Annotated in this window: 105 protein-coding genes, 2 tRNA genes, 2 pseudogenes and 1 riboswitch (2 of these 110 cut by a window edge); of the genes and pseudogenes, 67 read left to right on the top strand and 42 right to left on the bottom strand. The window is 62.0% G+C overall.

All coding sequences use genetic code 11. From position 1 onward, the window contains the following. The 4 genes from gpmI to IFT76_RS14325 form a co-directional block, all read left to right on the top strand. Positions 1-337, top strand: the end of a protein-coding gene (gene gpmI, locus IFT76_RS14340) for a 2,3-bisphosphoglycerate-independent phosphoglycerate mutase (protein WP_192058973.1). 1,199 nt of this gene lie to the left of the window's left edge; the window shows 337 of its 1,536 coding nt (coding positions 1,200-1,536); the start codon falls outside the window, past its left edge; the stop codon is at positions 335-337. A gap of 3 nt (positions 338-340) precedes the next feature. Then, entirely contained in the window at positions 341-1,633 is a 1,293-nt protein-coding gene (locus tag IFT76_RS14335) for a murein hydrolase activator EnvC family protein (RefSeq protein ID WP_192058970.1), read from the top strand. Between the two features lie 62 nt (positions 1,634-1,695). Next, positions 1,696-3,021: a S41 family peptidase gene (locus tag IFT76_RS14330; protein ID WP_122480492.1), complete on the top strand. Its 1,326-nt coding sequence runs from the start codon at positions 1,696-1,698 to the stop codon at positions 3,019-3,021. Position 3,022: 1 nt separating this feature from the next. After that, positions 3,023-3,778: a divergent polysaccharide deacetylase family protein gene (locus IFT76_RS14325; RefSeq protein ID WP_192058968.1), complete on the top strand. Its 756-nt coding sequence runs from the start codon at positions 3,023-3,025 to the stop codon at positions 3,776-3,778. A 34-nt stretch (positions 3,779-3,812) separates the two neighbouring features. On the opposite strand, the gene IFT76_RS14320 is transcribed toward IFT76_RS14325, so the two are convergent. The 7 genes from IFT76_RS14320 to IFT76_RS14290 all read right to left on the bottom strand — a co-directional run bounded on the left by IFT76_RS14320 (position 3,813) and on the right by IFT76_RS14290 (position 12,656). Next, positions 3,813-4,571: a substrate-binding periplasmic protein gene (locus IFT76_RS14320; protein ID WP_192058966.1), complete on the bottom strand. Its 759-nt coding sequence runs from the start codon at positions 4,569-4,571 to the stop codon at positions 3,813-3,815. Between the two features lie 86 nt (positions 4,572-4,657). Next, positions 4,658-5,113: a chemotaxis protein CheW gene (locus IFT76_RS14315; protein WP_192058964.1), complete on the bottom strand. Its 456-nt coding sequence runs from the start codon at positions 5,111-5,113 to the stop codon at positions 4,658-4,660. Further along, positions 5,106-9,179, bottom strand: a complete 4,074-nt coding sequence (locus IFT76_RS14310) for a response regulator (RefSeq protein ID WP_192058962.1) — start codon at positions 9,177-9,179, stop codon at positions 5,106-5,108. The genes IFT76_RS14315 and IFT76_RS14310 overlap by 8 nt, the downstream gene beginning before the upstream one ends. A 2-nt stretch (positions 9,180-9,181) precedes the next feature. Beyond that, entirely contained in the window at positions 9,182-11,239 is a 2,058-nt protein-coding gene (locus IFT76_RS14305) for a methyl-accepting chemotaxis protein (RefSeq protein ID WP_192058960.1), read from the bottom strand. 58 nt (positions 11,240-11,297) lie between these two features. Then, on the bottom strand, positions 11,298-11,837 hold the full coding sequence (locus IFT76_RS14300; protein WP_192058958.1) for a chemotaxis protein CheW: 540 nt from the start codon (positions 11,835-11,837) through the stop codon (positions 11,298-11,300). Between the two features lie 9 nt (positions 11,838-11,846). Next, positions 11,847-12,212, bottom strand: coding sequence for a twitching motility response regulator PilH (gene pilH / locus IFT76_RS14295; RefSeq protein ID WP_122480669.1), 366 nt, complete (start codon positions 12,210-12,212; stop codon positions 11,847-11,849). 54 nt (positions 12,213-12,266) lie between these two features. After that, positions 12,267-12,656 (bottom strand): response regulator, encoded by a 390-nt coding sequence (locus IFT76_RS14290; protein ID WP_122714517.1) that lies wholly within the window; start codon positions 12,654-12,656, stop codon positions 12,267-12,269. 192 nt (positions 12,657-12,848) lie between these two features. Between IFT76_RS14290 and gshB the strand changes: the two genes are divergently transcribed. From gshB to IFT76_RS14255, 7 genes are all read left to right on the top strand, one after another. Then, on the top strand, positions 12,849-13,802 hold the full coding sequence (gene gshB, locus IFT76_RS14285) for a glutathione synthase (protein ID WP_122795940.1): 954 nt from the start codon (positions 12,849-12,851) through the stop codon (positions 13,800-13,802). Positions 13,803-13,891: 89 nt separating this feature from the next. Then, entirely contained in the window at positions 13,892-14,797 is a 906-nt protein-coding gene (locus IFT76_RS14280; RefSeq protein WP_122480501.1) for an energy transducer TonB, read from the top strand. A 61-nt stretch (positions 14,798-14,858) separates the two neighbouring features. Next, positions 14,859-15,428, top strand: a complete 570-nt coding sequence (locus tag IFT76_RS14275) for a YqgE/AlgH family protein (protein ID WP_185794913.1) — start codon at positions 14,859-14,861, stop codon at positions 15,426-15,428. Further along, positions 15,428-15,868 (top strand): Holliday junction resolvase RuvX, encoded by a 441-nt coding sequence (ruvX, locus tag IFT76_RS14270; protein WP_122480503.1) that lies wholly within the window; start codon positions 15,428-15,430, stop codon positions 15,866-15,868. The genes IFT76_RS14275 and ruvX overlap by 1 nt, the downstream gene beginning before the upstream one ends. Positions 15,869-16,091: 223 nt before the next feature. Further along, positions 16,092-16,610: a bifunctional pyr operon transcriptional regulator/uracil phosphoribosyltransferase PyrR gene (gene pyrR, locus IFT76_RS14265; protein WP_122480504.1), complete on the top strand. Its 519-nt coding sequence runs from the start codon at positions 16,092-16,094 to the stop codon at positions 16,608-16,610. Positions 16,611-16,621: 11 nt separating this feature from the next. Beyond that, positions 16,622-17,626: an aspartate carbamoyltransferase catalytic subunit gene (locus tag IFT76_RS14260; RefSeq protein WP_122480505.1), complete on the top strand. Its 1,005-nt coding sequence runs from the start codon at positions 16,622-16,624 to the stop codon at positions 17,624-17,626. Beyond that, positions 17,623-18,894: a dihydroorotase gene (locus IFT76_RS14255; RefSeq protein WP_192058956.1), complete on the top strand. Its 1,272-nt coding sequence runs from the start codon at positions 17,623-17,625 to the stop codon at positions 18,892-18,894. Before IFT76_RS14260 ends, IFT76_RS14255 begins: the two co-directional genes overlap by 4 nt. Before the next feature lie 308 nt (positions 18,895-19,202). On the opposite strand, the gene IFT76_RS14250 is transcribed toward IFT76_RS14255, so the two are convergent. Beyond that, positions 19,203-19,610 (bottom strand): NINE protein, encoded by a 408-nt coding sequence (locus IFT76_RS14250; protein WP_122480507.1) that lies wholly within the window; start codon positions 19,608-19,610, stop codon positions 19,203-19,205. Between the two features lie 249 nt (positions 19,611-19,859). Between IFT76_RS14250 and IFT76_RS14245 the strand changes: the two genes are divergently transcribed. Next, positions 19,860-20,495, top strand: coding sequence for a C40 family peptidase (locus tag IFT76_RS14245; protein WP_122480508.1), 636 nt, complete (start codon positions 19,860-19,862; stop codon positions 20,493-20,495). Positions 20,496-20,721: 226 nt separating this feature from the next. On the opposite strand, the gene IFT76_RS14240 is transcribed toward IFT76_RS14245, so the two are convergent. Beyond that, positions 20,722-21,756, bottom strand: coding sequence for a type IV pilus twitching motility protein PilT (locus IFT76_RS14240; RefSeq protein WP_122480509.1), 1,035 nt, complete (start codon positions 21,754-21,756; stop codon positions 20,722-20,724). 66 nt (positions 21,757-21,822) lie between these two features. On the opposite strand from IFT76_RS14240, the gene IFT76_RS14235 reads away from it, so the two are divergent. The 8 genes from IFT76_RS14235 to IFT76_RS14200 all read left to right on the top strand — a co-directional run bounded on the left by IFT76_RS14235 (position 21,823) and on the right by IFT76_RS14200 (position 28,141). Further along, positions 21,823-22,563, top strand: a complete 741-nt coding sequence (locus IFT76_RS14235) for a YggS family pyridoxal phosphate-dependent enzyme (protein WP_192058954.1) — start codon at positions 21,823-21,825, stop codon at positions 22,561-22,563. Continuing rightward, positions 22,560-23,381: a pyrroline-5-carboxylate reductase gene (gene proC / locus IFT76_RS14230; protein WP_185794909.1), complete on the top strand. Its 822-nt coding sequence runs from the start codon at positions 22,560-22,562 to the stop codon at positions 23,379-23,381. Before IFT76_RS14235 ends, proC begins: the two co-directional genes overlap by 4 nt. Before the next feature lie 21 nt (positions 23,382-23,402). After that, the gene (locus IFT76_RS14225; protein ID WP_122480512.1) at positions 23,403-23,993 is read left to right on the top strand and encodes a YggT family protein; all 591 of its coding nucleotides are present in this window, start codon (positions 23,403-23,405) and stop codon (positions 23,991-23,993) included. A gap of 152 nt (positions 23,994-24,145) precedes the next feature. Then, positions 24,146-25,285, top strand: coding sequence for a homoserine O-succinyltransferase MetX (gene metX, locus IFT76_RS14220; protein ID WP_122480513.1), 1,140 nt, complete (start codon positions 24,146-24,148; stop codon positions 25,283-25,285). Between the two features lie 7 nt (positions 25,286-25,292). Beyond that, on the top strand, positions 25,293-25,913 hold the full coding sequence (gene metW / locus IFT76_RS14215) for a methionine biosynthesis protein MetW (RefSeq protein ID WP_043191520.1): 621 nt from the start codon (positions 25,293-25,295) through the stop codon (positions 25,911-25,913). A gap of 112 nt (positions 25,914-26,025) precedes the next feature. Next, positions 26,026-26,622 (top strand): RdgB/HAM1 family non-canonical purine NTP pyrophosphatase, encoded by a 597-nt coding sequence (gene rdgB, locus IFT76_RS14210; RefSeq protein WP_192058952.1) that lies wholly within the window; start codon positions 26,026-26,028, stop codon positions 26,620-26,622. Further along, complete coding sequence (hemW, locus tag IFT76_RS14205) at positions 26,619-27,806, top strand: radical SAM family heme chaperone HemW (protein WP_192058950.1); 1,188 nt, start codon at positions 26,619-26,621, stop codon at positions 27,804-27,806. The genes rdgB and hemW overlap by 4 nt, the downstream gene beginning before the upstream one ends. An 11-nt stretch (positions 27,807-27,817) precedes the next feature. Next, positions 27,818-28,141, top strand: a complete 324-nt coding sequence (locus tag IFT76_RS14200; protein ID WP_192058948.1) for a DUF3392 domain-containing protein — start codon at positions 27,818-27,820, stop codon at positions 28,139-28,141. A gap of 10 nt (positions 28,142-28,151) precedes the next feature. On the opposite strand, the gene trmB is transcribed toward IFT76_RS14200, so the two are convergent. The 4 genes from trmB to IFT76_RS14180 form a co-directional block, all read right to left on the bottom strand. Then, entirely contained in the window at positions 28,152-28,874 is a 723-nt protein-coding gene (trmB, locus tag IFT76_RS14195; RefSeq protein WP_122480516.1) for a tRNA (guanosine(46)-N7)-methyltransferase TrmB, read from the bottom strand. A gap of 9 nt (positions 28,875-28,883) precedes the next feature. Further along, the gene (locus IFT76_RS14190; RefSeq protein WP_122480517.1) at positions 28,884-29,678 is read right to left on the bottom strand and encodes a thiazole synthase; all 795 of its coding nucleotides are present in this window, start codon (positions 29,676-29,678) and stop codon (positions 28,884-28,886) included. Positions 29,679-29,732: 54 nt separating this feature from the next. Next, complete coding sequence (thiS, locus tag IFT76_RS14185) at positions 29,733-29,948, bottom strand: sulfur carrier protein ThiS (protein WP_342030363.1); 216 nt, start codon at positions 29,946-29,948, stop codon at positions 29,733-29,735. Between the two features lie 70 nt (positions 29,949-30,018). Continuing rightward, positions 30,019-30,390, bottom strand: a complete 372-nt coding sequence (locus tag IFT76_RS14180; protein ID WP_122480518.1) for a DUF423 domain-containing protein — start codon at positions 30,388-30,390, stop codon at positions 30,019-30,021. A gap of 79 nt (positions 30,391-30,469) precedes the next feature. Between IFT76_RS14180 and mtgA the strand changes: the two genes are divergently transcribed. After that, a complete protein-coding gene (gene mtgA, locus IFT76_RS14175) occupies positions 30,470-31,192 on the top strand; it encodes a monofunctional biosynthetic peptidoglycan transglycosylase (protein WP_122480672.1) in 723 nt (240 codons plus the stop codon). 126 nt (positions 31,193-31,318) lie between these two features. Here the strand turns inward: mtgA and rpoH are convergent, their stop codons facing one another. The 4 genes from rpoH to ftsY all read right to left on the bottom strand — a co-directional run bounded on the left by rpoH (position 31,319) and on the right by ftsY (position 35,505). Continuing rightward, entirely contained in the window at positions 31,319-32,173 is an 855-nt protein-coding gene (gene rpoH / locus IFT76_RS14170; RefSeq protein ID WP_043191535.1) for an RNA polymerase sigma factor RpoH, read from the bottom strand. Between the two features lie 154 nt (positions 32,174-32,327). Continuing rightward, positions 32,328-33,359 (bottom strand): permease-like cell division protein FtsX, encoded by a 1,032-nt coding sequence (gene ftsX / locus IFT76_RS14165; RefSeq protein ID WP_122714503.1) that lies wholly within the window; start codon positions 33,357-33,359, stop codon positions 32,328-32,330. Beyond that, positions 33,356-34,027 carry a cell division ATP-binding protein FtsE gene (gene ftsE / locus IFT76_RS14160; RefSeq protein WP_122480520.1) on the bottom strand — a complete coding sequence of 224 codons (672 nt, stop codon included), beginning with the start codon at positions 34,025-34,027 and terminating at the stop codon, positions 33,356-33,358. The genes ftsX and ftsE overlap by 4 nt, the downstream gene beginning before the upstream one ends. After that, the gene (ftsY, locus tag IFT76_RS14155) at positions 34,024-35,505 is read right to left on the bottom strand and encodes a signal recognition particle-docking protein FtsY (protein ID WP_192058946.1); all 1,482 of its coding nucleotides are present in this window, start codon (positions 35,503-35,505) and stop codon (positions 34,024-34,026) included. Before ftsY ends, ftsE begins: the two co-directional genes overlap by 4 nt. Before the next feature lie 232 nt (positions 35,506-35,737). On the opposite strand from ftsY, the gene IFT76_RS14150 reads away from it, so the two are divergent. Genes IFT76_RS14150 through IFT76_RS14135 form a run of 4 tightly spaced genes read left to right on the top strand, consistent with a single transcriptional unit; the run spans position 35,738 to position 40,204 of the window. After that, on the top strand, positions 35,738-37,093 hold the full coding sequence (locus IFT76_RS14150) for a M16 family metallopeptidase (protein ID WP_192058945.1): 1,356 nt from the start codon (positions 35,738-35,740) through the stop codon (positions 37,091-37,093). Further along, entirely contained in the window at positions 37,086-38,561 is a 1,476-nt protein-coding gene (locus tag IFT76_RS14145; protein ID WP_192058943.1) for a M16 family metallopeptidase, read from the top strand. The genes IFT76_RS14150 and IFT76_RS14145 overlap by 8 nt, the downstream gene beginning before the upstream one ends. Continuing rightward, on the top strand, positions 38,561-39,148 hold the full coding sequence (rsmD, locus tag IFT76_RS14140; protein ID WP_192058941.1) for a 16S rRNA (guanine(966)-N(2))-methyltransferase RsmD: 588 nt from the start codon (positions 38,561-38,563) through the stop codon (positions 39,146-39,148). The genes IFT76_RS14145 and rsmD overlap by 1 nt, the downstream gene beginning before the upstream one ends. 24 nt (positions 39,149-39,172) lie before the next feature. Then, positions 39,173-40,204, top strand: coding sequence for a hydrolase (locus IFT76_RS14135; protein WP_192058939.1), 1,032 nt, complete (start codon positions 39,173-39,175; stop codon positions 40,202-40,204). Here the strand turns inward: IFT76_RS14135 and IFT76_RS14130 are convergent. Continuing rightward, entirely contained in the window at positions 40,167-41,021 is an 855-nt protein-coding gene (locus IFT76_RS14130; RefSeq protein ID WP_122480526.1) for a sulfurtransferase, read from the bottom strand. The two genes, IFT76_RS14135 and IFT76_RS14130, sit on opposite strands and share 38 nt — an antisense overlap. Positions 41,022-41,289: 268 nt before the next feature. Here IFT76_RS14130 and coaD point away from each other — a divergent pair, with 268 nt between their 5' ends. After that, positions 41,290-41,772, top strand: coding sequence for a pantetheine-phosphate adenylyltransferase (gene coaD / locus IFT76_RS14125; protein ID WP_122480527.1), 483 nt, complete (start codon positions 41,290-41,292; stop codon positions 41,770-41,772). Positions 41,773-41,872: 100 nt separating this feature from the next. Beyond that, the gene (locus IFT76_RS14120; RefSeq protein WP_043191560.1) at positions 41,873-42,124 is read left to right on the top strand and encodes a YfhL family 4Fe-4S dicluster ferredoxin; all 252 of its coding nucleotides are present in this window, start codon (positions 41,873-41,875) and stop codon (positions 42,122-42,124) included. A 34-nt stretch (positions 42,125-42,158) separates the two neighbouring features. Here the strand turns inward: IFT76_RS14120 and IFT76_RS14115 are convergent, their stop codons facing one another. Next, on the bottom strand, positions 42,159-42,503 hold the full coding sequence (locus IFT76_RS14115; RefSeq protein WP_185794900.1) for a multidrug transporter: 345 nt from the start codon (positions 42,501-42,503) through the stop codon (positions 42,159-42,161). A gap of 109 nt (positions 42,504-42,612) precedes the next feature. Beyond that, a complete protein-coding gene (gene mutM, locus IFT76_RS14110; protein ID WP_192055889.1) occupies positions 42,613-43,425 on the bottom strand; it encodes a bifunctional DNA-formamidopyrimidine glycosylase/DNA-(apurinic or apyrimidinic site) lyase in 813 nt (270 codons plus the stop codon). A 186-nt stretch (positions 43,426-43,611) separates the two neighbouring features. On the opposite strand from mutM, the gene IFT76_RS14105 reads away from it, so the two are divergent. The 3 genes from IFT76_RS14105 to IFT76_RS14095 all read left to right on the top strand — a co-directional run bounded on the left by IFT76_RS14105 (position 43,612) and on the right by IFT76_RS14095 (position 48,555). Next, on the top strand, positions 43,612-44,808 hold the full coding sequence (locus IFT76_RS14105; protein WP_122480530.1) for a class I SAM-dependent rRNA methyltransferase: 1,197 nt from the start codon (positions 43,612-43,614) through the stop codon (positions 44,806-44,808). A gap of 307 nt (positions 44,809-45,115) precedes the next feature. Beyond that, entirely contained in the window at positions 45,116-46,957 is a 1,842-nt protein-coding gene (gene ilvD, locus IFT76_RS14100; RefSeq protein WP_122480534.1) for a dihydroxy-acid dehydratase, read from the top strand. Positions 46,958-47,163: 206 nt separating this feature from the next. Beyond that, complete coding sequence (locus IFT76_RS14095; RefSeq protein ID WP_122480535.1) at positions 47,164-48,555, top strand: L-cystine transporter; 1,392 nt, start codon at positions 47,164-47,166, stop codon at positions 48,553-48,555. 58 nt (positions 48,556-48,613) lie between these two features. On the opposite strand, the gene IFT76_RS14090 is transcribed toward IFT76_RS14095, so the two are convergent. Then, on the bottom strand, positions 48,614-49,126 hold the full coding sequence (locus tag IFT76_RS14090; protein ID WP_192058937.1) for a dihydrofolate reductase: 513 nt from the start codon (positions 49,124-49,126) through the stop codon (positions 48,614-48,616). A 65-nt stretch (positions 49,127-49,191) separates the two neighbouring features. Between IFT76_RS14090 and IFT76_RS14085 the strand changes: the two genes are divergently transcribed. Together IFT76_RS14085 and IFT76_RS14080 are read left to right on the top strand one after the other, a co-directional pair. Beyond that, positions 49,192-50,571: a DUF2868 domain-containing protein gene (locus IFT76_RS14085; RefSeq protein WP_192058935.1), complete on the top strand. Its 1,380-nt coding sequence runs from the start codon at positions 49,192-49,194 to the stop codon at positions 50,569-50,571. After that, entirely contained in the window at positions 50,564-51,922 is a 1,359-nt protein-coding gene (locus IFT76_RS14080; protein WP_192058933.1) for a DUF3482 domain-containing protein, read from the top strand. The genes IFT76_RS14085 and IFT76_RS14080 overlap by 8 nt, the downstream gene beginning before the upstream one ends. A gap of 400 nt (positions 51,923-52,322) precedes the next feature. Here the strand turns inward: IFT76_RS14080 and IFT76_RS14075 are convergent, their stop codons facing one another. Further along, positions 52,323-54,563: a heavy metal translocating P-type ATPase gene (locus IFT76_RS14075; RefSeq protein ID WP_192058932.1), complete on the bottom strand. Its 2,241-nt coding sequence runs from the start codon at positions 54,561-54,563 to the stop codon at positions 52,323-52,325. An 85-nt stretch (positions 54,564-54,648) separates the two neighbouring features. Between IFT76_RS14075 and cadR the strand changes: the two genes are divergently transcribed. From cadR to IFT76_RS14040, 7 genes are all read left to right on the top strand, one after another. Continuing rightward, positions 54,649-55,098 (top strand): Cd(II)/Pb(II)-responsive transcriptional regulator, encoded by a 450-nt coding sequence (cadR, locus tag IFT76_RS14070; protein ID WP_192058930.1) that lies wholly within the window; start codon positions 54,649-54,651, stop codon positions 55,096-55,098. A 115-nt stretch (positions 55,099-55,213) separates the two neighbouring features. Continuing rightward, positions 55,214-55,513, top strand: coding sequence for a helix-turn-helix domain-containing protein (locus IFT76_RS14065; RefSeq protein WP_090355550.1), 300 nt, complete (start codon positions 55,214-55,216; stop codon positions 55,511-55,513). Then, a complete protein-coding gene (locus tag IFT76_RS14060; RefSeq protein WP_122480541.1) occupies positions 55,510-56,775 on the top strand; it encodes a type II toxin-antitoxin system HipA family toxin in 1,266 nt (421 codons plus the stop codon). The genes IFT76_RS14065 and IFT76_RS14060 overlap by 4 nt, the downstream gene beginning before the upstream one ends. A 96-nt stretch (positions 56,776-56,871) precedes the next feature. Then, a complete protein-coding gene (locus IFT76_RS14055) occupies positions 56,872-57,348 on the top strand; it encodes a GNAT family N-acetyltransferase (protein WP_192058928.1) in 477 nt (158 codons plus the stop codon). 287 nt (positions 57,349-57,635) lie between these two features. Beyond that, positions 57,636-59,561 (top strand): IucA/IucC family protein, encoded by a 1,926-nt coding sequence (locus IFT76_RS14050; protein WP_192058926.1) that lies wholly within the window; start codon positions 57,636-57,638, stop codon positions 59,559-59,561. Continuing rightward, positions 59,551-60,741 carry an MFS transporter gene (locus tag IFT76_RS14045; protein WP_122480544.1) on the top strand — a complete coding sequence of 397 codons (1,191 nt, stop codon included), beginning with the start codon at positions 59,551-59,553 and terminating at the stop codon, positions 60,739-60,741. The genes IFT76_RS14050 and IFT76_RS14045 overlap by 11 nt, the downstream gene beginning before the upstream one ends. Before the next feature lie 22 nt (positions 60,742-60,763). Then, a complete protein-coding gene (locus IFT76_RS14040) occupies positions 60,764-62,872 on the top strand; it encodes a TonB-dependent receptor (protein ID WP_122480545.1) in 2,109 nt (702 codons plus the stop codon). A 120-nt stretch (positions 62,873-62,992) separates the two neighbouring features. On the opposite strand, the gene IFT76_RS14035 is transcribed toward IFT76_RS14040, so the two are convergent. From IFT76_RS14035 to IFT76_RS14025, 3 genes are read right to left on the bottom strand one after another with little or no spacing between them, the layout of a single operon-like run. Further along, a complete protein-coding gene (locus IFT76_RS14035; protein ID WP_185794890.1) occupies positions 62,993-63,964 on the bottom strand; it encodes a thymidylate synthase in 972 nt (323 codons plus the stop codon). Between the two features lie 53 nt (positions 63,965-64,017). Further along, positions 64,018-64,830, bottom strand: a complete 813-nt coding sequence (gene lgt, locus IFT76_RS14030) for a prolipoprotein diacylglyceryl transferase (RefSeq protein ID WP_192058924.1) — start codon at positions 64,828-64,830, stop codon at positions 64,018-64,020. 9 nt (positions 64,831-64,839) lie between these two features. After that, positions 64,840-65,625 carry a sulfite exporter TauE/SafE family protein gene (locus tag IFT76_RS14025; protein ID WP_122480548.1) on the bottom strand — a complete coding sequence of 262 codons (786 nt, stop codon included), beginning with the start codon at positions 65,623-65,625 and terminating at the stop codon, positions 64,840-64,842. A gap of 121 nt (positions 65,626-65,746) precedes the next feature. Between IFT76_RS14025 and IFT76_RS14020 the strand changes: the two genes are divergently transcribed. Further along, positions 65,747-66,490: an NRDE family protein gene (locus IFT76_RS14020; protein ID WP_192058922.1), complete on the top strand. Its 744-nt coding sequence runs from the start codon at positions 65,747-65,749 to the stop codon at positions 66,488-66,490. A gap of 11 nt (positions 66,491-66,501) precedes the next feature. On the opposite strand, the gene IFT76_RS14015 is transcribed toward IFT76_RS14020, so the two are convergent. From IFT76_RS14015 to IFT76_RS14005, 3 genes are all read right to left on the bottom strand, one after another. Further along, on the bottom strand, positions 66,502-67,329 hold the full coding sequence (locus IFT76_RS14015) for a TIGR03915 family putative DNA repair protein (protein WP_192058920.1): 828 nt from the start codon (positions 67,327-67,329) through the stop codon (positions 66,502-66,504). Then, on the bottom strand, positions 67,326-68,546 hold the full coding sequence (locus IFT76_RS14010) for a putative DNA modification/repair radical SAM protein (RefSeq protein WP_192058918.1): 1,221 nt from the start codon (positions 68,544-68,546) through the stop codon (positions 67,326-67,328). The genes IFT76_RS14015 and IFT76_RS14010 overlap by 4 nt, the downstream gene beginning before the upstream one ends. Before the next feature lie 123 nt (positions 68,547-68,669). Further along, positions 68,670-69,065 (bottom strand): acyl-CoA thioesterase, encoded by a 396-nt coding sequence (locus tag IFT76_RS14005; protein WP_122480552.1) that lies wholly within the window; start codon positions 69,063-69,065, stop codon positions 68,670-68,672. A gap of 196 nt (positions 69,066-69,261) precedes the next feature. Continuing rightward, a riboswitch (S-adenosyl-L-homocysteine riboswitch) is annotated at positions 69,262-69,369 on the top strand. A gap of 21 nt (positions 69,370-69,390) precedes the next feature. Between IFT76_RS14005 and ahcY the strand changes: the two genes are divergently transcribed. The 5 genes from ahcY (at position 69,391) to IFT76_RS13980 (ending at position 75,861) form a co-directional block, all read left to right on the top strand. Then, positions 69,391-70,800: an adenosylhomocysteinase gene (gene ahcY / locus IFT76_RS14000; protein WP_192058916.1), complete on the top strand. Its 1,410-nt coding sequence runs from the start codon at positions 69,391-69,393 to the stop codon at positions 70,798-70,800. A 69-nt stretch (positions 70,801-70,869) separates the two neighbouring features. Then, positions 70,870-71,715 carry a methylenetetrahydrofolate reductase [NAD(P)H] gene (metF, locus tag IFT76_RS13995; RefSeq protein WP_122480554.1) on the top strand — a complete coding sequence of 282 codons (846 nt, stop codon included), beginning with the start codon at positions 70,870-70,872 and terminating at the stop codon, positions 71,713-71,715. A 78-nt stretch (positions 71,716-71,793) separates the two neighbouring features. After that, a complete protein-coding gene (locus IFT76_RS13990) occupies positions 71,794-72,876 on the top strand; it encodes a hypothetical protein (protein ID WP_122480555.1) in 1,083 nt (360 codons plus the stop codon). A 52-nt stretch (positions 72,877-72,928) separates the two neighbouring features. Continuing rightward, positions 72,929-73,759 carry a substrate-binding periplasmic protein gene (locus tag IFT76_RS13985; RefSeq protein ID WP_192058915.1) on the top strand — a complete coding sequence of 277 codons (831 nt, stop codon included), beginning with the start codon at positions 72,929-72,931 and terminating at the stop codon, positions 73,757-73,759. Between the two features lie 221 nt (positions 73,760-73,980). After that, complete coding sequence (locus IFT76_RS13980) at positions 73,981-75,861, top strand: DEAD/DEAH box helicase (protein ID WP_192058913.1); 1,881 nt, start codon at positions 73,981-73,983, stop codon at positions 75,859-75,861. A gap of 72 nt (positions 75,862-75,933) precedes the next feature. Here the strand turns inward: IFT76_RS13980 and IFT76_RS13975 are convergent, their stop codons facing one another. The 3 genes from IFT76_RS13975 to IFT76_RS13965 all read right to left on the bottom strand — a co-directional run bounded on the left by IFT76_RS13975 (position 75,934) and on the right by IFT76_RS13965 (position 79,063). Beyond that, on the bottom strand, positions 75,934-76,533 hold the full coding sequence (locus IFT76_RS13975) for a YceI family protein (protein ID WP_122480558.1): 600 nt from the start codon (positions 76,531-76,533) through the stop codon (positions 75,934-75,936). 37 nt (positions 76,534-76,570) lie between these two features. After that, on the bottom strand, positions 76,571-77,122 hold the full coding sequence (locus IFT76_RS13970; protein WP_122480559.1) for a cytochrome b: 552 nt from the start codon (positions 77,120-77,122) through the stop codon (positions 76,571-76,573). Positions 77,123-77,320: 198 nt separating this feature from the next. Further along, positions 77,321-79,063, bottom strand: a complete 1,743-nt coding sequence (locus IFT76_RS13965; protein WP_192058910.1) for an FAD-dependent oxidoreductase — start codon at positions 79,061-79,063, stop codon at positions 77,321-77,323. A 189-nt stretch (positions 79,064-79,252) separates the two neighbouring features. On the opposite strand from IFT76_RS13965, the gene IFT76_RS13960 reads away from it, so the two are divergent. Both IFT76_RS13960 and IFT76_RS13955 read left to right on the top strand, forming a co-directional pair. Continuing rightward, positions 79,253-80,659, top strand: a complete 1,407-nt coding sequence (locus tag IFT76_RS13960; protein WP_185794880.1) for an adenosylmethionine--8-amino-7-oxononanoate transaminase — start codon at positions 79,253-79,255, stop codon at positions 80,657-80,659. Positions 80,660-80,792: 133 nt separating this feature from the next. Then, a complete protein-coding gene (locus IFT76_RS13955; protein ID WP_192047994.1) occupies positions 80,793-81,512 on the top strand; it encodes a 16S rRNA (uracil(1498)-N(3))-methyltransferase in 720 nt (239 codons plus the stop codon). Between the two features lie 3 nt (positions 81,513-81,515). Here IFT76_RS13955 and trhA read toward each other — a convergent pair whose 3' ends face one another. Then, on the bottom strand, positions 81,516-82,133 hold the full coding sequence (gene trhA / locus IFT76_RS13950; RefSeq protein ID WP_192058909.1) for a PAQR family membrane homeostasis protein TrhA: 618 nt from the start codon (positions 82,131-82,133) through the stop codon (positions 81,516-81,518). A 115-nt stretch (positions 82,134-82,248) separates the two neighbouring features. On the opposite strand from trhA, the gene IFT76_RS13945 reads away from it, so the two are divergent. Further along, a complete protein-coding gene (locus tag IFT76_RS13945; protein WP_192058906.1) occupies positions 82,249-82,497 on the top strand; it encodes a hypothetical protein in 249 nt (82 codons plus the stop codon). Between the two features lie 87 nt (positions 82,498-82,584). Here the strand turns inward: IFT76_RS13945 and hisF are convergent, their stop codons facing one another. The 6 genes from hisF to IFT76_RS13915 all read right to left on the bottom strand — a co-directional run bounded on the left by hisF (position 82,585) and on the right by IFT76_RS13915 (position 87,550). Continuing rightward, complete coding sequence (gene hisF, locus IFT76_RS13940) at positions 82,585-83,355, bottom strand: imidazole glycerol phosphate synthase subunit HisF (protein ID WP_043191638.1); 771 nt, start codon at positions 83,353-83,355, stop codon at positions 82,585-82,587. Positions 83,356-83,435: 80 nt separating this feature from the next. After that, positions 83,436-84,173, bottom strand: coding sequence for a 1-(5-phosphoribosyl)-5-[(5-phosphoribosylamino)methylideneamino]imidazole-4-carboxamide isomerase (gene hisA / locus IFT76_RS13935; RefSeq protein WP_122480564.1), 738 nt, complete (start codon positions 84,171-84,173; stop codon positions 83,436-83,438). 42 nt (positions 84,174-84,215) lie between these two features. Next, a complete protein-coding gene (locus IFT76_RS13930) occupies positions 84,216-84,473 on the bottom strand; it encodes a DUF2164 domain-containing protein (RefSeq protein ID WP_122480565.1) in 258 nt (85 codons plus the stop codon). Further along, positions 84,473-85,111 (bottom strand): imidazole glycerol phosphate synthase subunit HisH, encoded by a 639-nt coding sequence (hisH, locus tag IFT76_RS13925; protein WP_122795890.1) that lies wholly within the window; start codon positions 85,109-85,111, stop codon positions 84,473-84,475. The genes IFT76_RS13930 and hisH overlap by 1 nt, the downstream gene beginning before the upstream one ends. Then, positions 85,111-85,704, bottom strand: a complete 594-nt coding sequence (gene hisB / locus IFT76_RS13920; RefSeq protein ID WP_043191647.1) for an imidazoleglycerol-phosphate dehydratase HisB — start codon at positions 85,702-85,704, stop codon at positions 85,111-85,113. Before hisB ends, hisH begins: the two co-directional genes overlap by 1 nt. 187 nt (positions 85,705-85,891) lie before the next feature. Continuing rightward, positions 85,892-87,550: an OFA family MFS transporter gene (locus IFT76_RS13915; RefSeq protein ID WP_122480567.1), complete on the bottom strand. Its 1,659-nt coding sequence runs from the start codon at positions 87,548-87,550 to the stop codon at positions 85,892-85,894. Positions 87,551-87,957: 407 nt separating this feature from the next. Here IFT76_RS13915 and IFT76_RS13910 point away from each other — a divergent pair, with 407 nt between their 5' ends. From IFT76_RS13910 to IFT76_RS13890, 5 genes are all read left to right on the top strand, one after another. Further along, positions 87,958-90,186, top strand: coding sequence for an AsmA family protein (locus IFT76_RS13910; protein ID WP_192058904.1), 2,229 nt, complete (start codon positions 87,958-87,960; stop codon positions 90,184-90,186). Further along, complete coding sequence (gene mutY, locus IFT76_RS13905) at positions 90,183-91,247, top strand: A/G-specific adenine glycosylase (protein WP_185794874.1); 1,065 nt, start codon at positions 90,183-90,185, stop codon at positions 91,245-91,247. Before IFT76_RS13910 ends, mutY begins: the two co-directional genes overlap by 4 nt. Further along, positions 91,247-91,519 (top strand): oxidative damage protection protein, encoded by a 273-nt coding sequence (locus IFT76_RS13900; RefSeq protein WP_043191657.1) that lies wholly within the window; start codon positions 91,247-91,249, stop codon positions 91,517-91,519. Before mutY ends, IFT76_RS13900 begins: the two co-directional genes overlap by 1 nt. Before the next feature lie 92 nt (positions 91,520-91,611). Further along, positions 91,612-91,687: transfer RNA gene (locus IFT76_RS13895), tRNA-Phe, on the top strand. Positions 91,688-91,970: 283 nt separating this feature from the next. Next, positions 91,971-93,716 carry an anti-phage dCTP deaminase gene (locus tag IFT76_RS13890; RefSeq protein ID WP_192058902.1) on the top strand — a complete coding sequence of 582 codons (1,746 nt, stop codon included), beginning with the start codon at positions 91,971-91,973 and terminating at the stop codon, positions 93,714-93,716. 260 nt (positions 93,717-93,976) lie between these two features. On the opposite strand, the gene gabP is transcribed toward IFT76_RS13890, so the two are convergent. Continuing rightward, the gene (gabP, locus tag IFT76_RS13885; protein WP_192058900.1) at positions 93,977-95,365 is read right to left on the bottom strand and encodes a GABA permease; all 1,389 of its coding nucleotides are present in this window, start codon (positions 95,363-95,365) and stop codon (positions 93,977-93,979) included. Between the two features lie 590 nt (positions 95,366-95,955). Here gabP and IFT76_RS13880 point away from each other — a divergent pair. The 13 genes and pseudogenes from IFT76_RS13880 to IFT76_RS20855 all read left to right on the top strand — a co-directional run bounded on the left by IFT76_RS13880 (position 95,956) and on the right by IFT76_RS20855 (position 108,012). Beyond that, positions 95,956-96,729: an ABC transporter ATP-binding protein gene (locus tag IFT76_RS13880; protein ID WP_122714459.1), complete on the top strand. Its 774-nt coding sequence runs from the start codon at positions 95,956-95,958 to the stop codon at positions 96,727-96,729. Between the two features lie 15 nt (positions 96,730-96,744). Further along, positions 96,745-97,494 (top strand): ABC transporter substrate-binding protein, encoded by a 750-nt coding sequence (locus tag IFT76_RS13875; RefSeq protein ID WP_122480573.1) that lies wholly within the window; start codon positions 96,745-96,747, stop codon positions 97,492-97,494. A 56-nt stretch (positions 97,495-97,550) separates the two neighbouring features. Beyond that, entirely contained in the window at positions 97,551-98,246 is a 696-nt protein-coding gene (locus IFT76_RS13870) for an ABC transporter permease (RefSeq protein WP_122714457.1), read from the top strand. After that, on the top strand, positions 98,243-98,932 hold the full coding sequence (locus IFT76_RS13865) for an ABC transporter permease (protein ID WP_122480575.1): 690 nt from the start codon (positions 98,243-98,245) through the stop codon (positions 98,930-98,932). The genes IFT76_RS13870 and IFT76_RS13865 overlap by 4 nt, the downstream gene beginning before the upstream one ends. Further along, positions 98,917-100,119, top strand: a complete 1,203-nt coding sequence (locus IFT76_RS13860) for a methyltransferase (protein WP_342365580.1) — start codon at positions 98,917-98,919, stop codon at positions 100,117-100,119. The genes IFT76_RS13865 and IFT76_RS13860 overlap by 16 nt, the downstream gene beginning before the upstream one ends. A 290-nt stretch (positions 100,120-100,409) precedes the next feature. After that, positions 100,410-100,485: transfer RNA gene (locus IFT76_RS13855), tRNA-Thr, on the top strand. A gap of 1,380 nt (positions 100,486-101,865) precedes the next feature. Then, positions 101,866-102,540 (top strand): annotated as a pseudogene (locus IFT76_RS13850) (integrase domain-containing protein); the annotation flags it as partial. Between the two features lie 271 nt (positions 102,541-102,811). Beyond that, a complete protein-coding gene (locus tag IFT76_RS13845) occupies positions 102,812-103,921 on the top strand; it encodes a hypothetical protein (protein ID WP_020299880.1) in 1,110 nt (369 codons plus the stop codon). A gap of 43 nt (positions 103,922-103,964) precedes the next feature. Continuing rightward, positions 103,965-104,525: a winged helix-turn-helix domain-containing protein gene (locus IFT76_RS13840; RefSeq protein ID WP_192058899.1), complete on the top strand. Its 561-nt coding sequence runs from the start codon at positions 103,965-103,967 to the stop codon at positions 104,523-104,525. A gap of 113 nt (positions 104,526-104,638) precedes the next feature. Further along, positions 104,639-104,995: a YegP family protein gene (locus IFT76_RS13835; RefSeq protein ID WP_192058897.1), complete on the top strand. Its 357-nt coding sequence runs from the start codon at positions 104,639-104,641 to the stop codon at positions 104,993-104,995. 208 nt (positions 104,996-105,203) lie between these two features. Then, on the top strand, positions 105,204-106,295 hold the full coding sequence (locus IFT76_RS13830) for a multiubiquitin domain-containing protein (RefSeq protein WP_192058895.1): 1,092 nt from the start codon (positions 105,204-105,206) through the stop codon (positions 106,293-106,295). Continuing rightward, positions 106,292-107,674 carry a ThiF family adenylyltransferase gene (locus IFT76_RS13825; RefSeq protein WP_192058893.1) on the top strand — a complete coding sequence of 461 codons (1,383 nt, stop codon included), beginning with the start codon at positions 106,292-106,294 and terminating at the stop codon, positions 107,672-107,674. Before IFT76_RS13830 ends, IFT76_RS13825 begins: the two co-directional genes overlap by 4 nt. Beyond that, on the top strand, positions 107,671-108,012 hold the full coding sequence (locus IFT76_RS20855) for a DUF6527 family protein (protein ID WP_342365579.1): 342 nt from the start codon (positions 107,671-107,673) through the stop codon (positions 108,010-108,012). Before IFT76_RS13825 ends, IFT76_RS20855 begins: the two co-directional genes overlap by 4 nt. Positions 108,013-108,312: 300 nt before the next feature. Here the strand turns inward: IFT76_RS20855 and IFT76_RS13820 are convergent. Next, positions 108,313-109,475, bottom strand: a protein-coding gene (locus tag IFT76_RS13820; protein ID WP_192058891.1) for an IS3 family transposase whose coding sequence is annotated in 2 segments (ribosomal slippage) — positions 108,313-109,223 and positions 109,223-109,475 — 1,164 coding nt in all. Because the reading frame shifts where the segments join, the coding sequence is not laid out codon by codon here. A 64-nt stretch (positions 109,476-109,539) separates the two neighbouring features. Here IFT76_RS13820 and IFT76_RS13815 point away from each other — a divergent pair. Then, positions 109,540-110,250 (top strand): annotated as a pseudogene (locus IFT76_RS13815) (IS256 family transposase); the annotation flags it as partial. Positions 110,251-110,419: 169 nt separating this feature from the next. Here IFT76_RS13815 and IFT76_RS13810 read toward each other — a convergent pair. Beyond that, positions 110,420-111,334, bottom strand: a complete 915-nt coding sequence (locus IFT76_RS13810) for an alpha/beta hydrolase (protein ID WP_192058889.1) — start codon at positions 111,332-111,334, stop codon at positions 110,420-110,422. A 184-nt stretch (positions 111,335-111,518) separates the two neighbouring features. Then, positions 111,519-111,782, bottom strand: the 3' portion of a protein-coding gene (locus IFT76_RS13805; protein ID WP_192058887.1) for a TonB-dependent siderophore receptor. 2,157 nt of this gene lie beyond the right edge of the window; 264 of the gene's 2,421 nt are visible here — the last part of the coding sequence; its start codon lies beyond the right edge, outside the window; the stop codon is at positions 111,519-111,521.

Raw genomic sequence — 111,782 nt, 5'->3', positions numbered from 1 at the left:
CATGGTCGGCCACAGCGGCATCATGGCTGCAGCGATCAAGGCGGTCGAGTGCCTGGACACGTGCGTGGGTCGCATCGCTGCGGCACTCGACAAGGTCGGCGGAGAAGCGTTGATCACCGCCGACCACGGCAACTGCGAGCAGATGGAAGACGTCTGCACCGGCCAGGCGCATACCGCGCACACCACCGAGCCGGTGCCGTTCATCTACGTCGGCCAGCGTGACGTCAAGGTACGCGCCGGCGGCGTGTTGGCCGACGTGGCGCCCACCATGCTCTGGCTCATGGGCCTGCCCAAGCCCGAAGAGATGACCGGCACCTCGATCCTGGTACAAGGCTGACCCATGCTCCGCGCCCTGATGTTCCTGACCCTGACATGCCTGCTCGGCCCGGCCTTCGCCGACGAGCGCGCGCAAACCCAGCAGCAGATCGACGCCACCCGCAAGGACATCGCCGAGCTGCAGAAAACCCTTGGCAAGTTGCAGGCGGAACGCTCCGGGGTGCAGATGGAGCTGCGCACCACCGAAACCGAGATGGGCAAGCTGGAAAAGCAGGTGGAGGCCCTGCAGAAAGAACTAAAAAAGACTGAGGGCGAACTGGAGCGTCTGCAAGGCGAGAAAGCCAAGCTCCAGGCCGCCCGGGTCGAACAGCAACGTCTCATTGCCATCCAGGCCCGCGCGGCCTATCAGAGCGGGCGCCAGGAATACCTGAAACTGCTGCTCAATCAGCAGAATCCGGAGAAGTTCGCCCGCACCCTGACTTATTACGATTATCTGAGCCAGGCACGCCTGGAACAGTTGAAGAACTTCAACCAGACCTTGCACAAGCTGGCGGGTGTGGAAAAGGACATCAATCTGCAGCAGGCGCAGTTGCTGGTGCAGCAAGGCAATCTGGACAGCCAGCGCGAAGACCTCGACAAGGTGCGCAAGGAGCGTCAGGTCGCCCTGGCCAAGCTCAACGATCAGTACAAGCAAGGCGACCAGAAGCTGCAGACGCGTCAGCAGGACCAGGAAGACCTGGCCAAGGTGCTCAAGACCATCGAGGAAACCCTGGCACGCCAGGCTCGCGAAGCCGAGGAAGCGCGGCAGAAGGCCCTGCTGGCCGCCCAGGAGGCTGAAAAACGCCGCCAGCGCGAAGCGCAGGCGGCGGCCACCCGAGAAGCGCCAGCACCCGCACCACAGGCCCCTCGCGCACCGAGCGGCCCGCTGGTGTCGAGCAGCGGCGAAAGCTTCGGTGGTGCATTTGCTTCGGCGCGGGGAAAACTTCCATGGCCTGTCGATGGTCGACTGTTGGCACGTTTCGGGGAAACCCGCGGCGACGATGTCCGCACCAAATGGGACGGGGTCATGATCAGTGCCTCGGCCGGTAGCCAGGTGCATGCGGTGCACGGTGGCCGAGTGGTGTTCGCCGACTGGTTGCGCGGCGCCGGGCTTCTGGTCATTCTCGACCATGGCAATGGCTACCTCACCCTGTACGGGCACAACCAGACCCTGCTCAAATCGGCCGGTGACGTGGTCAAGCCCGGTGATGCCATCGCCACCGTAGGTACCAGCGGCGGGCAAAGCACGCCAGCGCTGTATTTTGCAATACGCCAGCAAGGCAAGCCGACCGACCCCTCGCAATGGTGTCGAGGCTGACTGGCGCAGTCGTTCAAAAGCAGCCCTCAAAGGCGCGAACCCGTATCAGGAGTCTGTTAGACATGCCGCATCTGTCCCGCCTTACCTCGCTGGCCCTGACGATCGCCGTGGCCTGTGCTGCCCCGGCAGTGATCGCCGCCGATCTGGCTCCCCAGCCCGCCCGGTCGGTCGGAACGGCTCCGGCCGCCGCACCGTTGCCGCTGGACGAGCTGCGGACCTTCGCCGAGGTGATGGACCGCATCAAGGCGGCCTATGTCGAGCCTGTGGATGACAAGACGCTGCTGGAGAATGCCATCAAGGGCATGCTCAGCAACCTCGACCCCCACTCCGCCTACCTGGGCCCCGAGGACTTCCAGGAGCTGCAGGAAAGCACCAGTGGCGAGTTCGGCGGCCTGGGCATCGAGGTGGGCAGCGAGAACGGCATGATCAAGGTGGTTTCGCCCATCGACGACACGCCAGCCTCCAAGGCCGGCATCGAAGCCGGCGACCTGATCGTCAAGATCAACAACCAGCCCACCCAGGGCCTGAGCATGACCGAGGCCGTCGATCTGATGCGCGGCAAGCTCGGCGAGAAAATCACCCTGACCCTGGTGCGTGACGGCGGTACGCCGTTCGACGTGACCCTGGCCCGCGCCACTATCCAGGTCAAGAGCGTCAAGGCGCAGTTGCTGGAAAACGGTTATGGCTATTTGCGCATCACCCAGTTCCAGGTGAAAACCGGCGAAGAAGTCGGCAAGGCCCTGGCAAAGCTGCGCAAGGACAATAACGGCAAGCTCAAGGGCCTGATTCTGGACCTGCGCAACAACCCCGGCGGCGTACTGCAAAGCGCCGTGGAGGTGGCCGACCACTTCCTCACCAAGGGCTTGATCGTCTACACCAAGGGCCGTATCGCCAACTCGGAACTGCGCTTCTCGGCAGACCCTGCCGATGCCAGCGAACGGGTGCCTTTGGTGGTGCTGATCAACGGCGGCAGCGCCTCGGCGGCAGAAATCGTCGCCGGCGCACTGCAGGACCACAAGCGCGGCATCCTCATGGGCACCGACAGCTTCGGCAAGGGCTCGGTGCAGACCGTGCTGCCGCTCAACAACGATCGCGCCCTGAAGATCACCACGGCGTTGTACTACACGCCCAATGGCCGCTCGATCCAGGCCCAGGGCATCATCCCGGATGTCGAGGTACGTCAGGGCAAGGTCACCCGCGATGCCGACACCGAAAGTTTCAAGGAAGCCGACCTGCAAGGTCACCTGGGCAACGGCAACGGCGGCGCCGATCGACCTTCGGGCAAGCCGGTGATCGGCGCCCGCAAGGCCCGGCCACAGGACGACGACTTCCAGATCAGCCAGGCGCTCAGCCTGCTCAAGGGCCTGAGCGTGACGCGCGGCAACTGACATGCGCCGCATTTCGTTGCTGGCCATGCTGTTGCTGCTTGCCGGCCCGACCTTCGCCGGGCCGGCATACCTGAGCCTGATCATCGATGACCTGGGCCAGTCGCCGGCCCAGGACAGCCGTACCCTGGCCCTGCCCGGCCCGGTCACTTTGGCGATCATGCCGGATACCCCCCATGCCGCAGACTTTGCCCGCCAGGCGCACAAGGCCGGCAAGACCGTGATGGTGCACATGCCCATGGATCCTGCGACCGGCCCGTTCGCCTGGCGACCCGACATGCCTGCCAGTGAGCTACTCGCTCGCCTGCAGGCCGCGCTGCGCGCCGTGCCGTATGCTGCAGGCCTGAACAACCACGAAGGCAGCCGCATGACCTCGCAGCCCGAGGCCATGGCCCTGTTGATGAACGAGCTGCAGCAGCACGGCATGTTCTTCGTCGACAGCCGCACCAGCGCCGCCACCGTGGCCGCCGCCAAAGCTCAGGGCATTGGCCTGGCCAGCCTCTCGCGGGACGTCTTCCTGGATGACACGCGCACTGTCGAGGCCATCGCCGGCCAGCTGGAAAAGGCCATAGCCCTGGCGCACAAGCAGGGCACGGTGGTGATCATCGGCCACCCCTATCCACAGACCCTGGAAGTGCTGGAGCGCGAACTACCGCGCTTGAAGGCCAGGGGAGTGGAGTGGATACCGGTCCGGCAGATGATCGGCGAGCGCGGCAACCGCGCCACGGCCGCCCATGGCAAGGGCGGGATCTACCACTGATTCGCCATTGCCCTGTTTCATGGAGTGCCGTGTCTCATAGATAGTCGGCAAATACCCGATCGACGAAGCCGTCGCGGCGCATCTCATCGAGTGATCGTTGCAGGCGCTCGACCACCGCCTGCGGTGTGTCCTTGTTCAGCGCCAGAAACAGCTCGGCGCTGTTGAAGCGCAGCACGGTCTTGAGCCCGTTGATCCCTTCCAGACGTGCCAGATAGCGGCCAGCCGGATCGCCCGTGGCCCACAGGTCGATCTGGCCATCCAGCAACTTGCGTGCGTTGTCCTGGTCGCGCAGGGCGACGATCGGCCGCATGTCGCGCTCGGCAAGGCTCTGCGCAATGGCATCGCCCTTGTAGGCGCCGATCCGGTAGGGCCGGGCCTGGTCGAGGGTTTCCAGGGTGATCGGGCTGTCCGCACGGGCCAGCATGATCCAGTCATCCGGACCCAGTGGGCCAACCCATTTGAAGGCCTGTTCGCGCTCGGGCAGGCGCGCGGTGACGAACACCCCATAGCCGGCATTGCTCAGGGCCAGCTTGTAGATACGGTCCCAGGGAAACCGCAGGGTCATGCTGTAGGGGATGTCCGCCCGGCGGAACATTTCGCGCACGAGTTCCGCTGCGATGCCGCGGATGTTCTCTTCCTGGGCGAAGTTCTTGTCGTTGCTGGCCATGTTGTAGGGTGGGAAGTTTTCGGTCAGCAAGACCATCGAATAGCCTGCCGGGACCTCGGCGTGCACGGGGCTGCCACTGAGCAGCGCAGCACAGAAGGCAAAGGCGAGAAAAGTGCGGTCGAGCATTACGAGGTCCCTGCAGCAAAGGCAACGTCAGAGTGCCGGTCAGGCCGACGGCTGTAAAGCCCTGCAATGATTACGTGACAAGGTGTCTACACCGCGCTGTACAGCAGATTTTCCAAGGCTGTGAGGTCCGGCACCCGCGCTACGGTTTCGCCGACCTGCACCGCCGCCATTTCCAGCGGCTTGAGCGGCACGTCAACGTAGCTGAGCTGGCTGTCGACCCGGCACGAGCGAGGCACGTGCTGGATCAGTACGGCAATGAAACGCGTCGAGGTTTCACCCAGTGCATTGAGCACGACGATACGGGCGCGCTCGCCGATCACCGCTTCGCCGCCGCTGGCCGCTTCGAAGCTGACCAGCGGCAGGCGCAGGTTGCGCCACTCGATCATTCCCAGGTGCCAGCGCGCGGCGCCCAGCACCGGTTCACCGGGCAGATAGTCGATCAGCTCGGCCACCGCCACGTTGGGCAGCAACAGGCTTCGATCGGCCAGGGGCAGCACCAGCGCGGTAAGGCTGTCGCGGCGGCCGATCGCCCGATCAAGCATGGACCTGGCCCCAGCGTTCGATGCATTCCAGCAACTGGCTCTCCTGATAAGGCTTGCCCAGGTACTCGTTGACGCCAATGGCCATCGCCCGCTCGCGATGCTTTTGCCCCGTACGTGAGGTGATCATGATGATGGGCAGGTCCTTGAGCGTGGGATGCTGGCGGATGCGCCGGGCGACCTCGAAACCGTCCATGCGCGGCATCTCGATGTCCAGCAGGAGAATATCGGGGCTGTGTTCCTGCAACAGCGCCATGGCGTCGACCCCGTCCTTGGCGGTCAGCACCTGCATGCCGTGACGCTCGAGCAAGCGACTGGTGACTTTGCGCACGGTCACCGAGTCGTCGACCACCAGGACTTGCAGGCGCCGTACCTGCGCACCGTGCTGATAACCGGCGCGAGCCACGGCCACACCCTGACGGGCCCGCAGCTGAGCCAGCAGGTCGAGGATCAGCACCACACTGCCATCGCCCAGGATGGTCGCACCGCCCAGGCCCGGCACGGCCGCGAACTGGCTTCCCAGGCTTTTCACCACGATTTCGCGGGAGCCGGCCAAGGCATCGACCTGCACCGCCACCTGCTGATCGAACGCGCGCACCAGCAGCACGGGCAACGGTTGGCTCTGCGCCGTCAGCGAGGGGACGGCGAGGCCGTGCAGCAGGGTGCCCAGGTAGCGCAGGTCATACACCCGCCCGGCGTAGCCGTAGCGCGGTGGGGCAGACTGATAGGCATCGTGCAGCTCGCCTGGCATGACCCGCACGATCCCCTCGATGCTGTTCAGGGGAATCGCATACTGCTCTTCGCCACATTGCACCATCAGGGCGCGGTTGACCGAGACGGTGAACGGCAGGCGAATCTGGAACCGCGCACCTTGCCCCGGCCGCGAGTCGATACTCATGGCGCCGCCCAGCTGCTTGACCTCTTCGTGGACCACGTCCATGCCCAGGCCACGGCCGGAGATCTGCGTCACCTTGGTGGCGGTGGAGAAGCCAGGCTGGAGGATGAACTGCAGCACGTCGTGGTCGCTGAGGTCGCTGTGCGGATCCAGCAAACCACGCTTGATGGCCTTGGCGCGAACCGCTTGCAGGGGCACCCCGGCACCGTCGTCACTCATTTCGATGACGATGTCGCCGCCTTGATGAAGCAGCGCCAGGCGAATGTGCCCCGCCGCAGGCTTGCCGGCGGCCAGGCGCTGCTCGAGCGGCTCCAGGCCATGATCGACGGCATTGCGCAGCATGTGTTCGAGCGGCGCGATCATGCGTTCCAGCACGCTGCGGTCCATCTCGCCCTGGGCCTGGCTGACTTCGAACTCGACCTCCTTGCCCAGCGCCTCGGCCACCTGGCGCACTACACGCTGCAGGCGAGGCAGCAGGCGCTCGAACGGCACCATGCGCGTGCGCATCAAGCCCTCCTGCAATTGGCTGTCGACGCGCGCCTGTTGCTGCAGCAACGTCTGTGCTTCCAGGTTGCGGCCGGCCAGGGTTTCCTTCAGATCGAGCAGGTCGGAAGCCGACTCGAACAGGGCCCTCGACAGCTGCTGCAGGTGTGAATGACGGTCCATTTCCAGTGGGTCGAAGTCTTCGTAAGCCTGACCATCGACCTGCTGACGGCTGAGGATGCGGCCTTGGGTTTCGGTATCGAGGCGGCGCAGCTGATCGCGCATGCGCTCGATGGTGGTTTCCATTTCCTGCAGCGCCGCCTGGGCGTCATTGACCTGCTGCTCGATGCGTCCGCGAAAGATTGCAGTTTCCCCCGCCAGGTTGCCCAATTCATCGAGCAGCTCGGCGCCGACCTTGATCACATCGACGGGACCGCGTTCGGCGGCCACCGGTTCGGCAACTGCGGGCTTGGCCGAAGCAGCTGGCCCGGCGGGCCCGGCTGGCTCACTGCCGGCGGCGAATTCGGCGATCGCGGCAATCAGCTTTCCAGCGGCCGGCAACGCCTGCCGCGAGCGGACCGCGTCGAGCATCTGGGCCAGGCGGTCGTGACCCTTGTGCAGCAGGCCAAACAGTTGGCTGGAAGCCTGCAGCTGGCCCTGGGAAATGCGTTCGTACACCGATTCCAGCTCGTGGGCCAGGTCGCCCAGCGGACCGATCTCCACCATCCGTGCGCCACCCTTGAGCGTGTGCAGGTCGCGCAGCAGGTTTTCCGCTTCGAGATGGTTGCCCGGTTCGGCCTGCCAGCGCACCAGTGCCGCGCCTGCGCTCTCGACGATGTCCAATCCCTCTTCGATGAAGATACCCAGCAATTCACCGTCGGCGTCGTCCACCTGCTCGATTCCAGGCTCCAGCGGGCCTGGATGCGACGAGTGCCGAGATGCCCCTTCGTAGCCGGGTTCGCTCAGCCAGCGCCGCTGGGTTTGCTCGATGGACTCCTCGGTGAATGAGGCTTCATCCTCGGCACCTGTCGCAGCGACGTTGCCAAGCAGGGCAAGATCGATCACCGCGCCGCCTTCGCGCTGCACCACACCCATGGCGTGCGGGGCCAGGGCACCCTGCAACAGTGCCCGCAAGGCACGCACGTGGGTGGGCTGGGCCTTGACCTCTTGCCCGGCCGCCAATTGATCGAGCATGCCGATCATGGCTTCCTGGGCCTGTTCGGCCTGCTGGAAAAAATCCGTGCTGACACTCAGGCTGCTTTCTTCGACCGCGCCATACAAATCGAGCAGCGCCTCGCACAGCTCGTCGAGCGCCTGCAGGTCCGTCAGTTGCGCCTGTTCGCCCAGCAGGGTCAGCTGGTCGAGCAGCCGTGGCAACTCCACACGGCTGGCCGGCGTCTGTTGCCAGCGCTGCAGCAAGCGCTCGGCATCGAGCAGGATATCCATGCCCTCGTCGAGCAACCGCTCGATCAGTTGCGGCGCCTGGACCTGCCGGGCATCGCCCAGCGTCTGTACGCCCTGCAGGCGTTCGGTGGTGTGTTCCTGTACCTGCCGGATCAGCTCGCCGGCACCGGGAATGGGCGTCAGCGGCTGCGCAGGCAATTGCAGCAGCTTCTGCCGCATCAGATAGTGGGCATCGCCCAGCAGGCCCAGCGTTCGGGCCTGGAACGGCAGCCGGTGGGCACGCAGCTCGCGGGCCATGACGTCGAAGGCCGTGGCCAGTTCGGCCAGCGGCGTGACACCGGCCACCAGCGCGCTGCCCTTGAGCGTGTGCAGGGCACGCTGCAATTCGTCGGTGACGGCGACGTCGTTGCCCTGCTCGTCCAGGGCTAGAAATCGCTCCACGGCGCTCAGGTGGCTCAAGGCCTCGCTGTGGAAGATCTCCAGCAATTGGGTATCCACGGGTTCGGGCTCCGGGCCCGTCGCGGCATGCGCCTCGCCGTGTGGGTCTGTTGGCGCAGCAGCTGCCAGGCCAGCCTCGGCCACCGCCAGCAGGCCCTCATGGGCAAGCTGCGGTGCTTCGCTGGTGCGCTGCAGGTAATGCTCGACCGCCGCGAGTGCAGCCGTCACCTGCTCCAGGGGCACAGGTACCGATGCCGTCGGCTCGTCCAACAGGTGCGCTTTAACGGCGTCATTGCAGCCTTGCAGCACCGCGGCGGCCCTGGGTAACGGCAGCATGACCAGCGCACCGCGCAGCTGGGTGAGCAGCGGCACCAAGGTGCGCAGCCGTTGCCGGTCCCAGCGGCCGTCGCTGGAATCGGCCAGTATGTCCCTGGCCTCCTGCAGGCCGAAGCGGGTTTCGCGCATCACCAGTTGGCGAATCTGCACCAGGTCGGTGCTGGACGTCTGCTGCTCATCGCGCCCCGGCGTATCGCTGGGTCCCGCCATGCCCGCCAGCGTGGCTTCGACATAGAGCAATGCCCCGGCGACGTCCATCAACACGGCATCGTTGGGCTCGCGGGTCCCCTGCACCAGGCTCTGGATCACCGCCAACTGGTCGATGATGACCTTGCGCGGCTGGCCGAAACCGAGCACAGCCAGGGCATCGGCAATCTGTCGCAACGATGCCGTCAGGCCGTTCAACTCCTGGGTGTACTCGCGACCACCGCGCACGAACAGGTCCAGCTGCTCCTTGACCTTGAGCAACTCCTCGCACAACGCGGGAAGTACGTATTCGTGCCGTTCAGCCATGATCACTCCGCAGTTGCATCGGCACTGGGCGCCGGCAAGGTGAAACCGGACACCGAACGGCGCATCTCGCTGGCCATCTGCGCCAGATTGCCGATGCTTTCAGCCGTTGCACTGGAGCCTGAAGAGGTCTGCTCGGTGATCTGCTGGATCACCGACATGGTGTGCGAGATCTGTCCTGCCGAACTGGTCTGCTGCTGGGCAGCGCTGGAAATCACCTGGATCAGCTCGGCCAGATCCTGCGACACACCCTCGATCTCTTCCAGGGCGATCCCGGCGTCGTGAGCCAGGCGCGCACCGCGCACCACTTCGAACGTGGTCTGTTCCATGGAGATCACTGCCTCGTTGGTGTCGGCCTGGATCGCCCGCACCAGCGTCTCGATCTGCCGGGTAGCCGATGACGAGCGCTCGGCCAGGCGTTGCACTTCGTCCGCCACCACGGCAAAGCCACGCCCGGCCTCGCCAGCCATGGAGGCCTGGATAGCCGCGTTCAGGGCAAGGATGCTGGTCTGGTCGGCAATGTCGTCGATCAGGCTGACGATGTGGCCTATTTCCTGGGACGATTCGCCCAGCCGCTTGAGGCGCTTGGCGGTGTCCTGGATCTGCTCGCGAATGTTGTCCATGCCCTGGATGGTGTTGTTCACCACCTCGCTGCCCTTGTTGGCGATGGTCACCGAACGATCCGCAACCTTGGCCGACTCCCAGGCGTTGGTCGACACCCGGTCGATCGACTGGGCCATGTCGCTGATCGCCACCGATGCGTCACTGATCTGCTGCGCCTGATGCCCCGAGGCCCGCGCCAACTGGTGGGCGGTGGCCTGGGTGTCCTGCACGGCCGTAGCGACCTCTTCGGCGGTGAGGTTGATGGTGGCCACCAGATCGCGCAACTGGTCGATGGAATGATTGATCGAATCGGCGATGGCACCGGTGAATTCCTCGGTCACCGAGGCGGTCACGGTCAGGTCGCCATCGGCCAACCCACCGATCTCATTGAGCAGGCGCATGATCGCCGCCTGGTTGCGCTCGCTTTTCTCTGCGGTCTGGCGCAGTTGCCGTTTGGTTTCGCGCACCATCACCAGGGCGATCAGAATGATCGAAGCCAGCGCCGCCAGGCCCAGCACATAGCCACCGACGGTACCAGCGGAACGCCCGCTGGCCAGGTTCTCGAAGCCGCTGGCCAGGCGCGAGGCTTCTTCCAGAAGGGTCTGCGACTGATTGAAGATATTGCTGGCCGAGGCCCGTACCTGAAACAGTTCGGGCGAGGTTTCCAGGATCTCGTCGACACTGCCCGAGACGAACTGGAACAACTCGGCGATCTCGCGCAAGCGCGCGCGTGCCTCCGGATCTTGTACCTGGGTCACCCGGATCAGCGCATCGCCGTCGAGCATGCCGCCCAGCACCTGGCCGAAACGGTTGGCGTCGCGGCCGAAGCTTTCTGCAGCCTGGGCCGCGCTTTCGTCGCCGGACAGCACTGTGTTGACGGCGCCCAGAATGCGTTCGGCGAGCAACGACTGGCGCTGCGCCACGGCAACCTGGCTGGCTGGCGCGGCGCCGCGCAGCAGAGTGTCGACGACCTTGTCGTACTCGACCTGCAGTTGCGGCACGGTTTCGGCCAGGGTCGCGGCCACCTGATGCAGCGACAGCACCGTCTGTTCGCTGGCCAGGATCGCATCGGAATTGTGGCGCAGCTCGTCCCAGTCGCGCTGCACCAGGCGCATCTGTTCGCGCATCGCCGCGGGGGCCGCAGGCAGCCCGGTGGCGCTGTCGCCCTCCTTGAGAAAACCCCAGCGGCGCTCGAAATCGTTGCGCGCATCGGCCAGCAACTTGAACGCTGCAGCCTTGCCCGCCGCCGCCTCGGTGGCGTTCTTGGCGATGCGCTGCGACAGCACGCGCAATTCGCCGGCATGGCCGATGTACTGCTTGTCGTAGGTGGACTGGGTGTTGAGGTAGGTGAAATTGGCGAACAGCAAAACGATGAAGATCACCAACGCCACGAACAGGCCGATGATCTGCGCGCCGGCTCGGGAGCCCAACAGAGAGTTGCCTGGCCAGCGCTTGGTCATGATGTGGGCCCGTGTAGGGCGAGTCTGCTGGGGGAAGTACGGATACGCATAGGCATGCTCAGAGTGCTACATCCAGGAAAGCGGGGGCGTGTACCAGCCGGGCCGGGCTGAACAAGCACCAGGGGTGTTCACGCAGGAAGTGGCCCTGCAGGAACGGCGCGGCGGCAGCCAGCGCCGTTTCGGGCAATGATGCCTGGTGGTTGGCCGAGCTGAAATGCTGCAGACCTGCGACCTCGTCCACCAGCAGGCCGACGAAGATGTCCGCTCGGTCCACCACCAGCACCCGGTGCTGTTTGCGCTGCGGCGACAGGCCATGGCCGAAGAATCCGCCCAGGTCGATGACCGGCAACAGCCGCCCGCGCAGGTTCGACACGCCCACGACCCAGGGCCTGACCCCCGGCAGCCGCGTGCTGCGTGGCTCGGGCAGCACTTCGGCGACCTCGCCCATGGGCGCGACGTACCAGTGCCCGGCCAGACGAAAACCGATGCCGCTCCAGGTCTGCAGGCGCAGTTCCTGCGAGGGCAGCTCGGCGGCCAGCAGGCGACAACGCTGGTCGATATCGAGCAGCAGGTCGAAGGCGGTGCGTGACTCCAGCATCGGCGTGGGTCAACCGGCCAGGACGGTGTTCAACGTCTGGATCAAGGTGTCCTCGTCCACCGGCTTGGTCAGGTAGCCCTTGGCCCCCTGGCGAGTGCCCCAGACCTTGTCGGTTTCCTGATCCTTGGTGGTGATCATGATCACCGGAATGTGCGCGGTCTCTTCGTCCTTGTGCAACTGGCGGGTCGCCTGGAAGCCGTTCAAGCCGGGCATGACGATGTCCATGAGGACGGCGTCGGGCTTCTCCTGGCGGGCCAGGGCCACACCATCGGCACCGTTCTGGGCCTTGAGCACTTCATGACCGTGCCGTTCCAGCATGCCGGTGAGTTTGTAGGTTTCCGTCTGCGAATCATCGACGATCAGGATTCGAGCCATGCTGTTCCCCATGCGGTAAAGGCCCTGGCACGCGCCAGGGCTGGACAACGTTCGCTACGCGGCGAAACCCGGCACATGGGTGCGGATCGCGGCGAGCAGTTCTTGCTTGCTGAAGGGCTTGGTCAAAAATTGATCCGAGCCGACACTGCGGCCGCGAGCCTTGTCGAACAGGCCATCGCGCGACGACAACATCACCACCGGAATGGCGCTGAAGGCGCTGTTGCTCTTGAGCAGCGCGCAGGTCTGGTAGCCATCCAGGCGCGGCATCATGACATCAATGAAGATGATATCGGGACGTTCGTCGACGATCTTGGCCAGGGCATCGAAGCCATCGAGTGCGGTGATCACTTGGCAGCCTGCCTGTTCGAGCAACAGTTCGGCGCTGCGACGAATCGTCTTGGAATCGTCGATCACCATGATCTTGAAGGCTTCGGACGTTTTCATGGAGGCTCTGATGTGCGCTTGCCCCGACGGGCGCCTTCGCGGGCAATAAAGAAGTCCGAGCCTTTTTAGCACACTCTCCAACAGCGTTCCATCGGCCGCTGCCCCTTGACCTGCGGGCCATGCGGCGCCACCCTGACGCCACTTTCCAAGACCCATTCGCAAGCGGCACGTCCCGCGTACAGGAGCTACCCCATGAGCGTTCGCCTCGGCATTGTCATGGACCCGATCGCCAACATCTCCTACAAGAAGGACAGCTCGCTGGCCATGCTGCTGGCGGCCCAGGCACGCGGTTGGTCGCTGTTCCACATGGAAATCCAGGACCTGTATCAAGGCCAGGGCCAGGCCCGCGCGCGGATGCGTCCGCTAAAGGTCTTCGCCGACCCGCAGCACTGGTTCGAGTTCGAGTCGGAATTCGACGCGCCGCTGGCCGATCTCGACGTCATCCTGATGCGCAAGGACCCACCCTTCGACCTCGAATTCGTCTACAGCACCTACCTGCTCGAACAGGCCGAGGCCGCGGGCGTACTGGTGGTGAACAAGCCGCAGAGCCTGCGCGACTGCAATGAAAAGATGTTCGCCACGCTGTTCCCGCAACTGACCCCGCCCACGCTGGTCAGCCGTCGGGCCGACATCCTGCGCGAGTTCGCTGCCGAACATGGCGACGTCATTCTCAAGCCGCTGGACGGCATGGGCGGCACCTCGATCTTCCGCCATCGGGTGGGCGATCCGAACCTGTCGGTCATCCTCGAAACGCTGACGGCCATGGGGACCCAGCAGATCATGGCGCAGCGCTACCTGCCGGCGATCAAGGACGGCGACAAACGCATCCTGATGATCGACGGCGAGCCGGTGCCCTACTGCCTGGCGCGTATTCCCGCCAGCGGCGAGACTCGCGGCAACCTGGCAGCCGGGGGGCGTGGCGAAGCGCGTCCGCTGAGCGACAAGGACCGCTGGATCGCCGAACAGGTCGGCCCGTCGCTGCGCGCCCGGGGCCTGTTGTTCGTCGGCCTGGACGTGATCGGCGAGCACCTCACCGAGATCAACGTCACCAGCCCGACCTGCATCCGCGAAATCGACGCCGCATTCGGCACCGACATCGGCGGCCAATTGATGGACGCCATCGATCGCAAGCTCAAGGCACGCTGACCCTACGCCCCTGCTCCGGGTTATGATGCACGCCCTTTCAGTTGCCGGGCGCGCATCGCCGCCCGGGTTGCACGCCTGCCGGATTCTTCATGACGCTGCCCGCCGACCTCCCTGCTGAACTGACCCGCATCGGCGCCCGCCCTGCGGATCGGCTGGGTTTTACCCTGTTCCTCGCCGCGCTGCTGCACGTTGCCCTGATCGTCGGCGTAGGCTTCGGCACGCAGCCGCCCACCCAGATCAGCAAGACCCTGGAAGTGACCCTGGCACCGCTCAAGAGCCAGACCGCGCCCAAGGATGCGGATTTTCTTGCCCAGGACAACCAGCAAGGCAGCGGCACCCTGGACAAGAAGGCCGTGCCCAAGACCACTGAAGTCGCGCCCTTCCAGGACAGCAAGATCAACAAGGTGACGCCACCGCCTGCGCCCAAGCCGGTCACCCAGCCCGAGCCTGCACCGCTGAAGAAGGCCATCGCCACCACGGCCCCCCGGCCGGTGAAGACCGAGGCACGACCGCCACCGGTCAAGCCCGACCCCAAGCCAAAGGCCGTTACCCCGGAATTCGACAGCTCGCAGCTGTCCAGCGAGATCGCCAGCCTGGAAGCCGAGCTGTCCCACGAGCAGCAGGCCTACGCCAAGCGTCCGCGCATCCACCGTTTAAGCGCGGCCTCGACCATGCGCGACAAGGGTGCCTGGTACAAGGATGACTGGCGCAAGAAAGTCGAACGCATCGGCAACCTCAATTACCCCGACGAGGCACGCCGCCAGCAGATCTACGGCAGCCTGCGGCTGATGGTGTCGATCAACAGCGACGGCTCGCTCTACGAGGTGTTGGTGCTCGAATCGTCCGGCCAGCCGCTGCTCGATCAGGCGGCCCAGCGCATCGTGCGCCTGGCCGCGCCGTTCGCGCCCTTCACCGGCGATCTGGCCGACGTCGACCGCCTGGAGATCATCCGTACCTGGCGCTTCGCCAAGGGCGATCGCCTGCAGAGCAATTGAGACACATGAAACTGCGCCTGCAAGCTTGTCAGGCTGGCAGGCCGACGCCACACTACAGGTCATGAAAAACGTCGAAACGAGCTACCTCAGGAACCAGTTCCTGATCGCCATGCCGCACATGGCGGACCCCAATTTTGCCCATACCTTGACCTACATCGTCGAGCACACGCCCAATGGCGCGATGGGCCTGGTGGTCAACCGCCTGCAGGACCTGAACCTGGCCGACATACTCGAGCAGTTGCGGCCGGACACCGAACCACCGGCTTCCTGCCAGCAGGTGCCCATCTACAACGGCGGGCCGGTGCAGACCGACCGCGGCTTCGTTCTGCACCCCAGCGGCCCGGTGTTCCAGGCCACGGTCGAGCTGGGCGAGGTCTCGCTGTCCACCTCCCAGGACATCCTGTTCGCCATCGCCGATGGCGCGGGTCCCGAGCAAAGCCTGATTACCTTGGGCTACGCCGGCTGGGAGGCCGGTCAGCTGGAAGCCGAACTGGCCGACAATGCCTGGCTGACCTGCCCCTTCGATGCCGACATCCTGTTCAATACCGACAGCGACCAGCGCCTCGGCGCGGCGGCGGCACGCTTGGGCATCAACCTCAGCCTGCTGACCAGCCAGGCGGGCCACGCCTGATGAGCGCACCCAGACTGCTGCTCGGCGTGGATTACGGCACCAAGCAGATCGGCTTCGCGGTCGGCCAGGTGATCACCGGCCAGGCCCGTGAACTGTGTACCCTCAAGGCCCAGAACGGCGTGCCCGACTGGACCCGCGTCGAAGCGCTGATCAAGGAATGGCAGCCGGACGCCATCGTCGTCGGCCTGCCGCTGAACATGGACGGCAGCCCCAGCGAAATGAGCGAGCGGGCAGAAAAGTTCGCCCGCCGCCTGAACGGCCGCTTCAACATCCCGGTGCACACCCACGATGAACGGCTGACCACCTTCGAGGCCAAGGGCGAGCGCATGGCCCGTGGCGGGCAGCGCGGCAGCTACCGCGACAACCCGGTCGACGCCATCGCTGCCAAGCTGCTGCTGCAAGGCTGGCTGGAGGCGAATGCGCTGGGTGGCAACAGCTGAAGATGACAGCAGCTGCACCCCACCCCACCGTAGCAGCGGTGCAAGCCGCGTCGGGCCTCGACGCATTTTTCCAGATACACCGCGCGACCGCCGACGCGGCTTGCGCCGCTGCTACAGGTGCGGTGCAAGCCGCGTCCGGCCTCGGGGCATTTTTCCAGGCATACCGCACGGCCGCGCCACGTTGCACACCTCTCTTCGGACGATCTCAACCACAGGAGCACACATGAGCCTTCCCAACCCGGCCGAGCTGATCGGCGCGATGGCTGTCGACCTCAAGGCCCATCTGGCCAGGCGCTCCATTGCCGAGCCGCGCTACATCGGCATTCACAGCGGCGGTGTCTGGGTCGCTCAGGCGTTGCTGCAAGCCATGGACAGCAAGGCTGCGCTGGGCACCCTGGACGTGTCGTTCTACCGCGACGACTTCAGCCAGAACGGCCTGCACCCGCAAGTGCGCCCCTCGGCCCTGCCCTTCGAGATCGAGGGCCAGCATCTGGTGCTGATCGACGACGTGCTGATGAGTGGCCGCACCGTCCGCGCTGCCCTCAATGAACTGTTCGACTACGGCCGCCCTGCCAGCGTGACCTTGGTGTGCCTGCTCGACCTGGACGCCGGCGAGCTGCCGATTCGCCCCGACATCGTCGGTGCCACCCTGTCGCTGGCTGCCCATGAACGGGTAAAATTGCTCGGCCCGTCCCCGCTCGCCCTCGAGCGCCAGGACCTCGTTTCCGCCTCCAGCCTTTAAGAGCCCCCGCCATGACGCCTATCGACGCCAAGCGCCCGCTGCAGCTCAATGACCAGGGCCAGCTACGCCATTTTCTTTCCCTCGACGGCTTGTCCCGCGAACTACTGACCGAAGTGCTCGATACCGCCGATTCGTTCCTTGAAGTCGGCGCCCGTGCGGTCAAGAAAGTCCCGTTGCTGCGCGGCAAGACCGTGTGCAACGTGTTCTTCGAAAACTCCACGCGCACGCGCACCACCTTCGAGCTCGCCGCCCAGCGCCTGTCGGCCGACGTCATCACCCTGAACGTGTCGACCTCCTCGACCAGCAAGGGGGAAACCCTGTTCGACACCCTGCGCAACCTCGAAGCGATGGCCGCCGACATGTTCGTCGTGCGCCACGCCGACTCCGGGGCCGCGCACTTCATCGCCGAGCACGTCAGCCCGGAAGTGGCCATCATCAACGGCGGCGACGGTCGCCACGCCCACCCGACCCAGGGCATGCTCGACATGCTCACGATTCGCCGCCACAAAGGCGGCTTCGAGAACCTGTCGGTAGCGATCGTCGGCGACATCCTGCACTCGCGCGTAGCGCGCTCGAACATGATCGCCCTCAAGACCCTGGGCTGCCCGGACATCCGCGTGATCGGCCCGAAGACGCTGCTGCCCATCGGCGTCGAGCAGTATGGCGTCAAGGTGTTTACCGACCTGGAGCAGGGCCTCAAGGATGTCGATGTGGTGATCATGCTGCGCCTGCAGCGTGAACGCATGACCGGTGGCCTGCTGCCCAGCGAAGGCGAGTTCTATCGCCTCTACGGTTTGACCACCGCGCGCCTGGCTGGCGCCAAGCCCGATGCCATCGTCATGCACCCAGGGCCGATCAACCGTGGCGTCGAGATCGAATCGGCCGTCGCCGACGGACCCCATTCGGTAATTCTCAACCAGGTCACCTACGGCATCGCAGTCCGCATGGCGGTGTTGTCGATGGCCATGAGCGGGCAGACGGCCCAGCGTCAATTCGAGCAGGAGAGCGTCCAGTGAGCCTCAGTATTATCGGTGCACGGGTGATCGACCCCGCCAGTGGTCTGGACCGGATCAGCGACCTGCATATCAGCCAGGGGCGAATCGTGGCCATCGGCGATGCGCCCGCCGACTTCACCGCCAGCCAGCGCCTGGACGCCAGCGGCCTGGTGGCCGCGCCCGGCCTGGTCGACCTCAGCGTGTCGCTGCGCGAGCCCGGCTACAGCCGCAAGGGCACCATCGCCAGTGAAACCCGTGCCGCAGCTGCCGGTGGCGTCACCAGCCTGTGCTGCCCGCCGCTGACCAAGCCGATCCTCGATACCTCGGCAGTGGCCGAGCTGATCCTGGATCGCGCCCGCGAGGCCGGGCATGCCAAGGTGTTTCCAATCGGCGCGTTGAGCAAGGGCCTGGAAGGCGAGCAACTGGCGGAACTGATCGCCTTGCGCGATGCCGGCTGCATTGCTTTCGGCAATGGCCTGAACAGCTTCGGCAACCACCGGACGTTGTGTCGTGCGCTTGAGTACGCCGCAACGTTCGACCTGACGGTGATCTTCCATTCCCAGGACCGCGACCTGTCTGCCGGCGGGCTCGCCCACGACGGCCCTACGGCCAGCTTCCTTGGCCTGGCAGGCATTCCGGAAACGGCTGAAACCGTCGCCCTTGCACGTGACCTGCTGCTGGTCGAACAAAGCGGGGTGCGTGCGCACTTCAGCCAATTGACCACCGCACGTGGCGTCGAGCTGATCGAACAGGCGCAGGCCCGCGGCCTGCCGGTCACGGCAGACGTGGCGCTGTACCAATTGATCCTGACCGACGAGGCGCTGACCGGGTTTTCCAGCCTGTATCACGTGCAACCACCGCTGCGCTCGGCGGCGGATCGGGAAGGCTTGCGTGCGGCGGTGAAGAAGGGCGTGGTGCAGGCCATTGCCAGCCATCACCAGCCCCACGACCGTGATGCCAAACTGGCCCCGTTCGGTGCGACCGAGCCGGGTATCAGCAGTGTCGAGCTGCTATTGCCGTTGGCCCTGACCCTGGTGCAGGACGGCTTGCTCGACCTGCCGACCTTACTCGCGCGCCTGGGCCAGGGCCCGGCCGAGGCCATGCGCTTGCCGGCCGGCCGCTTGCAGGTGGGCGCAGCGGCAGATCTGGTGCTGTTCGATGAAGGCGTCTCGACGGTTGCCGGCGAGCGCTGGCTGTCCAAGGGCGCCAACTGCCCGTTCCTCGGTCACACGTTGCCGGGCGCCGTGCGTTACACCTTGGTGGATGGGCATATCAGCTTCACTGGCTGATCCCCCCGCTCCTACAGACGACACCATCCCTGTAGGAGCGGTCAGCGGCCGCGAAGGCCTCACTGTGGTCTGCCTGATGCACCGCACCCACTTCTTCGCGGGCAGAGCCCGCTCCCACAGACGCCCCCCCCGTAGGAGCGGTCAGTGGCCGCGAAGGCCTCACTGTGGTCTGCCTGATGCACCGCACCCACTTCTTCGCGGGCAGAGCCCGCTCCCACAAACGACCATCCCCGTAGGAGCGGTCAGCGGCCGCGAAGGCCTCGCTGCGGCCTCCCGGACACAGCGCAGGGGGCTGCAGCCTTTCCGACCTACCCGCGCTGCGCATTCTTCATCGACACCTGATCATTCAGCGTCCAGAAGTCATAGAGCACGCCTACCAAGAACAACCCCCCAGTCAGCAGGTAGATCACCCCGGTGATCCACTTGCCCATGTACATGCGGTGCACACCGAACAAACCGAGAAAAGTCAGCAGTACCCAGGCCACGTTGTAGTTGGTCTGGCCGCTGTGAAAGCGCATGTCGGCGTGCCGGTCCATGGCCGGAATCAGGAACAGGTCGATGAGCCAGCCAATGCCGAACAGCCCCAGGGTGAAAAACCAGATCGTCCCGGTCACCGGCTTGCCGTAGTAGAAGCGATGAGCACCGGTAAAGCCCAAAATCCACAACAGGTAGCCCATGACTTTGCTGTGGGTATCGTGGATCCGATAGCTGTTCATTGTTGATGTGCGCCCTCTGATATAAAAATTTTCTGAACGGTTTTGTGACTTTTTTGCCCCGTCCCGACGTATGGCATTTCTGTGACCGACATCGGCTGAACCCTTGCAGCACCTGAGTTGCGTGCCGCACAAAGGACAATTCTGCGCCCGATTGGTGCCATTTGCGACCTGCGTGCCTCGACCAGCGGATTAAAAACCACACAAAAAGCTGTTATAAAGTTGCGCGCCTACCCACATGAGCCCTGCCGAATGCGTCCATTTTTCAAGACATGGCTGACCATCTGCCTATTATTGCCCCTGGCCGCCCACGCCACCAATCGTGAGCAACGACTTCCCGCTGGCTTCAATGGCTACACCGCCCAGTCCGCTACCGAACAATCTCAACGCGCCCCACGCATCGTCGTGACCCGCCCTGCCAGCAACAACCAGGCATTGGCCAAGGTTACCGCGGTCAAGGTCGGCAGCGCCTCGTCCAAGCAGAGCAGCGATGTGCTCAGCCGCGCGGTCAACGTGCTTGGCACCCCCTATCGCTGGGGCGGCAGCAGCCCGAGCAAGGGTTTCGACTGCAGTGGCCTGGTCAAGTATGCCTTCAACGACGTGAAAGCCGTTGATCTGCCGCGTACGTCCAACGCCATGGCTGCGGGCCACGGTGTCAAGGTTGAACGCAAGGACCTCAAGCCGGGTGACCTGGTGTTTTTCAACATCAAGAGCCGCAAGGTGAATCACGTCGCCATCTACCTGGGCAACGACCGCTTTATCCATGCCCCGCGTCGTGGCAAGGCCGTGACCATCGACACCTTGAAGAAACCGTACTGGAACACCCACTACGCCGTCGCCAAGCGCGTCCTGCCCAAAGAGCCGGCGCTGCGCATCGTCCAGCGCTGATCCCTCTTTCCGCGACGTGCCCTTCGCGGCCACGGACCGCTCCTACGGATGACCGCAATTGTCTGTAGGAGCGGTCATCGGCCGCAACGCATTCACCGCAGGGCATCAGCCCGACCGCGGTGCGCCCTTCGCGGCCACTGGCCGCTCCTACGGATGACTGCCATTCTCTGTAGGAGCGGCCAGTGGCCGCGAAACGTACGCCACGGTGCAGCGGGATATGCACCGATCAGAAGTTGTCCGGGGACTTGGCCTTTTCGCGCGCCGAGTCGCGGCTGATGATGCCCTGGGCGAGCAGGTTCTTCAGGCACATGTCCAAGGTCTGCATGCCCAGCGACCCACCTGTCTGGATCGACGAGTACATCTGCGCGACCTTGTCTTCACGGATGAGGTTACGAATCGCCGGGGTGCCGATCATGATCTCGTGCGCAGCCACCCGCCCGCCGCCAATCTTCTTCAGCAAGGTCTGGGAAATCACTGCCTGCAGCGATTCGGACAGCATCGAGCGCACCATCGACTTTTCCTCCGCCGGAAACACGTCGACCACCCGGTCGATGGTCTTCGCCGCCGACGTGGTATGCAGCGTGCCGAACACTAGGTGCCCGGTCTCGGCCGCCGTCAACGCCAGCCGAATGGTTTCCAGGTCGCGCATTTCGCCCACCAGGATCACGTCCGGGTCCTCCCGCAACGCCGAGCGCAAGGCGTGGGAGAACCCCAGGGTGTCGCGGTGCACTTCACGCTGGTTGACCAGGCACTTCTTCGACTCGTGGACGAATTCGATCGGATCTTCCACGGTCAGAATGTGATGGTGCTTGTTGCTGTTGAGGTAATCGATCATCGCCGCCAGGGTAGTCGACTTGCCCGACCCGGTCGGCCCAGTGACCAGCACCAGCCCGCGCGGCACTTCGGTAATCTTGCGAAACACATCTCCCATGCCCAGGTCGTCCATGCTCAGCACCTTGGACGGAATGGTCCGAAACACTGCACCGGCACCGCGGTTCTGGTTGAACGCGTTGACCCGAAAGCGCGCCACACCGGGCACTTCGAAGGAAAAGTCGGTTTCCAGAAACTCCTCGAAGTCCTTGCGCTGCTTGTCGTTCATGATGTCGTAGATCAGCGCCTGGACCTGTTTGTCGTCCAGCGCCGGCAGGTTGATACGGCGCACGTCGCCATCCACCCGAATCATCGGCGGCAGGCCTGCGGACAGGTGCAGGTCGGATGCGCCTTGTTTCGCACTGAAGGCCAACAGCTCGGTAATGTCCATGAGACTCCCCAAATACAGACAAGCAGGTAGAATGCCGCAGACCTGAAACCCGCCGGCACGAATTCAATGTCCACGATAGCAGACAACATTTCGCAAGTGAGTGCCCGAATCGCAGCCGCTGTAAGACAGGCGCAACGCGAGCCCGGCCAAGTCGGCCTGCTCGCGGTCAGCAAGACCAAGCCTGCCGCCACCATGCGCGAGGCATTCGCCGCCGGCATCCATGACTTCGGCGAAAACTATCTGCAGGAAGCCCTGGGCAAACAGCTGGAACTCGCCGACCTGCCCTTGATCTGGCACTTCATCGGCCCCATTCAGTCGAACAAGACGCGCGCAATCGCCGAACACTTCGACTGGGTACATTCCGTGGACCGCCTCAAGATCGCCCAACGGCTCAGCGAACAACGCCCGGCCGCGCTTGGCCCCCTGAACATCTGCATCCAGGTCAATGTCAGCGGCGAGGCCAGCAAGTCCGGCTGCGATCCCGACGACGTAGCCACCCTGGTCAGCGCCATCGCCGCGCTGCCCAACCTGCGCCTGCGTGGCCTCATGGCCATACCGGAGCCCACCGATGACATCGCCCTGCAGAACGCTGCCTTTGCCCGCGTGCGTGCGCTGCAGCACGATCTGCCAATGCCGCTGGACACCTTGTCCATGGGCATGAGCCACGACCTGGAGGCGGCCATCGCCCAGGGCGCCACGTGGGTGCGCATCGGCACGGCGCTGTTCGGCGCGCGCAACTACGGCCAAGACACCTCCCCGGCGCACACCGCTGTGGCCTCCTCACCTTTGAGCAAGGATCCTTCATGAGCAACACTCGTATTGCCTTCATCGGCGCCGGCAACATGGCCGCCAGCCTGATCGGCGGCCTGCGCGCGCAGGGTGTCGAAGCCAGCCACATCCGCGCCAGCGACCGCGGCGCCGAACAGCGTGACAAGGTAGCGGCCGAACATGGCATCGAGGTGTTCGCCGACAACGCCGAGGCCATCGAGGGGGTCGACGTGGTGGTGCTGGCCGTGAAGCCGCAAGGCATGAAGGACGTGTGCCAATCGCTGGCACCGAGCCTGGCACCCGGTCAACTGGTGGTCTCGATCGCCGCGGGCATCAACTGCGCGAGCCTGCAGGCGTGGCTCGGCGAGCAACAGCCGATCGTGCGCTGCATGCCCAACACCCCCGCGCTTTTGCGCCAGGGCACCAGCGGCCTGTACGCCACCGCCGACGTCAATGCCGAACAACGCCAGCAGGCCGAAGACTTGCTGGGCGCGGTCGGCCTGGCCCTTTGGCTGGATGAAGAACAGCAACTGGATGCGGTCACCGCCGTGTCCGGCAGCGGCCCTGCCTACTTCTTTCTGTTGATAGAAGCCATGACCGCCGCCGGGGAAAAACTCGGGCTGCCGCACGAGACGGCTGCCCGGCTGACCCTGCAAACCGCCCTGGGTGCCGCGCACATGGCCGTGGCCAGCGACGTCGACGCTGCCGAACTGCGTCGTCGCGTCACCTCACCCGCCGGTACCACCGAAGCGGCCATCAAGTCATTCCAGTCCGAAGGGTTCGAAACCCTGGTGCAGAACGCCCTGAACGCCGCCGCCCGGCGTTCGGCCGAGCTGGCCGAACAGCTGGGTCAATAACCAGGTCATCAAGGAGCTTTCATGTACGGTCTCAATACCGCGGCGATCTATGTCGTGCAAACCCTGGGCAGCCTGTATCTGTTGATCATGCTGCTGCGCTTCGTGCTGCAGCTGGTGCGTGCCGACTTCTACAATCCGCTGTGCCAGTTCATCGTGCGCGCCACGCAGCCGCTGCTCAAGCCGGTGCGGCGGATCATCCCCAGCCTGTTCGGGCTGGACATGTCCTCGCTGCTGCTGGCCATCGTCATCCAGATGATCATCATGGCGCTGACCTTGCTGCTCGCCTACGGCACCACCGGCAACCCCTTGCAGTTGCTGGTGTGGTCGATCATCGGGGTGACCGCGCTGTTCCTGAAGATCTTCTTCTTCGCCATGATCATCAGCGTGATCCTTTCCTGGGTCGCGCCGCAGAGCCACAACCCGGGTGCCGAGCTGGTCAACCAGATCTGCGAGCCGGCTCTGGCGCCGTTCCGGCGCATCCTGCCCAACCTGGGTGGCCTGGACATCTCGCCGATCCTGGCCTTCATGGTACTCAAGCTGCTGGACATGCTGGTCATCAACAACCTGGCCATGAGCACCGGCATGCCGCAGATCCTGCGCCTGCTGATCTGACCGCCGCATGCCGCCTGGGTGAAGGTCCCGATGGGCTTTCACGCACGCGGCAAACGCTCCCTGCCTGCGTGCCTCCAACCCCGCCAAGCGCTGCTTGCCCCTGTGCCCCGCGCTCTTTAGACTTACGCCTCATTCAAGCGTGAGCAGGGTCGATGTCCACTGTCTTTCCCGATGATTGCGTCGGTCTGGTCGTTCCACAAATTGCCCACTTCAGCGAACCCCTGGCCCTGGCCTGCGGACGCTCGCTGCCCGCCTACGACCTGATCTACGAGACCTACGGCCAGCTCAACGCCAGTGCCAGCAACGCGGTGCTGATCTGCCACGCGCTGTCGGGCCATCACCATGCCGCCGGCTACCACTCCGCCGACGATCGCAAGCCGGGTTGGTGGGACAGCTGCATCGGTCCCGGCAAGCCCATCGATACCAACCGCTTCTTCGTGGTCAGCCTGAACAATCTGGGCGGCTGCAACGGTTCCACCGGGCCCAGCAGCATCGATCCCGACACCGGCAAACCGTTCGGCGCCGATTTCCCGGTATTGACCGTCGAAGACTGGGTTCACAGCCAGGCCTGCCTGGCAGACGCCCTGGGAATCACCCAGTGGGCGGCGGTGGTAGGAGGCAGCCTGGGCGGCATGCAGGCCTTGCAGTGGACCATCACCTACCCCGAGCGCGTTCGTCACTGCCTGGCAATCGCTTCGGCGCCCAAGCTCAGCGCACAGAACATCGCCTTCAACGAGGTGGCGCGCCAGGCCATCCTGTCCGACCCCGAGTTCCATGGCGGTGATTTCCAGGCCCGCGGGGTGATTCCCAAACGCGGCCTGATGCTGGCGCGAATGGTCGGGCACATCACGTACCTGTCGGATGACTCGATGGGCGAGAAATTCGGCCGCGGCCTGAAGAGCGAAAAGCTCAACTACGATTTCCACAGCGTGGAATTCCAGGTGGAAAGCTACCTGCGTTATCAGGGCGAGGAATTCTCCGGCCGCTTCGACGCCAATACCTACCTGCTGATGACCAAGGCGCTGGACTACTTCGACCCCGCCGCAGCTCACGACGATGATCTGGCCGCCACGTTCGCCCATGTGCAGGCCAAGTTCTGCGTGATGTCGTTCACCACCGACTGGCGTTTTTCGCCAGCGCGCTCGCGCGAGCTGGTCGACGCCTTGATGGCCGCGAAGAAAGACGTCTGCTACCTGGAAATCGACGCGCCGCAGGGGCATGACGCTTTCCTGATCCCCATTCCACGGTATCTGCAGGCGTTCAGCAGCTACATGAACCGCATTGCACTGTGAGGCATCCATGAGAGCTGACCTAGAAATCATCCAGGACTGGATCCCTGCCGGCAGCCGCGTGCTCGACCTGGGCTGTGGCAATGGCGAGTTGCTCGCCTGGCTGCGCGACCACAAGCAGGTCACCGGCTACGGCCTGGAAATCGATGCGGACAACATCACCGAATGCGTGCGCAAGGGCATCAACGTCATCGAGCAGGACCTGGACAAAGGCCTGGGCAATTTCGCCAGCAACAGCTTCGACATCGTGGTCATGACCCAGGCGCTGCAGGCCGTGGAATACCCTGACCGCATTCTTGACGAAATGCTGCGGGTCGGTCGCCAGTGCATCATCACCTTCCCCAATTTTGGCCACTGGCGCTGCCGTTGGTACCTGGCCAGCAAGGGCCACATGCCGGTGTCCGAGTTCCTCCCCTATACCTGGTACAACACGCCGAACATCCACTTCTGCACCTTTGCCGACTTCGAGGCCCTGTGCAGCGAGCGTCGCGCGCAGGTGCTCAACCGCCTGGCGGTGGATCAACAGCACCGCCACGGGTGGGCGAGCAAGATCTGGCCAAACCTTCTGGGCGAGATCGGCATCTACCGGGTCAGCAGCCCCGGTCTGCAGGAGCACCGGGTGGCGGTGTAGACGGCTTTTCGTGGTCTGTGGGAGCGGGCTCTGCCCGCGAAGCTGACGACTGGATACATCAGACAGACTGCATGAACTGGCTCTTTGAACCCTTCGGAACCCATTCACAACCATGATCAATTTCACCCAACTCGTCCTCGCCAGCCATAACGCCGGCAAGCTCAAGGAACTTCAGGCCATGCTCGGCGGTGCGGTGCAACTTTGCTCGGTCGGCGAATTCAGCCAGGTCGAGCCCGAGGAAACCGGGCTGTCGTTCGTCGAGAACGCCATTCTCAAGGCACGCAACGCTGCGCGCCTGTCCGGCCTGCCGGCACTGGCGGACGATTCCGGCCTGGCCGTGGACTTCCTCGGCGGTGCCCCGGGCATCTATTCGGCGCGCTATGCCGATGGCCAGGGCGATGCCGCCAACAATGCCAAGCTGCTCGACGCCTTGCAGGGCGTACCCGACGAGGAGCGTGGTGCGCAGTTCGTCTGCGTCCTGGCCCTGGTGCGGCACGCCGACGACCCGCTGCCGATCCTCTGCGAAGGGCTCTGGCACGGCCGCATCCTGCATGCCGCCAGCGGTGCCCACGGATTCGGCTACGACCCGTTGTTCTGGGTGCCCGAGCGCAACTGTTCAAGCGCCGAACTCGACCCTACGCAAAAGAACCAACTGAGCCACCGCGCCCGTGCCATGGCCTTGCTGCGCCAACGCCTGAGCCTTGCATGAACGACCAACTGCTTTATCCGCCGGCACCGCGTCCCGACCAGGCGCTGGCGCAATTGCCACCCCTGGCGCTGTACATCCACATCCCCTGGTGCGTGCGCAAATGCCCGTACTGCGACTTCAATTCCCACACCGCCAGCCCGGTTCTGCCTGAAGAAGAATACGTCGACGCCCTGCTGGCCGACCTAGACCAGGACTTGCCCGCGGTCTACGGACGCCCGCTGAGTTCGATCTTCTTCGGCGGCGGCACGCCCAGCCTGTTCAGCGCGGCCGCCCTGGGCAGACTGCTGGCCGGCGTCGAGCAACGCATCGCCTTCGCGCCCGACATCGAGATCACCCTGGAGGCCAACCCCGGTACCTTCGAACAGGACAAGTTCGTCGCCTATCGCAAGCTGGGGATCAACCGCCTGTCCATCGGCATCCAGAGCTTCCAGCCGCAGAAGCTCGAGGCGCTGGGCCGCATCCACACCGGTGACGAAGCCTTGCGCGCTGCCGAAATGGCGCGCCGCGCCGGTTTCGACAACTTCAACCTGGACCTGATGCACGGCCTGCCCGATCAGTCCCTGGAAGAGGCACTGGACGATCTGCGCCAGGCCATTGCCCTGGCGCCCACGCACCTGTCCTGGTACCAGCTGACCCTGGAACCCAACACGGTGTTCTGGAGCCAGCCACCCGTGCTGCCCGAGGACGATATTCTCTGGGACATCCAGGAAGCCGGTCAGGCCCTGCTGGCCGAGCATGGCTTCGGCCAGTACGAAGTGTCGGCCTATGCCAGGCCAGGCAAGGCAGCGCGGCACAACCTCAACTACTGGAGCTTCGGCGACTTCATCGGCATCGGCGCCGGTGCCCACGGCAAGCTGAGCCACCCTGATGGACGCATCGTGCGTACCTGGAAAACCCGCCTGCCCAAGGATTACCTGAACCCCGCCAAACCATTCAAGGCCGGCGAGAAGGCCTTGGCCGCAGACGAGTTGCCCTTCGAGTTCCTGATGAACGCGCTGCGCCTCACCCAGGGCGTCGACGCCGGGCTGTTCGCGCAACGCACCGGCCTGTCCCTGCAGTCACTGGCGACGGCACGCGCCAACGCCGAACAAAAGGGCCTTTTACAGGTCGAACCGACGCGTCTGGTCGCCACTGCCCGCGGGCAGTTGTTCCTCAACGACCTGCTGCAATACTTCCTGGTATAAGGATTGTCCTGATGGATTTCGTGCTCGATCTGCTCGCCACCGTGTCCCGCTGGGGCCGAGGCAACCTTTCGGAGATCTCCCTGGCCTTGGTGGGCTGTGTGCTGGTGCTGTTCGGCGCCGATGTGAAGGCGTGGGTCGAGGGCCGCCTGGGCTCGCTCTCAGGCATGCTGCGAGTGCCCCTGATCGCCTTGATGTGCGTGATCGGCAGTGGCGCGGCCTTGATCTATGCCACGCCCTGGGTGCTGAAGGGGTTGAGCCAGTTCAACAACTACAGCCTGGCGCCGGTGCTGTTGGTGGTGTTGGTGCTGCTGGGGATCGTCGCTGATCGCAAATGATGCGTGAGCCTCAATCGACCTTCTCGAACTTCAGATCCCACACCCCATGCCCCAGCCGCTCGCCGCGGCGTTCGAACTTGGTCACCGGCCGCTCGGCCGGACGCGGTACGCAACCGCCATCGGCCGCCTGGTTGCGATAACCGGGCGCAACGTTCATGACTTCCAGCATGTACTCGGCATAGGGTTCCCAATCGGTCGCCATGTGCAGCACACCACCGACTTTCAGCTTGCTGCGAACCAGTTCGGCGAACGCCGGCTGGACGATGCGCCGCTTGTGGTGGCGCGCCTTGTGCCAGGGGTCCGGGAAAAACAGCAGCAGGCGATCCAGACTGTTGTCGGCAACGCACTGCTTGAGCACTTCGATGGCATCGCAGTCGTAGACCCGCAGGTTTTTCAGACCCTGGGTCAGGACGCCGTTGAGCAGCGCGCCAACGCCAGGCCGGTGTACTTCAACACCGATGAAATCCAGCTCCGGCGAGGCCGCTGCCATCTCGAGCAGCGAGTGGCCCATGCCGAAGCCGATCTCCAGGGTGCGCGGCGCAGTGCGGCCGAACACCTGGTCGAAGTCGGCCGGTTCATCGGTCAGTGGCAGCACGAACAGCGGCTTGCCCTGGTCCAGACCACGCTGCTGGCCTTCGGTCATGCGTCCGGCGCGCATCACGAAGCTCTTGATAGCGCGGTGCTGGCGCGGTTCGCCTTCGTTGGACGTTGGCGTTTCTTGCGAGTCAGTCATCGGGGGCTCTTACTTGATCAGGCCATCCAGCGGCGAAGAGGCGCTGGCATAGAGTTTTTTCGGCATGCGCCCGGCCAGATAGGCCATGCGCCCGGCAATGATGGCGTGCTTCATGGCCGCGCCCATCATGATCGGATCCTGCGCGTGGGCGATGGCCGAGTTCATCAGCACCGCTTCACAGCCCAGTTCCATGGCTATGGTGGCGTCGGACGCGGTACCCACGCCGGCATCGACCAGTACCGGGACCTTGGCTTCTTCCAGGATGATCTGCAGGTTGTACGGGTTGCAGATACCCAGGCCGGTGCCGATCAAGCCAGCCAGCGGCATGACCGCGATGCAGCCGATCTCGGCCAGCTGGCGAGCGATGATCGGATCGTCGCTGGTGTAGACCATCACGTCGAAACCGTCCTTGACCAGCACTTCGGCGGCCTTGAGGGTTTCGATCACGTTGGGGAACAGGGTCTTCTGGTCGGCCAGCACTTCCAGCTTGACCAGGTTGTGGCCATCGAGCAGCTCGCGGGCCAGGCGACAGGTGCGCACCGCCTCCACGGCGTCGTAGCAACCGGCGGTGTTGGGCAGAATGGTGTAGCGATCCGGCGGCAGCACGTCGAGCAGGTTCGGCTCGCCGGGGTTCTGGCCGATATTGGTACGGCGCACGGCGACCGTGACGATCTGGGCGCCCGAAGCCTCGATGGCCAGGCGCGTCTGCTCGAGGTCGCGGTACTTGCCGGTGCCGACCAGAAGGCGCGACTCGAAGGTGCGACCGGCCAGGGTGAATGGCTTGTCAATGCGAGCATTGCTCATCGGAATTCCTCTGCTGAGGTAAAGATACGAACGTGGAAGGTGCCGGCGACTCGATCAGCCGCCGCCGATGGCGTGAACCACTTCGATCTGGTCACCCTCGCCCAGTACGGTGTCGCCGTGCTGGCTGCGCGGGACGATGTCCTGGTTCAGCTCGACGGCCACGCGGCGGCCGACCAGCTCGAGACGGACCAGCAGCCCGGCAACGGTTTCGCCGTCGGGAAGTTCGAAAGGGTCGCCGTTCAATTGAATGCGCATGCGGTCGGCAGCCATCATTTTTTGGGGGTCGCCATTCTAGCCCGATCGCCGAGGATTCCCAAGGCCAAGCCGACCACCCGCGCGATCAGCCCAGGCGCCAGGCGACCATACCCAGGCACAGCCAACCGGCGAGCAGGGCCAGGCCGCCGAACGGGGTCACGATACCCAGCTTGCTGACGCCGGTCAGGGTCAACAGATACAGGCTGCCCGAGAACAACACGATACCCAGACAGAACAGCGCGCCCGCCCAGCCCACCAGGCGCCCTGGCACATGGACGCTGAGCAGCGCGACCCCGAACAACGCCAATGTGTGGATAAGTTGGTAGCTGACGCCGGTCTGGAAAATGGCCAGATACTCGGCGCTCAGGCGGTTCTTCAAACCGTGGGCGGCGAAGGCGCCGAGCGCCACACCGGTAAAGCCGAAGAACGCAGCCAGCATCATGAACGTACGCAGCATCCAGGTGTGTCCTCATAAAGCCGTGTTGCACTGCAGGGTCTGTATAATGGCCCGCTCACTCGGCCAGGCCAAGCCCTTCATGCTGCAATCCTTCTTCCGCCGTCTGTGCAAGACCCTGCTCTGGTTCGTCGCCGCAAGCGTGGCCGTGGTGGTGATCTTTCGCTTCATTCCACCGCCGGGCACCATGCTCATGGCCGAACGCAAGATCGAATCCCTGATCGACGGCCAGCCGATCGACCTGCAACGCGATTGGCAACCCTGGGCGAACATTGCCGACGATCTCAAGGTGGCGGTGATCGCCGGCGAAGATCAACGTTTCGCCGAGCATTGGGGCTTCGACATCGCCGCCATCCGTGCAGCGTTTGCGCACAACGAAGAAGGTGGCTCGCTGCGCGGTGCCAGCACTCTGAGCCAGCAGGTGGCGAAGAACGTCTTTCTATGGTCGGGCCGCAGCTGGTTGCGCAAAGGCCTGGAGGCGTGGTTCACCGGTCTGATCGAGATGTTCTGGTCCAAGCAGCGCATCCTCGAGGTGTACCTCAACAGTGCGGAATGGGATGACGGGGTGTTCGGCGCCGAGGCGGCCGCGCGGCATCATTTCGGCGTGGGCGCAGCTCAACTCTCCCGCCAGCAAGCCAGCCTGCTGGCCGCCGTGCTGCCCAACCCGCGCAACTGGAGTGCCAGCCGGCCCAGCCCTTACGTGGCTCGCCGCGCGGGCTGGATCCGCCAGCAAATGGGCCAACTCGGCGGGCATGACTATCTGCTGCGCCTCAACATGCCGCGCCCGGCGCCCTGGGCGGATTAGCCTGGGTCTTCGTGGGAGCCAGGCCAGCGGCGAGCCCTGCGCCTGCGCCTGCGAAAACGTCCTGCCAGACAGCAAAAAGCCCCGAAGCAGTCGGGGCTTTTCAATTCAACGCACCGGCATTTCACATCAAGCCGCGATCGAAACCTTCAGCTTGTTCATCGCACTCTTCTCCAACTGACGAATGCGCTCGGCCGACACGTTGTACTTCTCGGCCAGCTCGTGCAGCGTCGCCTTTTCCTCGGCCAACCAGCGCTGGTAGAGGATGTCACGGCTGCGATCGTCCAGCACCTGCAGGGCTTCGTGCAGGTTGGTGTTGGAGTTGTCGCTCCAATCGGCGTCTTCCAGTTGGCGCGCCGGGTCGTAGCGATGGTCTTCCAGGTAGTTGGCCGGGGACTGGAACGCACTGTCGTCGTCTGCTTCGGCAGCCGGATCGAAGGCCATGTCATGGCCGGTCAGACGGCTTTCCATCTCACGGACTTCACGCGGCTCCACACCCAGGCTTTCGGCCACGCGGTGCACTTCCTCGTTGTTCAGCCAGGCCAGACGCTTCTTCTGGCTGCGCAGATTGAAGAACAGCTTGCGCTGCGCCTTGGTGGTCGCCACCTTGACGATGCGCCAGTTGCGCAGAATGAACTCGTGGATTTCAGCCTTGATCCAGTGCACGGCGAACGACACCAGGCGCACACCCATTTCCGGGTTGAAACGCTTCACGGCCTTCATCAGGCCGACGTTGCCTTCCTGGATAAGGTCGGCTTGAGCCAGGCCGTAGCCCGAATAGCTGCGCGCGATATGCACGACGAAACGCAGGTGAGCGAGCACCATCTGCCGAGCCGCTCCCAGATCCTGCTCATAGTAGAGACTCTCGGCCAGTTCACGCTCCTGCTCGGGTGTCAGCAAGGGAATGCTGTTCACCGTGTGCACATAGGCTTCCAGGTTCGCACCCGGCACCAGCGCATAAGCAGGTTGCAAAGAAGTGGTCATACGAAAAAACCTCCGACTCACATGACTCGTGCCCGTGGGCACTGCGAAAAATTGACCGGAAACCAGTGGACAAGTTCCCTATGACGCTTTAACGGTCAATGACAATAAAGTTAACTTGAATACGCGTTCACACAGCACACACATCTGTTGCAGGCTAACGCGGCGCCAGTTCGCGCAGGTGCCGCCAGACCGCAATCCACGCACCGATATACCCTAACAATACCGCGCCTAGCAAGAGCGACAAGCCGTCGGCGACGGGAACCCCACCCAGGGCGAAGTCGCTGCCGTACAGGCCGGAAAGCCCGGTGACCGCATCGTTGAGCCAATCCAGGCCGAAGGCCAGGATGCCCCAGGCAAAAATGCCTGCGCCGAAGCCGTACAACGCACCCATGTACAGGAAAGGTCGACGCACGTAGCTGTCCGTGCCCCCTACCAGTTTGATGACCTCGATTTCGATGCGCCGGTTCTCGATGTGCAGACGAATGGTGTTGCCGATTACCAGCAGCAACGCCGACACCAGCAGCAGAGTCAGGCCGAACACGAACCGGTCGCCCAACTTGAGAATCGCCGCCAGGCGCTCCACCCATACCAGGTCCAGCTGCGCCTGCTGCACCTTGGGCAGTTCGGCGAGTTGCTGGCGCAGGGTTTCCAGGGCCGCCTTGTCGATTTCCAGCGGGGTGACCACCACTACGCCGGGCAGTGGGTTCTCGGGCAGCTCCTTGAGCGCCTCGCCCAGCCCGGACTGCTGCTGAAACTCGCCCAGCGCCTGCTCGCGACTGATGAACTCGGCCTGCGCCACGCCCGACAGCCCCTTGATCTGCGTCACCAGGGCCTGGCCCTCGCGCTCGCCGGCATCGAGTTCCAGGTACAGCGAAATCTGCGCCGCGCGCTGCCACGAACCGCCCAGCCGCTCGACGTTCTTGAGCAGCAGGGACAGGCCCATGGGCAAGCTCAAGGCCACGGCCATGACCAGGCAGGTAAAGAAGCTGCCGATCGGCTGCTTGCCCAGACGGCGCAGGCTGTCGACCCAACTGGCGCGATGGCTTTCGACCCAGGCGCGCAGCAAGCTGCTGAACGGCGGCCCGTCGTCTTCGTCGCGCTGGCGTTTCTTCGGCTTCTGCGGTGTTGGCTCGCCGCCTTTGGGCGCTACCCGGTCCGCGACCTTGGGGCTGCGTGTCGCACTCATTGTCCTGCCTCTCCGTCACCGATCAGGCGTCCGCGCTGCAGCGTCAACATGCGATGACGCATGCGCGCGATCAGCGCCAGATCGTGGCTGGCAATCAGCACGCTGGTGCCTAGCCGGTTGATGTCTTCGAAGACCCCCATGATCTCGGCCGCCAGACGCGGGTCGAGGTTGCCGGTGGGTTCATCGGCGAGCAGCAAGGCTGGCTGATGGACGATGGCCCGGGCAATGCCCACGCGCTGTTGCTGGCCCGTCGACAAGTCGCCGGGGTACAGGTCGGCCTTGTCCGCCAATGCCACGCGCTCGAGGGCCGAATCGACCTTCTTGGCGATTTCCGGCTTGCTCAAGCCGAGAATCTGCAGCGGCAAGGCGATGTTGTTGAACACCGTACGGTCGAACAGCAGCTGGTGGTTCTGGAACACCACGCCGATCTGGCGGCGCAGGAACGGGATCTGCGCATTGGTGATCTGTCCCAGGTCCTGGCCGGCCAGCAGCAGCTTGCCGCTGGTGGGCCGTTCCATCGCCAGCAGCAGGCGCAGTAAGGTGCTTTTGCCCGCGCCGGAATGACCGGTAACGAACAGGAATTCGCCACGCCGCACCCGAAAGCTCAGTTCATGCAGACCGACATGGCCGTTGGGGTAGCGCTTGGCAACCTGTTCGAATCGAATCATGAAGGCTCCCGCTCGGCGAACAAGGCCTGGACGAAGGGTTCTGCCTCGAAGGTACGCAGGTCATCGATGCCCTCGCCCACGCCGATGTAGCGAATGGGCAGGCCGAACTGCTTGGCCAGCGCGAAGATCACCCCGCCCTTGGCGGTGCCGTCGAGCTTGGTCAGGGCCAGGCCGGTCAGGGCCACGGTCTGGTTGAACTGCTTGGCCTGGTTGATCGCGTTCTGCCCGGTACCGGCATCGAGCACCAGCAGTACTTCGTGCGGCGCCTGCTCGTCGAGCTTGCCCATCACCCGACGGACCTTCTTCAGCTCTTCCATCAGGTTGTCCTTGGTGTGCAGACGACCTGCGGTGTCGGCGATCAGGACATCGATGCCGCGCGACTTGGCGGCTTGCACGGCGTCGAAGATCACCGAGGCGGAATCGGCACCGGTATGCTGGGCGATGACCGGGATATTGTTGCGCTCGCCCCACACCTGCAACTGCTCGACGGCTGCGGCACGGAACGTGTCACCCGCCGCCAGCATGACCTTCTTGCCTTCGAGCTGCAGCTTCTTGGCCAGCTTGCCGATGGTGGTGGTCTTGCCGGCGCCGTTGACGCCCACTACCAGAATCACGAACGGCTGGTGCTCGGCCTTGATCACCAACGGTTGCTCGACCGGCCGCAGCAGGGCGGTCAGCTCGCTTTGCAAAGCCTTGTACAAGGCGGCGGCATCGGTCAGTTCCTTGCGTGCCACCCTGCGGGTCAGGCTCTGGATGATCACCGACGTGGCCTCGACGCCGACATCGGCGGTCAGCAGGCGGGTTTCCAGCTCTTCGAGCAGGTCGTCGTCAATGATCTTGTTGCCCAGAAACAGGCTGGCCATGCCTTCGCCAAGGCTGGCGCTGGTCTTGGCCAGGCCCTGCTTGAGGCGGGCGAAGAAGCCGGTCTTGGTCTGCCCTGGAGGTTGCGCGGCAGCAACGGCAGGCGTCGGCGCTTCGACACGGGGCGCAGCGACGGTTGCCACGGGCACGGGCAGCGGTGGCGCAGGTACCGGGGCTGGCGCGCTGGGCGCTGGTGGCGCTGGTGGCGCTGGTGGAGAAACAGGAACATGAGCAGGCTCGACGGCCACAGGGGCCGGCGCTTCCGGCCGCGGAGCGATGACCGGTGGCGTTTGCGGGGCATCGTCCTCGACCAGCGCCACGGGCTCCTCGGGAACCGGGAGTACCAGGCCGTGCGGGGCAGGCTGCTCGACCGGTGCGGCAGCGGGCTCGGCCTGCGGCGCCAGAACCGGCTCCGGTGCGAGCGCCACTGCAGCTTCCACGGAAGCCTGCGGGATCGCCTCGGCAGCGGCGTCGGCTGCTGCAGGCAGATCCTGGGCGGCAGGGGTTGGCGGCTGTTCGGCGACAGGTGTCTGCGGCTTCTTGCGCAGCCATCCGAACAGGCCTTTCTTTTCACCGGCCGGGGCCGGGGTCTTTTTGTCGTCGTTGGAACCAAACATGGAAGACGGCTATCTCAAGGTAGCGACGCGCCAGGCGGCGAGTCGGAAAAAATTCGAAGACGCAACACAGACTGCTTTTACGCCGGCTCGTTCACGCGCAACATTTTGTCGAGTTGCCCGGGCAGGTTCATGCCTTCCAGGCATGGCCCCCAGCGAACCGGATCAGTATCCTAGCACCTCCTCGCCCGTAGACGCTAAGGCCACGCGGGCAGCTCTCAAGGTTCTGAATCCCATGAATGTCCTCGCCCGCCGCGCCGCAGGCCTGCTGCTCTGCACGCTCAGCCTGCCTTTGGCGGCTTTTGCCGCCGATACACAGCCCACGCACGAATTCACCATGGACAACGGCCTCAAGGTCGTCGTGCGAGAGGATCACCGCGCCCCGGTGGTGGTTTCCCAGATCTGGTACAAGGTCGGCTCCAGCTACGAAACCCCCGGCCAGACCGGCCTGTCCCACGCCCTTGAACACATGATGTTCAAGGGCACCGACAAACTGGGCCCCGGCGAAGGCTCGCGCATCCTGCGCGACCTCGGCGCCGAAGAAAACGCCTTCACCAGCGACGACTACACCGCCTATTACGAAGTGCTGGCCAAGGACCGCCTGGCCGTGGCGTTCGACCTCGAAGCCGACCGCATGGCCAGCCTCAGCCTACCCGCCGAAGAATTCGCTCGGGAAATCGAAGTCATCAAGGAAGAACGCCGCCTGCGCACCGACGACAAGCCCAGCGCCAAGGCGTACGAGATCTTCAAGGCCATGGCCTTCCCGGCCAGTGGCTATCACACGCCCACCATCGGCTGGATGGCCGACCTGGAACGCATGAAGGTCGAAGAGCTGCGCCATTGGTACCAGGCCTGGTACGTGCCCAACAACGCCACCCTGGTGGTGGTGGGCGACGTCAAGCCAGACGAGGTCAAGGCCCTGGCCCAACGTTTCTTCGGCAACATCGCCCGGCGCCCCACCCCACCGGCGAAGATCCCGCTGGAACTGGCCAACCCCGGCCAGCGCCTGGCCACATTGCATGTCCGCACTCAACTGCCGAGCCTGCTGTACGGCTTCAACGTCCCGGCCCTGGCCACTGCCGACAAGCCGCGCGACGTCCAGGCCCTGCGGCTGATTTCCGCACTGCTCGACGGCGGCTACAGCGCGCGCATGGCCACACGCCTCGAACGCGGCGAGGAACTGATCTCCAGCGGCGGCGCCCGGTACGATGCCTTCACCCGCGGCGACAGTCTGTTCTTCATTTCGGCGACGCCCAATACGCAGAAGAAAAAAACCCTCGCCGATGTCGAGAAAGGCCTCTGGAAACTGCTCGGCGAGCTCAAGACCACGCCGCCCTCGGCCGACGAACTGGAGCGTGTGCGCGCCCAGGTCATCGCCGACCTGGTCTACAGCCGCGACTCCATCAGCAGCCAGGCCACCACCATCGGCATGCTCGAAACCGTGGGGCTGTCGTGGAAGCTCATGGACAGCGAACTCGAAGACCTCAAGAGCGTGACGCCGCAGGACATCCAGAGCGCCGCACGCACCTATTTCACCCGCGATCGCTTGAGTATCGCCCACGTTCTGCCAGAGGAAGCCGCTCATGAGTGAGCCCACCACCCCCCGTCGTTTCCTGGTTGGCTCGACTTTTCTGGTGCTTGCCGGTTGCCTGGCCACTTTCGCCGTCCAGGCTGCGGACGCCACCGGCGCTGGCCAACCCGCGCGCGGCCTGCAATCGGTGAGCGAGCTGGGCAACACCGCGCCCAGCCATCGCCGCCTCGACATTCAAAGCTGGAAAACCGCCGAAGGTGCCAAGGTCCTGTTCGTCGAGGCCCACGAGCTGCCGATGTTCGACCTGCGGCTTACCTTCGCCGCCGGCAGCAGCCAGGATCAGAACCATCCCGGCATCGCCGTGCTGACCAATGCCATGCTCAACGAAGGCGTGGCCGGCAAGGACGTCAGCGCCATCGCCCAGGGCTTCGAAGGCCTGGGCGCGGACTTTTCCAACGGCGCCTATCGTGACATGGCCGTCGCGTCACTGCGCAGCCTCAGCGATACCGACAAGCGCACCCCTGCCCTCAAGCTGTTCGCCGATGTCGTCGGCAAACCGACCTTCCCGGCAGACGCCCTGGTACGCATCAAGAACCAACTGCTCGCCAGCTTCGAATTCCAGAAGCAGAACCCCGCCAAGCTGGCCAGCAACGAGCTGTTCACGCAGCTGTATGGCAGCCATCCGTATGCGCACCCCAGCGAGGGCGACGCCAAGAGCCTGCCGCGCCTGAGCATCGAGCAGCTTCGGGCCTTCCATCAACGTGCCTATGCTGCAGGCAACGCGGTGATCGCCATCGTCGGCGACCTGTCGCGCGGCGAAGCCGAGCAGATCGCCGCACAGGTATCCAGCGCCCTGCCCAAGGGCCCTGCGCTGGCCAAGCCGGCGCAACCAGCCGCGCCCGCAGCCGGTGTGACCCATATCGACTTCCCGTCCAAGCAGACGCAGATGTTCATCGCGCAGCTGGGCATCGACCGCAAGGACCCGGATTTCGCCGCGCTGTCCATGGGCAACCAGATCCTGGGCGGCGGTTCCTTCGGTACCCGCCTGATGAGCGAGGTGCGGGAAAAACGCGGGCTGACCTATGGGGTGTACTCGGGCTTCACGCCGATGCAGGTGCGCGGTCCGTTCCTGATCAACCTGCAGACCCGTGCCGAGCTCGGCGACGGCACCTTGAAGCTGGTGCAGGACATCCTGCGCGATTACCTCAAGACCGGCCCCACCCAGGAAGAGCTGGACAACGCCAAACGCGAACAAGCCGGCAGCTTCCCGCTGTCCAATGCCAGCAACGCGAGCATCGTCGCGCAACTGGGCGCCACCGGTTTCTACGACATGCCGCTGACCTGGATGGAAGACTTCCTGCAGCAATCCCAGGCGCTGACCGTGGAGCAGGTGAAAGCTGCGATGAACAAACATCTGGATGCCGATAAACTGGTGATCGTCACGGCTGGCCCCAAGGTTGCGCAGCAACCGTTGCCGGCCCCTACGGACACACCCAATGAGCAACCGCTCGGCGTACCGGAGCACTGATGGCCAGCGTCAAAACCAAGCAACTCCATAGTGGCCAAGGCCACCTGCGCATCATTGGCGGCCAGTGGCGCAGCCGTAAACTGAGCTTCCCGGAAGCGCCCGGTCTGCGCCCTACCCCGGATCGGGTGCGTGAAACACTGTTCAACTGGCTGGCAGCGCACATCGAAGGTGCCAAGGTGCTGGACGCCTTCACCGGCAGCGGCGCTTTGTACCTCGAAGCGCTGTCGCGCGGCGCCAGCATGGCACTGGCACTGGATGCCAATGCCAGTGCCATTTCCAGCCTTCGGCACAATCTCGACCTGCTCGGGTGTGCCGTCGGCCAACTGCTGCAAAGCGACGCGCTCAAGTACCTGGAAACCCAGACCCCAAGCGCATTCGACCTGGTGTTCCTCGACCCCCCTTTCCACCAGAACCTGCTGCCAGCCACCTGCACACTGCTTGAAGACAAAGGCTGGCTGGCCGCGCGGGCCTGGATCTACACGGAGAGCGAGGCACCGCCCTCTGCGCTGCAGATGCCGGCAACATGGCGCCTGCACCGCGAGAAGAAAGCCGGACAGGTTTACTACTCCCTGTGGCAGCGTGGCTGACACAGGCTTGCCAAGGCAGCCACGTTGAACCCAGCACACCCCAGCTTCCGTCCGGCCCTTGGGCTAGGCAACCCGCATCTACAGACGCTATGGGGCCCTTTGTGGCGCAAGCAACCGGCACTGGCGCGCGAGCGCGAACGCCTGTGGCTGGAGGACGGCGACTTCGTCGACCTCGATTGGCACGGCCCACACGCACCCCATGCGCCACTGGTGCTGGTATTGCACGGCCTGACCGGATCATCCAACTCGCCCTACGTCGCCGGCCTGCAACGGCAGTTGGGGCTGCACGGTTGCGCAAGCGTGGCCGTCAACTGGCGCGGCTGCTCCGGCGAGCCCAACCTGTTGGCGCGCAGCTACCATTCCGGCGCCAGCGAAGACTTGCTGCACGTACTCGACCACCTGGGCAGGCAACGACCCCTGGCGCCGCTTTACGCCGTCGGTTATTCACTGGGTGGCAACATCCTGCTCAAGCACCTGGGTGAAAGCGGAGCGAACAGCCCATTGCAGGCCGCGGTGGCAGTATCGGTGCCGTTTCGCCTGGACCAGTGTGCCGACCGCATGACCCAGGGCTTTTCCAGGGTGTACCAGGCGCATTTCATGCGCGCCATGCTCGGCTACCTGACCGACAAGCGCAGCCGCTTCCAGCACGAGGGGCAGCACGAGGGACTGGCCGCGCTCGAAGCGCTGGGCTCGCTGCAGGGCATCAGGACCTTCTGGGATTTCGACGGGCAGGTCACGGCTCCGCTGCACGGCTTCAAGGATGCCCAGGACTACTATCGCCGCTCGTCGAGTCGCTACTACCTGGGCGGCGTCGCCAAACCCACGCTGATCATCCAGGCCAAGGACGATCCGTTCGTGTTTGCCCACAGCCTGCCCACCGCCGAAGAAATGTCGCCCTGCATCGAGTTCGAGCTGCATGCGCGGGGCGGACACGTCGGCTTCGTCGATGGCAGCCTGCGCCAGCCCGGCTATTACCTGGAACGGCGCATACCGCAGTGGCTGAACCAGTGGATCGAGTTCATGGCCCCTTCTGCACGGGCCGCTGCGGGTCGGTGATCCAGTCGCTCCAGGAGCCTGGATACAGCGTCGCCAACGGGTAGCCCGCCAGGGCCATGGCGAACAGGTTGTGGCAGGCGGTGACGCCCGAGCCGCAGTAGGCCACGGCCTGTTCCACAGGACGGCCCTTGAGTTGAGCATCGAACCGCTCACGTAACTGTTGCACAGGGAGAAAGCGCCCATCGGGCCCCAGGTTCTCGGTAAAGGCTGCGCACTGTGCGCCGGGAATATGCCCCGCCACAGGGTCGATGGGTTCGACCTCGCCCAGAAACCTGGGCAATGCGCGTGCGTCCAGCAAGGTCAACCCGGGCGCTTGCAGGCGCGCCTGCAGCTGGGCCGCATCGACCACGCGCTCGTCGTCGGGCGCTGCAATGAAATCGCCTGGCTCGGTGGACGCCGCATCCAGACTCAAAGGCAGTCCGGCGGCGTGCCACGCCGCCAGCCCGCCGTCGAGAAGGAAGACGCCGTCGCGCTTGCCCAGCCAGGTCAGCAGCCACCACGCACGTGCCGCATAGGCACCCGGCCCGTCATCGTAGAGAACCACCCGACTGTCTGCACCTATGCCCCAACGCTGCAGCCGTTCCTGCAACTGTCCAGGCTCGGGCAGCGGATGACGCCCGGTGACGCCCCTGACCGCCGGGGCGCTGAGGTCACGGCCCAGGTCGGCGAAACAGGCACCGGCGATGTGGCCCTCGGCATAGCTGCGCTGGCCGTAATCGGCGTCTTCCAGGCTGTAGCGGCAGTCGAGCAGGACCCATCCGGGGGAATCGATATGTTCGGCGAGCGCTTGCGGGCTGATCAGTTGCGCGAGGGGCATGAAGGACTCCGGCGGGGATGAATGATGGACCTGCGCGCAGCTGGAAAAGCTCGGGCAAGATCGATCGCGGCATGAATCACTGTAGCAGTCGGCACACCCGTTCGCGCGGCGCGTCGGGGCTGGCGGCCATCGTACAACGAGCGGCCGACCACCGCGACAGCGTGCCACAGGCGATCCTGCTTGCATTGCGCCATGGATGCAGGCTTGGCCCACCTCTCCGGCTGCGATACCATCGCATTCCCCAACAGATTCCCGCCAGGACGCCGTGATGAACCGAGTGTTGTACCCAGGTACCTTCGACCCTATCACCAAGGGTCACGGTGATCTGGTCGAACGCGCCTCGCGCCTGTTCGATCACGTGATCATCGCGGTCGCCGCGAGCCCCAAGAAAAACCCCCTGTTCGCCCTCGAGCAACGGGTGGAGTTGGCCCGCGAAGTGACGCGGCACCTGCCGAACGTCGAGGTCGTGGGCTTCTCGACCCTGCTCGCGCACTTTGCCAAGGAGCAGAACGCCAACGTGTTGCTGCGCGGCCTGCGGGCGGTGTCCGATTTCGAATACGAGTTCCAGCTGGCCAACATGAATCGGCAACTGGCCCCGGACGTGGAAAGCCTGTTCCTCACCCCTTCGGAACGCTATTCCTTCATTTCGTCGACGCTGGTGCGGGAAATTGCGGCCCTGGGTGGAGACATCACCAAGTTCGTCCACCCGGCCGTGGCCGAGGCGCTCACCCTGCGCTTCAGCAACAAGTAGCCGGCAAAGTAGCGCCCGCGTGCACTACGGGCGCTAATGCGGCACAATTGCGCCCATTGGTTTTCACATGCCTGGGCCGTTGTCTCGGGCCGGAGTCTTCATGTCCCTTATCATCACCGACGATTGCATCAACTGCGACGTCTGCGAACCCGAGTGCCCGAACGCTGCCATTTCCCAGGGGGAAGAGATCTACGTGATCGATCCCAACCTGTGTACCCAGTGCGTAGGCCACTACGACGAGCCACAGTGCCAGCAGGTCTGCCCGGTGGATTGCATACCGCTGGACGAAGCGCATCCTGAATCCCAGGAACAGCTGATGGCCAAGTACAAGCAGATCACCGGCAAGCATTGATTCCAGCGCGCTGGCAGATGCGCCAGCGACAGGCTCAGTCGCGGTTGCCGTAGCCGCTCTGCGTGCAGCCCAGGCAACGCACGAAGGCGGCCCTGCCCGGATCGACCACCAAGGCCTTGCCGCTGGCGCCGACGTTGCCACCGGCGGCGGTGAACGGCAATGCGATCACGAATAGCCCCGCGCCCACGATAGTGGCGGCCACCAGCAGCGGCCGCGCGATCAGCAGATCGCCGATCATGGCATAGGCCGGCGGATTCTGGATCTGGTAGGTCGGGTCACCGCTGCTCGTGCTCATGCTCGAGTCGGCGGCAGTGGCCGGCACGACGTGCAGGCCGAAACTGACGACCAGCGCCAGCGACAGGGTTCGAAACAGGTTCATGGCACAATCCTTCTGCTCACGTGGGGCGACTGCGATTTGCGATGGGGTCATCAGGGATGCAAGTAACTATATCAGTTGCCCGCCATTGTGCAGGCCGCGCGCAGCCGGATCATGTCTGGCAGCGCGGACAATACACACTGGCACGCTGGCCCAGCTTGACCTCGCGCAGGGTGGTACCGCACACCTTGCACAGCTGCCCACCGCGGCCATAGGCGAACAATTCCTGCTGAAAGTAGCCCGGCTGTCCATCTCCGCCGATGAAGTCGCGCAACGTGGTACCACCGCGTTCGATCGCGTAGGCCAGGATGCGCTTGATCTCGACCGCCAGGCGCAGGTAGCGGCCGCGCGATATGCCCCCTGCCGCGCGGCGCGGGTCGATACCGGCGGCGAACAGCGCTTCGGTGGCATAGATATTACCCACCCCGACCACCACCGCGTTGTCCATGATGAACGGCTTGACCGCCATGCTGCGGCCACGCGACAGCTCAAACAGCCGTTCGCCGTCGAACAGTTCGGTCAACGGCTCGGGCCCCAGACCCTGGAGCAGTGTGTGGTTGAGCGCATCCAGGCTCCAGAGCATGGCGCCGAAACGCCGCGGATCGGTGTAGCGCAAGGCCATGCCCGATTCCAGCTCGATGTCGACATGCTCGTGCTTGAGCGCCGGCAGGCCGGCTTCGACCAGGCGCAGGTTGCCCGACATGCCCAGGTGGCTGATCAAGGTGCCGACTTCGGCGTTGATCAACAGGTACTTGGCCCGCCGCTCGACGGCCACGATCCGCTGCCCGGACAACCGCGCATCCAGATCTTCGGGTATCGGCCAGCGCAGGCGCCGGTCGCGGACGATCACGCGGCTCACGCGCTGCCCTTCCAGGTGCGGGGCAATGCCCCGGCGAGTGGTTTCTACTTCGGGTAATTCAGGCATGGGGCCCCTGATGCGAAACGCGGATCGATAGGCAACCGTGCCCCAGGCTCGACGCCCCGGACACCATGGGGATTCTAACTGTTAAGGTCCGCAGCGCCCACCGTGCGCACCGGGTCATTTGTCGAATGAGCCGTCGGCGACGGGGACGGCAGGTTATACTCCCGCTCTTTTTTCCGGAGCGACTTCATGTCCCTGCCCAGCCTTCGCCTCAAAGCCAACGCCGACCGCCGCCTGCGCGCCGGCCACCTGTGGGTCTACAGCAACGAGATCGACGTGGCCGCCACTCCGCTGAACGGGTTCCAGGCGGGCGATCAGGCCATTCTCGAAGCGGCGGGTGGCAAGCCCCTGGGCGTGGTTGCAATGAGCCCGAACAACCTGATCTGCGCTCGCTTGCTGTCGCGCGACGTCAAGCTGAGCCTGGACAAGTCGCTGTTGGTGCACCGCCTCAACGTGTGTCTGTCGTTGCGCGAGCGCCTGTTCGACAAGCCGTTCTATCGCCTGGTATTCGGCGATTCCGACCTGCTGCCGGGCCTCGTGGTGGATCGCTTCGGCGACATCCTGGTGGTGCAGCTGGCCTCGGCCACCATGGAACGCTACAAGGCCGATGTGATGGCCGCCTTGATCCAGGTGATCAAACCCAGCGGCATTCTGTTCAAGAACGACTCGGCCGCGCGTGATGCCGAAGGCTTGGAACGCTACGTGGAAAGCGCCTTTGGCGTGGTGCCGGAATGGGTCGCCCTGGAAGAGAACGGCGTGAAGTTCGAAGCGCCGGTGATGGAAGGCCAGAAGACCGGCTGGTTCTACGACCACCGCATGAACCGCGCGCGCCTGGCGCCGTACGTCAAGGGCAAACGCGTGCTCGACCTGTTCAGCTACATCGGCGGCTGGGGCGTGCAGGCCGGTGCCTTCGGCGCCAGCGAAGTGTTCTGCGTCGACGCTTCGGGCTTCGCCCTGGACGGCGTCGAGCGCAATGCCGCGCTCAATGGCTTCGCCGAAAAAGTCACCTGTGTGGAAGGCGATGTGTTCGAAGCCTTGAAAGAGCTGAAGGCCGCCGAAGAACGCTTCGACGTGATCGTGGCTGATCCGCCCGCGTTCATCAAGCGCAAGAAAGACCTGAAGAACGGCGAAGGCGCCTACCGCCGTCTCAACGAGCAAGCCATGCGCCTGCTCAGCAAGGACGGCATCCTGGTCAGCGCGTCGTGCTCCATGCACCTGCCCGAAGACGACCTGCAGAACATCCTGCTGACCAGCGCCCGCCACCTGGACCGCAACATCCAGCTGCTGGAACGCGGCGGCCAGGGCCCGGACCATCCGGTGCACCCAGCGATTCCGGAAACGCGGTACATCAAGAGCATTACGTGCCGGTTGTTGCCTAATAGCTGACGTACCGCGGCGCCTGGTTCGCGGCCACGGACCGCTCCTACGGAGAATCAAGAGGGCCTGGCTGCGTCAGGCCTTACTGCCGATTACTTGCCCTGCCCCACGTTCCATCCTTCCCCCATGGGTGTAGAATCGTCCTACTCATCGCCAATCATCCCCCGGCGGGTTTATGAGCTCGGCCGAACGCGTGGCGATCCCGCAGCGTTACCGGCCTCATCCGCAAGCACGGCAACACACCGCCCGAGCGTGCCGCGGACCAGGAAAAGCTCAATCCCTCATTGCAACCCGATTAGCCGCCCGGAGTCGTTCCATGCCTGACTATCGCTCGAAAACGTCCACCCACGGTCGCAACATGGCCGGTGCCCGCGCGCTGTGGCGTGCCACTGGCATGAAGGACGACGATTTCAAGAAACCGATCATTGCCATCGCCAACTCGTTCACCCAGTTCGTGCCGGGGCATGTGCACCTCAAGGATCTCGGTCAGCTGGTTGCACGCGAAATCGAGCGCGCCGGCGGCGTGGCCAAGGAATTCAACACCATTGCCGTGGACGACGGCATTGCCATGGGCCACGACGGGATGCTGTATTCCCTGCCCAGCCGCGAGATCATCGCCGACTCGGTCGAGTACATGGTCAACGCCCACTGCGCCGATGCCATCGTGTGCATCTCCAACTGCGACAAGATCACTCCTGGCATGCTGATGGCCGCCTTGCGCCTGAATATTCCGGTGATCTTCGTTTCCGGCGGGCCGATGGAAGCCGGCAAGACCAAGCTGGCCAGCCACGGCCTGGACCTGGTCGACGCCATGGTGATCGCCGCCGACGATACCGCTTCGGATGAAAAGGTCGCCGAATACGAGCGCAGCGCCTGCCCGACCTGCGGTTCGTGTTCAGGCATGTTCACCGCCAACTCGATGAACTGCCTGACCGAGGCCCTGGGCCTGGCTCTGCCGGGCAACGGTTCCACCCTGGCGACCCACAGTGACCGCGAGCAGCTGTTCCTGCAGGCGGGCCGCACCATCGTCGAGCTGTGCAAGCGCTACTACGGCGAGAACGACGAGTCGGTCCTGCCGCGCAATATCGCCAACTTCAAGGCATTCGAAAACGCCATGATGCTGGACATCGCCATGGGTGGTTCGACCAACACCATCCTGCACCTGCTGGCCGCTGCCCAGGAAGCCGAGATCGAATTCGACCTGCGCGACATCGATCGCTTGTCGCGTACCGTGCCGCAGCTGTGCAAGGTCGCGCCGAACATTCAGAAATACCATATGGAAGACGTGCACCGCGCTGGCGGCATCTTCAGCATCCTCGGCTCGCTGGCCCGTGGCGGCCTGCTGCACACCGACCTGCCGACCGTGCACAGCCGCAGCATGGCCGAAGGCATCGCCAAGTGGGACATCACCCAGACCACCGACGAAGCGGTGCACCACTTCTTCAAGGCCGGCCCCGGTGGCATACCGACGCAAACCGCCTTCAGCCAGTCGACCCGCTGGGACACCCTGGACGACGACCGCGAAAACGGCTGCATCCGCAGCTTCGAACACGCCTACTCCCAGGAAGGTGGCCTTGCCGTGCTCTACGGCAACATCGCAATGGATGGCTGCGTGGTGAAGACCGCCGGCGTGGATGAGTCCATCCACGTGTTCGAGGGCAACGCCAAGATCTTCGAAAGCCAGGACAGCGCGGTGCGTGGCATCCTCGCCGACGAAGTGCAGGCCGGTGACATCGTGATCATCCGCTACGAAGGCCCCAAGGGTGGGCCGGGCATGCAGGAGATGCTCTACCCGACGTCGTACCTCAAGTCCAAGGGCCTGGGCAAAGCCTGCGCGCTGCTCACCGACGGACGTTTCTCGGGCGGCACGTCCGGTCTGTCGATCGGCCATGCATCGCCTGAAGCGGCAGCAGGTGGTGCCATTGGCCTGGTGCAGGACGGCGACAAGGTGCTGATCGACATTCCCAACCGCTCGATCAACCTGCTGGTGGACGATGCCGAACTGGCTGCCCGTCGTGCCGAGCAGGACAAGAAAGGCTGGAAGCCGGTCGAGGTGCGCCCACGCAAAGTGACCACCGCACTCAAGGCCTATGCCCTGCTGGCCACCAGCGCCGACAAGGGCGCGGTACGCAACAAGGCGATGCTCGACGGGCTGTAAGACGTCCTTCGCTGGCAGGACACTGCGGCCGGTCTTCACGCAACCTCTGGTGAAGACCGGCCTCTTGCCGTGCGGGCCCAGACGCTTATTCCAAAAACGCCTAACGATCTTCCATTCCGATATTAATTACCTTTCGATTCAGGGTGTTAGCATTCGCGATTGACCAGCGTCCGTAGAGCCGCGGTCGTCAATCTTTCGGAGCTGACATGAACCTGCCCCTGCTGTTGAACCTGCTGATCTTCGCGGCATTGCTGCTGGGTCTGGCACAAACGCGTCGCACCGACTGGAGCCTGGCCAAGAAGGTCTTGCTGGGCCTTGCCCTGGGCGTTCTGTTCGGTATCGGCCTGCACACCGTCTACGGTGCCGGCCACCCTGTGCTCAAAAGCACCATCAGTTGGCTGGAACTGGTTGGCAACGGCTATGTGCAACTGCTGCAGATGATCGTCATGCCACTGATCTTCGCGTCCATCCTCAGTGCGGTAGCCCGTCTGCACAATGCCTCTTCGCTGGGCAAGATCAGCTTCCTGACCATCGGCACGCTGCTGTTCACCACCGCAATCGCAGCACTGATCGGTATCGGCCTGACCAACCTGTTCGGCCTGACCGCCGAGGGCCTGGTGGCCGGGACTCAGGAAACGGCACGTCTGGCGACGATCCAGAGCGACTACGCGGGCAAGGTGGCCGACCTCAATGTGCCGCAACTGCTGCTCTCGTTCATTCCGCAGAATCCTTTCGCCGACCTGGCACGGGCCAAACCCACGTCGATCATCAGCGTGGTGATCTTTGCCGCGTTCCTGGGCATGGCGGCTTTGCAGCTGTTCAAGGACGATGCCGACAAAGGGGCGAAAGTGCTGGGTGCGATCGATGTGCTGCAGGCCTGGGTGATGCGCCTGGTGCGGCTGGTGATGAAGCTGACGCCCTACGGTGTGCTGGCCCTGATGGCCAAGGTGGTCGCCAGTTCCAACGTGCAGGATATCGTCAAGCTGGGCAGTTTCGTGGTGGTATCGTACATCGGCCTGGCATTGATGTTCGCGGTGCACGGGCTGCTGCTGAGCCTGGCTGGGGTCAATCCGCTGCGGTTCTTCCGCAAGGTGTGGCCGGTGCTGACCTTTGCCTTCACCAGCCGCTCGAGCGCGGCGACCATTCCACTGAGCATCGAAGCGCAGACTCGTCGCTTGGGCGTACCTCAAGCGATCGCCAGCTTCGCCGCCTCCTTTGGCGCGACGATCGGCCAGAATGGCTGCGCTGGCCTGTATCCAGCCATGCTGGCAGTGATGGTCGCGCCCACGGTTGGGATCAACCCACTCGATCCACTGTGGATCGCCACGTTGGTGGGCATCGTCACCCTGAGTTCGGCCGGTGTGGCAGGGGTGGGCGGCGGCGCGACCTTTGCTGCATTGATCGTACTGCCGGCCATGGGCTTGCCGGTCACCCTGGTGGCGCTGCTGATTTCAGTCGAGCCGCTGATCGACATGGGCCGCACGGCACTGAACGTGAGCGGGTCGATGGCAGCGGGCACCATTACCAGCCAAGTGATGGGTCAGACCGACCAGGCTTTGCTGGCAGCTGATGAGCACAAGGAACTGGCTTCGGCGTAACCGCTGCTGCCTGTTCGTGGGCGCCCTCTCGAACAGGCGGCGCGAACAGGCCATCCGATCATCTGCGCGCCCATACCTCGAACGTGTAGGCCGGCTTGTCGTCGACCGCTTCGTTGGGCACGCTCGACACCCTCTGCCATTGGTTCTCGTCGAACTCGGGAAACCAGGCATCCCCTTCCGGGTGCAAGGCTACCCGCGTCAGGTACAGGCGATCCGCCTGAGCAAGGCCCAGCTCGTACAGCTGCGCGCCACCAATGAGCATCACTTCCTCGGCGCCCTGTTCGCGAGCCCAGGCTTCGGCACGCTCGATGGCCGCCTGCAGCGAAGTGAACACTTCGGCACCCGGCAGTTGCAGGTCCGGCTGTCGGCTGACCACCAGGTTCAGGCGCCCCGGCAGTGGGCGGCCGAGCGAGTCCCAGGTCTTGCGACCCATGATGATGGGCTTGCCCAGGGTGGTTGCCTTGAAATACTTGAAATCCCCCGGCAGGTGCCAGGGCATGCTGTTGTCGATGCCGATCACGCGGTTCTCGGCGAGCGCGGCGATCAAGCTTAAAGGGAGAGATGTCTTCATGGCCGGCAGAATAGCAGAGCCTCCTTGGGTTATGCTCACGACGAATCGGCCGCCTGGAAAAACGCGTGAGCGCACCCACTGCATTGCATCGACTCTGGCTCAGTGAAGCCATCCGCCTGCGCGAAGAGCAGGCAGGCCCCCTGGAAGACCTGGAAGCCAACCGCCGCGCACGTCAGCAAGGCGGCGACCTGGCCGCGCGCATCGAGCACCGTGCTCTGCTGCTGGCCGAACGTGATGGCCAGCGCCAGGCCCTGAGCCACTGGTTGCAGGGTGCGCGACTGGCGATGCTGCTGCTGGGCGTACTGGCCGTGTTCAGCGGCGCGGGCCTGGCATTCGCGGCGCTGGGCGATGGTCTGCAGCCCGTCAACGTGTTCTGGGCGCTGGGCAGCCTGTTGGGGCTTAACCTCATTTTGCTGCTGAGCTGGCTGCTGGGGCTGGTCGCGTCCGGTGGACACGGTGCGGTGCTGGGCCGCCTGTGGTTGTGGCTCAGCGAGAAACTGGCGCGTGATGCGCAAGCCGTGCATCTGGCACCGGCGCTGGTATTGCTGCTGCAGCGGCGGCGACTCAACCGCTGGGCCTTGGGCACACTGGTGCATGGGCTGTGGCTGCTGGCCTTGCTGAGTGCGCTGGCCGTGCTGCTGTTGCTGCTGGCGACCCGGCGCTATGGTTTCGTCTGGGAGACTACCATTCTGGGCGCGGACACCTTCATAAACCTGACTCAGATGTTGGGCGCCGTGCCCGCGCTGCTGGGTTTCAGTGTGCCGGACATCGACATGATCCGCGCCAGTGGCGATCAGGCGACCAACATCGAAGGCGCACGCCAGGCTTGGGCGGGTTGGCTGGTCGGCGTGCTGCTGGTGTTCGGTATCGGCCCGCGCCTGGTGCTGGCCGCGTTCTGCCAATGGCGTTGGCGCCGAGGCCGCGCGGGTTTGACCCTGGATACCAGCCTGCCCGGCTACAGCCAGTTGCGCGAACGGCTGATGCCCAGCAGCGAACGCTTGGGCGTGCGCGATGAGGCGCCAGACGCGTTGCCGCATGTCACCACTCAAGCAGCCAGCGAATCGAGCAGCGGCGCTGTATTGGTAGCACTGGAACTCGACGGCCAGCATCCGTGGCCGCCTGCCCTGGCGCCCGACATTCAGGATGCCGGCGTGCTCGACAGCCGCGAGTCGCGCCAGCGGCTGCTGGAACAGATGACCCGCTTTCCGCCCGCGCGGCTGGTGATCGCCTGCGATCCGCGGCGCTCGCCGGATCGCGGCAGCCTTGGCCTGATTGCCGAACTGGCCAGGTGCGCCACCGTTACCCGAGTGTGGTTGTTACCCGCGCCACCCGGCCAGGCCCTCGACCCACAACGCCGTGGAGATTGGCAGGCGGGGCTGGATGCACTGGGCCTGCCGGTCGATGAATCGACCCCGTTGAGCTGGCTGGAGACAGGCCATGAGTAAGCCCCTGACCCTGGCCGTGGTCGGCCATACCAACGTCGGCAAGACTTCGCTGCTGCGTACGCTTACCCGCGACGTGGGTTTTGGCGAAGTGTCACACCGGCCCAGCACCACACGACATGTGGAAGGCGCACGTCTTTCAGTGGATGGCGATGCCTTGTTGGAGCTCTACGACACCCCTGGGTTGGAAGATGCCATTGCCTTGCTGGAATTCGTGGAGCGTCTGGATCGCCCCGGCGAGCGTCTCGACGGTCCGGCGCGGGTCGAGCGGTTTCTGCAGGGCAGCGAAGCCCGTCAACGCTTCGAGCAGGAGGCCAAGGTGCTGCGCCAGTTATTGGCTTCCGATGCGGGCCTGTACGTGATCGACGCACGCGAGCCGGTGCTGGCCAAGTACCGGGATGAGCTGGAAGTGCTGGCCAGCTGCGGGAAACCGCTACTGCCAGTGCTCAATTTCGTCAGCAGCAGCCTGCAGCGCGAGGGGGATTGGCGCGAGGCCCTGGCCCGCCTTGGTTTGCATGCCTTGGTGCGCTTCGACAGCGTGGCGCCGCCCGAAGACGGTGAACGGCGTCTTTATGAAAGCCTGGCGTTGCTGCTGGAGCATTCCCGTCCGGCCCTGCAGCGGCTGATCGACGATCAACAGGCACAACGGCTGGCGCGCCAGGGCAGCGCGCGGCGGTTGATTGCCGAACTGCTGATCGACTGCGCCGCCTGTCGTCGCAGCGTTACCAGTGACGCCGCGGCGGGCGCCATCGAAGACCTCCGCCAAGCGGTGCGCACACGCGAGCAGCGCTGCGTGGAAACGTTGCTGAAACTGTATGCCTTCCGCAGCCAGGATGCCTCGGCAGGCGACCTGCCGCTGTCGGATGGGCGCTGGGGAGACGATCTGTTCAACCCCGATACGCTCAAGCAGCTGGGGGTAAAGGTCGGCGGCGGCATTGCGGCCGGCGCAGCGGCTGGCGCGGGCGTCGACCTGCTGGTGGGCGGTTTGACCTTGGGCATGGCGGCCATCGCTGGGGCCATTGCCGGCGGCGCGCTGCAAACCGCACGGGGCTATGGCGCGCGCTTGTTGGGCAAGTTCAAGGGCGAGCGCGAACTGACCGTGGACGACAACGTGCTGCGGCTGCTGGCGTTGCGCCAACAGCAACTGGTGAAAGCCCTCGATGCCCGTGGCCATGCCGCCATGGGCACCATCGAAGTGGCGGCGCCACAGGAGCAGACCTGGCGCGAAGGCAAGCTGCCCGAAGCCCTGAACAAGGCCCGCGCCTATCCGCAATGGTCCTCGCTCAACGGCCACAAGCACCTGAGCCAACGCGAGCGCGAAGAGCAGATCGAGGCGCTGGCCCGGCAGCTCTGACAACCCCGTAGGAGCGGCCAGTGGCCGCGAAAGGAACGGCGCGGTATGTCAGATGCATCGGGGTAACCCTTTCGCGGCCGATGACCGCTCCTACGCTGATATCCGCAGTGCCACGAACCTTGTAGGAGCGGCCAGTGGCCGCGAAAAGAGCGCCGCGGTATGTCAGATGCATCGGGGGGGCCTTTCGCTGCCGATGACCGCTCCTACGGTGAGATCCGCAGTGCCACGAACCCCGTAGGAGCGGCCGGTGGCCGCGAAAAGAGCGCCGCGGTATGTCAGATGCATCGGGGGGGCCTTTCGCGGCCGATGACCGCTCCTACGCTGAGATCCGCAGTGCCACGAACCTTGTAGGAGCGGCCAGTGGCCGCGAAAAGAGCGCCGCGCAGTCACGGGTGCAACGTCACTTGCGCAGTAACCGCAGCCCGTTGAACACCACCAACAGGCTTACGCCCATGTCGGCAAACACTGCCATCCACAGCGTTGCCATACCGGCCACGGTCATCAGCAGAAACACTGCCTTGATCGCCAGGGCCAGTACGATGTTCTGCAGTAACACGGCGCGGGTCTGCCTCGACAGCCGAATGAACGCCGGTATCTTGCGCAGATCATCGTCCATCAAGGCGACATCGGCGGTTTCGATCGCAGTGTCGGTGCCCGCTGCCGCCATGGCGAAACCGATTTCGGCCCGCGCCAGCGCCGGTGCATCGTTGATGCCGTCACCGACCATGCCAACCCGATGTCCTTGGGCGTACAGCTGCTCCACAGCCTTGAGCTTGTCGGCAGGCAACAGATCGCCAATGGCCTGATCGATACCCACTTGGGCGGCAATCGCCTTGGCGGTGTGCGGGTTGTCTCCGGTCAGCATCACGGTCTTTATGCCCAACGCATGCAACTGGGCAATGGCCTCGCGGCTGGTCTGCTTCACCGTATCGGCCACCGCGAACAACGCCACCGGCCCCTGCGGGCCCAGCAATACCACGACCGATTTACCTTCGCGCTCCAGCTGATCGAGTTGCGCTTCCAGCGCCGGGGAGCACTGACCCAGCTCTTCCACCAAGCGATGGTTGCCCAGGTGATAGGTCTGCCCTTCCACCTGGCCCTTGATGCCTCGCCCAGGCAAGGCCTCAAAGTTGTCCAAGGCCAGGGCCGCCCCACTTGCGTCAGCAGCAATCGCTCGCGACACAGGATGGTCCGAACGTCCCGCCAACGCCTGGGCAATCGCCTGTGCCCGGCCTTCGAAGGCGGAATCGAGCAGCGCGTAATCGGTCTGCACCGGCTTGCCATGGGTGAGCGTGCCGGTCTTGTCCAGCGCCAGATAGTCCAGTTTGTGACCACCTTCCAGGTACACGCCCCCCTTGACCAGGATGCCTTTGCGCGCAGCCGCAGCCAGCGCACTGACGATGGTAACCGGGGTAGAAATGACCAGCGCGCAGGGACAGGCGACCACCAGCAGTACCAGCGCACGGTAGATCCAGTCGAACCAGGCGCCGAAACCTACCAGCGGCGGTACCACAGCGATCAACAGAGCCAGGGCAAACACTACCGGCGTATAGATCCGTGAAAAGTTATCCACAAAGCGCTGAGTGGGTGCCCGCGCGCCCTGCGCCTGCTCGACCGCATGGATGATACGCGCCAGTGTCGACTGGCCAGCCGCGGCAGTGACCTGAAACTCCAGCGAGCCGGCCTGATTGATGGTGCCGGCGAACACCTTGTCGCCCACGCCCTTCTCCACCGGCAGGCTTTCGCCGGTAATGGGCGCCTGATCGATGCTGGATTGACCGGAAATCACTTCACCATCAAGACCGATGCGTTCCCCTGGACGCACGCGCACGATGGCCTCCAGAGCGACGGTCTTGACGTCCTGTTCCAGCCATTGGCCATCGGCCTGGCGCACGGTGGCCGTGTCCGGCGTGAGGCGCATCAGACCGCCAATCGCATTGCGGGCCCGATCCAGGGATTTGGCCTCGATCAATTCGGCCACGGTGAACAGGAACATCACCATCGCCGCTTCCGGCCACTGGCCGATCAGCACCGCACCGGTCACCGCGATGCTCATCAACGCGTTGATATTGAGGTTGCCGTTCTTCAGCGCGATCCAGCCCTTGCTGTACGTGGTCAGGCCACAACTGGCGATCGATACCAGCGCCAGCAATGCCACGACCCAAGTCGGCGCCGCCTGGGTGAAATGGACCACTTCGGCCGCGACCGCCGTCACGCCTGACAGCGCCAGCGGCCACCAGGGCTTGCGCGGCGTCGGCAGCGCACTGGCGGCAGGCTCGTCTCCGTTGATGGGTTCGGCATGCATGCCCAACGATTTGATGGCGCTCTCGATCGCCTGGGTATCGGGCAGCGAATGGCGCACGCCAAGCACGCGGTTGATCAGATTGAAATCCAACTGCTGCACACCAGCCAACTTGGCCAGCTTGTTCTGGATCAATGTCTGCTCGGTCGGACAGTCCATGGCTTCGATGCGGAACTGGCTCAACCGTGCATCCTCGCTGTCCCCGGGCGCGAGCTGGACGGTCGAGGGCGCCGTTGCCTTGCCTGCGCAGCAATGGCTGGCGGGTGCAGGGCTGTGCTCGTGCTCGTGCTCGTGCTCGTGCTTATGATCGTGGGCATGGCCGGAGGTGGGGTGGCTCATTGGTCGCAATTCCCTGAAGTGCAAGTTGCCAAGTGAACACCCTGTAGCCACTATAGGGTCAAGCACCTATTTGCAGGTCATCAGCATGAAAATCGGAGAACTGGCGAAAATCACCGACTGCCAGGTCGAAACTATCCGCTACTACGAACGCGAACACCTATTGCCCCTGCCGGCCCGCAGCGATGGCAACTACCGCCTCTACACCCAGGCCCATGTAGAGCGACTCACCTTCATACGCAATTGCCGCATCCTCGACATGACCTTGGATGAAATTCGCAACCTCCTGACCCTGCGCGACAGTCCTCAAGATCAATGCCAGAGCGTCAACGACCTGATCGACGAGCACATTCATCACGTCAAGGCACGCATAGACGGCCTGGTAGCCTTGCAGGAGCAGCTCGTTGCTCTGCGCCAGAAATGCCATGGCGGTACCGCCGAGGAGCACTGCGCGATTCTCCAGCGTTTGGAAGTCAGCGGCGCCGTCACCGTCCCCGATGCTGAGCACTCACATGTGGGCCGCAGTCACGGGCATTGAAAAAAATACGTCGCGGTTCAGCAGATACACCCTGGTATTCGAATCGCCCAAGAAATATGAATAATATATGGCTCATTACATTTGACATGAACCATATCAGGCTCATAATCAGCCTATGTTAACCACACTTCTGCAACAGATCCGCAACCGTCGCCAACAACTGGGCCTTCAGATCCAGGACATGCCCTTGCGCACAGGCCTCACCCGCCAGCAATACGGAAAAATCGAGAAAGACGGCAACCCGCGCCTCAACACCCTCGACCTGATTGCCGAAGGCCTGGACGCCAGCATGGTCCTGGTACCCAAGGATCAACTCAAGCTGATCGAAAAGATCCTGGCAGGCGCACCGGTGTACTTCGAGGACGATCGCCCTGTGGATAACTATCCGGAAAATCCTTGGGACGATCTGCCATGAGTATCGAAACCGTAGCGGCCTTGAAGCTGACGCTGCATTCGCAACTAGTCGGTTATGTCACCGGCCATTCGAATGGCAAGAATGTACTTACCTTGGCGCCGGATTACATCGATGATCCACACCGCCGCACGCTGACCTTATCTCACCTCAATCCGGGCATATTCAGGCGTCAACTGGCAAACAAACACCCCTACATCACCCATCACCGGCTGCACCCGGTGTTGAGCAATCTACTTCCGGAAGGCGCGCTGCGTGGCCTGGTTGCGCAAGCCATGAAAGTGCATCCAGACAGCGAATTTCCCTTGTTGAGCTGGCTCGGTCAGGACTTGCCGGGTGCATTGGTCGCCACTCCCGTATCTGCCGAACACATACCCGCCTATGCGCTGGGCAACCACGGCAAGATCACTCCAGTATCCATCGACACACCCGACCATCGCTCGCATTTCTCGCTGGCCGGCGTACAGATGAAATTCTCCATGCACGACCGGGATGGTCGTTACATAACCGCAGACCCCACGGCGCCGGGAGACTGGATCATCAAGACGCCTTCCACCGTTCATCCATTCGTGCCGCTCAACGAATACACCTGCATGAAACTGGCACAACTGGCAGGCGTCGACATTCCTGAAATACGCCTGGTCGGCATGGACATGATCGACAGCCTGCCCGCAATCAACCTACCCGACGAGCAATGGGCCTATGGCATTCGTCGTTATGATCGGCTTGCTGGAGGTCAGCGCGTTCATTCAGAAGACTTCGCCCAGGTGCTTTACGCCTACGCACACGATAAATACCGCAGCGGCCGTTATGAACAGATCGCCAAATTGCTCTACACCCAGACCCGCCATGGCCAACGGGATGTCACGCAAATGGCTGTGCGTTTGCTGGTCAATGTGCTCCTGGCCAACGGCGACGCGCATCTGAAGAACTGGAGCCTGATCTATCCGGACACTTTCAGCGCAGAACTGTCCCCGGCTTACGACATCGTCGCGACCAAGGTATTTATTCCCGGCGAGAGCCAGTTTGCGTTGAACATGGCCGATACCAAAGCCTGGTATGACGTCTCGCTCGAACACTTCAAACGATGGGCCGAGACCTCTGGAATACCTTGGCGACCCGTGCTCGTTCATCTACGAGAAACACTGGACGCAGCACGAACGCTGTGGCCTGAGGCCCTAGCGGCCAGCGTCATGAAGCCAAACCAGCAAGCGATCCTGCGCCAACATTGGCAACAGCTGCATGCGGACTTTCGGATCTCTTAACTGAATCAGCGAGCAAGGTTTTGAAACAATCCTGGTTTCGCTATTGCAAAGCCTGCCTATAGGTTCGTTGCACATGTCCAACAAAAAGAACCTGTCATGAATCGCACCGCAACCCCCTTTCAAATATCAGATCTGCGCACTGAACCTGGTTTTCTTGCCATCGTGGGCGAGCGGCTGTGGCAAGCCTGGTGGAAGGAAGACGGCCACACCTTGGAAGATGTGCTGACGCTTCTGGAAGACAGCCTGCGTTCCAAGCCCATTCCCACCACTTTGGTCGCTCATGCAGGTGAGCGGTTCATGGGCACGGTATCGCTGATCGTTTCGGACATGGATGAACGAGTGCAGTATTCGCCCTGGCTGGCGGCGCTGTGGGTGGAGGCCGAGAGCCGCAATGAGGGCGTCGGGGCGGCATTACTCACAGCCGGAATGCAGAAAGCGAAAGCTGAGGGTGTCGAGCGGGTCTATCTATGTGCTGTCGAGGAAAAGTCGGCGTACTACGGGCGGCTTGGCTGGGAGCAGATCGAGACTGACGTTGGGGGGATGAATATCTTCATGAAAATGTCGAAGGAGTAAGGTCGGAAAGTCTGTAGGGCTGGCATATGCCAGACTTCGATGTTGTTACCTGACCAGAAAGCTCGCCGCCCCGTCTTGAAAACCGTAAAGACCCTTGCGAAGACACGCAACTCTATCCATTCATCACCTAATCCGACGAAAAACCTGCGTTTGTGAAGGAAATGGCGCAAGGCATCCTAAAGCATAGGTTTCGGAAATGCCTTACGTGATAATAGGAATCATTACGTTTTATCGAGTTGCTTTACGCTATACGCTTTGATCTTCATTTCAAGGATGTGAGGGTGCCCATGACGTCGGCTCGAATCGGAACGCAACAAGCCGTTCTATCCCGCTGGATAAAAGCCTTAGATACGGAAGCTTTTAAACGTCGAGGTATAGGTCTCAGTGATCTAGTAAATGCGGCGCCCATCGCCTTGGAACATTCTTGCCAACGCTTGATCCAGGCGATGTTTCGGGAAAAACTTCTGGATTCTTCAGCGCTTAGTGCCTGTGCGGATGGAACCACATGCTTGGCTATCTCAGGGCGTGGTCGTATACGCTTTGACTCACTCAAGTCAGGGCCCATGGGGAGCTGGACGATAACAGGGAAGGTTTCGGTCGAAAACGTACAAGGCGTGGTAAAACCTGTCGAACTACCCTCCGATCTTCTGGAACTAATATACGATCATCTTACGGTGCATAACAGTAACTGCACCTTCGCAAGGATTGAGTCCGAAATCAACGATAGCTTTGCGAATGATATTTTGTGCATAGCATTCCAACGCCGTTGGGCATCACAACTTAGCAATATCGCCAAGCATGATGGCTATAGAAACACGCTGGACTGGCTCCACTCAAATCCTCAAAACTCGAATCCTACAGCCTTACTGGAGCAATGGGGTACCCTCGGACATCCTTGGCATCCAAATTACAAAACCAAGCTGGGTTTGGACATCTCTCAGATCATCGACTTTTCCCCAGAGTTCGAAGCTAGACTTCCGGTGATGCTGGCTGCGTTGCGCACTGACGTGTGTTACATAGAGTCAATGGATCCTGTTGAGAGCCATACAAAGTGGTGGCAACAACGTTTTCCAAAAGCGGCTGAAGAGTGGAAGCAAGCCCTTATAAAACTTAAACTAAAGCCCGATGATTACACGCCCATTCCGGTTCACCCCTGGCAAGCGACTACGGAACTCCCGAATTTATTTCCTGATGAAATTCGTCAGCATATGCTGGTGATTACCGATGTGACAGCGTTTACGGGCCATCCAACGATGTCATTCAGAACCGTAATACCAGATGGCAGGAGGAAAGCCCCATTAGTAAAACTTCCAGTCTCGCTAAGGCTGACCAGTGTGCAGAGAACAATCTCACCCCGCTCTGTACGGATGGGACCACGAGCAAGCAGACTATTACAAGAAATGCACGAAATTGAGCCGACCCTTATCCACTACCTGAAGATCATTCCAGAGCGCGTGGGCATCCAATATGAACCAGCACAATCGGATGACGATCGCGCGCGGCATATAGCAGCCATATTCAGAGACAATCCTGCAGATCTGGTTGATGACGGCGAACTGGCGATCCCGGTGGGCAGCCTATTTGCAATGGACGCGTCTGGCAGGCCGTTATTGGAACAGTGGATTGAGTTACGCTACAACTCCAATGAGCCTGACGCCGCTTTGAAATTCTACAAAGAATACATTTCAATGGCACTCCCTGGGCTTCTGGGATTCTATCTGATTTTCGGTGTCGCGTTTGAGGCACACCAACAGAACAGCTTCGTGATATTAGGCACCGGCCAACAGCCCAGCAAGCTCCTGATCCGCGACTTTGGTGACATCCGAATAGATCGTCAGGCATTCAATAAACATGCTTTGAATATTCAACTGCATGACCCTCACATGACACTGTTCGATGATTCTAACCATGTGAGAGACAAATTCATTCACACGACCCTGATGTGCCACATTGGGGAACTCTCTCTGCTCTGCGCACGGCAGTGGCGTATTCCCCATGCTGTGCTGTGGAATGCCCTGACTAAGGAAATAGAATCTGTGTTCTACCAATTCAGGTCAAAAGTAGACGCTCAACGCTGGGAAGCAGAGCGCCAGGCTATCCTTTTTGAGGACTGGCCTGCAAAAGCATTTCTGCGCATGCGGCTGGAAGAAAGTTCGAAAGATATTGTTGAAAGGATACCCAATCCACTGCGCACGCACAGCAATGCACGCTGACCATAAAGCGATTTTTCTCCTCGTTGCGATCCAGGCACTGTCGATGGGTGCTTTGGAAATGAGTGGCCCTTTCTGGCCTTTGCATATAAAAGCTCTTCTAGGTCCAGCATCTCAGGAACACTTGGCATTCTTCACAATGGGAGTATATGCAGGCCCCTTGGTAGCGGCAATGCTGCTGAGCCCGCTATGGGCTCGCTACGGAGACCGGGTCGGGCACAAAGCGATGATCTTGCGCGCACTTCTTGCGCTGAGCATATTCCAAGGCGCAGTGGCATTTATCTCAGACCCGACAACTTTGGTCATAACTCGTAGCATCCAAGGCGGACTTGCAGGGTTCTTGGTAGCCGCACAGGCCTATGCTTTGTGTTGTTGTCACGAGTTTAACAAAGCCAAAACATTGGCTTTACTTCAATCAGCAACTGCAATCGGTTCTTTGGTTGGTCCAGTCGTAGGCGGATGGTTGATTGACAAATATGACTTCAAACACATTTGCAGTGTAGCTGCATACGTTTGCCTAGCCTGTGCAATAGGCGGCGCGTTCTTGACCAACCATCGCCCGCAGGCTTATAGGTACCGCCAACGAGGGCCTGTGATCAGGCTCGATAGAAAGTGGCTTGCTGGGTTGTTATCAGTCATGTTTTTTTTGCAAGCGGCTAAAGTAATCTCTCAGCCTTTCTACTCACTTTATGTACTGGAGGTACTGAATGCACCTGGGTGGCTTATTGGAATTACTTATGCCGCAAGCGCAGCAACCCTTGCAGTCTCCGCGCCATTATGGGGGAAACTGTTTGATCATCATTCACATAGCCAGACGCTCAGGCTGATCGAAGGTATCGCATGGCTCTGTGCACTTACTATGGCAATAACAATATTCGCACAAGGTTGGCTAAGTTTCTTGATAACACGTTTGGTTTGGGGCGTATGGCAAGGAGCTTTGCTGCCTGTCACTTACGCAATTATTGCTCAGACAATCGATTCAACCCAGCGTGGATTCGTGATGGCGCTTGGTAATAGTGCAGCCAAGGCAGGGTCGCTGTTGGGCATCGCCTTGGGCGCTTCAACGCTGGCATGGATGCCCCTCGCTCAAAGTTTTTGGATCGTGGCTGCAACCTATGTTGCAGCGGCCATAGCCATTCGGCTCATGCGCAAAAGGACTGGCGCGCCACGCAGTATCTCCTAGTTTCCAACTAAAAGGACTTTGTATGCCCTACACGATTAGACCTGTCTGGCTTTTGACGATACTGACTCTGTGCACGGACTCGCGCGCCAGTGAAATGGAAAAAGAGGCCTTCCTGAGTCTTGACGCCAGTGTGGTCTCAGCCACCAGAACACAGGCGAGCATCGCTTCGATTCCAGGCTCGATCCAAGTGATCGATGAGTACCAGATCAGACAACAGGCAGGCACCGGTCGCCGCCTTTCGGATGTGCTTGGTCAGCTTGTACCCAGCCTTTCGCCTTCTAGCGGTGGCATGAGCAATTTTGGCCAAACGCTTCGGGGAAGGAACATGTTGGTCTTGATTGACGGGGTTTCCCAGAATGCTACTAGAGACAATTTCCGACAGCTGAACAGTATTGCTCCCAACAGCATAGAGCGTATCGAAGTCATATCTGGAGCGACCAGTATCTACGGCGCAGGTGCGTCAGGTGGCATCATCAATATCATCACCAAACGCAACTCTGATGCCGATTTATTGCTGCACAGTAAAATCGGACTGACATCTCCCGATACCCTACATCGTGGAGGGCTCGCCTATGAATTCTTCCAGAGCGCAACTGGCCGGCACGGTCCGCTGGACTGGTATGGCTCTGGCAATCTCATTCAGCGCAACGATCAATACGATGCAAGCCACGCGCGTATACCTCAAGACACGTCGCAGGGTAGCAGCATGGACACTCAAACCTATGACCTGCAGACCCGGTGGGGACTTGCTTTGGGGGAAGACCGTAATCTGACCCTGTCTCTGCAGGACTATAAGGACCGTCAGGACACTGACTACACCAAAGACCCTCGAAACAAGACCCGTCCAGTAGCTGTGAAGGGGCTGTATCTGAAGGAACAGCCTTACACGCATAATCAAGCGATCAATCTGAACTACAGAGAGGGGGACTTTTACGGCCAGACAGTGCAACTCGAAACCTATTGGCGTAAGGCCGATGCGCGTTTTTTCCCCGACCGCAAACGCGGACACGCCGGCGTTGCCAGCACCACCAGCACGCAGAATGTATACGGCCTTCGCGCGGCAGTGGAAACCGAGCTTCCCGGCATCGGCGCCAGTAGCGGAGATCTTGTGTGGGGTGCGGACTATAGCAACGAACACGCACGTCAACGTGGCGACCACTACCTGGTGGATGGGCTGACCTATCGAAAAACTGGAATTCGTTACGAATTGGGGCCTGACTTGACTACTCAGACACGCGCGCTATTTGCCCAGTCCGCATGGTATTGGGGCGACTGGACGCTTCGAGGGGGCGTTAGACACGAGCGGATCAATAGCGAGATAGCGGACAGCATTGCCTATGGCGAGATCGTTCAAACCGGCCAGCGCGCTGTACTCCCCGGGGACACGCTTGATTACAACGCCACGCTCTACAATCTGGGTATGGTGTATCAGCTCACTGATCAACAGAACGTTTTTACGAATTTCAGTCAGGGATTCTCTTTGCCTGATATTCAGCGTTTCATGCGGGACGTCACCAGCAGCTTCGATATCCAAACTCTCAACGCCCAAGCCATAAAGGTCGATAGCTACGAGCTGGGCTGGCGAGGTGATTGGAGCAACTGGCAAGGCCGCGTAAGCGCTTATCAGAACACATCGGATGTTACGCAGTTCTACGATGCCCAAGCACGCGTACTGCGGCTGATCAACCAACGTGAACGTGTGCGAGGCTTTGAAATGAGTGTTGACCACTCACTCAACGAACAATGGAGAGCGGGCGGCACCTACGCCTGGACAAAAGGCGAGACATACCAGCGAGGTAAGTGGCTGGACCTTCCCGCTACCCGGATTGCACCGCCCAAAACCACCGCGTATGTCAGCTATCAATCAAGCACCTACGACCTGCGCGCCCAAGCCATGCGACTCAGCAGCTATGGCGCCGCTGCGCGAGACCACAACGGTCGCAGAACCAAGGGCTATCTGACGATGGATCTGATAGGCGGCGTTGCACTCCCGGTCGGCCGTCTGGAAGCAGGCGTTTACAACGCGACTAACACGAAATACCAGACGCTGCTTACCCAAGCCAATGCCACCGCGCCTTATGCAAATGCGCAAGGGCGAACGCTGAGCCTGGCCTATTCGGCCGATTGGTAGGGTTGGGACCTGACTTGTCGCGAACGCCGAAATTGCTGCGGTACGTCACGCCTCCTGCAGCCAAGTCTTGCCCGCCGCCAGACCGATTCCAGGGGGGTTCTCGCCTTCAGTGGAGACCGATCACACCGCCATCGGTGCAGTCAGTGGTGCGTGGTGTTCGTACCCTTCCAAGGTAAAGTCGCTGGGTTCGATCAGCTCCAGCCACTCCGGTTGGTACACGCCAGTCTTGGCGAACTCGGGCACGCGGTCGGAGATCACCAGCTTGGGGGCCGGTAGCGGCTCGCGTTTCATCTGCTCGTTGAGCATGTCCAGATGGTTTTCGTACACATGGGCGTCGCCGATGAAGTAGGTGAACCAGCGTGGCGTATAGCCTGTCAGGCGACCGACCAGGGACAGCAGCGCGGCGCCTTCGGTGAGGTTGAACGGCGTGCCCAGGCCCAGGTCATTGGAGCGGATGTACAACGTCAGCGAGATCTCGCGGGTTTCCGGGTTGGGGTGGAACTGGTACAGCAAGTGGCATGGCGGCAGCGCCATTTCATCGAGCTGGGCGCAGTTCCAGCCGTGGAACAGGATTCGCCGGCTGCCGGGGTCCTTGATGATGGTGTCGACGCATTGGCGAATCTGGTCGATGGCCTTGTACAGCACCACAAAGCCTTCGCCGTTTTCTTCGGCCTGGGCAATCTGCAGATATCCCTGGCTGGTGGCCAGTTCGATCGCCGCTGGGTTGCTCAGGGCGATGCGCTTGTAAGCCGGCCACTGGCGCCACTGCACGCCATAGATCTCGCCCAGGTCGTCTTCACCCTGGCGGAACGGGTTGGCCAGCCATTGAGCGTTCTCGTTGGCGTTCTGGTCCCAGACCTTGCAGCCAAGGGCGCGGAATTCGGCGGCATTGTTGACCCCGCGCAGAAAACCGACCATTTCGCCGATGGCCGACTTGAACGCCAGCCGCCGGGTAGTGATCGCTGGAAAGCCTTCCTGCAGGTCGAACCGCAGCATGGCACCCGGGAAACTGATGGTGCGCACGCCGGTGCGGTTGCTTTGCAAGGTGCCGTTCTTGATGACGTGGGCGACCAGTTCCAGATATTGCTTCATGACTTACCTGCATCGTTCAGGGCGCAACCGCAGTCACGCCCAGGCAAAAAGAATCAAACGGCCGGGCGCGGAGCTGCCGGCACGCGGTGATAGGCCCACCAGATCAACCCCAGGCCGCCCAGGATCATCGGCAGACACAGCACTTGTCCCATGGTCAGCCAGCCCCACGCCAGGTAGCCCAGCTGCGCATCGGGCACACGGACGAATTCGACGATGAAACGGAAGATTCCGTAGAACAGCGCGAACATGCCCGATACCGCCATGGTCGGCCGCGGTTTGCGCGAGAACAGCCAGAGAATGATGAACAGCGCGACGCCTTCCAGGGCAAACTGATAGAGCTGCGAGGGGTGACGGGGCAACTGCGCCGGATCGCTGAAAGGCGGAAAGATCATCGCCCATGGTACGTCGGTGGCCTTGCCCCACAGCTCGGCGTTGATGAAGTTGCCGATACGCCCGGCGCCCAGCCCGATCGGCACCAGCGGCGCGATGAAGTCCATCAGTTGGAAGAACGATTTGTCGTTCTTCCTGCCGAACCACCAGGTCGCCAGCATCACGCCCAGCAGCCCGCCATGGAACGACATGCCGCCCTTCCACACCTCGAATATCAAAGTAGGGTTGGCGATGTATTGCTCCAGGTCGTAGAACAGCACGTAGCCGAGGCGGCCGCCGACGATCACCCCCATTGCGCACCAGAACACCAGGTCCGAGAGCTTTTCCTTGGTCCAGGTCGGGTCGAAACCGTTGAGCCGGCGCGAAGCCAGCAACCAGGCGCCACCAATGCCCACCAGGTACATCAAGCCGTACCAGTGGATTTTCAGCGGTCCGATGGCCAGGGCCACCGGGTCGATCTGCGGGTAAGGCAGCATTGCGATTCCTCAGCTAAGCAAAAAACTCATGCCGACGCTGAACAGCAGCGCGGCGAACAGGCGTTTGAGCACACGTGGCGATAACTTGTGCGCCAGGCGTGCCCCGTATTTGGCGAAAAACATGCTGGTGATGGCGATGCCCGCCAAGGCCGGCAGGTAGACGAATCCGAAACTATGCGCTGGCAGGCCCGGCTCGTGCCAGCCCAGCACCATGAAACTTGTCGCGCTGAACAGGGCGATCGGCAGGCCGACCGCCGAGGACGTCGCGACGGCCTGCTGCATGGACACGCTGCGCCAGGTCAGGAACGGCACGGTCAACGAGCCGCCACCGATACCGAATATGGCCGAAGCCCAACCGATCACCGTGCCGGCCACGCCCAGACCCAGTTTGCCGGGTACCTGGCGGGTGGCCTTGGGCTTGAAGTCCAGTGCCATCTGCACGGACACCAACACGGCGAACACGCCGATGATTTTCTGCAGGTGCGGGCCCTGGATCAGCGACGCGGTGAACGCGCCGATGCCTGCGCCTACCACGATACCCAGGGTCATCCAGCCGACCACTGGCCACTGCACCGCTTTCATCCGGTGGTGGGCACGAATGGCATTGATCGAGGTGAACACGATAGTGGCCAGCGAGGTGCCCACCGCCAGGTGCGTCAGTACCGAGGCATCGAAGCCCTGCAAGGTGAAGCTGAACACCAGCACTGGCACGATGATGATACCGCCGCCCACGCCGAACAGGCCGGCCAGCACGCCAGCGCAGGCACCGAGCAGTAGATACAGCGCGAATTCCATGGTTGCCCCCGTAAACAGTTCGGCATGGTACCGGAACCGGTGCCCCACGCTCCACCTTGCAGCGATGGATAGGCGCGCCGGGGATCGGTAGAGTGAAGCCAAACTACAAGGATTTCCACGTATGTGCCTGATCGTTTTCACCTGGCAGCCCGGTGATGCCCACCCGCTGGTGCTGGCGGGCAACCGTGACGAATTCCACGCACGGCCCACGGCGCCCCTGTCCCCGTGGCGGGAACACCCTGGCGTTCACGCCGGGCGGGATCTGGAAGCCGGCGGTACCTGGCTGGGCATCGGGCCCGAGCAGCGCATCGCCGCCCTGACCAATATCCGCCGACCTGGCCAGCCGCCCGCTCGGCGCTCCAGAGGTGATCTGGTCGCAGGCTTTCTCACCGGCACGGAGTCGATCGACGATTACCTGCAGCGTGTCATGGACCGCCTGGACGAGTATGCCGGATTCAATCTGCTGCTCGGCGATGGCCAGCGCCTGTGCTACCTGCATTCGGCCGCGGGCACCCCGCAGTATCTGTCGGCGGGCACCTATGGATTGTCCAATGCCGGGCTCGATACGCCATGGCCCAAGCTGGTGAAGGCGCGTCAGGGGCTAGAGGCATTGGGCAGCCAGCCCCATGCGCTGCTGGACATGCTGGCCGACCCGGCCCAGGCGCCCGAGCATGCATTGCCCGACACCGGCGTGGGCCTGGCCACCGAGCGGTTGCTGTCGAGCGTATTCATTACCGGCGCCAGCTACGGGACGCGGGCCAGCACCGTGGTCATCGTCGATGCCGCAGGTCGTCGGGAAATGATCGAGCGCAGCTTCGGCCCACTGGGCAGCGCACTGGGCGAAGTGCATCTGCAATCGGTCTAGCCAGTTGTGCGCTAAACCGAACGGCCGATGCGTTTGCCCTGGCGCTTGCCGATGTCGCTGGCCTGGCCATCGCGCTGCTTACCGGTGCGGGCATCGCTGATCAGGCCAGGAATCAATGCCCCTTCAGGCAGATTCTTCCAGAAGCGGGTGGGCAGGTGGCCCTGCATGACCTTGGGGTTCAGGCGCGCAGGATTGAAGATGTGGCTGTAATAGGTCAGCCACAGCTCGCCTTGCGGGTCGTGCGCCTGCTGCGCCAGCTGTTGCCATTCCAGCGGGCACTGCCGTTCGTGGATCAACTGCACGCCGTCGTAATAGACCCCGTCCTGCGGCGTTGCGATCAGCCAGCGACTGCGCCCCATGCGGCCGATGAAATGCTCGCTGGCGATAGCCAGAATATCGTGGGCCGGTTCATGCCAAGCCACGTACTCGGGGCCCGGTGGCCCCTCGGCCGCCGCCGGCAGCTCGACGAAACGCAGGAAGGCATGCAGATGGTGGCTTTCGCGTCGCACCTGCTTGATGCGCCGGTGCAGTTCACTGCCCAGGCGATCACCCGCCAGCATGGCCGTGCGATCGCCGTGACTGACGCGCCAGAGCACTTCGTACAACAGGCTCCAGCGTTGCTCGCCGCGGTACTGCGCTGCGCTTTCCAGAAGCTCGATGAGGGCTAGGGGAATGCGCGCCTGGAATGGCCCGACTTCCGCCGGGTAGTGCTCGTCCGTGGCGAACAGGTCCGCTACGGTGTTCCAGCCCACATGACTCGGATCGATCTGATGGCTGAGCAGCCAGCGCGCCTGTTGCCGCCAGGTCGCGAACAGGTCGTCGCAATCCAGGCATATCATCCCCACAGCCCCAACTGCTGGGGTTGCGGGCGATCACGCAGCTGGTCGCGCAGCAACAGGGTGGAAATCTCGGCCTGCTGTGGGTGGTAATCGCTGGTGATGAAGAACGGCTTCGCCTTGGCCAGCACGCAGCGCAGGCGAGTCAGGTCTTCATAGCGAATCCGTCGCTGCCGGCGTAGCTCCACCAGGCGCTTGGTGGTACGCAGGCCAATACCGGGTATGCGCGCGATCAGCGCGGGTTCGGCACGGTTCAGGTCCAATGGGAAAACGCTTCGGTTTTCCAGGGCCCAGGCCAGTTTCGGGTCGATGTCCAGCGCCAGGTCGCCCGGACCGGACAGCAATTCGTCCGCCTTGTAGCCATAGCTGCGCAGCAGGAAGTCGGCTTGGTAGAGGCGGTGCTCGCGCATCAGCGGCGGTGCTGCCAGCGGCACGCTCTTGGGGCTGTTGGGAATGGGGCTGAACGCTGAATAGTAGACCCGCTTCAGGCCGAAGTTGCCGTACAGCGACTCGGCGCTGTGCAGGATGGTGCTGTCATCGGTCTGGTCGGCACCGACGATCATCTGCGTGCTCTGCCCGGCCGGTGTGAAACGCGGCGCACGCGGCTCGTTGAGCACGGTCTGCTGACCGGTGTAGATGGTGCTCATGGCTTTCTTGATCGAAGCCACGTCCTTTTCCGGGGCCAGGGTCTGCAGGCTGGCATCGGTGGGCAGCTCGATGTTCACGCTCAAGCGATCGGCATAGCGACCGGCCTCGGCGATCAGCGCCGGGTCCGCTTCGGGAATGATCTTGAGGTGGATGTAACCGCGAAACTGATGCTCCTCGCGCAGCAGGCGTGCAACGCGAATCAACTGCTCCATGGTGTAGTCGGCCGAGCGAATGATGCCGGAGCTCAGGAACAGCCCGCTGATGCAGTTGCGGCGATAGAAATCCACCGTCAGGCGTACCACTTCCTCAGGCGTGAAGCGCGCCCGCGGCACGTCACTGGAGCGGCGGTTGACGCAATACTGGCAGTCGAACAGGCAGAAGTTGGTCAACAGGATCTTGAGCAGCGATACACAGCGGCCGTCCGGCGTGTAGCTGTGGCAGATGCCCATGCCATTGGTCGAGCCCAGCCCGCCCTTGCCTTCCGAGCTGCGCTTGGGCGCACCGCTGCTAGCGCACGAGGCATCGTACTTGGCGGCGTCGGCGAGGATGCTGAGCTTATCGATCAATTGCATGAAATTTCCCGATACTGTTTTTATGTACAGTACAGAAATACCGGGCTGCTAGCAACGCCACCGGTCGGCCAGAAGCTAGGCAATACGCGGCCTGGGCCCCGACCTTCGGTAACCCCCAAGGGCTCAGCCGACGGTGTCGAACTGATCCTTGATGTAGCGGATTTCGCTGCGTCCGTGAGGCGCTGGCAGGCCATCTTCGCCGAGGTTGACGAATACCAGCTTGTCCACGGTGAGGATGCTCTTGCGGGTGATCTTGTTGCGCACTTCGCAGGTCAGGGTGATGGAAGTACGCCCGAATTCGGTGGCGGTGATGCCCAGCTCGATGATGTCGCCCTGGCGCGAAGCGCTGACGAAGTTGATCTCGGAGATGTACTTGGTCACCACGCGCTGATTGCCCAACTGGACGATGGCGTAGATGGCCGCTTCCTCGTCGATCCAGCGCAGCAGGCTGCCACCGAACAAAGTGCCGTTGGGGTTGAGGTCTTCGGGTTTTACCCATTTGCGCGTATGAAAATTCATGCTTGCTCCTCTGTTCTTCACCTAAGTGGCTCGAATCATGGCAGACCGCGGCGCCCGGCTCCATTGAGCTTTGCCTATGAATACCATTATCGATCCGGCGCTGATCGTCAGAAATACTTTGGCAGCTGGGCACATCGCTATATAATCGCCACCGATTCACCCAACGGCCTTTTTCACTCCCGGCCGTTCCCGCCACCCGTCCGAGGGGCGCTGCAGCAGGCTGGACCTGTCAGGCTCGGATGGGGCGTTGTCCCTTCAGGCCTTGCCTGGGGACGCCAAACGCACACAACGGCGCCCATTCGAACCTTACGAATGGAGGCTCTTAATGAGCGCTGTACTTACGCCTGCTGGTTTTTCCGATTTCAAAGTCGCCGACATCTCCCTGGCTGCCTGGGGCCGTCGCGAAACCATCATTGCCGAGTCGGAAATGCCCGCACTGATGGGCCTGCGCCGCAAATATGCCGGCCAGCTGCCGCTCCAGGGTGCGAAGATCCTGGGTTGCATCCACATGACCATCCAGACCGCCGTGCTGATCGAGACCCTGGTCGCCCTGGGTGCCGAAGTGCGCTGGTCCTCGTGCAACATCTTCTCCACCCAGGACCAGGCCGCTGCAGCCATCGCTGCCGCTGGTATCCCGGTGTTCGCCTGGAAAGGTGAAACCGAGGAAGAATACGAGTGGTGCATCGAGCAGACCATCCTCAAGGACGGCCAGCCATGGGATGCCAACATGATCCTGGACGACGGCGGCGACCTGACCGAAATCCTGCACAAGAAATACCCGGCCATGCTGGACAAGGTCCACGGCGTGACCGAAGAAACCACCACTGGCGTACACCGCCTGCTGGACATGCTGGCCAAGGGCGAACTGAAGATCCCGGCCATCAACGTCAACGACTCGGTGACCAAGAGCAAGAACGACAACAAGTACGGCTGCCGTCACAGCCTCAACGACGCCATCAAGCGCGGCACCGACCACCTGCTGTCGGGCAAGCAGGCGCTGGTGATCGGCTACGGTGACGTGGGCAAGGGCTCGGCCCAGTCGCTGCGTCAGGAAGGCATGATCGTCAAGGTTTCCGAAGTCGACCCGATCTGCGCCATGCAGGCCTGCATGGATGGCTACGAGCTGGTTTCGCCATTCGTCGACGGCATCAACGACGGCACCGAAGCAAGCATCGACAAGGCACTGCTGGGCAAGATCGACCTGATCGTCACCACCACCGGTAACGTCAACGTCTGCGATGCCAACATGCTCAAGGCGCTGAAGAAGCGTGCCGTGGTTTGCAACATCGGGCACTTCGACAACGAAATCGACACCGCTTTCATGCGCAAGAACTGGGCATGGGAAGAGGTGAAGCCGCAGGTGCACAAGATCCACCGCACCGGTGCCGGCAGTTTCGACGCGCAGAACGACGACTACCTGATCCTGCTGGCCGAAGGCCGTCTGGTTAACCTGGGCAATGCCACCGGTCACCCAAGCCGCATCATGGACGGCTCGTTCGCCAACCAGGTGCTGGCGCAGATCTTCCTGTTCGAGCAGAAATACGCCGACCTGGACGCCAACGGCAAGGCTGCGCGCCTGACCGTCGAAGTGCTGCCGAAGAAACTCGACGAGGAAGTGGCCCTGGAAATGGTCCGCGGCTTCGGCGGCGTGGTCACCCAGCTGACCCAGCAGCAGGCCGACTACATTGGCGTCACCGTCGAAGGTCCGTTCAAGCCAGAAGCCTATCGCTACTAAGCTTCTGCACCGTTGATACGGCGGGCCAGTCAACCCTGGCCCGCTCGATGGGTTTACCGAGAAACTGCCATGTCTCAAGATCGTCCCTTAAGCTTCGAGTTCTTTCCGACCAAGACCGATGCCGGGCATGAAAAGCTGATGGGCGTTGCCCGCCAGTTGGCTGCCTACAAACCCGATTTCTTTTCCTGCACCTACGGCGCCGGCGGTTCGACCCGCGACCGTACGCTGAATACCGTTCTGCAGCTGGAAAACGAAGTCAATGTTCCCGCCGCTCCGCACCTGTCGTGCGTGGGCGACAGCAAGCAGGACCTGCGTGGTCTGCTTGACCAGTACAAAGCGGCCGGCATCAAGCGCATCGTTGCCCTGCGCGGCGACCTGCCTTCGGGCATGGGCATGTCCAGCGGCGAGCTGCGCCATGCCAACGACCTGGTCGAGTTCATTCGCGCCGAAACCGGCGACCACTTCCACATCGAAGTGGCGGCCTACCCGGAGATGCATCCGCAGGCGCGCAACTTCGAAGATGACCTGGTCAACTTCGCACGCAAGGCCAATGCCGGCGCCAGCAGCGCAATCACTCAGTACTTCTTCAACGCCGACAGCTACTTCTACTTCGTCGAGCGCGTGCAGAAGCTGGGCGTGAACATTCCGATCGTGCCCGGCATCATGCCGATCACCAACTACAGCAAGCTGGCGCGTTTCTCCGACGCCTGCGGCGCAGAAATCCCGCGCTGGGTGCGCAAGCAGCTGGAAGCCTACGGCGATGACGTGAAAAGCATCCAGGCGTTCGGCGAGCAAGTGATCACGCAGATGTGTGAGCGTTTGTTGCAGGGCGGCGCACCGGGCCTGCATTTCTATACCCTTAACCAGGCAGAACCCAGCCTGGCCGTATGGAACAATCTGAAACTCAGCAGCTGAGTCTTCTCAGGCGGCCACAGGGCCTCGGCACATTGCCGGGGCCTTTTTTCGTCGTTCATCAGCATCAGAATCAGGTCCATGGTCACTCAAACCCGCTCTTCTCGCCCGCAACTGGTCTACCTCGTGTTCGGTGCCGACACCTATCACCGGGAAGCCGTCTTCAGCATCTGCAGCGCCCTGGCGCGTCTACGGGAAACGCCCGGTCACCGCATCGATATCCAGGTGTTCACCGACGACCCCGCGCCCTACGGCGACCTGCCGGTACGCGTGCGCAATTTCGACGCGGCCACCCGTGAGGCGTGGATGCAACCGCACGGTTACCACTTCCGCATCAAGCACATGGCGCTGCTCGAAGTGCTGCGCGAATCCGAAGTCGCTCTGCTGATCGACACCGATACCTTCTTCCATCAATCGCCGCTGGCGCTGTTCGAGCGCATCGCGCCGGGGAGCCTGCTGTGCAACGCGATCGGTATCCGCTATGGCGACTGCCGGGAAAGCGTGCTGTACAGCGCATTGAGCGAAGAACTGCAGGCGCGCGGCCTGGCCGATGACCAGATGCCCCTGATCAACTCCGGGGTGATCGGCCTGCATGCCGACGATGCCTGCCTGCTCGAGCGCTCGATCGAGCTGATGGACGACCTGTACCCGCGGGCCCAGGGTGCCTACATCCTGGAGGAGTTCTGCCTGGGCATCGCCGCCTACCGGCACTACGCCCTGCGTGAATGCACCGACCTGATCCACCATTACTGGAGCCGCAAGCAGCTGTTCCGGGCCAAGGTCATGGCGTGGCTGCGCAAGCACCAAAACGTGCCGCTCGATCCTGCTGCGCTGGACGATACCCGGCAGGTCACCGCCCAGTTGCCGCGTCCGCCCGCTGCGCAACGCCTGCTGTTCAAGGCCGTGACCCTGCTGCTGCCCGGTCATCAGCGGCAGTTCGTGCGCGAAGTGCTGTATGGCTGCTATCCCCATGCCAACGAGTTCGATCAGGCCTGCGCGCCCGTCTGGTGGGAAAAGGCTCAGGACAACGTCGAGCGGCGCATGCGCACGCCGCTGCAGCCGCGGCAACTGGAACAGTGGCTGGGGCATCCCGGCGTTCGTTTACTGCTGGGCCGCCGCCGCAGCTCCATCTATCAGCACCTGACGAGCCGGCAAAAGTCCTGAAAGCCCGGCGCAGACCTTTTCAAGCGGAGCCAGCCGTCGTAATCTCCGGCCCATGGTTGCCATCCTCCGCTCGTTGCCCTCTGCGCTTCTCCTTTGCTGGTGCCTGCAGGCCCACGGCGAAACGCTGCGCATCGTCACCGATTCATGGGCGCCCTACGCCTTCGAGGAAAACGGTAAGGCGCAGGGAATCGACTACGACATCACGGCGCTGATCTTCGAGCGCCTGGGCATTCAAGTGCAGTGGCAATTCCTGCCGTGGAAACGCTGCCTGGCCATGCTCGATCAAGGCCAGGCCGACGGCATCCTCGATATTTTCCAGACCAACGAACGCGATGCCAGCCTGTTCTATCCCAGGGAGCCGCTGTCGGAGGTGGAATGGGTGTTCTACCAGGCCAACGATCGCCCTCACCCCGTGCAGAGCATGGCCGACCTCAAGGGGCTGACCGTGGGCATAACGGCGGGGTACGACTACGGTGACGAGTTCGCCCAGGCGCCTGGCGTGATCCGCGAGAGCGGACCCAGCCAGGAAGCCAACTTCGGCAAGCTGGCCAAGGCACGCATCGACCTGCTGATCACCGACCGCCGGGTGGGCGAATACACCGTCAAGCGTCTGGGCATGGAGCAGCGGGTCAGTCGGCTGCCCATGGAGATCGGCAGCAATCCGCAGTTTCTGGCGGTACGCCGCGGCGCCGGGATGGACCTGCTGGTGCAGCGCTTCGCCGCGGAACTGCGCCGATTCAAACAGGAGCCGGCCTACGCGCAGTTGCTGGCACGCTATGCCGACGCGCCAATGAGTGGTAAAACGCTACCTTCCGCTGCGCCGCAGATACTGCGGCAACCGCCCGCGAGCACCGCTGGGCAGCGTGAAAGCAGCGCAATGTGATTGCTCTGTTATACTCGGCCCTTGTGCCAGGCTTACGTCCGGCCGCTCGGCCTTGCCAAGGCCTCTCGAAGCACCTGCCAGCTGGGCTTGCGCCCGCGCACCGCTTCGTGAAGCCCCCTTTGCAACCCCAGCAGGACCGGACGCGACAGTGTCATCACACACCCGTCGCGCCAGGCAAGATTATCCCTCGGGCATAAGCCCCTACTAGAACAGGATTACTCATGTCCTTTGCTTCCCTCGGTCTCTCCGAGGCTCTAGTCCGCGCCATCGAGGCAGCGGGCTACACCCAGCCCACACCGGTGCAACAGCGGGCCATTCCCGCCGTGTTGCAAGGCCGCGACCTGATGGTTGCCGCTCAGACAGGTACAGGTAAGACCGGCGGTTTCGCCCTTCCGATTCTGGAACGGCTGTTCCCAGGTGGTCACCCGGACAAATCCCAACGTCATGGCCCGCGCCAACCGCGCGTGCTGGTCCTGACCCCGACGCGCGAGCTCGCCGCCCAGGTTCACGACAGCTTCAAGACCTATGCCCGCGACCTGAAATTCGTCAGCGCCTGTATCTTCGGCGGTGTCGGCATGAACCCGCAGGTTCAGGCCATGTCCCGCGGTGTCGATGTGCTGGTGGCCTGCCCCGGTCGTCTGCTCGACCTGTGTGGCCAGGGCAGTGTCGATCTGTCCCACGTTGAAATCCTCGTGCTCGACGAAGCCGACCGCATGCTCGACATGGGCTTCGTGCACGACGTCAAGAAAGTGCTCTCGCGCCTGCCGTCCAAGCGTCAGAACCTGCTGTTCTCGGCGACGTTCTCCAAGGACATCACCGACCTCGCCGGCAAGCTGCTGCACAACCCCGAGCGCATCGAAGTCACGCCGCCCAATACCACGGTCGAACGCATCGAGCAGCGCGTCTATCGCCTGGCCTCGAGCCACAAGCGCTCGCTGCTGGCGCACCTGATCACTCAGGGCGCATGGGAGCAGGTGCTGGTGTTCACCCGTACCAAGCACGGCGCCAACCGCCTGGCCGAGTACCTGGAGAAGCATGGCCTGAGCGCTGTGGCCATCCACGGCAACAAGAGCCAGAACGCACGCACCAAGGCCCTGGCCGACTTCAAGGCCGGCGCCGTACGCATCATGGTTGCCACCGACATCGCTGCCCGTGGCCTGGACATCGACCAGTTGCCCCACGTGGTCAACTTCGAGCTGCCCAACGTCGACGAAGACTACGTGCACCGCATTGGCCGTACTGGCCGTGCCGGTCGCAGTGGCGAAGCGATCTCGCTGGTCGCGCCGGACGAAGAGAAGCTGCTCAAGAGCATCGAGCGCATGACCAAGCAGAAGATCCCGGACGGTGATCTGATGGGGTTCGATGCCAGCACCGTGGAAGCGGAAAAACCCGAGGTGCGTGAACGCCCTCAGGCCAACAATGCCCGCGGCGCTCGCGCGCCACGCGGCGACGGCAGCAGCAATGCCGGTGGTGGACGCAAGGACAAAGGGAAGGACAAAGGCAAGGAAAAGCCCGCCGGGGCGCGTTCTGAACGCCAACCCCGTGACCAGAAGCCACGCCAGCCCCAAGCTGCGCGCCCGGCCGTAGAATCGACTGCTTCCGCCAACCGTGCGCCGGACGAATTCCTCGATGACGAAGTGGACAACTTCGGCAACCGTGCGGATTACGTCAGCCCCTATCAGGGCAAGAACCAGGGCCGCGGTCGTCGTCCGGGCGCTTCGGCTCCGGCCGGTGCTGCCGCGCCTGCAGCCGCGCCTCGCCAGGGTCGTCCTGCCGGTAGCGCGCCGCGCAGCGGCGGTGCCGCGCGTCCGGCTGGCACCGGTGACAACGCTGGTGCCAAGCGTGGCCCGCGCAGCAACGGGGGTGGCGCGCGTGACGGCCAGCCCCGTCGCGAAAGCAATCCGCGCAACCGCCGCCCGGCGCGTGACGAGCAACCACGCCAGGAACCGGTGGTAGCTGACTCGCGCAACCCGAGCCAACCGGTGATCGTGCACAAGGAATCGAAGATCGATCGTTTCCCGACTGCCGAGCAGCTGGAGCAATTGCCAAGCCGGCCACGGGGTGAAAAGCCTGCGCTGCTGACGCGTAACCGCGAAGGCTGAGCATGAGGTAGGCAGGCCCGCCGCCCTGTGGGAGCGGGCTCTGCCCGCGAAGGTTTCAGCACTCCNAATAACTTACTTCGCTTTCACGCCTTCAAACGTGAAGTACAGCTCGACGGTGTCCGACTGTGGACCCAGGTCCATCGACTTGGGCGCGAAGTCCTTGCGGTTGATCGACGTGGTGCCTTCGAAACCGGCACGGTAGCCGCCCCATGGATCCTTGCCTTCACCCAGGAAGGTGGCCTTGATCACGACTGGCTTGGTCACGCCGTGCAGGGTCAGATCGCCAGTCACGTCGGCAGTGGTCTTGCCATCGGCGCTTTTGCCGGTCGGCTTGACGCTGGTGGACTTGAAGGTAGCCTCGGGAAACGCGGCGACGTCCAGGAAGTCCTTGCTGCTGATGTGCTTGTCGCGTTCGGCGTGGTTGGTGAACACGCTGGCAGTCTTCAAGGTCACGTCGATCTTCGAGTCTTCAGGCTTGGCTGCATCGAAGCTGAACGAGCCATCGAAGTCCTTGAAGGTACCGGTGATGAAGCTGTAGCCCAGGTGGCTGATCTTGAAGTCGACGAAAGCGTGCTGGCCTTCCTTGTCGATCTTGTAGTCGGCGGCCATGGCCTGGCCTGCGGTGAACAAGGCAGAGCCAATGGCGAGTGCGGCAAGAGTCTTTTTCAGCATAGAAAGCATTCCTCTGGAAAATTGATAGGTACAGCGGTCAAGCTTTGCGACCCAGCATACGGATGAGGGTTGCATCACGATCGATGAAGTGGTGTTTCAATGCGGCCAGGCCATGCAATACGGCGAATATCACCAATACCCAGGCCAGGTAGAAATGCACGGTACCGGCGGTTTCCGCCTGATCGGGCAACCCACTGACCAATGCCGGAATCTCGAACAGTCCGAACACGGGAATCCCCACGCCGTCGGCCGTCGAGATCAGGTAACCGGCGCTCATCACCAGGAACAGGTCCACATAGAGAAACAGGTGGCCCAGATGAGCCGCAGTGCGGGTGAGCTTGCCTTGATTGGGTGTAGCGGGCGGCGGCGGGCTGATGAAGCGCCAGACCACGCGCAGCAGCATGAAGAAGAACAGTACCAGACCGATGCTCTTGTGCAGGTCGGGACCGGCCTTGCGCCATGGGTCGTAATAGCCCAGGCCAACCATCCACAGCCCCAGGGCGAAAAGCCCGAACACGGTCAGCGCTACGCCCCAGTGCAGAACGATGCTGACCCAGCCATAGCGAGAAGTGGAATTACGTAGCTGCATGTGCCTGGACCCTGTAAGAACTGCGCTCAAGATGACTGACTCACCTATCGAATTAAAGCGGAAAATCTCGCTTTGAAATATCGATAAAGTCGATTAAGTCAGTATTAAGCGCAGTGCTGTCGGTGACCAGGGTGCAGCAATAGCACGTTGAAGGCTCGCCGCCGCCCTGTGGGAAAGGCGACGGCGAGGGTGTGAAACCTACGGCTGTACTGCAGGCTTTTTCGCTTCTGTCTTGTTTTTCGGTTCGACCGGCTTCTTGGCCACAGGCTTCTTCACCTCGGCTTTCTTCGTCTCCGGTTTCTTGGTGTCGACCTTTTTCACCGGTGCGGCCTTCTTCACAGGCTCGGCCTTGACCGGCGCTGGCGCGGGCACCACCACAGGTACCGGGGCGGGCGTTGGTGCTGGCGCAGGTATTGGTGCAGGCGCAGGCGCAGGTGCTGGCTCGACCGGCTTGGCCACCGGCGTCTCGCCCCCGCCAAACCATTTGGAGAAGAACCCAGGCTTGCTGTCCACGGCCTTCGCCGGCACGGCCACTGGCGGAACCACTTTGACCGGCTCGAAGGATTTACCCGCTGCCAGGTCCACAACCTGGCCCGCGGCGTGCTGGCCACTGCGCAGGGCACCTTCCAGCGTGCCTGGGTACAGCGAATCGGTATGCTCACCGGCGAAAGCGATGCGCTGCTGCGGCTTTTCCCAGACCTTCCAGAACTTGCTGATCTGCCCCGGCCCGTAGGCCAGGTAGGCACCACCGTAGGAAGGATCGACACTGTAGCGACGGATTTCATAGCCGGTGAAGGCACCGCGTGCCTGAGGATAGAACGCGTGCAGGCGGATCAACACCTGGTCGACCATCTGCTTGTCGCCAAAGGCCTGCAGCAGGCGAGCGTTGTCACCGGACAGGTTGACCACCACGTTGGCGCCGCCTTTCAACGCTGGCTCGATCCACAACATGCCCAGACCGGTGTTGCTGTAGATCTCTCCGGACATGCGCGCCTTGCTGTCCCACACCGGCGTCTTGAACTTGAGCAGCAACTGGTCGCGCCAACCGTAGTTGGTGCCTTTGATCGCGGCCAATTGACGATTGTCCAGCGCCGGAGTGAAAGCGATCTTGCCCAGCGCACGCAAGGGGATGGCCAGCACCACGTAACTGGCCTGGTAACCCACCGCGCCGACCTTGACGGTCACGCCGTCCTTGTCCTGACTGATGGCCGAGACCGGCGAATCGGTCTTGATGGTCTTGATCTGTTTGACGAAGGCCTGAGCGAGCACGGGGCTGCCGCCAATCAAGCGTGAAGCGCGCAGATCGCGATCGTCGATGTCCTGGTAGACGCGGCTTTGCTGGGCGAAATACAGCAGCGACAGACGCGATGGTTCGTCATAGCGCGTACGAATTTTCTGATTGATAAGCTGCCGTGCCGTGGCGGGCAGTTGCAGGCGGTCCAGCCAGTTGGACACGTTGATCTGGTCCAGGGCGAACAAGGTGCTGGTCGCGCCGGGGTTTTCCGGGTCCTTGACCGAGCGGGCCAGGTCATCCAGGGTTTTCTCGTAGCGCTTGAGCGCCTCGGCAGTGGCCGGCTGCTTGGTGGCCAGGTCGGCGGCGGTGAAGTATTCGCCGTCGATCAGGTAGCCGGGGTTGCGGACGTATTCCGGCGCCGGCTGGGTGGCCAGCTTGAAGGTGTTCACATAGCCGTTGAGCACCGGCTGGATCTTGCTGCCGCCGATCCACTCGCTGGTGGCCAGGCCCGAGCGGCCGCCAAGGCTGGGGCGCGCCTCGAGCAAGGTCACCTGCCAGCCCTTTGCCTGCAGCTCGTAGGCGGCTGTGAGCCCCGCCAGACCGCCGCCGACGACGATCGCCGTCTGTGCCTTGTCATTGCCCAACGCCTGCGCGCTGAACAGCCCCACCACTATCAGCGCCCAAGCGCGCAACCAACCAGCAGACATGCAGAGAACTCCGGCAGAGCAAGCGATATGGCCGGATCATGCCCCGGCAATGGCAAAGTGCCGCGCAGCATACGCCAGCGCCATACTGCCCGCCAGCGCCGCCATCGAGCATGTTTGGGTTGTGAGCCGAGGCCTCATTGCATAGGCTTGCGCGACTGTTTGCCAAGCGTGTTGCCGCGGGAGAAAAAGATGGGACTCAACGATCAGTGGATGAAGCGCGACCTCGAGGTCTTGTGGCATCCCTGTACCCAGATGAAAGACCACGAGCGCCTGCCGCTGATCCCGATCAAGCGCGGTGAAGGCGTATGGCTTGAAGACTTCGAGGGCAAGCGTTACCTGGACGCGGTCAGCTCCTGGTGGGTCAATGTGTTCGGGCACGCCAACCCGCGCATCAATCAGCGCATCAAGGATCAGGTCGACCAGCTGGAACACGTGATCCTGGCCGGCTTCAGCCATCAGCCGGTGATCGAGCTGTCCGAGCGGCTGGTCAAGATGACGCCCGAGGGCCTGACCCGCTGCTTCTACGCCGACAACGGCTCGTCGTGCATCGAAGTCGCGCTGAAGATGAGCTTTCACTACTGGGTCAACCGCGGCCAGCCGAACAAGCAGCGCTTCGTCACGCTGACCAACAGCTATCACGGCGAAACCATTGCGGCGATGTCGGTTGGTGACGTGCCGCTGTTCACCGAAACCTACAAGCCGCTGCTGCTCGACACCTTGAAAGTGCCGAGCCCGGACTGCTACCTGCGGCCCGAAGGGGTAAGTTGGGAGGCGCATTCGCGCACGCTGTTCCAGGCCATGGAACACACCCTGGCCGAGCACCATGAAAGTATTGCTGCGGTGATCATCGAACCGTTGATCCAGGGCGCTGGCGGCATGCGCATGTATCACCCGGTGTACCTCAAGCTGTTGCGCGAGGCGTGCGACCGCTACGGCGTGCACCTGATCCACGACGAAATCGCGGTGGGCTTTGGCCGTACCGGAACGATGTTCGCCTGCGAACAGGCCGGCATCCGTCCGGATTTCCTGTGCCTGTCCAAGGCGCTGACCGGGGGCTACCTGCCGCTGGCCGCCTGTGTGACGACCGATGACGTCTACAGCGCTTTCTACGACGACTACCCGACCCTGCGCGCTTTCCTGCATTCGCACAGCTACACCGGCAATCCGCTGGCCTGTGCCGCGGCGCTGGCGACACTGGACATATTCGAGCAGGACAACGTCATCGAGAACAACCGCGCCCTGGCCGAGCGCATGGCCAGCGCCACGGCGCACCTCGTCGATCATGCCCATGTGGCGGAAGTGCGCCAGACCGGCATGGTCCTGGCCATCGAAATGGTCCAGGACAAGGCCAGCAAAACCGCCTACCCCTGGCAGGAACGGCGCGGATTGAAAGTATTTAACCACGCACTCGAACGTGGCGCGTTGCTGCGGCCGCTGGGCAGTGTGGTGTATTTCCTGCCGCCCTATGTGATCACGCCCGAGCAGATCGACTTCCTGGCCGAGGTGGCCAGCGAGGGGATCGATATCGCCACGCGCAGCAGCGTGAGCGTGCAGGTAGCCGAAGATTTCCACCCCGGGTTTCGCGATCCGGGTTGAGTAGGACGTCGCCTGTACCAGTGCTTTCGCGGCCACTGACCGCTCCTACAAGGGCACACCCTGCAACCGTAGGAGCGGCCAGTGGCCGCGAAGAGGCCCGAATAAACACCAAAAAATCACCAGAGACACCCCCATGCGACTGTCCCGCTTTTTCATCGACGCCCCGCTCGCCCTGGGCGAACACGAACTTCCCGAAGCCCAGGCCCACTACATCGGCCGCGTGCTGCGCATGGCCGCCGGCGACAAGGTGCAGCTGTTCGACGGCAGCGGTCAGGAATACCTCGGCACCTTGCTGGAAGTGGGCAAGAAACGCGTCAGCGTCACCCTCGACGAACAGTTTGCCGGCCAGCCCGATTCGCCGCTGGCCATCCATCTGGGTCAGGGCCTGTCCCGTGGCGAACGGATGGACTGGGCGATCCAGAAAGCTACCGAACTGGGCGTGAGTGAAATCACCCCCCTGGTGAGCGAGCGCTGCGAGGTGCGCCTCAAGGACGAGCGCGCCGACAAGCGCATGGCCCACTGGCGCCAGGTGGCGGTCAGCGCGTGCGAGCAGTGCGGCCGTTCCAGCGTGCCGGTCATTCATGCGCCGCAGGCGCTGGCCGATTGGGTCGCCGCCAGCCACGCCGAACTCAAGTTGGTGCTGCATCCCGTTGCAGAGCCGCTGCTCAGCCATGCAAAACCTGCCAGCCTGGCGTTCCTGATCGGCCCTGAAGGCGGTTTGAGCGATGCCGAAGTGGAGCAGGCCAAGGCCGCCGGCTTTCACGCAGCCCGCCTCGGCCCGCGCGTATTGCGCACCGAAACCGCGCCGGTGGTCGCCCTGGCGGTGGCGCAGCAGCTATGGGGTGATTTCTAGGGTTCAGATGACGTAGAAAAAGATCGCGATGAAGTGCAGCACGCTGCCCGCGATCACGAACAGGTGCCAGATCCCGTGGGCATGGCGCAGGCGCTTGTCCAGTGCAAAGAAGATGATGCCCACGGTGTACAGCGCGCCGCCCGCGGCCAGCCAGGCGAATCCGGCGGGGCCCAGCAGGCGCAGCAACGGCTCGATCGCGACCAGCACGATCCAGCCCATCACCGCGTAGATCACGATGGACAGCACGCGGGCCTCGGAGCGTGGCTTGATCTCCTGCAACATGCCCAGCACCGCCAGCCCCCAGACCACGCCGAACAGGCTCCAGCCCCAAGGCCCGCGCAGGGTGACCAGACAGAACGGCGTGTAGCTGCCGGCGATCAGCAGGTAGATCGACAGGTGATCGAGCTTCTGCATGAGCGCTTTGCCGCGCCCGCGCACGCTGTGGTAGATCGTGGAAACGCTGTAGAGCAGGATCAGCGTGCTGCCATAGATGCACACGCTGACGATCTTCCAGGAATCACCTTGAAACGCTGCCACCAGCAGCAGCCAGACAGCACCGACCGCCGCCAGCACAGCCCCTGCCAAATGGGTCCAGGCGTTCATTCGCTCGCCGTGGTACATACAAACTCCTTACCCCTGTAGCAGCGGCGCAAGCCGCGTCAAACGCCGACGCGATTGAGCGGCCCACCGCGGTGTCCGCCGACGCGGCTCGCGCCGCTGCTACAGGGTCGCGGTGATGCCGGACGCGGTTGCCGAAACGGTAACCATCATTACCCGGACGCCGGACGCGGTTGCCGAAACGGTGACCATCATTACCCGGACGCCGGACGCGGTTGCCGTGAAGGCGATCGTCATTACCCGGACGCCGGACGCGGTTACCGCAACGGCGATCGTCATTACTCGGACGCCGGACGCGGTTGCCGAAACGGCGATCGTCATTACCGGGATGCCGGACGCGGTTACCGCAACGACAGATTCCTTGTAGCAGCGGCGCGAGCCGCGTCGGCGGTGCGTGCGGTGAACCTGGCGCAACGCGGTGACGCCTGACGCGGCTTGCGCCGCTGCTACAGGGTCAGCGGACCACGATGCCTTGCTTGGCCATGAACGCCTTGGCTTCAGGCACGGTGTACTCGCCGAAGTGGAAGATACTGGCGGCGAGCACCGCGCTCGCGCCGCCCTGGATAACGCCATCGGCCAGGTGCTGCAGGTTGCCCACCCCGCCGGAAGCGATCACCGGAATGCCCAACGCGTCGCTGATGGCGCGGGTCACGCCCAGGTCGAAGCCGTTCTTCATGCCGTCCTGGTCCATGCTGGTCAGCAGGATCTCACCCGCGCCCAGGCCTTCCATCTTCTGCGCCCATTGCACGGCGTCCAGGCCGGTAGGCTTGCGCCCACCGTGGGTGAAGATCTCCCAGCGTGGCTCTTCGCCGGGCCCCGAGACCTTCTTCGCATCGATGGCCACCACGATGCACTGGGAGCCGAAGCGCGAAGCTGCCTCGCCGACGAACTCAGGGTTGAACACCGCAGCCGTGTTGATCGAAACCTTGTCCGCACCGGCATTGAGCAGGTTGCGGATATCCGCCACCGTGCGCACGCCGCCGCCCACGGTCAGGGGAATGAAGACCTGGCTGGCCATGCGCTCGACGGTGTGCAGGGTGGTGTCACGGCCATCGACACTGGCGGTGATGTCCAGGAAGGTGATCTCGTCGGCGCCCTGCTCGTCGTAGCGCCGGGCGATCTCGACCGGGTCGCCGGCGTCGCGGATGTTCTCGAACTTGACGCCCTTGACCACTCGGCCGTTGTCCACGTCCAGGCAGGGGATGATGCGTTTGGCCAGGGCCATGGGGAATCTCCGATTGGATGGGGAGCGAGGTGCTGGCGGACGCGGCTTGCGCCGCTGCTACAGGGGGCCGCGTCCAGCCGTTACGCGTTGTACGAATCGCAGAATGCCTGGGCCTCGGCGACGTCCAGGGTGCCTTCGTAGATGGCGCGGCCAGTGATGGCGCCGATGATGCCCGGCGCCTTGGCGTCCAGCAGGGCACGGATGTCGCCCAGGTTGTGGATACCGCCGGAGGCGATCACCGGGATCTTGGTCGCGGCCGCCAGAGCAGCGGTGAAGGGTACGTTGCAGCCCTGCATCATGCCGTCCTTGGCGATGTCGGTGTAGACGATCGCCGACACGCCATCGGCCTCGAACCGCTTGGCCAGGTCGATGACCTGCACCGTGCTCACTTCCGCCCAGCCGTCGGTGGCGACGAAGCCATCCTTGGCGTCCAGGCCGACGATGACCTTGCCGGGGAATGCACGGCAAGCCTCGGCGACGAACTCGGGCTGCTTGACCGCCTTGGTGCCGATGATCACGTAGCTCACGCCGGCCTTGACGTAGTGCTCGATGGTTTCCAGCGAGCGGATGCCACCGCCGATCTGGATCGGCAGGTGCGGATAGCGCTTGGCAATGGCGGTGACCACATCGCCGTTCACCGGCTGGCCTTCGAAGGCACCGTTGAGATCGACCAGGTGAAGGCGACGGCAGCCGCCCTCGACCCACTTGGCAGCCATGCTCACCGGATCGTCCGAAAACACCGTGGAATCTTCCATGCGGCCCTGGCGCAGGCGCACGCAGGCACCGTCTTTAAGATCGATAGCGGGGATAATCAGCATCTGCAAAAACCTTCGAAGTCGGTGAACGGCGATGCTCGGAAGTCAGTTCTTCTCGAGCGCCCACAGGTCGCTCTCGATACTTTCGAACCTCTCGCTGAGGTGCGCCTGCACATCGAAAATCGCCCTGTTGTAATAGTGTGGAGCCATTTCGCGGGTGAACAGCTCGAGCACCTCGAGGGCCTCGAACGAACCCAGGTCGAGATCGAAGCGGTCACGCATGAACCGCTTGATCTTCTCGGCCGCTTCGCTCTCCTGCTCCGGCGTCAGGGTAAGAATGGGCGGCTTGCTGGCCTTGCCCATTACCAGCGTCCATCCCAGGCTGCGAAATTCTGCAGCAGCTGCAGGCCATGGGTATGGCTCTTCTCGGGGTGGAACTGCACGGCGAAGCGTGACCCTTCGGCCAGTGCCGCGGCGAAGTCGCGACCGTAATGACCGCGCCCTACCACCTGGCCCGGCTTGCCGGCCTCGATGTAATAGCTGTGCACGAAGTAGAAACGCGCCAGGTCCGGAATGTCGTGCCACAGCGGGTGATCCACCGCCTGCTGCACTTCGTTCCAGCCCATGTGCGGGACCTTCAGGTGCTCGCCACCTTCGTGCAGGTCCTTGCCGAAAAAGCGCACCTTGCCGGGAAACACGCCGATGCAGTCGACGCCGGCGTTCTCTTCGCTGTGCTCCATCAACGCCTGCATGCCGACGCAGATACCCAGGAAAGGACGGTCCTGACTGACTTCGCGCACCAGCGCATCGAAGCCCAGGCGGCGGATTTCAGCCATGCAGTCGCGAATGGCACCGACACCGGGAAAGACCACGCGGTCGGCTTCACGAATGACATTGGCGTCACTGGTGATCAGCACCTTGCCGGCACCGACATGCTCCAGAGCCTTGGCCACCGAATGCAGGTTGCCCATGCCGTAGTCGATTACCGCGACGGTCTGCATCAGAGCACGCCCTTGGTCGACGGCATCTGCCCGGCCATGCGTTCGTCGACCGCAACGGCCATGCGCAGCGCGCGGCCGAAAGCCTTGAACACGGTTTCGATCTGGTGATGGGTGTTGTGCCCACGCAGGTTGTCGATGTGCAGGGAGACGTTGGCGTGGTTGACGAAGCCCTGGAAGAACTCCTGGAACAGATCCACATCGAAGCCGCCGACGGTGGCGCGGGTGTAGGGCACGTGCATCTGCAGGCCGGGGCGGCCGGAGAAGTCGATGACCACGCGCGACAGCGCTTCGTCCAGCGGGACGTAGGCGTGGCCGTAGCGAAAGATGCCCTTTTTGTCGCCGATGGCCTTGGCGAATGCCTGGCCCAAGGTGATGCCGACGTCCTCCACGGTGTGGTGGTCGTCGATGTGCAGGTCGCCCTTGCACTCGATGTCCAGGTCGATCAGCCCGTGCCGGGCGATCTGGTCAAGCATGTGCTCAAGAAAAGGAACGCCGATATCGAATCGGGCCTTTCCGGTGCCATCCAGGTTGATCGAGGCTTTGATCTGGGTTTCCAGAGTGTTGCGCTCGACGAACGCGATACGTTCGGCCATCACCAGCTCCGCAAAATCGTTGGGCGAAAAAGGTGATCATTATAGGCACGCAGGCGGGAAACGGGAACAGAAGAGGGGGGAAAGGATGATCTGCGGTGGCCTTTTCGCGGCCGATGACCGCTCTTACGGGATGTCGTAGGAGCGGTCAGTGGCCGCGAACGGGCCACCGCCGATTCAAGCATCTACATCAATGAAACAGCACCGCCGTCTTCTGCAGGGTCACCCACACACCCCACGCCAACGGAATGCCCACGGCCAGCCAGGCAGCGATGGCCAGCGGCTTGGAAGCCGGATTGGCCTTCCACTCCAGCACGGTCGTGCCGTCTGCACCTTTGTCATGGCCCAGCGCCTGCTCGGCCTTGAGCTCGGCATCGGTCATGAAGTACTTGTCGGCCACCGGACGCACCAGCGCGTTGCAGATGAAACCCAGCACCAGCAAACCGGAGAGGATGTACAACGTGGTGTCGTACACGGCCGCGCGCGGAACACCCTGCGCCAGTTGGTAGTCACGCAGGTTGGTCACCAGCACCGGACCCAGCACACCGGCCACGGCCCATGCGGTCAACAGGCGACCGTGGATGGCGCCGACCATCTGCGTGCCGAACAGGTCGGCCAGGTAGGCCGGAACCGTGGCGAAGCCGCCGCCGTACATCGACAGCACGATGCAGAAGGCTGCCACGAACAGCGCGATGCTGCCCGAATGACCCAGGGTCGGTACCGAGGCGTACAGTGCCACGCCCAGGGCGAAGAACACGAAGTAGGTCACCTTGCGGCCGATATAGTCGGAGAACGAAGCCCAGAAGAAGCGTCCACCGATGTTGAACAGGCTGAGCAAGCCGGTGAAGCCCGCCGCGATGGCAGCGATCTGCGCCAGTTGCGCCGAGTCCAGCTGGTTGAACGCCAGGTCCACGCCCAACAGCTTGCCGCCGAACACTTCCTGCAGCAGCGGCGAAGCCATGCCGAGGATGCCGATACCTGCGGAAACGTTGAGGCACAGTACCAGCCACACCAGGGCGAACTGAGGCGTCTTCCAGGCCACGTTCACGTGCACGTGGCGGTTGGTGATCATGCCCTTGGCCTTCTTCGCCGGAGCGACGTAGCCTTCAGGCTTCCAACCGGTAGGCGGCACGCGGTAGGACAATGCGCCGCCGATCATGAAGACGAAGTAGATCGCCGCCATCACCAGGAAGCTCTGCCACACGCCGACGCTGGTAGGCGAGGCGAAATGGCCCATCAGGACCGCTGCCAGCGGTGCGCCCACCATGGCGCCGCCACCGAAGCCCATGATCGCCATGCCGGTAGCCATGCCGCGCTTGTCCGGGAACCACTTGATCAGGGTCGATACCGGGGAAATGTAGCCCAGCCCCAGGCCGATACCACCGATCACGCCCGAGCCCAGCCACATCAGCCAGATCTGGTGGGTGTAGATACCCAACGCGGAAATGACCAGACCACCGCACCAGCACAGTGCCGAAACCACACCGGCCTTGCGCGGCCCGGCGTGTTCCAGCCAGCCACCCCAGATGGCCGCCGAGCAGCCCAGGAAGATGAAGAACAGTGTGTAGATCCAGCTCAGCATCGACACCGACCAATCACAGGACGATGAAAACACTTGGCTGAAGAAGCTCATGTCGGGCGCGCACGCCACTGGCGCGGTGATACCGATCGCCTTGGACAATGGCAGCCAGAACACCGAAAAACCGTACGCCATGCCGATGCACAAGTGAATGGCCAACGCAGCTGGTGGAACCAGCCAGCGGTTGAAGCCAGGCTTGGCGATGATCCGCTCCTTGGACAGGAATCCTGGCTGGGCACCCACGCCGCCGCCCGAAAGACTACTGCTCATTTTGTAACCCCCGTTGATTTTTGTAGTTCAGCTGTCTGCACACAAATGCGCCCACATTCTTCACGCGCGTTGGCGATCGATTGTTTTATCGGCAGCACTTGGCAAATCGCGACATAAAGTCGCAGCGGACAGTTGAAGGGGCGGAGATTACCACTAGATGTAACCAATGGAAGCAAACTGCTATCCCTTTATCGCGATGAACTGCCAGGTGGTTGGCAAAATCCCCCTGAATGGCTCGGCAGTCGCCTGATGGAGCGGTGAAACCCACGGCCCAAAGCGCTTGGGCGACCTTCACGAAGCGACCGTCGACGCCCAGTGAAATGGCACCGACGGACCGCCCACATCGCCAGTCGCACAACGTTATACTCTCCCGCTAACTTCCAAAATTCGGACTAAAGGACTCGCCCATGAAAGCGTTCGGCAAAATCCTCGGCCTGTGCATTCTCGGTCTGTTGTTGATTCTGGTGGCCCTGGGCTTCGCCCTCACCCACCTGTTCGACCCCAACGACTACAAGGACGAGATTCGCCAACTGGCACGGGACAAGGCTCACGTCGAGCTGACCCTCAACGGGGATATCGGCTGGAGCCTGTTCCCATGGCTGGGCCTGGAACTGCACGACGCCAGCGTGGCCACCCTTGCCAACCCCAAGGCACCCTTCGCCGACCTGCAGATGCTCGGGCTGTCCGTGCGCGTGCTGCCGCTGCTGCGCAAGGAAGTGCAGATGAGCGACGTACGGGTCGAAGGCCTGAACCTGTCCCTGGAACGTGATGCCAACGGCCACGGCAACTGGGAAGACATCGGCAAGCCGCTGCCCGCCACCACGGCCGACGCCACCGACCCGAACGCACCGGCAGTCACCGAGCCGGGCAAACCGCAGGCGCCCTCACGCCCCGTCAAGCTCGACATCGACAGCCTGACCGTGAACAACGCCCGCGTGCAGTACAACGACGTGCGCACAGGCCGCATGTACACCGCCGAAAGCATCCAGCTGAGCACCGGCGCCGTCCATGAAGGCGCGGACATTCCGCTGAAACTGACCGCTTTCCTGGGCACCAACCAGCCGGTCGTGCGGGCCCGCACCGAGCTTGCCGGCGAGCTTCGCTTCGATCGCGTGCTCAAGCGCTACCAGCTCGAAGACATGCGCCTGAGCGGTGAAGCCTCGGGCGACCCGCTGCAGGGCAAGACCGTGACCTTCAGCGCGCAGGGGCAGTTGCTGCTCGACCAGTCCGCCAACGTCGCCGAATGGACCGGCCTCAAGCTGGCCGCCAATCAGCTGCGCGCGCTGGGCGAACTGCGCGTGCGCAATCTGGACAGCGACCCTCAGCTCACCGGCGGCCTGTCGATTGCCGAGTTCGACCCGCGCGCGTTCTTCGACGGCATCGGCCAACCGCTGCCGGCGATGGCACCGGGCAGCCTCGGTAAGTTCGAGCTGGTCAGCCGCCTGCAGGGCACCCGCGACAGCCTTGGTCTGGAAGACCTGACGCTGAAACTGGACGACAGCACCTTCACCGGCCGCATCGCCGTGGACGATTTTGCCCGCCAGGCCCTGCGCCTGCAGCTCAAGGGCGACACCTTCAACGCCGATCGCTACCTGCCGGCCAAGACCGAAAAGGCCACCAATGCCAGCGCGGCGCGCCAGGCCGAAGTGCAGAACAGCGAAGCGGCCGCAGTCGCCTCGGGCGAATCACCGCTGCCGGAGCCCCCGACCCGCGGCGCCTGGAGCGATGACCGCCTGCTGCCCGTGGAGCGTCTGCGCGCCCTGGACGTGCAGGCCGACCTGACCATTGGCCAACTGACCCTGAAGGGCCTGCCTGTGCACAACGCCACCCTCAAGGCACAGGGCCAGGGCGGCATGCTGACCCTGCAGACCCTGGCCGGCGGCCTCTACAACGGCAGCTTCAACACCCAGGGCACGCTCGACGTGCGCCCGGACATGCCGCTGCTGGCGTTGCAGACACGCATCGACAAGGTGCCGGTGGAAAACTTCATCAAGACGCAGAACGCCAACCCACCGCTGCGCGGCCTGTTGAACCTCAACAGCAACCTCAGCGGTTCAGGCAACAGCCAGAAGGCCCTGGTCGAATCGCTCAACGGTACCGCCAGCTTCGTCCTCAACGACGGCGTGCTGGTCAACGCCAACCTCGAGCAGCAGATCTGCCGCGGCATCTCGGTGCTCAACCGCAAAACGCTCAACGGCGAACCGCGCGGCAAGGACACGCCGTTCAAGGAGCTCAAGGGCAGCCTGGTGTTCCGTAACGGTGTGGCCAGCAACCAGGACCTGCTCGTGCGCATCCCCGGCCTGACCGTGAAGGGCAACGGCGACGTCGATCTGCGCGTGCTGGGCATGGACTACCGCATTGGTGTGGTGGTCGACGGCGAACAAGGCACCAGCGCCGACCCGGCCTGCCAGGTGGGCGAGCGCTTCGTCGGCGTCGAGCTGCCGCTGCGCTGCCGCGGCCCGCTGGAGATGGGCGCCAAGGCCTGCCGCATCGACCGTGACGGCTTGGGCCAGGTCGCCGCCAAGCTGGCCGGCGACCGTATTCGCGACAAGATCGACGAGAAGCTCGAAGAAAAACTGGGCGACAAGGTCGATCCAAAACTCAAAGACGCATTGCGAGGTCTGTTCAACCGATGAGCCCCGAGCAGTTTTCCAGCGCCGTGCTGGAATGGTACGACCGCAATGGCCGGCATGATCTGCCCTGGCAGCAGGGCATCAACCCTTACCGGGTATGGGTGTCGGAAATCATGCTGCAGCAGACCCAGGTCAGCACGGTACTGAACTACTTCGACCGCTTCATGGCCGCGCTGCCCACGGTGCAGGCGCTGGCCGAGGCGCCGGAAGACGAAGTGCTGCACCTGTGGACCGGGCTGGGCTATTACACCCGCGCGCGCAACCTGCAGAAAACCGCGAAAATCGTGATGAGCGAGCACGGCGGCGAGTTTCCCCGCGACGTCGAGAAGCTGGTCGAGCTGCCCGGTATCGGCCTGTCCACGGCCGGGGCTATCGCCAGCATCAGCATGGGCCTGCGCGCGCCGATCCTCGACGGCAACGTCAAGCGCGTGCTCGCCCGCTACACCGCGCAGGAAGGCTACCCAGGCGAGCCCAAGGTGGCCAAGGCGCTGTGGGCCACCGCCGAGCGCCTGACTCCGCAGACCCGTGTGAACCACTACACCCAGGCAATGATGGACCTGGGCGCCACGCTGTGCACCCGCAGCAAGCCCAGCTGCCTGCTGTGCCCGCTGGAAAAGAGCTGTGAAGCGCACATGCTCGGCCTGGAAATCCGCTACCCGATACCCAAGCCGCGCAAGACCATCCCGCAACGCGCAACACTGATGCCCCTGCTCGCCAACCGCGACGGCGCCATCCTGCTCTACCGAAGGCCCTCGACAGGCCTGTGGGGCGGCCTGTGGAGCCTTCCGCAGCTCGATGACCTGAGCGACCTCGATCACCTTGCCGACCAGCACGCACTGCACATGCTCGCACGCCGTCAATTGCCAGCCCTGACCCACACTTTCAGCCACTTCCAGCTGGCCATCGACCCCTGGCTGGTGCAGGTCGAACAGACCGCCCACCACGTGGCCGAGGCCGACTGGCTCTGGTATAACCTCGCCACACCGCCGCGCCTGGGCCTCGCAGCCCCGGTGAAGAAGCTGCTGCAACACGCAGCCGACGCCTTGAACGCAGGAGATCTGTAATGACCCGCACCGTACTGTGCCGTAAGTACAAAGAAGAACTGCCTGGCCTGGAACGCCCTCCCTACCCCGGCGCCAAGGGCGAAGACATCTACAACCACGTCTCCCAGCAAGCCTGGGGCGACTGGCAGAAACACCAGACGCTGCTGATCAACGAGCGCCGCCTGAACATGATGAACGCCGAAGACCGCAAATTCCTCCAGGGCGAAATGGACAAGTACCTGTCCGGCGAGGAATACGCCAAGGCCGACGGCTACGTACCACCCGCCGAATAACCCAGCAAAATCGTAAGCGACGGTAATGATTAAAATTTTTTTCGACATCACGCTTGACGACCCGTCGAAAAACCAGTTTAATGCGCCCCGTTGCCCAGATAGCTCAGTCGGTAGAGCAGGGGATTGAAAATCCCCGTGTCGGCGGTTCGATTCCGTCTCTGGGCACCACTAATACCGAGAAACCCCTGAATTGAAAGATTCAGGGGTTTTTTATTGGGCGGGATTTGGGGGCGAGGCACGCACATCTTTTTGCAGATCAATCTGCGGTGCAGACACTCGATCGGTCTGGGTGCGGCTTACGCCCACATACGCTGTTACTTATCAACGCGGGTAACGCCTGTACCTTCCTCGACTCTGGGCTATCTTGATTCCCGTATGGCCTTACCTCTCGAAAGACACCGGGAGCCCCCTCGATCAACGGATTGATCGGCAGTGAGAACAAGGAGTCACTATGCGTTTCGATGGCACATTCGAAGAGCTCAAATCACAGCTCGAAAGCATTTTGCCTGCAGGCGAATGGCGGGTGATCAACGACAATCAATGTCAGTTCAAGACCCTGGGCAAGGGCATTCTCAATTGGTACCCCTCTACCGGAACCCTCCACTTCCAGGGCAAGCCGCATGCAGCGGCAAAACTGCAGGAAATGGTCGGCCCTCTACTCGACAGCCAGTACGGCAGCTCATCCATCCCATCCCTGGGTGCAGCGCAGATGGTTGCGGAACTCTCCGAGGTTCCCCCATCAGATACGTCCTATTTCATCGACGACACCTATTCAGACTCCGAACTCATCATCGGCCTGGTCGGCACCATCGGCACTGATCTGCCTGAAGTCTCGAAGCTGATCGGTGACAGGCTCAAGATCTTCGGCTATGAAACCAGCTGCATCAAAATCTCGACGGATGTCATCGCCAGCATTGGCTGTCCGGCCCAGACCACCAGTGAATATGAGCGCATCAGCAGCTACATGGAAGAAGGCAACCGGCTGCGCAAGGACAGCCAGGACAATGCCATCCTGGCCCTTGGCGCGGCGGCCCAGATCAACAAGCTGCGCAGCGAGTCCGCCCCCATGCGCCGCCGGGCGTTCATCATCAACTCGCTGAAAAGTCCTGCCGAGGTCGAACGCCTGCGCAAAATCTACTCCGATGGTTTTTTCCTGGTCGGTGTCCATGCGGACTCGGCGCGGCGTCACGAGTACCTCGTCAAAGATCGCTCGATGACCGAACAGCAGGCTTCCCGACTGATCGAGCGCGACGCGGACGAACGCGACGAGCATGGGCAGCACACGCGCAACACCTATCACCTTTCGGACTTCTTCATCGACTACGACGGCAACTCGGACGCGCTCAAGAAGCAGACCTGGCGAATCCTCGATCTATTGTTCGGGCGTCCCTACATCACGCCCACGTTCGATGAGTACGCCATGTTCATGGCATTTTCCGCATCGCTGCGTTCGGCCGATCTCTCGCGCCAGGTCGGCGCCGTGCTGACCAAAGACCGCTGCATCGTCGCCACCGGCGCCAATGACGTGCCCAAGGCACACGGCGGGCTCTATTGGCCTGAAAAAGACCCGGAAAGCCATGGCATCGTCGACACGCCGGATGGACGCGACTACATGCGCGGTCTGGACTCCAATGCCTCGCACAAAAAGCTCATCGTCGACGAAATCCTTGCGGTGATTCCTGCGCAGTACCAGGAGGAACTGGCGCCCTTGATCAAGAAAAGCAGAATCAAGGACATCACTGAATACGGTCGCGTGGTGCATGCCGAGATGGAAGCACTGCTTTCCAGTGCCCGTTCAGGCACTTCCTGCGCGGGGAGCGATCTCTACTGTACGACGTTCCCCTGCCATAACTGCGCCAAGCACATCGTGGCGGCAGGTATCAAACGAGTCGTGTATGTAGAGCCGTATCCGAAAAGCAAGGCGTTGGAATTTCACTCGGATTCGATCTCACTGACGAAAAACCACAGCAATGTCGTTTTCGAACCATTCATAGGGGTTGGTCCTCGCAGCTTCTTCAACTTGTTTTCCACCAACCTCGGTAGCGGCTACCCTGTCGCTCGCAAGAATGAAGATGGCGAAGTCGTGGAATGGAAAGAGGGCGACGCGAAACTGCGAACCCAGATGCACCCCTGGTCTTATGTAGACCGGGAATCGACCGCGGCGAGCCTGCTGTCCAGCTACTTGGAGAACAAATGACATGACCAGTAAAAAACAGGCGTTTCTCGACCATCTCTCTGCGTGCCGCCAGACGGTTGCGCAGTGGCCTCAGTGGAAGCAGGATTTTTTCAAACCTGTCGCAGCCACCCAGCCACAGACCGCCAAAGCGAAACAGCCGGACAACCGACCTTCCTGATGCAGTGCATCGGGCGGGGTCGATCTGGCGCCGGCAGTCGCAGAAACAACAAAGGCCGCTGTCGTCACCGACAGCGTCCTTTGCGTTCAAGTGGTCGAAGCGATCAGCGACCGAGCGCCACGCGCGCGTTACCGGCCTTGCGACGGCTGGAGACGATCAGCCCGGCGACGACTACGGCGATGGCCAGGCCACCGGTGGCGAGGATTTCAACGCGGTGGTCTTCGCGCAGGGCCATGGTGGTGAGCACCGCGACGATGAACAGGATGACCAGGTAGGTGAGGCCGGGGAACAGCCACATCTTGAAGTCGATCTTCTCACCGGCCAACTCGCGCTTGCGGCGCATGCGCAGTTGCGACACGGCGATCACCAGGTACACCAGCAGCGCGATGGCGCCGGAGGTGGCGAGCAGGAAGTCGAACACCGCCGCTGGGGCGACGTAGTTGGCGATCACGGCCACGAACGCGGCTGCGGTAGACATCAGCACGGCCACCGACGGGGTACCGGACTTCGAGGTTTTCTGCGCAGCAGCAGGCGCGTCGCCGCGCTTGCTGAGGGAGAACAGCATGCGCGACGCGGTGTACAGCGCCGAGTTCAGGCAGCTGGTTACAGCGACCAATACCACGATATCGACGATCAACTTGGCGTTGGGGATGCCGATTAGCTCGAGAACGGTCTGGTACGAGCCCAGCTCGGCCAGGCGCGGGTCGTTCCACGGCACCAGGGCCACCACCAGGAAGATCGAAACCAGATAGAACAGGAAGATCCGCCAGATCACCGAGTTGGTGGCCTTGGAAATCTGCTGACCTGGGTTCTTCGATTCGGCGGCGGCGATGGTGACGATCTCGGTGCCCATGAACGAGAACATGGTGGTCAGCATGGCGGCGACGACGGCACCCAGCCCGTTGGGCATGAAGCCCATGGTATCGGTGAGGTGACTGACACCGCTGACTTGGCTGTTGGGCATGAAGCCGAACACGGCGCCCAGGCCAACGACGATGAAGGCAATGATTGCCAGCACCTTGATCAGCGCGAACCAGAATTCGAATTCACCGTAGTTCTTCACGCTGAACAGGTTGGTCACCGTCAGCACCAGGGTGATCAACAATGCGAACACCCAATGCGACACGTCGGGAATCCAGGCATGCAGGATCGAGGCGGCGGCGTTGGCTTCCAGCGGAATCACCAGCACCCAGAACCACCAGTACAACCAGCCGATGGAAAAACCGGCCCAGTGACCGATGGCACGGTCGGCGTAGGTGGAAAACGACCCAGTGTCCGGCGAGGCAACGGCCATTTCACCGAGCATGCGCATGACCAGCACCACCAGGCTGCCGGCAGCAGCATAGGCCAGCAGCACGGCAGGGCCGGCAGCGGCGATGGCGTGCCCGGAACCTACGAACAGGCCGGCACCAATGACACCGGCGATCGACAACATAGTTACATGACGCGGCTTGAGTCCCTGAGCGAGACCTGTGGAATTCTGCGTACTCATAAAACTACCTTTGCGAAGAATAGCGTTCTGTCCGGCGGTGATCGCGAGCCTTGTGCAAAGTCCGCTACACCCCGTTCCTTATCTTTTACGCAAAAATTGCGCCAAATTGTACCAAGGTATATCCTGCCGCCCTGAAACGGACCTCTTGGCCATTCGTGCCAACAGATTGAATCCGTTGAGGTTTGCTTTGCGGGCCGAGACGGATTACCGAACTACTCAGCGTGGGGCGATATGCCGCACCAAAAAACGACGTCGGTAACACCTTCGCACAAAAACAGTGCAACCTAAAGGCGCAACTTTTGCATGGGCACTGTATGGCTCAGGTGCAACTTCGTGCGACCTGCTGCTTATCGCGTTGCCACATTCAAGCCGCATTCGCGCTTTCCTCCACTGGGCAAAACTGGCAACATCGCGCCTTTTTTATCGCGCCCTGCCCGTCCGACGTTCCTGCTGCGGTGCCTTCGCACATCGCGCCAGGCAGATCGGACACAAGCTGCAAGTCCAGCCTCGCCATCCGCGCTATGCTAGCTTTGCGCTTGGCTGTTCACTTCGGTGACGGCAGGCCGCACCCGCCTATATGAGGACCGCACATGGCTCAGGCCACGCCCGCTCTGGAAATCCGTAACCTGCACAAGCGCTACGGTGCACTGGACGTGCTCAAGGGCATATCGCTGGCCGCCAACGACGGCGCGGTGATTTCCATCCTCGGTTCGTCCGGCTCCGGCAAGTCGACCCTGCTGCGCTGCATCAACCTGCTGGAAAACCCCCATCAGGGCGAGATCCTGGTGGCTGGTGAAGCGCTCAAGCTCAAGGCCGCTCGCAACGGCGAGCTGATCGCCGCCGACAGCCGCCAGATCAACCGGCTGCGCAGCCAGATCGGCTTCGTCTTCCAGAACTTCAACCTGTGGCCGCACATGAGCGTGCTCGACAACATCATCGAGGCACCGCGCCGCGTGCTGGGGCAAAGCCGCGCCGAAGCGATCGAAGTGGCCGAGGCGCTGCTGGCCAAGGTGGGTATCGCCGACAAGCGCCACGCCTATCCGAACGAGCTTTCCGGCGGCCAGCAACAACGTGCAGCGATTGCCCGCACCCTGGCCATGCAGCCCAAGGTTATTCTGTTCGACGAGCCAACCTCGGCGCTGGATCCGGAAATGGTCCAGGAGGTGCTCGCGGTTATTCGCAACCTGGCCGAAGAAGGCCGTACCATGCTGCTGGTGACACACGAGATGGGCTTTGCCCGGCAGGTCTCCAGCGAGGTGGTGTTTCTGCATCAAGGTCTGGTGGAAGAGCAGGGTACGCCCGAGCAAGTATTCGACAACCCCTTGTCGGCGCGCTGCAGGCAGTTCATGTCCAGCAACCGCTAACGGAGCAATAACAATATGAGCATGAAGAAAATCTTCCTGGCGGTTGCCGCCACACTGCTGGTCAACGGCGCCGCCATGGCTGCCGAAAAACTGAAAATGGGCGTGGAAGCGGCCTACCCACCGTTCAACAACAAGGACACCAGCGGCCAGGTCGTGGGCTTCGACGTCGACATCGGCAAAGCCCTGTGCGCCAAGATGGAAGTAGAGTGCGAAATTGTCACCTCCGACTGGGACGGCATCATTCCCGCACTGCAGTCGCAGAAGTTCGACTTCCTGGTGTCGTCGATGTCGATCACCCCCGAGCGCTCGGAAGTGGTCGACTTCACCAACCCCTACTACAGCAACAAGCTGCAGTTCATTGCCAAGAAGGGCGATGACTTCAAGACCGACGGCGACAGCCTCAAGGGCAAAGTCATCGGCGCCCAGCGCGCGACCCTATCCGGCACCTGGCTGGAAGACAAGTACGGCATGGATGTCGACCTCAAGCTGTACGACACCTCTGAAAACGCCTTTCTCGACCTGAGCAGCGGCCGCCTCGACGCCATCCTGGCCGACAAGTACGCCAGCTACGATTGGCTCAAGAGCGACGCCGGCAAAAATTTCGAGTTCAAGGGTGACGCGGTCGAGCAAAGCGACAAGATCGGCATTGCCGTGCGCAAGGGCGATGCCCTGCGCGACAAGCTGAATGCCGCGCTGCAGGAAATCATTGCCGACGGTACCTACAAGAAGATCAACGACAAGTACTTCCCTTTCAGCATCCTCTGACAGCCCGGCGGGCGTTGGCCTACACGGCCGATGCCCGCCCCTGAACAAGCCTGCCCATGAACATCGATCTCTATGGCTTCGGCCCTGCGCTTGCCGCAGGCGCGCTGATGACCGTCAAACTGGCCCTCAGCGCTCTGTGCCTGGGGCTGCTGCTGGGCCTCGCCGGTGCCCTAGCGAAAACCTCCGGCAACCGCCCCCTGCAATGGCTCGGCGGTTTCTACTCGACGCTGGTGCGCGGCATCCCTGAACTGCTGTGGGTGCTGCTGATCTACTTTGGCACCGTCAACGGCCTGCGCAGCATCGGCCTGGCGCTGGGTGTCGGCAGCCTGGAACTCAGCCCCTTCGCCGCCGGCGTCATCGCCTTGGGCCTGTGCTTCGGCGCCTACGCCACGGAGGTGTTCCGCGGCGCCATCCTGGCCATTCCCAAAGGCCACCGCGAAGCCGGCCTGGCCCTGGGCCTGAGCACGTCGCGCATCTTCATTCGCCTGGTGCTGCCGCAGATGTGGCGCATCGCCCTGCCGGGGCTAGGTAATCTGTTTCTGATTCTGATGAAGGACACCGCACTGGTATCCGTCATCAGCCTGGAAGAGATCATGCGCAACGCGCAGAACGCCGTCACCGTCAGCAAACAACCGTTCACCTTCTATATGGTTGCCGCCCTGATGTACCTGAGCCTCACCGTGGTCGCCATGGTTGCCCTGCACTTCATGGAGAAACGCGCCTCGCGCGGCTTCGCGAGGGCCTCGCAATGAACTGGGAAGTGATCATCAAGTGGCTGCCGCGCCTGATGCAAGGCGCCACCCTGACCCTCGAGTTGGTGGCCATCGCGGTACTCGCCGGGCTTATCCTGGCGATCCCGCTGGGCATCGCCCGCACCTCGAAGAAGTGGTACATCAGCGGCCTGCCGTACGCCTACATCTTCTTCTTTCGCGGCACCCCGCTGCTGGTGCAGCTGTTTCTGGTGTACTACGGGCTGGCGCAGTTCGACGCGGTGCGCGAGAGCAGCCTGTGGCCGTACCTGCGCAGCCCGTTCTGGTGCGCCGCCGGGACCATGACCCTGCACACCGCCGCCTATATCGCAGAAATCCTGCGCGGGGCGCTGCAAGCCATACCCAAGGGCGAAATCGAAGCCGCTCGAGCCCTCGGCATGTCCCGCAGCAAAGCCCTGCTGCACATCATGCTGCCACGCGCCGCACGCATCGGCCTGCCGGCCTACAGCAATGAAGTGATCCTGATGCTCAAGGCCAGCTCGCTGGCCAGCACCGTCACCCTGCTGGAACTCACCGGCATGGCCCGCACGATCATCGCGCGCACCTACCTGCCGGTGGAAATCTTCTTCGCCGCTGGCATGTTCTACCTGGCCATGTCGTTCGTGCTGGTGCAGGGCTTCAAACTGCTCGAGCGCTGGCTGCGCGTGGACGCGTGCCAGGGCCGCTGACCCTGCAAGGCGACCAGCTGCGTGAACGCTTTCACGCACTGGACGCCTTTCTGGCTGCCCACGTCGACCTGTGGCGGCCCAAGCCTTTCACTCAATTGGCCTTAGCTTGGGAAGCGAAACATCCTGAGCTTGCCACTTGGCTGCGCGCCCGCACCCTGGCCGAAGCCGAGGCTGTGCATAACTCGCTGCTGGACCTGGACGCTCCGGCGCCCTTTCCTGCCTTAGCCCAGCAGGCGCATGCGCTGGCCGCGGTAGGTCCGCTGCCGACCAATTTTTTGCCCACTGCGCGCCACCGCCTCAACGTCGATGTACCCGGCCGCAAATGGCAACAGATCGAAGCCTTCGCCGCCGCCCTGCCCTTCGCAGCGTCCGCCAGCCACTGGCTGGACTGGTGCGCCGGCAAAGGCCACCTCGGCCGCCGACTGCTGCGCGACGGCCAGCAACTCACCTGCCTGGAACACGACCCGGCACTGGTGGCCAGCGGCGCCCAGCTCAGCGCCCATCACGTCTTGCCCACCCAGCACCAACTGCAAGACGTCATGGCCGACGACCTGCGCCTGCCAGCCTTTAGCACACCCGTCGCCCTGCACGCCTGCGGCGACCTGCACGTCCAGCTCATGCACCGCGCCACCCAGGCAGGCTGCCAACACCTGGCCTTCGCACCCTGTTGCTACAACCGCACCCATGGCGCCTATCGCCAACTGTGCGCCGAACCCTCGGCGCTCTCCCTGACCCTCGAAGACCTCGGCCTGCCCCTCGAAGCCACCGTCACCGCCGGCGCCCGCGTGCGCCGCCAACGCGACCACTCCATGGCCCGCCGCCTGGCCTTCGACCTGCTGCAGCGCGAACAACGCGGCATCGACCACTACCTGCCCTGCCCCTCCCTGCCCGCCGCCTGGCTGGACAAACCCTTCGCCGACTACTGCCACGAGCTGGCAGCGCTGCAGAGCGTGCCTATCCGGCATGGCGTGGACTTCGTTGAGCTTGAAGCACGCGGCTGGCAACGACTTGCCCAAGTCCGCAACCTGGAACTGCTACGCGGCCTGTTTCGCAAGCCGTTGGAACTGTGGCTGGTGCTCGACCGCGCCCTGTACCTGCAAGAGCGCCAGTACACCGCACAGGTCGGCACCTTCTGCCCGGAAACCCTGACCCCACGCAATCTGATGATCATCGCCAACCGGCTCTGAAGCGTGCGTAACCTGTGGATAACTCTGTGGGTAGAAATGTCGCACGGCGCATCGAGTCTGCGTTTGAACGCCAGACTGATGATCAGTCATTTTTCGTTCATGTCCGTTTCGCCTGCGAAAACAGTAGCTTGCGAACGATGTCATCAAACCGACCTAAACGCCGAGCGGTTGCTGGGGTTGGCACGCCAAATGTGCATAAGCACTGGAGGGTTAAGAGCTAAAGGCGAAGAAATTATGCCGCAGGGGGGTTTACTCGGCCGATCGAATGGCTATAATCAGCGCCCTCACTTGCCGGTATAGCTCAGATGGTAGAGCAACTGACTTGTAATCAGTAGGTCCCGGGTTCGATTCCTGGTGCCGGCACCATAGTTTGACGAGAAAGGCTCACCGCAAGGTGGGCCTTTTTTGTTTGTGGTTTTTGTGGGCGTCTGGCCGCTGTTCACCCTATGCGCACAGCCCCTGTAGGAGCGGCCAGTGGCCGCGAAGGCGTCGGTTCGGTCACCAGCGCTCTAAACCCCTATCAAATATTCCCTTCCCACCGGCACGCAAACGCTGCGCACCTACAACTGCGACCACAATCCTCACTAGAGCCCACGAGAGCGCACCATGGCATTACATGTTCGTGTGCTCCATCAAATTGCGTTTCGCACACTTGAACGAGTTCGACCTCAAGCACGGCATCTGGGAGAACATTGGGAAGCGCAGGCTGATCATGAACTCGCGGAGCCGGTACCTGGAGGCCAGCCAGTAGGAGCATGTCACTCCCCTTGAGTTCGCGAAACCAGACCGGAGCGAACGTCACTCGCCTTAAAGCAAAACGTGGCGCAACTGAGTAAGCGCTCGGTCTTCATATCTCGATGATCGGCTTGTCCATGCGGATCCATCCAAACAGAGCTGCAAAAAAGCTCTGTTTGGATGGACTTCACTTAAAAAAACTAAACCTCACGGAACTGTCTGCGGAAAGCCATAAATTTCCACCTGTGGACGATTTCATCCATAGCCGCAAAGCTTATATAGATTCGAGCCTTGTCTCGAATTATCCACAGGCGTAGAAAAGATCGGGCAAAGCGCTATCGTTGACAGCAACCCAGGTGGCCAGAACCTTTAAGGCTACGCCACATCGTGGTGGTTCTCCCGAAGTGCGATCAGCGTCCGGCGGCTCGCACAGTCACAGCGATGTGATGGATGCCTACCTTTACCAGTATGCCCACTGCGGCAACTCACCCCTTTCATAGCTGCCCTGCAGCAACCTATTCGCTTGGCCATTTCATTGCGCCAACCTGCGCCCATCTCTTTCTTCCGGAAAGAGACGGGCGCTCCTACCGCTGCTGCAGCCGAACTCGTACAAGGCTTTGCGGCATTCCCCCTCGTGACAATCGGCGTGACAAACACCGAAGTCACCGGCAACAGCGATGCAGATGATGGTGCCGCAGCCCAGGGAATGGACTGCACCTGACTGACAGTCAGGCACGCCCCGGTCATCGCATCACTGCTTTCACCTGACTCAGGATCTCGCGGCGTCGGTCTCGTCAGCCAGCGCAGCCTCCACCCGCCCACTTCTTCGGAAGTGTTCAGGAGGCCAGATCATGAGATGCCCAAGCTCCCGGTCGTAAAGAGCCGCCAGTCCCGCGTTAGTGGACAACCCTCACAGGTCGCAGGGGCCTTGATCCCTGATAACACTCAACATTCGTGGCGGGATGACGTGGGGAAGGTTTCAAAGGTTTTGGCTTCGAGAGGAGATTGATCATGGCATTGGTAGGCAGACGGGATGGGCGGAATTTTGGCTATGGCCGGCAATTGAGTTATGCCGGGCCACAGGCGTTGCGCGATCTGTTTGGCGGCGGGCATTACGGCACAGTCAAGGCGCACAGTGATCGCTGGCAGGCGTTTGTACGCTGGTGTCGGTCGGAGGAAGGGCCGATGTTTAACGATGCGCGGCAGATTAATTGGCAGACCTTGCTGGACTACGCCGAGCATCTGCGCCAACAAGTTGAACAAGGTGAGTTGGCCATCGCCACTGCGCAAAACCGGTTGTCCAGTGTGAAGCGGACCATGGCCGCGCTTCGCGGTGATCAGTATGTGAAAGTGCCAGGCCCGAGCAAGGCGCTGGGAATGCGCCGCACCAGTGTTCGTCGTTCAGTGCCGCAAGGCCAAGACCGCGAACAGGTGAAGCGGATCGTAGAGGTGCTCTGCGAAAACCAGCAGGCGCGCGCCGCGGCCATCGCTCAGTTAGCGCGAGCCACCGGTATGCGTTTACGCGAGGCGATTTTGGCCGACCTTCCGCGTCTAAAACGGGAAGCCAAGCAATTCGGCAAGATCAACATCCAGGACGGCACCACAGGTGGCCGTTCAGGCGCGTCAGCACCTCGTTGGATTACGGTACCCCCGAGCTTGCAAGCAGTGCCTTGCTTAGCTCAGCAAGCACGCAAAGCAAGGCTTGCCAAAAAATACTGTATGCACATACAGTAAATACCCATGACGTGGGTGACCCGCGAGAGGGCCCGGCAGCCCGCTTCCGCAAACCTGGAGGAAAGCGTAAAACCGCTGGATGGCATTTTGCTTCCACCCGTGTAGCTGTATAATTTTTACCACCGCCACAGAATCACCGGCGATCGAGAAGGTCAAATTATTCCAAATAATCTGAACCTCAAGGAAATTATATAACTGCTTTAATATTTAAGTGATACCTCCAATGCCGATGCGGAAAAGGATTGCCCAGCTACTCAAAGGAAACCCAGGACTGAAAGCTCGCGATATTGCGAAAGCTCTGGAGTGCGACCGGAAAGAGGTAACTAAATGCTTATACGACCATCTAGATGTTTTTGTCCAGGATGATAATTTTGTATGGCAGCTAAAGAAGGATGCAAGTTTTGTTTTGGAGTTCACATCTACAGGGACATGGATAACCCAAGAACACTTTGAGAAGTCACTCTTAAAGTCCGGATCACCGCTAGATGCTATTCATGGGCATGTAGTATTAAAAATTCAGAAGGAACGAAAAGTTCTTCTTTGTGCAGCCGCGCGAATCCTAGCGCTTGCCAATCAACTCATTTTTTCAAAAAAAACAGTTGAGATTGATTTCACAGAGAACAAATCGACGCTCTCTTACTTGAATCGATCGGGCTTTATCGATCGGCTGGATCGGGCGGTTAAAGTTCTTCCTCGCCGACCGCCCACCTCGGCAGCCCAACAGTACAAAGCCAACAATGCTGGATTGGTAGAGCTGCTAGAGATCAAGCCTAGCAGCAGCGATAACCTAGCGAATGAGAGCGTACCTGAGAGTATCAAGCACAGCTTCGTCGAGGCGTTTGGCGAGCAACATGCCAATAAGCTGTTTACCCTCGTCAGCGAGTTTGTGGGCAATGTAGAGGAACACTCAGACACCCAAATACCTGGGTTTGCTGGGCTACAAAGCTACAGACGTAACGGTTCAACGTGCCTAGTGGCGGTGATTTCGGATTCAGGCAAAGGTATCTGCGCGACACTACGCCCTGCGCTTGATGTGCATTTTCCTGAGATAGCCAACCAGTTCCCAGGCTCGCAAAAAATCTCGGACCCTATGTTGATTATTCATGCGATGAGATATAGAGGTCTGAGCAGACTGGGCAAAGGCAGGGGTGCCGGCTTGAATGCTAGCCAATATCAAGCGGAGAAGTTGAATGCTACGATTAAAATTAGGCAGCAAAATTTTTCTGTAGCGCTTACTTTCAAAAATCAGAGCCTTTATGGTCATGAGTGGTCCTTAGACTTACCGAAACTTTCGGGAACACATGTTGTCTTCGAATTTACCCTTGACATTTAAATTCACTCTTGACATTTAAGATATTTCTGGTTAAACTAAAGACATGAACGAGAATATTAGCATTATAGACCTTCGGGATTTCACGGACGGAAGCAACCCCTACGGCACAGCTAGGGGTAGGAAGGCTCATGCTCAATTAATTGATTTTATTGACTCAACGATAAAATCAAAAACAATTGGTATATCCCTCAAGAGAATTGAAGGCGCTGATGTTTCCTTTCTCCGTGAATGTTTAATCTACGCTTTTAAACGATACGCTAAACAGATAGCGTTTTTCGTTAGAGATATTGCAGATGAAGACATAATCGATAATCTAAATGGTGCAGCTTTATCAGGTGACTACATAGTTACGTGCTGGACCAGCAACAAATGCTTCTTCGTCGGCCCTAAGCCATCCGAGTCCAGCAGAGCCCTTCTGGACGCCGTTACCCAAAAGCGCTCAGCGACCACTGTCCAAATCGCCCAAGCTCTAGATATGAGCGTTCAGAACGCTAGCACCCGCCTCAAACGCCTATCCGAGGACGGCTTCTTGGTGAGAGCTGAGATGACCGCTGAAAGCGGCGGGAAAGAGTTCGTCTACCACGTGATTGGAAATTCTGCTTAAAGGGGTTGCTTTATCGAGAAAAAGAGGTATGCTCTTGGCATGTCTCCTTTTTTTGGATTCTGGTTAAACCGGATAATTGATCGAGACGGGTACGGTGACCAGGAGGACCCCGCATGAAAGCGCACTACGAGATTCACGAGTCGAAAAAAGGCGAAATGCGCTTTCAGCTCAAAGACCCCAAAGGAATGGTGATCCTCTCCAGCATCGTGTACACCAGTCGGGCAAGCTGCGGTAAGGGAATGGAGTCCTGTCGTGAGCACTCTCCATTCGACCGGTTCTACAGCAGGAGCGAGACAGGGGAGCATTCATTTAGCTTGAGGTCGTCCAACAACAGGATCATCGGCCACGGAGGCAAGCAAGCCACCGCTAATGATCGGGACGCAGTGATTTCAGCAGTTAAGAAATATGCGCCGACAGCGCAAATCATCAACTACAGCGAAGAAGGAGAGGAAAAATGTAAAGCCACCTGACCGAAGAAAAACTTCGTAGATGAGATACCGGAAAGCGAGTGCAATCGCCGTACGGTGGAGTGGAATGCTTCAAGCGAACAACAGTATTCCCATGTTCCGCACATCAGTCAAGCATCGACTGCAGAGCTTCTCAGCTACGGCAATGAACTGGATCGCCCCTCGGCGACCCGAAGCCGCTATGCGCGGAATTCAAAGGAAATACTGAAATATGAACACTGAAAATCAGCATCATCAACACCATATCACCGTTCAAATTGCTGGCGATGACCTGCAATTCCGTCCGGTTCATCTGGAAGATCGCACTCCCACTGGAGCGCAAATTGCGGCGGCGGCAGGCTTCACGCCTGATCAATTGCCGGTCATCCTCCAACTGCTGCCCTCGGGGGCTCTCGAAGACATTCGCCCGGACGAGATCGCCAAGATCACTGATGGCCTGAACCGTTTCATCGTGGTCGAGTCGGATCGGAAATACCTTCTGACCGTGGATGGCGCCCGATTTGAATGGCCATGTCACCATATCTCCGGTCAAACCATCCGCATCCTGGCAGACATCGCAGACAACAAGCGGCTGCTGCTCGAACGTGAAGACGAAGCTGACAAAGATATCGAGAACAACGAGTTCGTTGACTTGGACGAGCCGGGGGTCGAGCGCTTCATCACCCGTAAAGCCATCTGGAAGCTGAATGTCCAGGGTGTGGTTTACGAGTTCGAGACGCACACGGTGAGCGTTCGTGAGGCCATGATCAAAGCCAAACTCGACACGAACCAGGCCTGGCAGATCTTCCTCATGGTCAGTGACCAGCCGAAGAAGGAGCTCACCATCAATGACGTGATCGATCTGCGCGCCCCAGGTATCGAGAAGCTTCGGTTGACTCAAAAGGACGTGAGTAACGGCGAGGTCCCGCAGGTACCACGCCGTGAGTTCAGTCTGCTGCCACAGGACGAGCAGTATCTGAACGCGGCGGGCCATCAATGGGAAACCCGCTTGAACACTGACGGTGGTCGCTGGCTGGTGATCAACGACTACCAACTTCCTTCTGGTTACTCCCACGCAGTGGTTCAGCTGGCACTGAACGTGCCGGCTGGCTATCCAGCCGCCATGCTCGACATGTTCTACGTCCATCCAGCAGTGCGACTGGCGAACGGGGCAGAGATCGCTCAGACCCAAATGGTGGGCCACATCGATGGCGTCACGTTCCAAGGCTGGTCGCGTCACCGGGCTTGGAATCCGGCAACGGATAACATCACCACCCAACTCGCGATGGCAGACGGTTGCCTCATGAAGGAGGTAGGCCTGTGAAAGCCCATTCTCGTCTGGTGCTGACGGACGAGATCCATACCTCGCTTCGGGAACACCTGTTCCCGGGCGACGGTAAGGAAGCCGCAGCCATCCTCATTTGCACTCGCTCGCCTGGCAGCAACCTGAAACTTCTCAGCCAAGAGCTGATTTTGGTACCGCACAAGGAGTGCTCAGTCCGTACTCCTGACTCACTCACCTGGCCAGGCAAGTACCTAGAGGACGCCATCGATAGAGCGCTCGTGGGGGCGCGCTCAATCATTTTGGTCCACTCCCATCCTGGCGGTTTGTACGAGTTTTCTTGGGTCGACGATGCGAGCGATGCCAGCACTATGGTTTCGCTAGCTCAGGGGGTGGAGTCCATTCACGGCTCGGCCATCATGGTGCCGTGCGGAGCTATGCGCGCGCGCATTTATCATCCTGACCAAACGTGCGAAGACATTGAGCTGGTCACGGTCCCCGGAGACACGATCCTTTTCTGGTCGATCGACGCGGAAGAGCACCTGACGCCTCCTATGGCATTTACTTCGCAGATGACCCACGCACTCCAGCGACTGACGGTCGCAGTGATTGGGGTCTCAGGCACCGGCTCGATCGTCGCGGAGCAAGTGACCCGCTTGGGGTTTGGCAAAGTCATCCTGGTTGATCATGACCATGTTGAAGAGAAAAACCTCAATCGTATCCTCAACTCGACTATCGCCGATGCTCAGTCAAAACGCCCTAAAGTTGAGATGTTTGCAGAGGCCATCGAGCGGATCCGTGGCCCCAACGTCGCCGAGCCAATTAACAACTCGGTGCTCTCGCGCGAAGCTGTTTTAGCGGTTGTTAACGCTGATGTCATTTTTTGCTGCGTCGATACGCACCAAGGCCGGATGATCTGTGATCTGATGGCATCAAGCTTCCTAACGCCATTGTTCGACGTAGGGGTAAAAATTCCTACCCGTCCCACCGAGTCAGATGGAAGAGCAATTCACGACGTTCAGGGGCGAATTGACTACGTCAAGCCAGGCGGCGCCACACTGGCCGACCGTAAAATCTACACCCCAGAATCGCTCTACGCTGAGGCACTGCGGAGCACTAACCCCGACGCACATCGTGATCAAGTGGAGCATGGCTACATCTCCGGTGTTCAGGAGGAAGCCCCTTCTGTGATCACGCTGAACATGCGAGCAGCCAGTGCTTGCGTGAACGAGTTCATTGCCCGGGCGTTCCCGTTTCGCGAAGAACACAACTCCAAATATGCCCAGACAAATTTCACGCTGTCTGGGTGCCTGGAGGACTTCGAACACGAGGACTCATTCAGAAAAGCGCCTAACCCTAAACTGGCGCAAGGAGGGAAAGAACCCCTTCTGGGGCTGCCTGACCTCGGATTACGGCCATGACCTTCTTCCGAAATCTGCTAGCCAACACACTGCTCTGGCTTGAGCAATACCTTCCTCCTCGAAGACTGATCGTCGTCAAGGGAGATTCTCTTCCGGTCAAGATGCCAATTCGCTCGCTCGTACTTGCCAGGGACGGCAGAGAAGACTGGTGCATCGGTTTTCGATGCCCATGTGGCTGCGGCCGAACCATTGAACTGCTTGTGATTAAGGAGGCCAATCCTCGCTGGAGTTACACGTTGAATCCAGCTGGCCAGCCGTCCCTTCATCCGTCCGTATGGTTGAACAATGGTTGCCGGTCTCATTTCTGGGTCAAAGACGGCCGCATCAAATGGGTGTGATCGCCCTCACGAGTAAAAACTAACGAATGGACGAGGTTAGACCATGACCATACACATGAGCGGCTTGGAAAAACTGGGTAAAAGCATGCAAGCCCAAAACCTGGACATCCAAAAATTCAGGTTCAAAACCGGGGCAGTGGAGTTTGACTGCTTATTTTCCATGCGAGGAGACTACGAGCTTTCACTGACGACACGTGGCGCGAATCCGAGTTTTTTCCTGTTCCCCATCACGAAAACATTTCAGATGGCGACCTATCTCAGAGGAGAAAATTCGAACTTGGTAAATGTGCTGTGTAGTGGTCAACTGATCCCGGACACTGAATTGAGTTTTTCCTCAGCGACCCCAGGCGCTAGCCCTTCGTTGAACTGATGCGGTCGCCGCCAGTTGTACCGGTCCATCAGGAACCGTCCGATATCCTGTTGCGCTAGCGAAGCGCTCATGTAGCCCACCGTCGGTATCCATTCAGTTTTCAGGCTGCGAAATAGCCGTTCCATCGGCGCATTATCATGGCAGTTACCACGACGACTCATGCTCTGTGTGAAGCGGTATCGCCATAGTCTCTGGCGGAAACTCCGGCTGCCGTATTGACTGCCTTGATCGCTATGAAACAGCACATTTTGAGGCCGGCCACGCTGCTCATAGGCCATGTCCAGCGCTTTGATCACCAGGTCGGCGTCGGGCTTGGCTGAGAACGCCCAGCCCACAACCCGGCGCGCATAAAGATCGATTACCGCCGCTAGATAGTGCCACCGACCTTCGGCCCAAACGTACGTGATGTCACCGCACCAAACCTTGTCGGGGGACGCCACGCTGAACCCTCGATCAAGCACGTTCGGGATATCAGGTCGCTCCACGGTCGCTTTTTTGTAGGCATGGGAGCCCGGCTGTTTGCTGATCAAGTTCATCTCGCGCATCAACCTACGTACCTTGAATCGCCCGATCTGCATGCCGTCCTCTTTCATCATCAGCATGATGCTCCTGCTGCCCGCAGCGCTTCGGCTTTGCGTAAACAGCTCGTTCACGCGGCTGCGCAAAACCACCCGTTCGGCATCTGGATACCGACGTTTCCGGCAGTACGCGTAGTAGCACGATCGGGTTACTTCAAATACCGAGCACAACAGATCAATCGGCTCTTGAGCCCGAAGTTGATCGATTAACGCGAACGCTCGTGTTCCTCGGCCATCAAGAGCGCGGTGGCCTTTTTTAAGATCGATTTTTCCCGTTCTAGCCGATTGATACGGGCTTCGAGTTCCTGGATTTTTTGCTGCTCAGGCGTCAGGGCTTTGCTGGTCGGAGTAACACCGCCACGCTCCTGCTGGAGCTGGTTCACCCAACGACGCAAAGCCGACTCAACCAGCCCAAGCGAACGGGCTGCTTCGGTATGGCTGTAGCCTTGGTCGAGCACCAGGCAGGCCGCCTCGCGCTTGAACTCAGGGGTAAAGGTACGACGTCGCTTGGTCATCAGACACCTCTCTGTGGCGAGCATTCTCGCCTAAATGGGTGTCCGGTTTCATTAGACCACTACACGGGTCAAGATCCGTGAAGAAGGGCTAGTTCGCAACAAGGCGATCTACTTGGCCTTAGGCGTTTTGCCCGACGGAACGCGCGATATCCTCGGCATCTGGATAGAAAATACCGAAGGCGCGAAGTTCTGGATGAAGGTTTTTAACGACCTCAAGACACGCGGCGTCGAAGACGTACTAATTGCCGTCACCGATGGCCTCAAAGGCATGCCAGAAGCCCTTGGAGCCGTGTTCCCGGATACGACATTGCAGACCTGTATCGTTCATCTGATCCGCAACAGCCTTGATTACGCGGCTTGGGATAAACGTCGCGAACTGGCGAAGGCGCTCAAACCGATCTATCAGGCGGTCACCGCCGAAGCGGCTGAGCAAGCCCTCGATGCGTTTGAAAACGGGCCATGGGGCAAGCAGTATCCAACAGTAGTGGCGGCTTGGCGTCGGGCTTGGGATCGAGTGATTCCGTTCTTTGTTTTCCCGCCAGCGATCCGAAAAGTGATCTACACGACCAACGCCATCGAGAGCATCAACGCTCAGCTGCGCAAGATCATCAAGACCCGCGGCCACTTCCCGACCGATGATGCGGCGACGAAACTGATCTGGCTTGGGCTACGCAACATCACGGCAAACTGGGGCTCAGCGGCCCATGATTGGAAGAGTGCGATGAATCAATTCGCGATTTTGTACGGAGATCGATTTATCAGGCCGACCTGGTAAAAGCACGGCCTGCCTGGCGGCAGGCCGTTAACGTCCCGCACACAAAAAATCTGACAGTCCCGCCGTTAACGTCCCGCACACAAAAAATCTGACAGTCCCGCCTCATATTGTGCACATACAAGCATGTGATGAGCCGATCAAACTTGGGGCTCACCTCAACCATCCTTCCTCACCCCACCCCCAACCTCCCCAACCACGCCTCATACCTCCCCGGCCACTCCCCACTCGCCGTCCCCCTCCTCCCCAACCCAAACCCATGCCCCCCTGTCGCATACCGATGCATCTCCACAGCCACCCCGCGCTGCTCACAGGCCGCAGCCATGATCAGCGTATTGTGCGGATCAACCACCGAGTCATCTTCCGCCTGCACCAAGAATTCAGGGGGTGTGCTGCCAGTCACGCGGTTCTGCACAGACCACTTAGCCTCTTCTGCCGCGGAAGCATCTGCCCCCACCAATACCTTGTGAGTCGAGGTATACGTATAAGGCCGCTCCAACGTAATGGGTGGATAGATCAACGCCGCCCCCTCAGCGACGGCGGGTATCGAATCGATGCTGTCCTGCGCGGCATACGTCTGAGAATCGCCAAGCGTTACGGTCATGCCCATCAGATGCCCACCGGCTGAAAAGCCCAGCAGGGTCACATGCTTTTCCCGGCTGCGAACGATGCGCAGCGCACGCTGTGCATCTTGCAGCGCGACGATGTTGCCGGCGTTCCAGCCTTCGCTCGGCAAGCGGTAGGCCAGCACATAGGCGGTATAACCGCGCTCGGTCAGCCACTGCGCCAAGGGCCATCCCTCGATGCCGAGTTCGATTCGTTTATAGCCCCCACCGGCAGCGACGATCACGGCTTTTCCATTGGGTATGGCGGGCTTGAATATCTGCAGGTAAGGGCGGGTGACGTTGCTCAGAGAGCCATGGGATGTGAGCGAGTTGTCTCCCGACGGTCCGCCTCCGCCTGGCGGTGCGCCGCTCCACAGCTCGACTGTTTCGCTGTTGGCCGGTGGATCATTGGCCTGAGCGGCGGCCAGTTTCAACATCAGCATGGCAGAGCTGGCGCCCAGGATGAAATTGCGGCGATTCATGAAAGCTCACTCAGTCGGTGGACGAGAATTTCTGACGCACCCTAGTATCTTGTTGGGTGCTTCAGGAAAGCTATCTCACTTTCGACCGACCGCACTGAGCTCCGCATATTTTTCAAGCATTCATGATCGACGACTCACTATCAGCTCACGCTAACCTGTGCCCATCCGGCCGAAACAAGCCCGCTCAATACTTCCACGTCACCGAAGCCGTCAAATTGCGCGGCGCGCCGTAGTTGGTCGACCCGGACGATTGATACAGCGACAGCAAGTACTTGCGATCGGTGACGTTGTTGAGGTTCAGCGAGGTGCTCCAGTTGTCGTCGATGTCGTAGCTGGCCATCAAGTCCACCAACGCGTAAGCCTCTTGGCGCACGTTGCTGTTGGTATCCACCTCGGTTGCACTCTGCCATTGGAAACGGGTGCCCACCTTGACGCTGGGCATCTCGGG

The organism is Pseudomonas sp. CFBP 13727, assembly GCF_014841915.1.
In the GTDB taxonomy this organism is placed as follows: Bacteria; Pseudomonadota; Gammaproteobacteria; order Pseudomonadales; family Pseudomonadaceae; genus Aquipseudomonas; species Aquipseudomonas baltica.
Note: the sequence above shows the minus strand (reverse complement) of the source record. Positions and strands in the feature narration are given on the sequence as shown.

What these genes read in the sequence shown, in the direction of transcription:
- IFT76_RS14335 (WP_192058970.1), top strand. Translation starts at nt 341, where the DNA reads ATGCTCCGCGCCCTGATGTTCCTGACCCTGACATGCCTGCTCGGCCCG.
- IFT76_RS14330 (WP_122480492.1), top strand. Translation starts at nt 1,696, where the DNA reads ATGCCGCATCTGTCCCGCCTTACCTCGCTGGCCCTGACGATCGCCGTG.
- IFT76_RS14325 (WP_192058968.1), top strand. Translation starts at nt 3,023, where the DNA reads ATGCGCCGCATTTCGTTGCTGGCCATGCTGTTGCTGCTTGCCGGCCCG.
- IFT76_RS14320 (WP_192058966.1), bottom strand. Translation starts at nt 4,571, where the DNA reads ATGCTCGACCGCACTTTTCTCGCCTTTGCCTTCTGTGCTGCGCTGCTC.
- IFT76_RS14315 (WP_192058964.1), bottom strand. Translation starts at nt 5,113, where the DNA reads ATGCTTGATCGGGCGATCGGCCGCCGCGACAGCCTTACCGCGCTGGTG.
- IFT76_RS14310 (WP_192058962.1), bottom strand. Translation starts at nt 9,179, where the DNA reads ATGGCTGAACGGCACGAATACGTACTTCCCGCGTTGTGCGAGGAGTTG.
- IFT76_RS14305 (WP_192058960.1), bottom strand. Translation starts at nt 11,239, where the DNA reads ATGACCAAGCGCTGGCCAGGCAACTCTCTGTTGGGCTCCCGAGCCGGC.
- IFT76_RS14300 (WP_192058958.1), bottom strand. Translation starts at nt 11,837, where the DNA reads ATGCTGGAGTCACGCACCGCCTTCGACCTGCTGCTCGATATCGACCAG.
- pilH (WP_122480669.1), bottom strand. Translation starts at nt 12,212, where the DNA reads ATGGCTCGAATCCTGATCGTCGATGATTCGCAGACGGAAACCTACAAA.
- IFT76_RS14290 (WP_122714517.1), bottom strand. Translation starts at nt 12,656, where the DNA reads ATGAAAACGTCCGAAGCCTTCAAGATCATGGTGATCGACGATTCCAAG.
- gshB (WP_122795940.1), top strand. Translation starts at nt 12,849, where the DNA reads ATGAGCGTTCGCCTCGGCATTGTCATGGACCCGATCGCCAACATCTCC.
- IFT76_RS14280 (WP_122480501.1), top strand. Translation starts at nt 13,892, where the DNA reads ATGACGCTGCCCGCCGACCTCCCTGCTGAACTGACCCGCATCGGCGCC.
- IFT76_RS14275 (WP_185794913.1), top strand. Translation starts at nt 14,859, where the DNA reads ATGAAAAACGTCGAAACGAGCTACCTCAGGAACCAGTTCCTGATCGCC.
- ruvX (WP_122480503.1), top strand. Translation starts at nt 15,428, where the DNA reads ATGAGCGCACCCAGACTGCTGCTCGGCGTGGATTACGGCACCAAGCAG.
- pyrR (WP_122480504.1), top strand. Translation starts at nt 16,092, where the DNA reads ATGAGCCTTCCCAACCCGGCCGAGCTGATCGGCGCGATGGCTGTCGAC.
- IFT76_RS14260 (WP_122480505.1), top strand. Translation starts at nt 16,622, where the DNA reads ATGACGCCTATCGACGCCAAGCGCCCGCTGCAGCTCAATGACCAGGGC.
- IFT76_RS14250 (WP_122480507.1), bottom strand. Translation starts at nt 19,610, where the DNA reads ATGAACAGCTATCGGATCCACGATACCCACAGCAAAGTCATGGGCTAC.
- IFT76_RS14245 (WP_122480508.1), top strand. Translation starts at nt 19,860, where the DNA reads ATGCGTCCATTTTTCAAGACATGGCTGACCATCTGCCTATTATTGCCC.
- IFT76_RS14240 (WP_122480509.1), bottom strand. Translation starts at nt 21,756, where the DNA reads ATGGACATTACCGAGCTGTTGGCCTTCAGTGCGAAACAAGGCGCATCC.
- IFT76_RS14235 (WP_192058954.1), top strand. Translation starts at nt 21,823, where the DNA reads ATGTCCACGATAGCAGACAACATTTCGCAAGTGAGTGCCCGAATCGCA.
- proC (WP_185794909.1), top strand. Translation starts at nt 22,560, where the DNA reads ATGAGCAACACTCGTATTGCCTTCATCGGCGCCGGCAACATGGCCGCC.
- IFT76_RS14225 (WP_122480512.1), top strand. Translation starts at nt 23,403, where the DNA reads ATGTACGGTCTCAATACCGCGGCGATCTATGTCGTGCAAACCCTGGGC.
- metX (WP_122480513.1), top strand. Translation starts at nt 24,146, where the DNA reads ATGTCCACTGTCTTTCCCGATGATTGCGTCGGTCTGGTCGTTCCACAA.
- metW (WP_043191520.1), top strand. Translation starts at nt 25,293, where the DNA reads ATGAGAGCTGACCTAGAAATCATCCAGGACTGGATCCCTGCCGGCAGC.
- rdgB (WP_192058952.1), top strand. Translation starts at nt 26,026, where the DNA reads ATGATCAATTTCACCCAACTCGTCCTCGCCAGCCATAACGCCGGCAAG.
- hemW (WP_192058950.1), top strand. Translation starts at nt 26,619, where the DNA reads ATGAACGACCAACTGCTTTATCCGCCGGCACCGCGTCCCGACCAGGCG.
- IFT76_RS14200 (WP_192058948.1), top strand. Translation starts at nt 27,818, where the DNA reads ATGGATTTCGTGCTCGATCTGCTCGCCACCGTGTCCCGCTGGGGCCGA.
- trmB (WP_122480516.1), bottom strand. Translation starts at nt 28,874, where the DNA reads ATGACTGACTCGCAAGAAACGCCAACGTCCAACGAAGGCGAACCGCGC.
- IFT76_RS14190 (WP_122480517.1), bottom strand. Translation starts at nt 29,678, where the DNA reads ATGAGCAATGCTCGCATTGACAAGCCATTCACCCTGGCCGGTCGCACC.
- thiS (WP_342030363.1), bottom strand. Translation starts at nt 29,948, where the DNA reads ATGGCTGCCGACCGCATGCGCATTCAATTGAACGGCGACCCTTTCGAA.
- IFT76_RS14180 (WP_122480518.1), bottom strand. Translation starts at nt 30,390, where the DNA reads ATGCTGCGTACGTTCATGATGCTGGCTGCGTTCTTCGGCTTTACCGGT.
- mtgA (WP_122480672.1), top strand. Translation starts at nt 30,470, where the DNA reads ATGCTGCAATCCTTCTTCCGCCGTCTGTGCAAGACCCTGCTCTGGTTC.
- rpoH (WP_043191535.1), bottom strand. Translation starts at nt 32,173, where the DNA reads ATGACCACTTCTTTGCAACCTGCTTATGCGCTGGTGCCGGGTGCGAAC.
- ftsX (WP_122714503.1), bottom strand. Translation starts at nt 33,359, where the DNA reads ATGAGTGCGACACGCAGCCCCAAGGTCGCGGACCGGGTAGCGCCCAAA.
- ftsE (WP_122480520.1), bottom strand. Translation starts at nt 34,027, where the DNA reads ATGATTCGATTCGAACAGGTTGCCAAGCGCTACCCCAACGGCCATGTC.
- ftsY (WP_192058946.1), bottom strand. Translation starts at nt 35,505, where the DNA reads ATGTTTGGTTCCAACGACGACAAAAAGACCCCGGCCCCGGCCGGTGAA.
- IFT76_RS14150 (WP_192058945.1), top strand. Translation starts at nt 35,738, where the DNA reads ATGAATGTCCTCGCCCGCCGCGCCGCAGGCCTGCTGCTCTGCACGCTC.
- IFT76_RS14145 (WP_192058943.1), top strand. Translation starts at nt 37,086, where the DNA reads ATGAGTGAGCCCACCACCCCCCGTCGTTTCCTGGTTGGCTCGACTTTT.
- rsmD (WP_192058941.1), top strand. Translation starts at nt 38,561, where the DNA reads ATGGCCAGCGTCAAAACCAAGCAACTCCATAGTGGCCAAGGCCACCTG.
- IFT76_RS14130 (WP_122480526.1), bottom strand. Translation starts at nt 41,021, where the DNA reads ATGCCCCTCGCGCAACTGATCAGCCCGCAAGCGCTCGCCGAACATATC.
- coaD (WP_122480527.1), top strand. Translation starts at nt 41,290, where the DNA reads ATGAACCGAGTGTTGTACCCAGGTACCTTCGACCCTATCACCAAGGGT.
- IFT76_RS14120 (WP_043191560.1), top strand. Translation starts at nt 41,873, where the DNA reads ATGTCCCTTATCATCACCGACGATTGCATCAACTGCGACGTCTGCGAA.
- IFT76_RS14115 (WP_185794900.1), bottom strand. Translation starts at nt 42,503, where the DNA reads ATGAACCTGTTTCGAACCCTGTCGCTGGCGCTGGTCGTCAGTTTCGGC.
- mutM (WP_192055889.1), bottom strand. Translation starts at nt 43,425, where the DNA reads ATGCCTGAATTACCCGAAGTAGAAACCACTCGCCGGGGCATTGCCCCG.
- IFT76_RS14105 (WP_122480530.1), top strand. Translation starts at nt 43,612, where the DNA reads ATGTCCCTGCCCAGCCTTCGCCTCAAAGCCAACGCCGACCGCCGCCTG.
- ilvD (WP_122480534.1), top strand. Translation starts at nt 45,116, where the DNA reads ATGCCTGACTATCGCTCGAAAACGTCCACCCACGGTCGCAACATGGCC.
- IFT76_RS14095 (WP_122480535.1), top strand. Translation starts at nt 47,164, where the DNA reads ATGAACCTGCCCCTGCTGTTGAACCTGCTGATCTTCGCGGCATTGCTG.
- IFT76_RS14090 (WP_192058937.1), bottom strand. Translation starts at nt 49,126, where the DNA reads ATGAAGACATCTCTCCCTTTAAGCTTGATCGCCGCGCTCGCCGAGAAC.
- IFT76_RS14080 (WP_192058933.1), top strand. Translation starts at nt 50,564, where the DNA reads ATGAGTAAGCCCCTGACCCTGGCCGTGGTCGGCCATACCAACGTCGGC.
- IFT76_RS14075 (WP_192058932.1), bottom strand. Translation starts at nt 54,563, where the DNA reads ATGAGCCACCCCACCTCCGGCCATGCCCACGATCATAAGCACGAGCAC.
- cadR (WP_192058930.1), top strand. Translation starts at nt 54,649, where the DNA reads ATGAAAATCGGAGAACTGGCGAAAATCACCGACTGCCAGGTCGAAACT.
- IFT76_RS14065 (WP_090355550.1), top strand. Translation starts at nt 55,214, where the DNA reads ATGTTAACCACACTTCTGCAACAGATCCGCAACCGTCGCCAACAACTG.
- IFT76_RS14060 (WP_122480541.1), top strand. Translation starts at nt 55,510, where the DNA reads ATGAGTATCGAAACCGTAGCGGCCTTGAAGCTGACGCTGCATTCGCAA.
- IFT76_RS14055 (WP_192058928.1), top strand. Translation starts at nt 56,872, where the DNA reads ATGAATCGCACCGCAACCCCCTTTCAAATATCAGATCTGCGCACTGAA.
- IFT76_RS14050 (WP_192058926.1), top strand. Translation starts at nt 57,636, where the DNA reads ATGACGTCGGCTCGAATCGGAACGCAACAAGCCGTTCTATCCCGCTGG.
- IFT76_RS14045 (WP_122480544.1), top strand. Translation starts at nt 59,551, where the DNA reads ATGCACGCTGACCATAAAGCGATTTTTCTCCTCGTTGCGATCCAGGCA.
- IFT76_RS14040 (WP_122480545.1), top strand. Translation starts at nt 60,764, where the DNA reads ATGCCCTACACGATTAGACCTGTCTGGCTTTTGACGATACTGACTCTG.
- IFT76_RS14035 (WP_185794890.1), bottom strand. Translation starts at nt 63,964, where the DNA reads ATGAAGCAATATCTGGAACTGGTCGCCCACGTCATCAAGAACGGCACC.
- lgt (WP_192058924.1), bottom strand. Translation starts at nt 64,830, where the DNA reads ATGCTGCCTTACCCGCAGATCGACCCGGTGGCCCTGGCCATCGGACCG.
- IFT76_RS14025 (WP_122480548.1), bottom strand. Translation starts at nt 65,625, where the DNA reads ATGGAATTCGCGCTGTATCTACTGCTCGGTGCCTGCGCTGGCGTGCTG.
- IFT76_RS14020 (WP_192058922.1), top strand. Translation starts at nt 65,747, where the DNA reads ATGTGCCTGATCGTTTTCACCTGGCAGCCCGGTGATGCCCACCCGCTG.
- IFT76_RS14015 (WP_192058920.1), bottom strand. Translation starts at nt 67,329, where the DNA reads ATGATATGCCTGGATTGCGACGACCTGTTCGCGACCTGGCGGCAACAG.
- IFT76_RS14010 (WP_192058918.1), bottom strand. Translation starts at nt 68,546, where the DNA reads ATGCAATTGATCGATAAGCTCAGCATCCTCGCCGACGCCGCCAAGTAC.
- IFT76_RS14005 (WP_122480552.1), bottom strand. Translation starts at nt 69,065, where the DNA reads ATGAATTTTCATACGCGCAAATGGGTAAAACCCGAAGACCTCAACCCC.
- ahcY (WP_192058916.1), top strand. Translation starts at nt 69,391, where the DNA reads ATGAGCGCTGTACTTACGCCTGCTGGTTTTTCCGATTTCAAAGTCGCC.
- metF (WP_122480554.1), top strand. Translation starts at nt 70,870, where the DNA reads ATGTCTCAAGATCGTCCCTTAAGCTTCGAGTTCTTTCCGACCAAGACC.
- IFT76_RS13990 (WP_122480555.1), top strand. Translation starts at nt 71,794, where the DNA reads ATGGTCACTCAAACCCGCTCTTCTCGCCCGCAACTGGTCTACCTCGTG.
- IFT76_RS13985 (WP_192058915.1), top strand. Translation starts at nt 72,929, where the DNA reads ATGGTTGCCATCCTCCGCTCGTTGCCCTCTGCGCTTCTCCTTTGCTGG.
- IFT76_RS13980 (WP_192058913.1), top strand. Translation starts at nt 73,981, where the DNA reads ATGTCCTTTGCTTCCCTCGGTCTCTCCGAGGCTCTAGTCCGCGCCATC.
- IFT76_RS13975 (WP_122480558.1), bottom strand. Translation starts at nt 76,533, where the DNA reads ATGCTGAAAAAGACTCTTGCCGCACTCGCCATTGGCTCTGCCTTGTTC.
- IFT76_RS13970 (WP_122480559.1), bottom strand. Translation starts at nt 77,122, where the DNA reads ATGCAGCTACGTAATTCCACTTCTCGCTATGGCTGGGTCAGCATCGTT.
- IFT76_RS13965 (WP_192058910.1), bottom strand. Translation starts at nt 79,063, where the DNA reads ATGTCTGCTGGTTGGTTGCGCGCTTGGGCGCTGATAGTGGTGGGGCTG.
- IFT76_RS13960 (WP_185794880.1), top strand. Translation starts at nt 79,253, where the DNA reads ATGGGACTCAACGATCAGTGGATGAAGCGCGACCTCGAGGTCTTGTGG.
- IFT76_RS13955 (WP_192047994.1), top strand. Translation starts at nt 80,793, where the DNA reads ATGCGACTGTCCCGCTTTTTCATCGACGCCCCGCTCGCCCTGGGCGAA.
- trhA (WP_192058909.1), bottom strand. Translation starts at nt 82,133, where the DNA reads ATGTACCACGGCGAGCGAATGAACGCCTGGACCCATTTGGCAGGGGCT.
- IFT76_RS13945 (WP_192058906.1), top strand. Translation starts at nt 82,249, where the DNA reads ATGCCGGACGCGGTTGCCGAAACGGTAACCATCATTACCCGGACGCCG.
- hisF (WP_043191638.1), bottom strand. Translation starts at nt 83,355, where the DNA reads ATGGCCCTGGCCAAACGCATCATCCCCTGCCTGGACGTGGACAACGGC.
- hisA (WP_122480564.1), bottom strand. Translation starts at nt 84,173, where the DNA reads ATGCTGATTATCCCCGCTATCGATCTTAAAGACGGTGCCTGCGTGCGC.
- IFT76_RS13930 (WP_122480565.1), bottom strand. Translation starts at nt 84,473, where the DNA reads ATGGGCAAGGCCAGCAAGCCGCCCATTCTTACCCTGACGCCGGAGCAG.
- hisH (WP_122795890.1), bottom strand. Translation starts at nt 85,111, where the DNA reads ATGCAGACCGTCGCGGTAATCGACTACGGCATGGGCAACCTGCATTCG.
- hisB (WP_043191647.1), bottom strand. Translation starts at nt 85,704, where the DNA reads ATGGCCGAACGTATCGCGTTCGTCGAGCGCAACACTCTGGAAACCCAG.
- IFT76_RS13915 (WP_122480567.1), bottom strand. Translation starts at nt 87,550, where the DNA reads ATGAGCAGTAGTCTTTCGGGCGGCGGCGTGGGTGCCCAGCCAGGATTC.
- IFT76_RS13910 (WP_192058904.1), top strand. Translation starts at nt 87,958, where the DNA reads ATGAAAGCGTTCGGCAAAATCCTCGGCCTGTGCATTCTCGGTCTGTTG.
- mutY (WP_185794874.1), top strand. Translation starts at nt 90,183, where the DNA reads ATGAGCCCCGAGCAGTTTTCCAGCGCCGTGCTGGAATGGTACGACCGC.
- IFT76_RS13900 (WP_043191657.1), top strand. Translation starts at nt 91,247, where the DNA reads ATGACCCGCACCGTACTGTGCCGTAAGTACAAAGAAGAACTGCCTGGC.
- IFT76_RS13890 (WP_192058902.1), top strand. Translation starts at nt 91,971, where the DNA reads ATGCGTTTCGATGGCACATTCGAAGAGCTCAAATCACAGCTCGAAAGC.
- gabP (WP_192058900.1), bottom strand. Translation starts at nt 95,365, where the DNA reads ATGAGTACGCAGAATTCCACAGGTCTCGCTCAGGGACTCAAGCCGCGT.
- IFT76_RS13880 (WP_122714459.1), top strand. Translation starts at nt 95,956, where the DNA reads ATGGCTCAGGCCACGCCCGCTCTGGAAATCCGTAACCTGCACAAGCGC.
- IFT76_RS13875 (WP_122480573.1), top strand. Translation starts at nt 96,745, where the DNA reads ATGAGCATGAAGAAAATCTTCCTGGCGGTTGCCGCCACACTGCTGGTC.
- IFT76_RS13870 (WP_122714457.1), top strand. Translation starts at nt 97,551, where the DNA reads ATGAACATCGATCTCTATGGCTTCGGCCCTGCGCTTGCCGCAGGCGCG.
- IFT76_RS13865 (WP_122480575.1), top strand. Translation starts at nt 98,243, where the DNA reads ATGAACTGGGAAGTGATCATCAAGTGGCTGCCGCGCCTGATGCAAGGC.
- IFT76_RS13845 (WP_020299880.1), top strand. Translation starts at nt 102,812, where the DNA reads ATGCCGATGCGGAAAAGGATTGCCCAGCTACTCAAAGGAAACCCAGGA.
- IFT76_RS13840 (WP_192058899.1), top strand. Translation starts at nt 103,965, where the DNA reads ATGAACGAGAATATTAGCATTATAGACCTTCGGGATTTCACGGACGGA.
- IFT76_RS13835 (WP_192058897.1), top strand. Translation starts at nt 104,639, where the DNA reads ATGAAAGCGCACTACGAGATTCACGAGTCGAAAAAAGGCGAAATGCGC.
- IFT76_RS13830 (WP_192058895.1), top strand. Translation starts at nt 105,204, where the DNA reads ATGAACACTGAAAATCAGCATCATCAACACCATATCACCGTTCAAATT.
- IFT76_RS20855 (WP_342365579.1), top strand. Translation starts at nt 107,671, where the DNA reads ATGACCTTCTTCCGAAATCTGCTAGCCAACACACTGCTCTGGCTTGAG.
- IFT76_RS13810 (WP_192058889.1), bottom strand. Translation starts at nt 111,334, where the DNA reads ATGAATCGCCGCAATTTCATCCTGGGCGCCAGCTCTGCCATGCTGATG.